The 115343-nt window shown below is 58.9% G+C and carries 110 protein-coding genes, 1 tRNA gene and 1 other RNA gene (1 of these 112 only partly in view); 97 read left to right on the top strand and 15 right to left on the bottom strand.

All coding sequences use genetic code 11. From position 1 onward, the window contains the following. The 4 genes from B2X55_RS09565 to B2X55_RS09550 form a co-directional block, all read left to right on the top strand. Nucleotides 1-722, top strand: the 3' portion of a protein-coding gene (locus tag B2X55_RS09565) for a glycosyltransferase family 1 protein (RefSeq protein ID WP_286821915.1). It extends 439 nt beyond the left edge of the window; 722 of the gene's 1161 nt are visible here — the last part of the coding sequence; its start codon lies off the left edge, out of view; its stop codon occupies nucleotides 720-722. Nucleotides 723-804: 82 nt separating this feature from the next. Next, entirely contained in the window at nucleotides 805-1746 is a 942-nt protein-coding gene (locus B2X55_RS09560) for a hypothetical protein (RefSeq protein ID WP_286821913.1), read from the top strand. Nucleotides 1747-1791: 45 nt separating this feature from the next. Further along, nucleotides 1792-2778, top strand: coding sequence for a Stealth CR1 domain-containing protein (locus B2X55_RS09555; protein WP_286821912.1), 987 nt, complete (start codon nucleotides 1792-1794; stop codon nucleotides 2776-2778). A 26-nt stretch (nucleotides 2779-2804) separates the two neighbouring features. After that, entirely contained in the window at nucleotides 2805-3812 is a 1008-nt protein-coding gene (locus B2X55_RS09550; protein ID WP_286821911.1) for a glycosyltransferase family 8 protein, read from the top strand. 31 nt (nucleotides 3813-3843) lie between these two features. On the opposite strand, the gene B2X55_RS09545 is transcribed toward B2X55_RS09550, so the two are convergent. Beyond that, nucleotides 3844-4866 carry a phosphoethanolamine transferase gene (locus tag B2X55_RS09545; RefSeq protein ID WP_286821910.1) on the bottom strand — a complete coding sequence of 341 codons (1023 nt, stop codon included), beginning with the start codon at nucleotides 4864-4866 and terminating at the stop codon, nucleotides 3844-3846. A 212-nt stretch (nucleotides 4867-5078) separates the two neighbouring features. Here B2X55_RS09545 and B2X55_RS09540 point away from each other — a divergent pair, with 212 nt between their 5' ends. The 3 genes from B2X55_RS09540 to B2X55_RS09530 all read left to right on the top strand — a co-directional run bounded on the left by B2X55_RS09540 (nucleotide 5079) and on the right by B2X55_RS09530 (nucleotide 8134). Next, a complete protein-coding gene (locus tag B2X55_RS09540; protein ID WP_286821909.1) occupies nucleotides 5079-6245 on the top strand; it encodes a nucleotide sugar dehydrogenase in 1167 nt (388 codons plus the stop codon). Between the two features lie 29 nt (nucleotides 6246-6274). Beyond that, nucleotides 6275-7276 carry an NAD-dependent epimerase gene (locus B2X55_RS09535; RefSeq protein WP_286821907.1) on the top strand — a complete coding sequence of 334 codons (1002 nt, stop codon included), beginning with the start codon at nucleotides 6275-6277 and terminating at the stop codon, nucleotides 7274-7276. 72 nt (nucleotides 7277-7348) lie between these two features. Then, nucleotides 7349-8134, top strand: a complete 786-nt coding sequence (locus B2X55_RS09530) for an SDR family NAD(P)-dependent oxidoreductase (RefSeq protein WP_286821905.1) — start codon at nucleotides 7349-7351, stop codon at nucleotides 8132-8134. A gap of 615 nt (nucleotides 8135-8749) precedes the next feature. Here B2X55_RS09530 and B2X55_RS09525 read toward each other — a convergent pair. Continuing rightward, nucleotides 8750-8823: transfer RNA gene (locus tag B2X55_RS09525), tRNA-Gly, on the bottom strand. A gap of 27 nt (nucleotides 8824-8850) precedes the next feature. Beyond that, the gene (locus B2X55_RS09520) at nucleotides 8851-9510 is read right to left on the bottom strand and encodes an HAD family hydrolase (RefSeq protein ID WP_270528017.1); all 660 of its coding nucleotides are present in this window, start codon (nucleotides 9508-9510) and stop codon (nucleotides 8851-8853) included. 186 nt (nucleotides 9511-9696) lie between these two features. Here B2X55_RS09520 and B2X55_RS09515 point away from each other — a divergent pair, with 186 nt between their 5' ends. Both B2X55_RS09515 and pheA read left to right on the top strand, forming a co-directional pair. Beyond that, nucleotides 9697-10356 (top strand): 3'-5' exonuclease, encoded by a 660-nt coding sequence (locus tag B2X55_RS09515; RefSeq protein WP_226868748.1) that lies wholly within the window; start codon nucleotides 9697-9699, stop codon nucleotides 10354-10356. 27 nt (nucleotides 10357-10383) lie between these two features. Further along, nucleotides 10384-11229 (top strand): prephenate dehydratase, encoded by an 846-nt coding sequence (pheA, locus tag B2X55_RS09510; protein WP_286821986.1) that lies wholly within the window; start codon nucleotides 10384-10386, stop codon nucleotides 11227-11229. A gap of 67 nt (nucleotides 11230-11296) precedes the next feature. Here pheA and clpX read toward each other — a convergent pair whose 3' ends face one another. Continuing rightward, nucleotides 11297-12598, bottom strand: coding sequence for an ATP-dependent Clp protease ATP-binding subunit ClpX (gene clpX / locus B2X55_RS09505; RefSeq protein ID WP_286821903.1), 1302 nt, complete (start codon nucleotides 12596-12598; stop codon nucleotides 11297-11299). A gap of 296 nt (nucleotides 12599-12894) precedes the next feature. Here clpX and rpmE point away from each other — a divergent pair, with 296 nt between their 5' ends. From rpmE to B2X55_RS09480, 5 genes are all read left to right on the top strand, one after another. Continuing rightward, a complete protein-coding gene (gene rpmE, locus B2X55_RS09500; protein ID WP_226868745.1) occupies nucleotides 12895-13095 on the top strand; it encodes a 50S ribosomal protein L31 in 201 nt (66 codons plus the stop codon). Nucleotides 13096-13240: 145 nt separating this feature from the next. Further along, a complete protein-coding gene (locus B2X55_RS09495; RefSeq protein ID WP_286821902.1) occupies nucleotides 13241-14173 on the top strand; it encodes a DUF1385 domain-containing protein in 933 nt (310 codons plus the stop codon). Nucleotides 14174-14219: 46 nt separating this feature from the next. Next, the gene (gene prfA / locus B2X55_RS09490; RefSeq protein WP_226866784.1) at nucleotides 14220-15293 is read left to right on the top strand and encodes a peptide chain release factor 1; all 1074 of its coding nucleotides are present in this window, start codon (nucleotides 14220-14222) and stop codon (nucleotides 15291-15293) included. Beyond that, nucleotides 15290-16270 carry a peptide chain release factor N(5)-glutamine methyltransferase gene (gene prmC / locus B2X55_RS09485; protein ID WP_286821901.1) on the top strand — a complete coding sequence of 327 codons (981 nt, stop codon included), beginning with the start codon at nucleotides 15290-15292 and terminating at the stop codon, nucleotides 16268-16270. The genes prfA and prmC overlap by 4 nt, the downstream gene beginning before the upstream one ends. Further along, nucleotides 16270-17328 (top strand): L-threonylcarbamoyladenylate synthase, encoded by a 1059-nt coding sequence (locus B2X55_RS09480; RefSeq protein WP_055161280.1) that lies wholly within the window; start codon nucleotides 16270-16272, stop codon nucleotides 17326-17328. The genes prmC and B2X55_RS09480 overlap by 1 nt, the downstream gene beginning before the upstream one ends. Nucleotides 17329-17455: 127 nt before the next feature. Here B2X55_RS09480 and ssrS read toward each other — a convergent pair. Next, nucleotides 17456-17628: non-coding RNA, 6S RNA (ssrS, locus tag B2X55_RS09475), on the bottom strand. A gap of 201 nt (nucleotides 17629-17829) precedes the next feature. Here ssrS and B2X55_RS09470 point away from each other — a divergent pair. The 5 genes from B2X55_RS09470 (at nucleotide 17830) to B2X55_RS09450 (ending at nucleotide 23125) form a co-directional block, all read left to right on the top strand. Beyond that, nucleotides 17830-18144, top strand: a complete 315-nt coding sequence (locus B2X55_RS09470; RefSeq protein WP_286821899.1) for a hypothetical protein — start codon at nucleotides 17830-17832, stop codon at nucleotides 18142-18144. A 171-nt stretch (nucleotides 18145-18315) separates the two neighbouring features. Beyond that, nucleotides 18316-19881: an ArnT family glycosyltransferase gene (locus B2X55_RS09465; RefSeq protein ID WP_286821897.1), complete on the top strand. Its 1566-nt coding sequence runs from the start codon at nucleotides 18316-18318 to the stop codon at nucleotides 19879-19881. Nucleotides 19882-19923: 42 nt separating this feature from the next. Continuing rightward, nucleotides 19924-21417: a sensor histidine kinase gene (locus B2X55_RS09460; RefSeq protein ID WP_286821896.1), complete on the top strand. Its 1494-nt coding sequence runs from the start codon at nucleotides 19924-19926 to the stop codon at nucleotides 21415-21417. 22 nt (nucleotides 21418-21439) lie between these two features. Continuing rightward, complete coding sequence (locus B2X55_RS09455; protein ID WP_286821894.1) at nucleotides 21440-22132, top strand: response regulator transcription factor; 693 nt, start codon at nucleotides 21440-21442, stop codon at nucleotides 22130-22132. 45 nt (nucleotides 22133-22177) lie between these two features. Beyond that, a complete protein-coding gene (locus B2X55_RS09450) occupies nucleotides 22178-23125 on the top strand; it encodes an NAD-dependent epimerase/dehydratase family protein (protein ID WP_055161277.1) in 948 nt (315 codons plus the stop codon). Nucleotides 23126-23211: 86 nt separating this feature from the next. Here B2X55_RS09450 and B2X55_RS09445 read toward each other — a convergent pair whose 3' ends face one another. After that, complete coding sequence (locus B2X55_RS09445; RefSeq protein WP_036375553.1) at nucleotides 23212-23457, bottom strand: DUF896 domain-containing protein; 246 nt, start codon at nucleotides 23455-23457, stop codon at nucleotides 23212-23214. Between the two features lie 200 nt (nucleotides 23458-23657). Between B2X55_RS09445 and B2X55_RS09440 the strand changes: the two genes are divergently transcribed. Together B2X55_RS09440 and B2X55_RS09435 are read left to right on the top strand one after the other, a co-directional pair. Beyond that, complete coding sequence (locus B2X55_RS09440) at nucleotides 23658-25925, top strand: ribonucleoside-diphosphate reductase subunit alpha (RefSeq protein WP_286821893.1); 2268 nt, start codon at nucleotides 23658-23660, stop codon at nucleotides 25923-25925. Between the two features lie 54 nt (nucleotides 25926-25979). After that, nucleotides 25980-27023 carry a ribonucleotide-diphosphate reductase subunit beta gene (locus B2X55_RS09435; RefSeq protein WP_278821397.1) on the top strand — a complete coding sequence of 348 codons (1044 nt, stop codon included), beginning with the start codon at nucleotides 25980-25982 and terminating at the stop codon, nucleotides 27021-27023. Nucleotides 27024-27107: 84 nt separating this feature from the next. Here the strand turns inward: B2X55_RS09435 and B2X55_RS09430 are convergent, their stop codons facing one another. The 4 genes from B2X55_RS09430 to B2X55_RS09415 are packed head-to-tail and all read right to left on the bottom strand — an operon-like array spanning nucleotide 27108 to nucleotide 30524. Further along, a complete protein-coding gene (locus tag B2X55_RS09430; protein ID WP_286821891.1) occupies nucleotides 27108-27743 on the bottom strand; it encodes an HAD family hydrolase in 636 nt (211 codons plus the stop codon). Continuing rightward, nucleotides 27740-29122, bottom strand: a complete 1383-nt coding sequence (locus tag B2X55_RS09425) for a PTS transporter subunit EIIC (RefSeq protein ID WP_286821890.1) — start codon at nucleotides 29120-29122, stop codon at nucleotides 27740-27742. Before B2X55_RS09425 ends, B2X55_RS09430 begins: the two co-directional genes overlap by 4 nt. Nucleotides 29123-29166: 44 nt before the next feature. Then, entirely contained in the window at nucleotides 29167-29997 is an 831-nt protein-coding gene (locus B2X55_RS09420) for a PRD domain-containing protein (protein ID WP_286821889.1), read from the bottom strand. Between the two features lie 23 nt (nucleotides 29998-30020). Then, nucleotides 30021-30524 carry a PTS sugar transporter subunit IIA gene (locus B2X55_RS09415; protein ID WP_286821888.1) on the bottom strand — a complete coding sequence of 168 codons (504 nt, stop codon included), beginning with the start codon at nucleotides 30522-30524 and terminating at the stop codon, nucleotides 30021-30023. Nucleotides 30525-30777: 253 nt separating this feature from the next. Between B2X55_RS09415 and B2X55_RS09410 the strand changes: the two genes are divergently transcribed. Continuing rightward, nucleotides 30778-31764 (top strand): diaminopimelate dehydrogenase, encoded by a 987-nt coding sequence (locus tag B2X55_RS09410; RefSeq protein WP_286821886.1) that lies wholly within the window; start codon nucleotides 30778-30780, stop codon nucleotides 31762-31764. 98 nt (nucleotides 31765-31862) lie between these two features. On the opposite strand, the gene B2X55_RS09405 is transcribed toward B2X55_RS09410, so the two are convergent. Further along, nucleotides 31863-32816 (bottom strand): LysR family transcriptional regulator, encoded by a 954-nt coding sequence (locus tag B2X55_RS09405; RefSeq protein WP_255240737.1) that lies wholly within the window; start codon nucleotides 32814-32816, stop codon nucleotides 31863-31865. A 156-nt stretch (nucleotides 32817-32972) separates the two neighbouring features. Here B2X55_RS09405 and B2X55_RS09400 point away from each other — a divergent pair, with 156 nt between their 5' ends. Next, a complete protein-coding gene (locus B2X55_RS09400; RefSeq protein WP_286821885.1) occupies nucleotides 32973-33689 on the top strand; it encodes an aspartate/glutamate racemase family protein in 717 nt (238 codons plus the stop codon). A gap of 175 nt (nucleotides 33690-33864) precedes the next feature. Next, nucleotides 33865-35145 carry a serine--tRNA ligase gene (gene serS, locus B2X55_RS09395; RefSeq protein ID WP_036375570.1) on the top strand — a complete coding sequence of 427 codons (1281 nt, stop codon included), beginning with the start codon at nucleotides 33865-33867 and terminating at the stop codon, nucleotides 35143-35145. Between the two features lie 42 nt (nucleotides 35146-35187). On the opposite strand, the gene rnhA is transcribed toward serS, so the two are convergent. Further along, complete coding sequence (rnhA, locus tag B2X55_RS09390) at nucleotides 35188-35883, bottom strand: ribonuclease HI (protein ID WP_286821883.1); 696 nt, start codon at nucleotides 35881-35883, stop codon at nucleotides 35188-35190. Nucleotides 35884-36075: 192 nt separating this feature from the next. On the opposite strand from rnhA, the gene B2X55_RS09385 reads away from it, so the two are divergent. The 62 genes from B2X55_RS09385 to B2X55_RS09080 all read left to right on the top strand — a co-directional run bounded on the left by B2X55_RS09385 (nucleotide 36076) and on the right by B2X55_RS09080 (nucleotide 98555). Further along, the gene (locus B2X55_RS09385) at nucleotides 36076-36843 is read left to right on the top strand and encodes an MlaE family ABC transporter permease (protein WP_414683497.1); all 768 of its coding nucleotides are present in this window, start codon (nucleotides 36076-36078) and stop codon (nucleotides 36841-36843) included. Between the two features lie 15 nt (nucleotides 36844-36858). Continuing rightward, nucleotides 36859-37614, top strand: coding sequence for an ABC transporter ATP-binding protein (locus tag B2X55_RS09380; RefSeq protein ID WP_055161259.1), 756 nt, complete (start codon nucleotides 36859-36861; stop codon nucleotides 37612-37614). After that, on the top strand, nucleotides 37611-38897 hold the full coding sequence (locus B2X55_RS09375) for an MlaD family protein (RefSeq protein ID WP_286821880.1): 1287 nt from the start codon (nucleotides 37611-37613) through the stop codon (nucleotides 38895-38897). Before B2X55_RS09380 ends, B2X55_RS09375 begins: the two co-directional genes overlap by 4 nt. Before the next feature lie 84 nt (nucleotides 38898-38981). Then, the gene (locus tag B2X55_RS09370; protein ID WP_286821879.1) at nucleotides 38982-40544 is read left to right on the top strand and encodes a TolC family protein; all 1563 of its coding nucleotides are present in this window, start codon (nucleotides 38982-38984) and stop codon (nucleotides 40542-40544) included. Between the two features lie 79 nt (nucleotides 40545-40623). Then, complete coding sequence (locus B2X55_RS09365; RefSeq protein ID WP_286821878.1) at nucleotides 40624-44955, top strand: translocation/assembly module TamB domain-containing protein; 4332 nt, start codon at nucleotides 40624-40626, stop codon at nucleotides 44953-44955. Nucleotides 44956-45003: 48 nt separating this feature from the next. After that, the gene (locus B2X55_RS09360; protein WP_286821877.1) at nucleotides 45004-45630 is read left to right on the top strand and encodes a sigma-70 family RNA polymerase sigma factor; all 627 of its coding nucleotides are present in this window, start codon (nucleotides 45004-45006) and stop codon (nucleotides 45628-45630) included. Between the two features lie 154 nt (nucleotides 45631-45784). Further along, nucleotides 45785-46345, top strand: coding sequence for a hypothetical protein (locus tag B2X55_RS09355; protein ID WP_286821875.1), 561 nt, complete (start codon nucleotides 45785-45787; stop codon nucleotides 46343-46345). 48 nt (nucleotides 46346-46393) lie between these two features. Further along, on the top strand, nucleotides 46394-48367 hold the full coding sequence (locus tag B2X55_RS09350) for a BamA/OMP85 family outer membrane protein (RefSeq protein ID WP_286821874.1): 1974 nt from the start codon (nucleotides 46394-46396) through the stop codon (nucleotides 48365-48367). Nucleotides 48368-48413: 46 nt separating this feature from the next. Then, nucleotides 48414-49736: an acylphosphatase gene (locus B2X55_RS09345; RefSeq protein ID WP_286821873.1), complete on the top strand. Its 1323-nt coding sequence runs from the start codon at nucleotides 48414-48416 to the stop codon at nucleotides 49734-49736. Nucleotides 49737-49823: 87 nt separating this feature from the next. Next, nucleotides 49824-50288 (top strand): OmpH family outer membrane protein, encoded by a 465-nt coding sequence (locus tag B2X55_RS09340; RefSeq protein WP_036375640.1) that lies wholly within the window; start codon nucleotides 49824-49826, stop codon nucleotides 50286-50288. A gap of 77 nt (nucleotides 50289-50365) precedes the next feature. After that, nucleotides 50366-51529, top strand: coding sequence for a hypothetical protein (locus B2X55_RS09335; protein ID WP_286821871.1), 1164 nt, complete (start codon nucleotides 50366-50368; stop codon nucleotides 51527-51529). Nucleotides 51530-51580: 51 nt separating this feature from the next. Then, nucleotides 51581-52018: an OmpH family outer membrane protein gene (locus B2X55_RS09330; RefSeq protein WP_036375661.1), complete on the top strand. Its 438-nt coding sequence runs from the start codon at nucleotides 51581-51583 to the stop codon at nucleotides 52016-52018. 14 nt (nucleotides 52019-52032) lie between these two features. Further along, the gene (gene lpxD, locus B2X55_RS09325; protein ID WP_286821870.1) at nucleotides 52033-53052 is read left to right on the top strand and encodes a UDP-3-O-(3-hydroxymyristoyl)glucosamine N-acyltransferase; all 1020 of its coding nucleotides are present in this window, start codon (nucleotides 52033-52035) and stop codon (nucleotides 53050-53052) included. Between the two features lie 66 nt (nucleotides 53053-53118). Further along, entirely contained in the window at nucleotides 53119-53988 is an 870-nt protein-coding gene (locus B2X55_RS09320; RefSeq protein WP_036375666.1) for a lysophospholipid acyltransferase family protein, read from the top strand. A 75-nt stretch (nucleotides 53989-54063) separates the two neighbouring features. Then, nucleotides 54064-54900, top strand: coding sequence for a UDP-3-O-acyl-N-acetylglucosamine deacetylase (lpxC, locus tag B2X55_RS09315; RefSeq protein WP_036375669.1), 837 nt, complete (start codon nucleotides 54064-54066; stop codon nucleotides 54898-54900). 42 nt (nucleotides 54901-54942) lie between these two features. Then, on the top strand, nucleotides 54943-55383 hold the full coding sequence (gene fabZ, locus B2X55_RS09310) for a 3-hydroxyacyl-ACP dehydratase FabZ (RefSeq protein ID WP_036375671.1): 441 nt from the start codon (nucleotides 54943-54945) through the stop codon (nucleotides 55381-55383). Between the two features lie 177 nt (nucleotides 55384-55560). Next, a complete protein-coding gene (gene lpxA / locus B2X55_RS09305) occupies nucleotides 55561-56373 on the top strand; it encodes an acyl-ACP--UDP-N-acetylglucosamine O-acyltransferase (protein ID WP_286821985.1) in 813 nt (270 codons plus the stop codon). Between the two features lie 48 nt (nucleotides 56374-56421). Next, nucleotides 56422-57225 carry an LpxI family protein gene (locus tag B2X55_RS09300; RefSeq protein WP_036375674.1) on the top strand — a complete coding sequence of 268 codons (804 nt, stop codon included), beginning with the start codon at nucleotides 56422-56424 and terminating at the stop codon, nucleotides 57223-57225. A gap of 94 nt (nucleotides 57226-57319) precedes the next feature. Further along, nucleotides 57320-58468, top strand: coding sequence for a lipid-A-disaccharide synthase (lpxB, locus tag B2X55_RS09295; protein ID WP_286821868.1), 1149 nt, complete (start codon nucleotides 57320-57322; stop codon nucleotides 58466-58468). A 1-nt stretch (nucleotide 58469) separates the two neighbouring features. After that, entirely contained in the window at nucleotides 58470-60200 is a 1731-nt protein-coding gene (gene msbA, locus B2X55_RS09290) for a lipid A export permease/ATP-binding protein MsbA (protein WP_286821867.1), read from the top strand. 15 nt (nucleotides 60201-60215) lie between these two features. Next, nucleotides 60216-62702, top strand: coding sequence for a tetraacyldisaccharide 4'-kinase (lpxK, locus tag B2X55_RS09285; protein WP_036375695.1), 2487 nt, complete (start codon nucleotides 60216-60218; stop codon nucleotides 62700-62702). Between the two features lie 37 nt (nucleotides 62703-62739). Continuing rightward, on the top strand, nucleotides 62740-63474 hold the full coding sequence (kdsB, locus tag B2X55_RS09280; RefSeq protein ID WP_036375698.1) for a 3-deoxy-manno-octulosonate cytidylyltransferase: 735 nt from the start codon (nucleotides 62740-62742) through the stop codon (nucleotides 63472-63474). Nucleotides 63475-63535: 61 nt separating this feature from the next. Then, nucleotides 63536-64360 carry a 3-deoxy-8-phosphooctulonate synthase gene (gene kdsA / locus B2X55_RS09275; RefSeq protein ID WP_055161222.1) on the top strand — a complete coding sequence of 275 codons (825 nt, stop codon included), beginning with the start codon at nucleotides 63536-63538 and terminating at the stop codon, nucleotides 64358-64360. A 12-nt stretch (nucleotides 64361-64372) separates the two neighbouring features. Next, complete coding sequence (locus B2X55_RS09270; RefSeq protein ID WP_286821865.1) at nucleotides 64373-65347, top strand: KpsF/GutQ family sugar-phosphate isomerase; 975 nt, start codon at nucleotides 64373-64375, stop codon at nucleotides 65345-65347. A 1-nt stretch (nucleotide 65348) separates the two neighbouring features. Next, nucleotides 65349-65909 carry a KdsC family phosphatase gene (locus B2X55_RS09265; RefSeq protein ID WP_286821864.1) on the top strand — a complete coding sequence of 187 codons (561 nt, stop codon included), beginning with the start codon at nucleotides 65349-65351 and terminating at the stop codon, nucleotides 65907-65909. A gap of 49 nt (nucleotides 65910-65958) precedes the next feature. Further along, nucleotides 65959-66873, top strand: a complete 915-nt coding sequence (locus tag B2X55_RS09260) for a lysophospholipid acyltransferase family protein (RefSeq protein ID WP_286821863.1) — start codon at nucleotides 65959-65961, stop codon at nucleotides 66871-66873. After that, nucleotides 66870-67433, top strand: a complete 564-nt coding sequence (lptC, locus tag B2X55_RS09255) for an LPS export ABC transporter periplasmic protein LptC (RefSeq protein WP_055161211.1) — start codon at nucleotides 66870-66872, stop codon at nucleotides 67431-67433. The genes B2X55_RS09260 and lptC overlap by 4 nt, the downstream gene beginning before the upstream one ends. Beyond that, the gene (locus tag B2X55_RS09250; protein WP_055161208.1) at nucleotides 67430-68119 is read left to right on the top strand and encodes an LptA/OstA family protein; all 690 of its coding nucleotides are present in this window, start codon (nucleotides 67430-67432) and stop codon (nucleotides 68117-68119) included. The genes lptC and B2X55_RS09250 overlap by 4 nt, the downstream gene beginning before the upstream one ends. A 91-nt stretch (nucleotides 68120-68210) precedes the next feature. Beyond that, the gene (gene lptB, locus B2X55_RS09245) at nucleotides 68211-68930 is read left to right on the top strand and encodes an LPS export ABC transporter ATP-binding protein (RefSeq protein ID WP_286821862.1); all 720 of its coding nucleotides are present in this window, start codon (nucleotides 68211-68213) and stop codon (nucleotides 68928-68930) included. Nucleotides 68931-68944: 14 nt separating this feature from the next. Next, a complete protein-coding gene (lptG, locus tag B2X55_RS09240) occupies nucleotides 68945-70039 on the top strand; it encodes an LPS export ABC transporter permease LptG (RefSeq protein WP_036375718.1) in 1095 nt (364 codons plus the stop codon). A 51-nt stretch (nucleotides 70040-70090) separates the two neighbouring features. Continuing rightward, entirely contained in the window at nucleotides 70091-71371 is a 1281-nt protein-coding gene (locus B2X55_RS09235) for a DUF3084 domain-containing protein (RefSeq protein WP_286821860.1), read from the top strand. A gap of 134 nt (nucleotides 71372-71505) precedes the next feature. After that, entirely contained in the window at nucleotides 71506-71931 is a 426-nt protein-coding gene (locus tag B2X55_RS09230; protein ID WP_414683496.1) for a pre-16S rRNA-processing nuclease YqgF, read from the top strand. Further along, complete coding sequence (locus B2X55_RS09225; protein ID WP_036375721.1) at nucleotides 71924-72385, top strand: deoxycytidylate deaminase; 462 nt, start codon at nucleotides 71924-71926, stop codon at nucleotides 72383-72385. The genes B2X55_RS09230 and B2X55_RS09225 overlap by 8 nt, the downstream gene beginning before the upstream one ends. Nucleotides 72386-72507: 122 nt before the next feature. After that, entirely contained in the window at nucleotides 72508-73560 is a 1053-nt protein-coding gene (locus B2X55_RS09220; protein WP_226866815.1) for an MraY family glycosyltransferase, read from the top strand. A 41-nt stretch (nucleotides 73561-73601) separates the two neighbouring features. Continuing rightward, the gene (gene wecB, locus B2X55_RS09215; protein ID WP_286821982.1) at nucleotides 73602-74738 is read left to right on the top strand and encodes a non-hydrolyzing UDP-N-acetylglucosamine 2-epimerase; all 1137 of its coding nucleotides are present in this window, start codon (nucleotides 73602-73604) and stop codon (nucleotides 74736-74738) included. A 145-nt stretch (nucleotides 74739-74883) separates the two neighbouring features. After that, complete coding sequence (locus tag B2X55_RS09210; protein ID WP_286821859.1) at nucleotides 74884-75141, top strand: AtpZ/AtpI family protein; 258 nt, start codon at nucleotides 74884-74886, stop codon at nucleotides 75139-75141. 269 nt (nucleotides 75142-75410) lie between these two features. Then, a complete protein-coding gene (locus B2X55_RS09205; RefSeq protein ID WP_081828413.1) occupies nucleotides 75411-75827 on the top strand; it encodes a hypothetical protein in 417 nt (138 codons plus the stop codon). Between the two features lie 32 nt (nucleotides 75828-75859). Next, entirely contained in the window at nucleotides 75860-76537 is a 678-nt protein-coding gene (gene atpB / locus B2X55_RS09200) for a F0F1 ATP synthase subunit A (RefSeq protein ID WP_036375730.1), read from the top strand. A 77-nt stretch (nucleotides 76538-76614) separates the two neighbouring features. Next, a complete protein-coding gene (gene atpE, locus B2X55_RS09195; protein WP_036375732.1) occupies nucleotides 76615-76866 on the top strand; it encodes a F0F1 ATP synthase subunit C in 252 nt (83 codons plus the stop codon). A 39-nt stretch (nucleotides 76867-76905) separates the two neighbouring features. After that, complete coding sequence (atpF, locus tag B2X55_RS09190) at nucleotides 76906-77409, top strand: F0F1 ATP synthase subunit B (protein ID WP_226866820.1); 504 nt, start codon at nucleotides 76906-76908, stop codon at nucleotides 77407-77409. Continuing rightward, nucleotides 77403-77945: an ATP synthase F1 subunit delta gene (gene atpH, locus B2X55_RS09185; RefSeq protein ID WP_270527991.1), complete on the top strand. Its 543-nt coding sequence runs from the start codon at nucleotides 77403-77405 to the stop codon at nucleotides 77943-77945. Before atpF ends, atpH begins: the two co-directional genes overlap by 7 nt. A 24-nt stretch (nucleotides 77946-77969) precedes the next feature. Further along, nucleotides 77970-79487 carry a F0F1 ATP synthase subunit alpha gene (gene atpA / locus B2X55_RS09180; protein WP_036375740.1) on the top strand — a complete coding sequence of 506 codons (1518 nt, stop codon included), beginning with the start codon at nucleotides 77970-77972 and terminating at the stop codon, nucleotides 79485-79487. A gap of 16 nt (nucleotides 79488-79503) precedes the next feature. Next, the gene (atpG, locus tag B2X55_RS09175; protein WP_036375743.1) at nucleotides 79504-80361 is read left to right on the top strand and encodes an ATP synthase F1 subunit gamma; all 858 of its coding nucleotides are present in this window, start codon (nucleotides 79504-79506) and stop codon (nucleotides 80359-80361) included. A 22-nt stretch (nucleotides 80362-80383) separates the two neighbouring features. Next, a complete protein-coding gene (atpD, locus tag B2X55_RS09170) occupies nucleotides 80384-81796 on the top strand; it encodes a F0F1 ATP synthase subunit beta (RefSeq protein ID WP_036375746.1) in 1413 nt (470 codons plus the stop codon). Between the two features lie 3 nt (nucleotides 81797-81799). After that, nucleotides 81800-82234 carry an ATP synthase F1 subunit epsilon gene (gene atpC / locus B2X55_RS09165; RefSeq protein ID WP_036375749.1) on the top strand — a complete coding sequence of 145 codons (435 nt, stop codon included), beginning with the start codon at nucleotides 81800-81802 and terminating at the stop codon, nucleotides 82232-82234. Between the two features lie 111 nt (nucleotides 82235-82345). Beyond that, nucleotides 82346-83110 (top strand): TSUP family transporter, encoded by a 765-nt coding sequence (locus B2X55_RS09160; protein ID WP_036375752.1) that lies wholly within the window; start codon nucleotides 82346-82348, stop codon nucleotides 83108-83110. A gap of 81 nt (nucleotides 83111-83191) precedes the next feature. Then, nucleotides 83192-83647, top strand: a complete 456-nt coding sequence (locus B2X55_RS09155; protein WP_036375756.1) for a nitrous oxide-stimulated promoter family protein — start codon at nucleotides 83192-83194, stop codon at nucleotides 83645-83647. Continuing rightward, nucleotides 83644-83832: a hypothetical protein gene (locus tag B2X55_RS09150; RefSeq protein WP_055161195.1), complete on the top strand. Its 189-nt coding sequence runs from the start codon at nucleotides 83644-83646 to the stop codon at nucleotides 83830-83832. Before B2X55_RS09155 ends, B2X55_RS09150 begins: the two co-directional genes overlap by 4 nt. 113 nt (nucleotides 83833-83945) lie before the next feature. Beyond that, nucleotides 83946-85415, top strand: coding sequence for an aminotransferase class I/II-fold pyridoxal phosphate-dependent enzyme (locus tag B2X55_RS09145; RefSeq protein ID WP_286821857.1), 1470 nt, complete (start codon nucleotides 83946-83948; stop codon nucleotides 85413-85415). 18 nt (nucleotides 85416-85433) lie between these two features. Beyond that, nucleotides 85434-86120, top strand: coding sequence for a dTMP kinase (locus tag B2X55_RS09140; protein WP_036375762.1), 687 nt, complete (start codon nucleotides 85434-85436; stop codon nucleotides 86118-86120). A gap of 46 nt (nucleotides 86121-86166) precedes the next feature. Next, nucleotides 86167-86733: a ribonuclease M5 gene (gene rnmV, locus B2X55_RS09135; protein WP_278742912.1), complete on the top strand. Its 567-nt coding sequence runs from the start codon at nucleotides 86167-86169 to the stop codon at nucleotides 86731-86733. After that, nucleotides 86726-87604, top strand: coding sequence for a 16S rRNA (adenine(1518)-N(6)/adenine(1519)-N(6))-dimethyltransferase RsmA (gene rsmA / locus B2X55_RS09130; RefSeq protein WP_055161186.1), 879 nt, complete (start codon nucleotides 86726-86728; stop codon nucleotides 87602-87604). Before rnmV ends, rsmA begins: the two co-directional genes overlap by 8 nt. Nucleotides 87605-87685: 81 nt before the next feature. Beyond that, nucleotides 87686-89203, top strand: coding sequence for a Na+/H+ antiporter NhaC family protein (locus B2X55_RS09125; protein ID WP_036375770.1), 1518 nt, complete (start codon nucleotides 87686-87688; stop codon nucleotides 89201-89203). A gap of 6 nt (nucleotides 89204-89209) precedes the next feature. After that, on the top strand, nucleotides 89210-89986 hold the full coding sequence (locus B2X55_RS09120) for a histidinol-phosphatase HisJ family protein (RefSeq protein ID WP_286821855.1): 777 nt from the start codon (nucleotides 89210-89212) through the stop codon (nucleotides 89984-89986). A gap of 72 nt (nucleotides 89987-90058) precedes the next feature. Beyond that, a complete protein-coding gene (gene scfA, locus B2X55_RS09115) occupies nucleotides 90059-90196 on the top strand; it encodes a six-cysteine ranthipeptide SCIFF (RefSeq protein WP_005841055.1) in 138 nt (45 codons plus the stop codon). A 56-nt stretch (nucleotides 90197-90252) separates the two neighbouring features. After that, nucleotides 90253-91665: a thioether cross-link-forming SCIFF peptide maturase gene (scfB, locus tag B2X55_RS09110; RefSeq protein ID WP_286821853.1), complete on the top strand. Its 1413-nt coding sequence runs from the start codon at nucleotides 90253-90255 to the stop codon at nucleotides 91663-91665. A 298-nt stretch (nucleotides 91666-91963) separates the two neighbouring features. Further along, nucleotides 91964-92986 (top strand): type I glyceraldehyde-3-phosphate dehydrogenase, encoded by a 1023-nt coding sequence (gene gap, locus B2X55_RS09105; protein ID WP_005841058.1) that lies wholly within the window; start codon nucleotides 91964-91966, stop codon nucleotides 92984-92986. Between the two features lie 108 nt (nucleotides 92987-93094). Continuing rightward, nucleotides 93095-94288: a phosphoglycerate kinase gene (locus B2X55_RS09100; RefSeq protein WP_286821852.1), complete on the top strand. Its 1194-nt coding sequence runs from the start codon at nucleotides 93095-93097 to the stop codon at nucleotides 94286-94288. Between the two features lie 79 nt (nucleotides 94289-94367). Continuing rightward, nucleotides 94368-95117: a triose-phosphate isomerase gene (tpiA, locus tag B2X55_RS09095; protein WP_286821851.1), complete on the top strand. Its 750-nt coding sequence runs from the start codon at nucleotides 94368-94370 to the stop codon at nucleotides 95115-95117. 37 nt (nucleotides 95118-95154) lie between these two features. After that, the gene (gpmI, locus tag B2X55_RS09090) at nucleotides 95155-96684 is read left to right on the top strand and encodes a 2,3-bisphosphoglycerate-independent phosphoglycerate mutase (protein WP_270527984.1); all 1530 of its coding nucleotides are present in this window, start codon (nucleotides 95155-95157) and stop codon (nucleotides 96682-96684) included. A 120-nt stretch (nucleotides 96685-96804) separates the two neighbouring features. Further along, on the top strand, nucleotides 96805-97497 hold the full coding sequence (locus tag B2X55_RS09085) for an iron-sulfur cluster assembly scaffold protein (protein ID WP_182405904.1): 693 nt from the start codon (nucleotides 96805-96807) through the stop codon (nucleotides 97495-97497). A gap of 53 nt (nucleotides 97498-97550) precedes the next feature. After that, the gene (locus B2X55_RS09080; RefSeq protein ID WP_118175802.1) at nucleotides 97551-98555 is read left to right on the top strand and encodes a GGGtGRT protein; all 1005 of its coding nucleotides are present in this window, start codon (nucleotides 97551-97553) and stop codon (nucleotides 98553-98555) included. A gap of 112 nt (nucleotides 98556-98667) precedes the next feature. On the opposite strand, the gene B2X55_RS09075 is transcribed toward B2X55_RS09080, so the two are convergent. After that, the gene (locus B2X55_RS09075) at nucleotides 98668-99369 is read right to left on the bottom strand and encodes a hypothetical protein (protein WP_286821850.1); all 702 of its coding nucleotides are present in this window, start codon (nucleotides 99367-99369) and stop codon (nucleotides 98668-98670) included. A 488-nt stretch (nucleotides 99370-99857) separates the two neighbouring features. On the opposite strand from B2X55_RS09075, the gene B2X55_RS09070 reads away from it, so the two are divergent. From B2X55_RS09070 to B2X55_RS09030, 9 genes are all read left to right on the top strand, one after another. Then, nucleotides 99858-100301 carry an Hsp20/alpha crystallin family protein gene (locus B2X55_RS09070; RefSeq protein WP_286821849.1) on the top strand — a complete coding sequence of 148 codons (444 nt, stop codon included), beginning with the start codon at nucleotides 99858-99860 and terminating at the stop codon, nucleotides 100299-100301. A gap of 276 nt (nucleotides 100302-100577) precedes the next feature. After that, nucleotides 100578-102809, top strand: coding sequence for a TonB-dependent receptor (locus tag B2X55_RS09065; RefSeq protein ID WP_286821848.1), 2232 nt, complete (start codon nucleotides 100578-100580; stop codon nucleotides 102807-102809). 16 nt (nucleotides 102810-102825) lie between these two features. Then, complete coding sequence (locus B2X55_RS09060; protein ID WP_286821847.1) at nucleotides 102826-103821, top strand: FecCD family ABC transporter permease; 996 nt, start codon at nucleotides 102826-102828, stop codon at nucleotides 103819-103821. Beyond that, the gene (locus B2X55_RS09055; RefSeq protein WP_286821846.1) at nucleotides 103821-104822 is read left to right on the top strand and encodes a FecCD family ABC transporter permease; all 1002 of its coding nucleotides are present in this window, start codon (nucleotides 103821-103823) and stop codon (nucleotides 104820-104822) included. Before B2X55_RS09060 ends, B2X55_RS09055 begins: the two co-directional genes overlap by 1 nt. A gap of 39 nt (nucleotides 104823-104861) precedes the next feature. After that, the gene (locus B2X55_RS09050; protein ID WP_286821845.1) at nucleotides 104862-105689 is read left to right on the top strand and encodes an ABC transporter ATP-binding protein; all 828 of its coding nucleotides are present in this window, start codon (nucleotides 104862-104864) and stop codon (nucleotides 105687-105689) included. Beyond that, entirely contained in the window at nucleotides 105682-106770 is a 1089-nt protein-coding gene (locus B2X55_RS09045; RefSeq protein WP_286821844.1) for an ABC transporter substrate-binding protein, read from the top strand. The genes B2X55_RS09050 and B2X55_RS09045 overlap by 8 nt, the downstream gene beginning before the upstream one ends. A gap of 74 nt (nucleotides 106771-106844) precedes the next feature. Then, entirely contained in the window at nucleotides 106845-107486 is a 642-nt protein-coding gene (locus B2X55_RS09040) for a MotA/TolQ/ExbB proton channel family protein (RefSeq protein WP_286821843.1), read from the top strand. Then, the gene (locus tag B2X55_RS09035) at nucleotides 107486-107896 is read left to right on the top strand and encodes an ExbD/TolR family protein (protein WP_270527976.1); all 411 of its coding nucleotides are present in this window, start codon (nucleotides 107486-107488) and stop codon (nucleotides 107894-107896) included. The genes B2X55_RS09040 and B2X55_RS09035 overlap by 1 nt, the downstream gene beginning before the upstream one ends. Before the next feature lie 8 nt (nucleotides 107897-107904). Continuing rightward, nucleotides 107905-108636, top strand: a complete 732-nt coding sequence (locus B2X55_RS09030) for an energy transducer TonB (RefSeq protein WP_286821841.1) — start codon at nucleotides 107905-107907, stop codon at nucleotides 108634-108636. A 55-nt stretch (nucleotides 108637-108691) separates the two neighbouring features. Here B2X55_RS09030 and B2X55_RS09025 read toward each other — a convergent pair whose 3' ends face one another. Together B2X55_RS09025 and B2X55_RS09020 are read right to left on the bottom strand one after the other, a co-directional pair. After that, complete coding sequence (locus B2X55_RS09025) at nucleotides 108692-109534, bottom strand: deoxyribonuclease IV (protein WP_286821840.1); 843 nt, start codon at nucleotides 109532-109534, stop codon at nucleotides 108692-108694. Nucleotides 109535-109641: 107 nt separating this feature from the next. Then, complete coding sequence (locus B2X55_RS09020) at nucleotides 109642-110493, bottom strand: helix-turn-helix transcriptional regulator (protein WP_270527973.1); 852 nt, start codon at nucleotides 110491-110493, stop codon at nucleotides 109642-109644. A gap of 289 nt (nucleotides 110494-110782) precedes the next feature. Here B2X55_RS09020 and B2X55_RS09015 point away from each other — a divergent pair, with 289 nt between their 5' ends. After that, entirely contained in the window at nucleotides 110783-112132 is a 1350-nt protein-coding gene (locus B2X55_RS09015; RefSeq protein ID WP_286821839.1) for an MFS transporter, read from the top strand. Nucleotides 112133-112297: 165 nt separating this feature from the next. Next, nucleotides 112298-115207, top strand: coding sequence for a metallophosphoesterase (locus B2X55_RS09010; RefSeq protein WP_286821838.1), 2910 nt, complete (start codon nucleotides 112298-112300; stop codon nucleotides 115205-115207). Nucleotides 115208-115343 lie beyond the last annotated feature (136 nt).

Genomic DNA, 115343 nt, shown 5'->3' with positions numbered 1-115343 from the left:
GTCTTCGTTCATATTCGAATATCCATCTCGGCGCTCTTGGCTTGCAGACTTCGTTCCCTGAACTGGCGGACTGCCCCAATTTCCACACGGTCATGGCACCCGTCTACGTTCCTTTTGACTTGCCAGTAACGCCGGAGTTTCATGTTCATGATCCACTGCGACTCGGTTTTTTCGGACAGTATCGTCGCGAGAAGAATTTAGACTTTTTCCTGCAGGCATTTGTCAAGGCGACTTTCACGAATCCTGTCGAGCTTGTCGTGCAGGGCGCAACCGTGATGCAGGCAGACAGCGACGACTTTGAGCGATTGAGACGAGAGTATGCATCGCACGATAATATCCGCTTCCTGCACAAGAACCTCTTGGGCATTGAATGGCAGCGCGAGCTTATGGATATAGATGTCCTGCTCTTGCCATACGGTGCTGAGCGTTACCGCTATCAGCCAAGTGCCATGCTGTTTACCGCAATCGGCTACTACAAGCCTGTCTTGCAGTCGCCCGAGATGAACCCGGAGATCCTGAGCGAGTTCAAGATTGGTGAAGCGGTCAAGCTCGATTCAGTAGATGTATTTTCTAAGCAGTTGGAGCAATTCGTCAATACCTTTCCTGAAAAGGCAGATGTATATCGTCAAGGTCTGATGGGAGCCAATGCGAAGTATGGCCAGGATAAATTGATTCAGCGTATTATAGGAGTTTTTTCTATTGTTCTTAAGCGAAAAGACTAAGGGCTGGACAATATAGATTTTTAAGTATACTAAACGAATTAATTTAATAGGATTTTTGATGTTTATTAAAAGGGAGAGACGTATGAGGGACTTGAAAAGAAAGGCGTATACATATGTAAATTTTATAAAAAAAAGGATACTACATCATCTTGGCAAATCCCTTGATAAAGAGTTTTTAGATCGAAAAATAAGTTCTTTTCAAGGTTTAGGTATTGAACAGCACCCAAATTGTGAACGGGTTATTATTTCATTGACATCTTTTCCTGCTAGGATTCATGAAGTAAAATATGCGATTTATTCGTTACTGCAACAAAGTTATAAACCGGACCGTATTATACTTTGGTTAGGGAAAGAGGAATTTCCTCATCGAGAAGCAGATCTGCCGGATGATTTGATAAAGTTGAAAGATAATGGACTAAGTATTAATTTTGTGAAAGATTTAAAATCATTCAAAAAGTTAATACCCGCATTACAGGCAGATAGTAACTTTTTGATTGTTACGGTAGATGATGATATTTATTATCCTAAATACATGTTAAAAAAATTAATGCAGGAGCATAAGAAAAAACCAGGATGTATCATTGCTTATAGGGCACATCGTATTCAATTAAATAAAGCCGGAATTCGTCCGTATTCAAAATGGAAGTTTTCTACAAAAAATCGGATAAATACACCCTCATATTTGAACTTTTTTACAGGTGTTGGTGGTGTGCTGTATGATAGGAAGCTCCTTTATAAAGATATTTTAAATGAGAATCTTTTTATGAAATATTGTCCACGAGCGGATGATGTTTGGTTTAATGCAATGGCGGTGCTTCAAGGAACGAAAACTAAAATTGTAAAGGGTGGTGCGTACCCTTTGCGGTATATTAATCCTGAAGAACAAGATAAAGGGATCAATACATTGAGCTCTTATAACAATAGAGAGGGCGGAAATGATTTACAAATACGAGCAGTTCTGCAGCATTATCCAGAAATATTGTCTAAACTTCAAAATGATGATTTATTTGATAAAAACACATGAAATCTGCTGCATAAGCAATGTATCTAAACAAGGTGGAGTTTTATTATGAATCAAATAGATATGGTATATTGTTGGTGCGATGGGAATGATCCTGCGTTTCTTGCAAGAAAAAATTTTTATCTAAAAAAAGAAAAAAAGATACATGATAGTGATTCTGTTGGAGATCATCGTTTTGTTGATAATGAAGAATTGCGATATTCTTTGCGCTCATTGACGATGTATGCTCCGTGGATTAATCATGTCTATATTGTGACAGATCGGCAGATTCCTAAATGGTTAAATCAAGATTGTAAAAAGGTAACAATTATAGATCACTCGCAAATTATGTCGACTGATATTATTCCTTGCTTTGTATCTCCTGTTATTGAAAGGCATATTACTAATATTCCAGGATTATCGGAGCAATTCTTATATGGAAATGATGATATGTTTTTTGGACGACCGATAACACCGGAGTTCTTCTTTAGGAATGAAAAAGAGCCGATTGTCTTTGTAAAACCATATGAGAAATTTTCGTGTATAAATAATATGGATGATTTTGATAAAAAGTATAGTTCTGTAAGCACTTGGATGAAAACCAATATGAATGTTTGGAAAATCCTCAATAATAGGTATGGGGAAAATAGCTTCTGGGTATTAGCTCATACTATTGATGCATATACAAAAACATTGTTTCGTGAAGTGCTAGAGAAGTATAAGGATGATTTTCAAAAAACGGAACATATGCGTTTTCGAGATTCATCTGGGATATCTAGAAGTATTTTCGGATTGGATATGGTATATAGCAAACATGCAGAGTCAAAAGTTATTAATCCACCAACCTTTTGGCAGAAACATATTCATAAAGCGAAAGATTATTCTTGGGAGTGTTATTGTGGTTCAGAAGACGAAAAAACTCGTAAACAGATATTGAGATTTAAACCGTATGTTTTTTGTGTCAATGCGGATTCTAGATGTAGGAAAACCGATAAAATGAAGATGCGAGAATTTTATCAGATGTTATATCCAGAAAAATCTCAATTCGAATTATGATATTATTATATTATAAGGGTGGTTATATGAAGACTTTTAGTGATGAGTTCTTTAATACAGAAAACTTTTTGATTTCCAAAAAAGAATATAAACATTTAAATATACATAATAATAGGCCAATTTATCATATCTGTTATAATGTAAATAATGCATTCATTCCTATCATGGGAGCTTCGATGGTTTCGGTTCTTGAAAACAATCAGGATGTGCCAATCGTGTTTCATATTTTTACCGATGGCTACAGTGAAGAAAATGCAAATAAGATAAATACATTGGCTCAGAAGTGGCATTGTATGTGTATCCTATATCATCTTAATATGGAGCCTTTCCAGGACTTCCATATTAAAGTGGAGCGATTTTCACGTATTACATATGCACGCCTGTATATGCCGAAACTTATCAAAGAGTATTCTGCACGTTATATTTATCTTGATGCCGATACGATGTGTGTGGCACCGTTAGATAAGCTCTGGTACTTGGACATGCACGGGGTGCCAATGGGAACTGTCTCAGAGCGCGAGTCGGCCGTAGGCTACCGCGCGGGATTCTTGCATCTCAAAAATGAAAAATACTTCAATGATGGAGTTATGATGGTAGATGTTTCAGAATGGGAGAAGCAGCATATTACGGAGCAGGCTTTTTCTTATCAGTGCGAACCGCGGAAGCGCTTTCTTGGACAGAGTCAAGATGTCTTGAATCTTGTCTTTGATGGAATGAATTATTTCCTGCCATCTGATTATAATGTATATGATGGCGGTGAATATGATCAAGGGCATAGCGTAATCGTTCATTGGACCGGTCGTCGCAAACCTTGGCAGATGGTGGTGTCTGCTTTTGATGAACAGTGGCGGCAGTATAATGCGTTATCACCTTGGCTGACAATCACGAATATATATCCAGTAAAGAAACCAGAGAATTATCATGACTTTAAATACTGGGGGAAATATCGTAAAGAAAAAGGTTGTTTTAAGGATTATCTTACCGGCATGGTTTGGTATAGTATCTTGAAGCTCTGTTATAAGATAGGGATTTAAAAACATGGCCATCTTCATGATGGCCATGTTCTTATTCTGTATCATCCTTTATGTATTTTTTGCCATGTAGAGTTAAGGCATGATTACGTGATAAATTATATTTTGATGATGTTATATCGTATTCTGGTTGATAAGAAGTTGATTCTGCATGTATGATACCAGAAATGCTTTCGAACATCAAATCGTTTGTGAAGATTTCTTTTTCATTTTTTCGTGAAGATTGGTAGGTATCGTGGTAAGCTGCTTGGTACTCTGGCGATAAATAAATCCAGAATGGAATGTGCACCATATCAAAGAGAAATGGTGATGATGTGTGTGTGTACTCCATATCTTCACCGTGATCAGAGAAATAAACCATAGCTTGCATATGGAGGCTTTCTTTTCCATAATGATAGATTTCTTTTAATACACAATCAGTATATTGTAGCGATGTATTATACCAATCTGTTTTTGATTCTACTGCTAAGTTATTTTTCTCGATAAACTCTTGTGGTACACGTCTGTCATAGCGAAAGTGGCTTCCGTTCAGATGTATGATAATGAAATTATTTTCAGTAGGAGGGATATTCTTTAATTCAGATAAAACAGCTTCATCATGTCCATGAATCCACTTTATTGTATCTGCACGATTCGCAAGGACAGTAATCCCTGCATCAGAGACAGTGCTCTTATTTTGGAGTGATAGCCAATAGGTATGATATCCTGCTTTATGTGCTACATCCAGAAGGTCGATAGAATCTTTTAACGGAATACCGTTGTATTGATTGGATGACGTTAGTGCTTGAGTTACCGCCATTACAGTATTAGGAAAGTTCGCAAATGAATTATCGAAAAAGATAAAACCATTTTTACCACGTGATGCTTTTTCCCATGGGGTCGTGTTCTTACTATATGAAGAGTTAAAAGCGGACATCATATCTCGATTAGCACTTTCGCCAATAACAATGATTATGGAACCAGGAATTTTTTTACTAGAAGGAATGGCCGACGCTTTGATCTCTAGATTATCACTGTTTTGCTCGATATTATTCTGTAATTGAACAAATGCATTCATAGGACCATTTAAACGATGTAAATGTAGTACTTGATCGATAGGAAATACTGTTATATATAACATTAACCAGTACATAACTTATATTATTCTAGCATAACGTTAACCGTAGTACAATATTTCGACGAAACAAATGGCTATCAATTAAGTGCTTTCTAATATAATAAATTGGTGATATAATAAAATAAACATCTAAATTGGAGGGAAATATTAATATGAATATTGCAGTTGCGGGTACGGGATATGTTGGATTATCAAACAGCATGCTTTTGGCTCAGCACAATAATGTTATAGCTTTAGATATTGTTCCAGAGAAAGTGGAGATGCTCAATAAGGGATTGTCGCCTATTGTTGATGCAGATATCTCTTCTTTCTTGCAGCGCGATGACATCCACTTCAAGGTGACGCTGGATGCCAAGGAAGCGTTTACAGGTGCTGACTTTGTCATCATCTCAACTCCGACGAATTATGATCCGAAGAAGAACTTCTTTGATACGTCGTCGGTGGAGAATGTCATTGAAGAGGTGCTGGCCATCAATCCGCAGGCGGTGATGGTCATCAAGTCAACGGTGCCGGTCGGGTATACGGAACATGTGAAGGCGAAGTACCATACGGACAATATCATGTTCTCGCCGGAGTTTTTGCGTGAAGGCAAGGCGCTGTACGACAACCTGCATCCATCTCGTATCGTAGTCGGTGAAAAGTCGGAGCGGGCGCATGTCTTTGCCAATTTGCTGGCAGAAGGAGCGGTCAAGAAGGATATCTCGATGATCTTCACGGGATCGACGGAGGCGGAGGCAATCAAGCTCTTTGCGAATACGTATCTGGCGCTGCGCGTGGCGTATTTCAATGAGCTCGACTCGTATGCGGAGATTCGTGGGCTCAACACGGGCGATATCATCAAGGGTGTCTGCCTTGACCCGCGCATCGGCGACTTCTACAACAATCCGTCTTTTGGCTATGGCGGCTATTGCCTGCCGAAGGACACGAAGCAACTGCTGGCAAACTACCATGATGTGCCACAGAATCTGATTTCGGCAATCGTTGAAGCGAACCGTACACGTAAGGACCACATCTCGGATATGATCATCGAGAAGAATCCGAAAGTCGTCGGTGTCTACCGCCTGACGATGAAGAGCAATTCGGATAACTTCCGCGCATCCGCCATCCAGGGCATCATGAAGCGCATCAAGGCAAAGGGCATTCCGGTCGTGGTTTATGAGCCGACGCTGGACGCTCCGGACTTTTACCGTTCACGCGTCATCCGCGATTTGGATGAGTTCAAGCGCGTTAGCGACGTCATCATCACGAATCGCTGGGACGATGCACTGTCGGATGTCAGGGAGAAAGTCTACACGCGCGATCTCTTTGACCGCGACTGATTTTTGAGACAGGGAAAGGAAGGACGGACATGTCTTATTTACCATTTGATGCGGAGAAAAAAGTCTTGGTCACTGGTGCGGCGGGCTTTATCGGATTCCATCTTTCGAAGCGTTTGCTGGGGCTCGGGGCGACGGTTGTCGGCTTTGACAATGTCAATGACTATTACGATGTCGGGCTGAAGGAGAGTCGCCTGGAGATCCTGCGCGAGTATCCGAAGTTCACGTTCGTCAAGGGTGACTTATCAAATGAAGCGGCGGTCATGGCACTCTTTGAGCAGTATCAGCCGGATATTGTCGTCAACTTGGCGGCACAGGCTGGTGTGCGGTACAGCATTGCCCATCCGCGCTCGTATATCGATTCCAACATCATCGGCTTCTTCAATATTCTTGAATCCTGCCGCCATCACAAGGTAGAGCATCTTCTCTTTGCATCGAGCTCGTCGGTTTACGGCAACCAGAAGAAGACGCCCTTCTCGACGACAGACAATGTCGACCATCCCATCAGTCTCTACGCAGCGACGAAGAAGTCGGATGAGCTCATGGCGTATACGTACAGTCATCTCTATGGCATCCCGGCGACGGGCCTGCGCTTCTTCACGGTCTACGGTCCGTTCGGACGCCCGGATATGGCTTATTTCAAATTCACCAACAAGATCCGCCAGGGAGAACCTATCCAGATTTACAATAACGGAGACATGTACCGCGATTTCACGTATGTCGATGATATTGTAACGGGCATTGAGCATATGCTCTGTAATCCGCCCAAGGCCAATGAGCTGGGCGACCGCTATAAGGTCTACAACATCGGCAACAATAAGCCGGAGCAGCTCATGCATTTCATCGAGGTCCTGGAGCAGGCTATCGGCAAGACGGCGAAGAAGGAGTTCCTGCCAATGCAGCCCGGCGACGTCTACCAGACGTATGCAGATGTCAGCGAACTGGAGCGCGACTTTGACTTTAAGCCTTCGACGACGATTGAAGAAGGGCTGGGCAAGTTTGCTGAATGGTATAAGGACTACTATAAGGACTGAGGTGCATCGGATGTCCGTCAACATGGTCTGCAATGGATGATCCACTGATTCAGGGAGAAGAGAGGGATAGGGATGCCGGATAAAAAGCGCATTGCGCTCATCACGGGGGCGTCGAGCGGGCTGGGGCGCGAGTTTGCTAGGCTCCTCGCGCGGGAGGCGGTCGATGAGCTCTGGCTGGTGGCGCGGCGCGGGGAGCGGATGCGGGAGCTCGCGGAGGAAGCGGCTGTGCCGTGCCGCATCTTTGCGCTGGACTTGACGCAGGAAGCCGCGCTGGAGGAGCTTTCGGCGGCGCTGGCGGCGGAGCCGGTGGCCGTGCGGTATCTCGTCAATGCGGCTGGCTTTGGCCGCATCGGGATGGCGGCGGACATCGGGGCGGCGACGACGGGGCGCATGATCGCGCTGAACTGCCGCGCGGCGGCGGAACTCACGGAGCGGGCGCTGCCGTACATGGAGCGGGGCAGCCGGGTGCTCGAGATCGCCTCGTGCGCGGCGTTTCAGCCCATCCCGTACCTCGCGGCGTATGCGGCGACGAAGGCCTTCCTCCTGCGCTACAGCCGCGCGCTGGCGGCGGAGGTCGTAGCGCGCGGCATCACGGTCACGGCCATCTGCCCGTACTGGATCCGCGACACGGAGTTCATCCACGAGGCCAAGAAGACGGACCGGCGCGGCCTCTTCCGGGGCTTCCCACTCGCGACGGACCAGAAGACCGTCGCGCGGCGTTCCCTCTGGGCCGCGGAACACGGCTTCACCGTCTTTACGCCGGACCTCGTCTCGACCCTGCACCGCATCGTCACATCCATCCTGCCGCATCGCCTGATGATCGCCCTGAGCAACCTCTGGCGCCATCTGGCGGGCTGAGAGAAATGTGATCTGATAAGTGGTTGATGTGGACGTGGTTTCTTGCTATACTGATTCAGGGGATATTTCCCTAGAGCGAACACAGCAATTTGCTGTCATCTACGATGCAATATGATGGTCATCGGTGGTCGAGCCGCAATGCTTGGCATAAATCCGAAAGAGAAAGGGTCGTGATGCCTCTGGTATCACGCGACGAATGCCTGCTTCGATGGAAGCCTTGTTTTCATCGGAGGTAGCCGTGGTCACGGTCTGCGGGTTGACTGCACTCTTTGTGCTGGTCTTTCTTAGCCTGGTCGTGCTGGCTTCCTTCGATGTCATCGACGGTAAGTTCCTGCTGGAACTGATCCGCGCATTCCGTAAGTAACCCTTCGGCGTACATCGCATAAATAAAAAAGCCGTCTTAGCAGAGACGGCTTTTTCGGGATGTACGGTGGCCATCAGCGTTAGCAGACGCTGTTTGTATGGCTGAAAATATTTTTGCCCTATGATATGCCGAGCTGACCATCTTAGTGGTTCGCTCTTTTTTATCTATGTACATTATACTACGGTGACGTACGGGCGTCAATTTAAAACGGCTGCCGGAATCTGGGATTCTGGCAGCCGTTGTGTTTCATATGGAGCGGGCAAGCGGAATCGAACCGCCCTCTAAAGCTTGGGAAGCTTCCATTCTACCGATGAACTATGCCCGCGTCATCGCTGACTTAACTATTTTACCATTATTCGTGGCTTTTTGCAAGTTCGTCTTTGAGCGCGGCGATGGCGGGCAGGATGGCGATGTGGGGGTAGCGGGCGAAGGTCTCGGCGCTGGTGGTGCCGGTGGTGATGGCGAGGAAGTCGACGCCGGCATTGCGGGCGGTCTCGGCGTCGATGTAGCTGTCGCCGGTGTAGAGGACGTCGTCTTTGGCCATGTGGAAATGGTCGATGGCGCGCAGCAGGCCGGTTGGCTCTGGCTTGTGGCTCTTGACGTCGTTGCTGCCGATGATGAGGTCGATGAGCTCGGGCACGTGGTCGACGTCGAATTTCTCCTGGATGCGGCGGTGCGTCTTGTTGGAGATGATGCCGACTTTGGCGCCTGTGGCCTTGATGGCGCGCAGTGTCTCGACGGCGCCGGGGAAGAAGGTCGTGCCCGGTGTCATGTAGCGGTCGGCCTCGGGGCTGTAGGCGTCGACGAAGTGTTCGGCTTCGGCCGTGTCTGCGGTGCCGATGATGCGCTTGACGGCTTCGACCATGGGCAGGCCGATGGTCTTCTTGATGCGCTCGTCGGGCACATCGGGGTAGCCGAGCTTCTGCAGGGTGATGTGGAAGCATTTGACGATGGCGGGCTCGGAATTGACGAGCGTGTAGTCGAAATCGAAGAGGTAGAGGCGGTAATCCAAGGGTGGCGCTCCTTTCATGAATGGCTTGTAACGGCTTGTGCGGATGCGCATGATGCCCGGATGGACATTCGGCGCGAATCTGCAGTACTATGTTTATGATAGCATATATTTTTGTTGAAGAAAATGTGCAGATACCGTAGAATAGAAAGGTAAGGCTATCTTCGAATGAAGGGAAGTTGAAAATAGATGAAACATGTCGTCGTAGACCTGGAGATGAATCCGGTCAGTCGGGAGTTCCGCGAGGTGCGCCGCAAGCTCAATGAGGAAGTCATCGAGATCGGTGCCGTGCGCCTCGACGAGAACTTCCAGCAGGAAGCGGAGTTTCAGTGTTATGTGAAGCCGGAGTACGGCCCCATCAAGAAGCACATCACGAGCCTGACGGGCATCACGCAGGCGATGGTGGCGGACAAGAAGACGTATGCCGCGTGCTTCCAGGATTTTGTGGACTGGGTTGGCGAGGAAGAGACGAAGATCTACTCGTGGAGCATGTCGGACATCAAGCAGCTGCGCAGCGAGTGCCGCTACAAGCTGCCGGATTTCGACATCGGCTGGCTCAACGCGCGCTGGGTCGACCTGCAGCAGGAGTTCGACGACCGCCTGGGCCTGCACAACAGCCTCGCGCTCAAGCACGCGCTCGGCGCAATGGACCACAAGTTCGAGGGCACGCAGCACACGGCGCTCGCCGATGCGATCAACACGAGTGCCATCCTGACGCTCATGCAGGATGACGCGAAGTTCAAGGAGACGATGAAGCCAGTGCTCGAGATCCTGCAGCCGAAGGATGACCTTGCAAGCTCCATCGGGGATCTCTGCCCGGAGCTCGCGAAACTCCAGAAGGACCTCTGAGGGAAAGGATGTCGGATAATGAAGAAAATGGGCGTTCTTGGCCCTTTGGGAACACACAGCGAAGCTGCCGCACAGTATCTTTCGAGGCTCCTGCCGGAGAGGCCGGAGCTTCTCGTTTATCCGGATATCTTTGCGGTGATCCAGGCCGTGGAGGACGGTGAGGTGGACAGCTGTCTCGTGCCGGTGGAGAACTCGCTCGAGGGCGCGATCAACATCACGCTCGACACGCTCGCGCGCAGTGACGACCTCTTCGTCGCGAGCGAGCTAATCTGGCCGGTGCACAATCAGCTCATGGCAAGGCCGGGCACGCAGAAGATCTGCCTCATCTACTCGCATCCGCAGCCGATTTCCCAGTGCCGCGGCTATTTGCAGCAGTACTATCCGGAGGCGGAGCTCATCAAGGTGGCGAGCACGGCGCGGGCAGCAGAGATTGTCGCCAAGGAGCCGCGCGGCATGGGCGCGGCGGCCATCTGCACGAAGCGCGGCGGCGAGCTCAACGGCCTCGTCACGGTCGCGAAGGAGATCCAGGACAATATGTCGAATGCGACGCGCTTCTTCGAGCTGCGCCGCGTGACGGCCGCGCCGCAGGCGCCGATCGGCCCGGCGGAGAAGATGCTCGTCATCTGCGAGATCGACGGCCAGAAGGCCGGTGCGCTCTACGATGTGCTCAAGGAGTTCGCGGACCGCGGCGTCAACATGACGCGCATCGAGTCGCGCCCGGCGCGCACGGAGCTCGGCGCCTACATCTTCTTCTTCGACCTTGATGTCGCGGACAATGAGGAGGCGCTGCGCACGTCGGTGGCAGCCGTCGCCAGGAAGAGCAAGTGGCTCAAGGACCTCGGCAGTTTCCCGGTCGTGCGGGCCAACCCCTGACCGGCTGAACGGCACACAAAAAGGCATCTGTCTGATTGTGACAGATGCCTTTTTTGCTTGTGCTCGTTTACTTGTCGAGTGCGATGACTTCCGGCTTCTCGCCCTCGTTGATGCAGGCCTTCGTGATGATGACCTTGCGCGGCTCTTTTGATTTCGGGATGTCGTACATGACGTCGAGCATGACGTCCTCGATGATGCCCTTGAGGGAGCGGGCGCCGGTCTTGCGCTCGATGGCCTTCTTGGCGACGGCGCGCAGGGCGTCCTCGGCGAATTCGAGCTTGACGTTGTCCATGGCGAGCAGCTTCTCGTACTGCTTGACGGGCGCGTTCTTCGGCTCGGTCAGGATGCGCAGCAGGGCGTCCTCGTCGAGCGTCTCGAGCGTGCAGATGATCGGCAGGCGCCCGATGATCTCGGGGATGATGCCGTACTGCATGAGGTCCTCCGGACGGACCTGGTGGATGAGCTCGTCGAACGTCGGCTTCTCGCTCTTGCTCGTGACCTCGGCGCCGAAGCCGATGGAGGAGTCAGCCTTCTGGAGGCGCTTGGCGATGACGTCGTCGATGCCGACGAAGGCGCCGCCGACGATGAAGAGGATGTCCTTCGTGTCGACCTTGATGGTCGGGGCCTCCGGGTGCTTGCGCTGGCCGCGCGCCGTGAACTCGACGACGTTGCCCTCGAGCATCTTCAGGAGGGCCTGCTGGACGCCCTCGTGGCCCGGGTCGGCCGTGATGGAGTTGTTGGCGCCGGACTTGCGGGCGATCTTGTCGAACTCATCGAGGTAGATGATGCCGTGCTCGGCTTTCTGGATATCCTTGTCGGCTGCATAGTAGAGGTTGCGGACGGCGACCTCTACATCGGCGCCGACAAAGCCCGCCTCTGTGAGGCTCGAGGCGTCCGTGACGGCGAACGGCACGTCGAGGAGCTTCGAGAGGTGGGAGAGCAGCGCCGTCTTGCCGCAGCCGGACGGGCCGAGCATGATGACGTTCGACTTCTCGATTTCCGTGCCGTCGTCATTCGTGTAGCCGTACTTCATGCGCTTGTAGTGGTTGTAGACGGCGACGGAGAGGATCTTCTTCGCGCGGTCCTGGTTGATGATGTACTCATCGAGGTACTGCTTGATGATGTGCGGCTTGTTCCTCTCGAGAATCTCGTCGAGCTGGGCGGCGAAGTCCGGCTCCTTTTTCTTGGCCGTGTCCTCTTCGTGGAGCTCAATGTAGTGGGCGAGCTCCTTGATGCAGTTCTTGCAGATGCCGAAGCCCGTGGCCGGGTCGTAGATCGGCATGTCGAGAGAGTCGTGGATCTCGACTTCGCGCTTGCAGAAGCTGCAGCGCTGCGTTATGACGTGTTCGTCTTTTTTATCGTTTGCCATGTAGAAACATCCTTTCTGTGTGATGTATGTGCGGCAGATGATTCGTTCTGGATTATCCCTGTAAACAACATTATCCTCTATCGTGCCGTTTTTTTCAAGCAGATTTTGCATAGCTTTCTTGCAAGCGCGGGGGCTCTGTGCTATAATAGACCGGTAATGGACGTAGTGACGTCTGTTTTCAAGCCAAAAATTGACTGGCTTTCCCCCGAAGAAGGGGAGCTAGGTCTAAACCAAGCTCGCGCATAGTGAGCTTGTATCCATTCCCAGTTCCTGGGGGGAAAGTGAGGTGTATAGATATGAAGCAGGGTATTCATCCGAAGTACTATGAAGCTACGGTAACTTGCGGTTGCGGCAACACGTTCAAGACGGGCTCCACGCAGCCGGAGCTTCGCGTCGATGTCTGCTCCAAGTGCCATCCGTTCTTCACGGGTCGTCAGCGTGACGTACAGGCAGGCGGCCGCATCGAGAAGTTCAACAAGCGCTACGGCAAGAAATAAGATGCAGCATGATGAAGCAGAGCAGAGCAATCTCGCTCTGCTTTATTTTGTATCTGAAAGGTTCCAGACAAAATACAGCAGGCTGCCGTAGGCTATACGTGTAGAAGAAAATTTTGTCTTGCATATAATATAGGAGGTCCCAATTATGGGCAATCATCTAATGGTGGGCGGCCAGGCCGTCATCGAGGGCGTCATGATGCGCGGGCCGAAGCTCACGGCGACGGCGGTGCGCGACCCGAACGGCCAGATCCAGGTCGAGACGAAGGATGTCAACTCGATCTCGGACCGCTATCCCATCCTCAAGAAGCCGCTGCTGCGCGGCACCGTCTCACTCATCGAGTCGCTCGTCATCGGTATCCGCTCGCTCTCGTATTCGGCCAAGATGGCCGGTGAGGAGGATGAGCAGCTCTCCGACAGGGAGATGGCCGGTACGATTGTCTTCGCGCTCGTGCTCGCGAGCATCCTCTTCATCGCCATCCCGACGGGCGCGGCACGTCTCTTCCACTTCATCACGGAAGACCCGTTCTTCCTCAATCTCATGGAAGGCTTCCTGCGCCTCGCGATCTTCCTCGGCTACATCTGGGGCATCTCGCGCATGAAGGACATCCGCCGCGTCTTCCAGTACCACGGGGCGGAGCACAAGACAATCCACTGCTATGAGGCGGGTCTGCCGCTGACGGTCGAGAACGTGCAGAAGTTCTCGCGCCTTCACCCGCGCTGCGGCACGAATTTCCTCTTGATTGTCATGCTCGTCTCGATTTTCGTCTTTGCCTTCCTCGGCTGGCCGAGCCTCGGCGAGCGCATCGCCTCGCGCATCGTGCTGCTGCCTGTCGTCGCGGGCATCTCGTACGAGATCATCCGCCTGGCGGGCCGCAGCGAGAACAAGATCATCCAGACGGCCATCAAGCCGGGTCTCTGGCTGCAGTACCTGACGACGCGCCCGCCGGAGGACGATATGGTGGCCGTGGCCATCGAGTCGCTCAAGGCCGTGCTGCCGGAGGAGGAGATCGTCCCGGGTACGGTCGACTACCGCCATGCGGAGGGGACTCTGCCGAAGCCGGTCGAACTCGTCCCCTGACTCATGTCGCAAGCATGGGATACATTACTGTTGAGAGGTGAAATCTGTGCTGGAGAAGCTCCAAGCCGTTGAAGATAAATACCGGGAACTCGAGTCGCTGATCAGCGATCCGGAGGTCATGGCGGACATGACGAAGTGGCAGGCGTACACGAAGGAACACGCCGCGCTGACGCCGATCGTCACGGAATTCCGGCGCTATAAGGAAGTCGTCAAGGGCATCGAGGAGGCCAAGTCGATGCTTGGCGAAGCGCTTGACCATGAGATGCATGCCTTTGTCGAAGGAGAGCTCGCGGACCTCATGGAGAAGAAGGAGCGGCTCGACAAAAAGCTGCCGATCCTCCTTCTGCCGAAGGACCCGAATGACGAGAAGAATGTCATCGTCGAGATACGCGGCGGCGTTGGCGGCGAAGAGGCGGCGCTCTTTGCGGGCGACCTCTTCCGCATGTACTCGCGCTATGCGGAGAAGAAGGGCTGGAAGGTCGAGCTCATGGACGCAAATCCGACGGAGATCGGCGGCTTCAAGGAAGTCACCTTCATGGTCACGGGCTCCGGCGCGTATTCGTATCTCAAGTACGAGAGCGGCACGCACCGCGTCCAGCGCGTGCCGGTGACGGAGTCGGGCGGCCGCATCCACACGTCGGCGGCGACTGTCGCCGTGCTGCCGGAGGCTGAGGACGTCGATGTCGCCATCAATCCTGCGGACCTGCGCATCGACACGTACTGCGCGTCGGGCGCGGGTGGCCAGTACGTCAACCGCACGGAGACGGCCATCCGCATCACGCATCTGCCGACGGGCATCGTCGTGCAGTGCCAGGACGAGAAGTCGCAGCTCAAGAACAAGGAGAAGGCGATGAAGGTCCTGCGCGCGCGCATCCTCGACAAGGCCCGGCAGGAGCAGGAGGCGGCCGTTGCGGCCGACCGCCGGAGTCAGGTCGGCTCGGGCGACCGCAGCGAGCGCATCCGCACCTACAATTTCCCGCAGGGCCGCGTGACGGACCACCGCATCGGCCTGACTCTGCACAAGATCGACGCCATCCTCGACGGCGATCTCGATGAACTGCTCGCCGCGCTCATAACGGCGGACCAGGCAGAACGACTGAAGAAGGTGGACGCGAAATGAACGACAAGATCTGGACTATCGGCCGCATCTTGAAGTGGACGGAGCAGTACTTCAAGGACAAGGGCATCGAATCGCCGCGCCTCGACGCGGAAGTGCTGCTCGCGCATGTGCTCGAGAAGCAGCGCATCTACCTCTACGTGCATTTTGACGAGCCGCTGCAGCCTGCTGAGCTCGCCGCCTATCGCGAGATGATCAAGCAGCGCATCCTGCGCGTGCCTGTCGCGCAGATTCTCGGCGAGAAGGAGTTCATGGGGCTGACCTTCAAGGTCACGGCCGACACACTCGTGCCGCGCCCCGATACCGAGATCCTCGTGCAGGCCGCCGTTGAGCGGCTGAAGGCGATGAAGGGCGAGAAAACGGCGACAGGAGTGCTGGCTGATGAGTCGGCTGCGGAGGAGCCGGCAGAGGGACAGCCTGCGGGCGGAGCTGATGCGGAGCAGGAGGTCGCAGAGCCGCTGCATATCGCCGATATCGGCACGGGCTCGGGCGCCATCTGCCTTTCGGTGCTGCGCTATCTGGCGGGCACCGTGGCCGACACCGTCGACATCTCGCCTACGGCGCGCGCCGTCGCAGAGGAGAATGCCGCAAGCCTCGGCCTCGCGGATCGCGTCACATTCCACACGGGGGACCTTTTGCAGCCGCTAGTTGGCATGACGTTTGCGGCCATTCTGTCGAACCCGCCCTATATCCCGGAGGCCGACATCGCAACCCTCGCGCCGGAAGTGCGCCTCAAGGAGCCGCACACGGCGCTCTCCGGCGGCCAGGACGGCCTCGATTTCTACCGCCGCCTGGCGAAAGAAGCCCCCGCCATGCTCGTACCCGGCGGCTTCATGGCCTTTGAAGTCGGCATCCATCAGGCCGAGCCCGTCGCCGCGCTCGCCAAAGCCAATCCCCTGATCGCCCGCACCGAGATCCTGCCCGACTACGCCGGCATCGACCGCGTCGTCGTGGCATGGAGAACAAAGGAGTGTCAATGATGCAGACAGAGATTATCACGATAACCGATGTGAAGGCGCAGCAGGCGGAGCTTGCGCGCGCGGGGAAGGTGCTGCGCAGCGGGGGGCTGGTGGCTTTTCCGACGGAGACGGTCTACGGGCTCGGGGCAAACGGGCTCGATGCGGATGCCTGTGCGCGCATCTACGAGGCGAAGGGGCGTCCGTCGGACAATCCACTGATCCTGCATGTCTCGGACCGCGCGATGGTCGAGATGATTGCGGCGGAGGTCACGCCGATGGCGGAAAAGCTGCTCGCGGCCTTTATGCCGGGGCCCATCACGCTCATCCTGCGCCGCAAGGCCATCGTGCCGGACCGCATCACGGGCGGCCTCGATACCGTCGGCATCCGCATGCCGGAGCACCCCGTGGCCCGCGCGATGATCCGCGCGGCCGGCGTGCCGATTGCCGCGCCGTCGGCCAACATCTCGGGGCGCCCGAGCCCGACGACGGCGGCCTCTGTGCTGCGCGACATGAAAGGGCGCATCCCCTTGATCCTCGACGGCGGCCCGTGCCATTTCGGCGTTGAGTCGACCATTGTCGACTGCACGGGCCCTGTGGCCGTCATCCTGCGCCCGGGTGCCATCACGCGCGAGATGCTCACCGAAGTGCTCGGCGGCTGCAAGCTCGACCCCGCGCTCGTCGGCGCGGACACTGTGCCGCGCGCGCCGGGCATGAAATACAAGCACTACGCGCCGAAGGCCCCCTTGACACTGCTCGAGGGCGAGCCTTCGAAGATGGCCGCTGCCTTCCGCCGCCAGGTCCGCCGCCTGCAGGGCGAGGGCCGTACGGTCGGCGTGCTCGCCAGCCATGAGGTCTGCGAGTCCCTGCAGGGCCTCGTGCCCGCAGAGCTCCTGAAGGACTACGGCCCGCAGGGCGACCTCTTGGCAATCGCCGCCCATATCTACGAGGAGCTCATCGCCTTCAACGACACAGAGGCCGACGCGCTGCTCGGCGAAGGCACGACGGAGAAGGGGCTTGGCCTCGCCATCATGAACCGCCTGCACAAGGCCAGCGCCTTCCACAGCCTCAGGATTTCCTGAGCGGCTGAGCGATGCGGGATTGACTGTAAAAAAATCCCTGTCCGAAACAGATGTTTCAGACAGGGATTCTTCATTTTGTATACGCGAAGAGGGACTGCAGACCTAACGCAGCAATCCCTCTTCAAAGCAGGGGTCCAGGGTGCCGTTTGCTTTAAATGCCTAAAACCTGCGGCTAGCAGGTGGGTGCCTTAAGTCCGGTTTCTGCAGTCGCCGAGGCGGGCATCTGCCGGAATCAAATCAAGCTCCCTAGGAAAAATGTAGGTTAGACACTTCTAAAGCTCACGTACATCCCAGGCTTGTCCTTCTTTACGTGTATCATAGCATAAAAAAAACACGCGTGCAAGTCTTGACAAATCAATAAAGAAGGCAGGTTGTGGAAAAGATAGAAATCCCTTATAATGAAAAGATAGGGGATACCCTGTAAGTTGAGGAAAAACGATAGATGACCCGCACCGCGCGGGCGCGCAGATTGCGCCGATATCATTCAAAGGGGATAAAAGAATGGCAATTACCTACAGCGTAGCAATCAGTTACAAGAACGACCTCGGCTGGATCGATTACGACGAAGCGGCCAAGACGGCTGTCGTCAACCTGGCCAACGAAGAGGGCAAGAAGAAAGTCGAGGATTACCTCAATACGACGCACGAGATCAACATCCCGCACGAGACGCTCATGGACTTCACGCATGAGACGATCGACCCGCTGGTCGACCTCAAGAGCCTGCAGACTGCTCTGACCCGCCTCTGGGGCGCGACGAACGTCAGCGTTGACTGGAGCCGCCCGGTAGAGTATGTTCGCGAACATCCGCACTATTGAGCCGTACGGCAAGAGCCGCCAACTGGAATGAGTTGGCGGCTTTCTTGTACTGCTTTTTAGGCGCCGTTTAACGCGCGTTTATCTCGGCTCCCTATACTCGAAGACAAAGATGGGCTTTGCATGGAATCGCAAGAGCCTGGAGTCATTTGAGAAGAGATAGGGAGGCATGGAATGGAACGCAAGGATTTTCTGTATCTGGGCGCCTTTGCTTTGGTGCTCTACTTGTTCGGCAGCTGGCTGATGCCGGTGACGGACCCGGTGGAGTCGAATTACGTGGAGACGGCGAAGGAGATGATGGCGGCGGGGGATTACCTATCGCCGCGCATCTTCGGGAATTACTGGTACGACAAGCCCATCCTGTTCTACTGGGAGCTCATCGCGGCCTTCAAGATCTTCGGCATGACGGAGTTTGCTGCGCGTTTCTTCCCTGCGGTCTTTGCAGTGGCAGGCGTGCTGATGACATATGGCTTCGGCACGAAGCTCTACGGTCGCCGCACGGGCCTTTGCGCTGCGGTGCTGCTGGCGCTGTCGGTCGAGTACTGGTACCTCGGCCATGCGATCATCACGGACATGACGCTCTGGGTGACGGTCAGCCTGACGCTCATGAGCTTCTACTGTGGCTATGAGACGGGTAGGGGCCGCTACTACTACATGGCCTTTGCGGCGGCTGCCGTCGCCGTCTTGACGAAGGGCCCCATCGGCCTCGCGCTGCCGGGGCTCGTCATCCTCGTCTTCCTCGCCTGGCAGCGCTGCCTCGGCGTGCTGCTGAATCGCCATACAGTCGGTGGATGCCTGCTGTTTCTCGTCATCGTGGGGGTCTGGTATGTGCCGATGTATGAGCTGCACGGCAGCGATTTCATCGATACGTTCCTCGGCGTGCACAATGCCCTGCGCGCGACGGTGGCGGAGCACCCGCGCAATAGCGTCTGGTACTACTACCTGCTCGTCTTTGTCGCGGGTTTCTTCCCGTGGTCGCTCGTGGCCGTGCCTGCCTTCTGCAAGCGGCTCGTGCGGCGCGAGCTCCGTTGGCCGCAGGGGGAGAAGGAGCGCTTCCTGATCGCTTGGGCGCTTGCAGTATTCATCGCGTTCGAGTGCATGGCCTCGAAGTACATGACGTACACATTCCCGTACATGATGCCGCTGGCCATCCTGATGGGCCGGTACTTCGCAGAGCATGCGAAAGCCTTTGCGCGCATGGCCGCGGGCATGGCGCTCGTCTACTTCGCGCTGCTCGTGGCCGTCCTTCCCGTCGTCATGCCGATGAATTCCGGCAAGGATACGGCAGCTGCTCTGAAGCGGATGGCGACGCCGCAGACGGAAGTGCTGACGTACGGCGTGCGCTATCCGGTCTCGATTGCTTACTACAGTGGCTTCATGCCGAAGCGTCTCGTCGCGACAGAGGCGGATGTCGAGGCGGCGAGACCGCAGAAGATGAGCTGGACTGCGACGAACGTCATGCCGTTCGCCGCAGTGGAGGCGATGGACTTTGCCCGTGACACCATCATCGTCACGGACTTCGACAACCGCGGCCATCTCGGCGAAGCGGTGCCGGGGTTCTGGCAGGAAGTCGCGGAGACGGATGCTTACTGTATCTACCGCCTCGTGCCGGGCCGCAGCGATGGCCGTGCGGATATGGATACAGGTCGTACGGGTGCCAAGTTGGATGTGCTCCGGGGTTATCCGCACAAGCTGCTCATGCGCTGGCTCGGAAGCAGCGGGCGGAGCGGAATAAAATGAAGGGGATAGAATGAAAGGGATAGAAAGGAGAGCTGAGCGGGGATGAAGCTTCGTGACTTGTCGGTGCGCCAGCGCCTGATCCTCAACAACATCATCATGGTGCTCGTGCCGGTGCTGCTGCTCGCCTCCATCGGCAGTGCTGTCTTCCACGGCCTGCGCGCGACGGGCAACTTCCGCGAGCGCGAGCTCGAGATCCTCTGGCCGGAGGCGGGCGACACGATCCCCGTGCTCATGGGGCTAAGTCACATCTTCACGAATGTCGACGGTGGTGAGAAGGAGAAGCTCGAGCGCCATGTGGAATCGATGGAGGAGGTCGGCATCGAGGTGGCCGTGCTGTGCGATGGCGAGGTCACCTACGAGTCGGAGCCTGATACAGCGCAGGCGCTCATCGCAGAATCGTATGAGATAGTCCCGGGCGAGGGCAATGTCCTGCTCTGGGACGACAGAGGCCTCGTCTACCGCTACGTCTCGAGGGACGGCAAGAACATCGGCGTCGCGATGGGGCCGGTGCCTTTTCAGATCGGGCAGGGCTTTTTCCCGCCGCACATGGGCGGCGTCTGGAGTGCGATGGGCATCGGCATCTTCCTGCTCGCGGCGGCAATCATCGTCTTTGTGGGCCTGCTGCTCGTGCGACGCATGACGCGCGACATCGTGGCACCGCTCGAGGAATTGCAGCATGCCGCGCGCCGCATCGCCAAGGGTGACTGCGATACGCCCATCGTCAGTCACGGCACAGATGAGCTCGGCGAGACGGCGGCCGTCTTTGAGCTGATGCGCCGTCGCCTACAGCAGGGGCAGAAATTGCGCGAGCAGTACGAGCAGAACCGCCAGGAGCTCTTGGCGGGCATCGCACACGACCTCGCGACGCCCTTGACGAAGATCCAGGGCTATACGGGCGGCGTCCTCGACGGCATCGCCACGACGCCCGAGAAGCAGCGCCGCTACCTCGAGCTCGTCTACCACACGAGCCAGGACATGGAGAAGATGGTCCACGAGCTCTTCCTGCTCTCGAAGCTCGAGCTCGGCAAGGCCGTCTTCCAGTGGGAGGCGGCCTCACTCCGGCCCATCCTGCAACAGTACGTGGATCGGCAGAAGGAGGCGCTGGCGGCGCAGGGCTTTGCCCTTCGCTTCGAGGATGCGCTCGCCGCTGACGATGTGTGTGTCATGCTCGACCGCATCCAGTTCCAGCGGGTACTCGACAACATCCTCAGTAATGCGATAAAATACAAGGATGGTGACAGCGGCAGATTGACCATCCGGCTCTCGGCCAGGGATGGGGGATATGTCATCGAGTGCGAGGATTGTGGGCGCGACGTGGCGCGCGATGAGCTCGGCCAGATCTTCGAGTCGTTCTACCGCACAGACAAGGCGCGGACGGACGCAGCCAAGGGCAGCGGCCTCGGCCTCGCCGTGACGGCGCGCATCGTCGAGGCGATGGGCGGACGCATCTGGGCCCGCCCGGCCGTGCCGAAGGGGCTCTGTGTCTGCATCTGGCTGCCATCGAAGCAGTCGTTTGCAGAAGATGGGAAGGCGTGAAGACGGGAAAGGTGGAATCGGTGTGAAGAAGATCCTGATCGTGGAAGATGACCACGAGATCGCGGAGCTCGAGCGCGATTACCTCGAAGCCTCGGACTTCGAGGTGGCGATCGAGGGCGATGGCCTCAAGGGGGCCGAGGCCGCGCTGACGGGCGCTTACGACCTCGTCATCCTCGACCTCATGCTGCCGGGACTCGACGGCTTCAATGTCTGCCGCCGCCTGCGCGGGGAGCTCGACATCCCCGTCATCATCGTCTCGTCCCGCCAGACGGACATCGACAAGATACGCGGCTTCGGCCTCGGCGCGGACGACTACATGACGAAGCCCTTCAGCCCGAGCGAGCTCGTGGCCCGCGCCAAGGCGCACATCGCGCGCTACGAACAGCTGACGAAGAAGGCGCAGCAGTGCATCGCGCGGCTCTCGTGCGGCACGCTGGCGCTCGAGGCGAAGTCGCGCCGCGTCTTCAAGGACGGCGAGGAGATCCACCTGACGAACCGGGAGTTCGAGCTCTTGCAGTTCCTCATGGAGAACCGCGGGCTCGTCTTCAGCCGCGAGACGCTGTTCGAGCGCATCTGGGGCCTCGACGCGATGGGCGACAGTGCGACCGTCTCCGTGCACATCAACCGCATCCGCGAGAAGATCGAGGACGACCCCGCGCATCCCGCCTACATCGAGACGGTGCGCGGCGCGGGCTACCGCTTCCATCGCGATTGAGAGCATAGTACAGGCATATTTTGATAGAGAAAGAGGACGTTTTCATTGAATATCTTAGTGACTGGGGGCGCCGGTTTCATCGGCTCCCACCTTGTGAGGAAACTGCTGGCCGAGGGCGAGCAGGTGACGGTGCTCGACAACTTCAGCACGGGCAGCCGTGAGAACCTGCCGCAGGATGCGGCGGTCAAGTGCGTCGAGATGGATGTCAATGATGCATCGCTCGCAGAGGTCTTTGATGAAGGCCGTTTCGATGCGGTCGTGCATCTCGCGGGCCAGACGACGGTGCACATCTCGATGGAGTCGCCGGCACTTGATGGCCGCGAGAACATCATCGGTTCCATCCACGTGCTCGAGCAGGCGCGGCGCACGGGCGTGCAGCGCGTCGTCTTCGCCTCGACGGCGGCGAGCTACGGCGACGTCGCGGAGGAGAGCCTGCCGATTGTCGAGTCGGAGCCTCTCCACCCGATGTCGTTCTACGGCCTGTCAAAGGTCACGGTCGAGCACTACCTGCGCCTCTACCAGCAGTCGTTCGGGCTCGACTTCGTCATCCTGCGCTTCGCCAATGTCTACGGTGAGCGCCAGGGCAATGGCGGTGAGGGCGGCGTCATCAGCATCTTCGCCAAGCGCCTGGCAGAGGGCCGGGCGCTCACGATATACGGCGACGGCGAGCAGACGCGCGACTTCATCTACGCGGGCGACATCGCGGCAGGCATCTGCGCGGCGCTCCACACGGAGCATGTCAATCACGCCTACAACCTCTCGACGCAGACGGAGACGAGCCTCAGGGAACTCGTCGCCATTCTCGCCGATGTCTCCGGCAGGGATATCGAGCCGCGCTGCCTCGAGGCGCGCCCCGGCGATATCTACAAGTCCATGCTCGCCAACGGCCGCGCGCGCCGCGCGCTCGGCTGGGCCCCTGTCGTCTCCCTGCGCGAGGGCCTCAGGCGCACCTACGCGTACTTCTGCGCGTCAAGCGAGACAAGTGCGAAATGAATACGATAAAAGGGCCCCGGCAGATGCCGGGGCCTTTATGATGGCGTGATTCTCGTGCGGTGATGATTGCGGATGATAGGGATCGATCAATGGAGCTTGTGGCTCGGACGCAGCGAGAAAGCAACTTCTTTGACATGCATGGTGCTCTCTTGCTCGAGCGGTGTGTCGATGATCTCGACTTGTTCCAGCATGTTGCGGACCTGCTCGCGGATGCCGGCGAGGTATTCACGGCGCAGTGCCTGCTGCTCGATGCGCTCATCTTCACTGAGGCCGCTGCTGCGTTTCTTGCGGGAAAGCTCATTGATGCGGGCGATGAGTTCTTTCGTGATCATATCGTGTTGTCCTTCCTTTTCGATATATGAATCCTCTTATCTTTATTATAGTGGAAAGTAATGGAAAAGCAAGTTTTTTTGAATGGGACGTGATTCGTTGACAGCCCTTCTTTCCATTTGCTATACTGGTTCAGTAATCAATATGTAGTGGTTAGAGATAACTTTTCTTGAAATAATCTACTGTATCTAGGAGTAAAAAGATGGATCGTACTGTCAAATCGCCGGTCCTGCAGCATTTGCTGCAGGCTTGTCCTGTGCCGGGCCTCGCTGCCTGCCTGGCCGGTGTGGAACGTGACTTTGGCGAGCATGCGGGGGACTTCCCAGCGCTTGCCGAGAAATATGAGGTGTTCGGCAAGCCCTCGCTTGACCTGGATGAGAAGCTGCAGGCGCTCATCCGCGCGGCGGTGGAACTCGCCTCGGCGGAAGCGCCGCACTGGGACAAGATCGCGGCGCGCCTGCGCTATCTTGACTTTGCACGCCATCTGGCGGAGTCGGAGGCGAAGCGCGGCATCACGAACTTCGTGGCCAAGCTGCGCTACCTGACGGCCAAGGAGCTCTACGGCAGTTACATCCTCGAGAACTACACGGAGCAGGAGCTCCGCGCGGCTTCACGCTTCATCGTGGCGGAGCGCAATCACCTCTACTCGTACGCGGGCCTCGACCTCCTGCTCTCGCGCTATGTCATCCACACGCATCACGGCGTGGCGCTCGAGTCCCCGCAGGAGATGTACCTCGGCATCGCACTGCACCTCGCGATGCTCGAGGAGCCTTCGGTGCGCATGGACTGGGTGCGCCGCTTCTACGACATGCTGAGCCTGCAGCAGGTCACGATGGCGACGCCGACACTCGCCAACGCGAGAAAGCCGTATCACCAGCTCTCGAGCTGCTTCATCGACACGGTGCCGGACTCTCTCGACGGCATCTACCGCAGCTTCGACTCGTTTGCCAAGGTCAGCAAGTGGGGCGGCGGCATGGGCCTCTACTTCGGCAAGGTCCGCGCGACAGGCGCGGCCATCCGCGGCTTCGAGGGCGCGGCGGGCGGTGTCATCCGCTGGATCCGCCTCGTCAATGACACGGCTGTGGCCGTCGACCAGCTCGGCGTGCGCCAGGGGGCCTGCGCCGTCTACCTCGATGCCTGGCACAAGGACCTGCCGGAGTTCCTGCAGCTGCGCACCAACAATGGCGATGACCGCATGAAGGCGCATGACATCTTCCCGGCCGTCTGCTACCCGGACCTCTTCTGGAAACTCGCGAAGGAGGATCTCGACGCGCCGTGGTTCCTCATGGACCCGCACGAGATCGAGATGGTCATGGGCTACGCGCTCGAGGACTTCTGGGGTGAGGAATGGGAGAAGCGCTACCGCGCCTGTGTCGCCGAGCCGCGCATCGACAAGCGTGTGATCTCGGTCAAGGAGATCGTCCGCCTGATCCTGAAGTCCGTCGTCGAGACGGGCACGCCGTTTGCCTTCTACCGCGACACGGTCAACCGCCTCAACCCCAATCCGCAGGCCGGCATGATCTACTGCTCGAACCTCTGCACGGAGATCGCGCAGAACATGTCGGCTGTCGAGTCGGTCCGCACGGAAATCAAGACGGAGGCGGGCGACACGGTCGTGCAGGTCACGACGCAGCCGGGCGATTTCGTCGTCTGCAATCTCGCGAGCCTCAATCTCGGCCGCATCGACGTGACGTCGCACGAGGAGCTGCGCTCTGTCGTGCGCACGGCGGTGCGCGCGCTCGACAATGTCATCGATCTCAATGAGGCGCCGCTCGCCTACGCGCGCCTGACGAACGGGAAGTACAGGAGCATCGGCCTCGGCGTCTCGGGCTACCACCACATGCTCGCCAAGAACGCCGTCCGCTGGGAGAGCGAGGAGCACCTCGCCTTTGTCGACGATGTCTTTTCCCGCATCAATTACGCGACCATCGAGGCGAGCAGCGACCTTGCGGCGGAAAAGGGCTCGTACGGCTGCTTTGCGGGCAGCGACTGGCAGACGGGCGCCTACTTCAAGAAGCGCGGCTACGAGTCGGAAGCGTGGCGGGAGCTTGCCGCGAAGGTCTGCGCGCAGGGCATGCGCAATGCGTATCTCCTCGCCGTGGCGCCGACGAGCTCGACGTCCATCCTCGTCGGCACGACGGCCGGCGTTGACCCCATCATGAAGCGCTTCTTCCTCGAGGAGAAGAAGGGCGCCATCCTGCCGCGCATCGCGCCGGACCTTTCCATGAAGACGTTCTGGTACTACAAGAGCGCGCATACGGTCGACCAGAACTGGTCGGTGCGCGCGGCCGGCGTGCGCCAGCGCCATATCGACCAGGCGCAGAGCGTCAACCTCTACATCACGAACGACTTCACCTTCCGCCAGGTGCTGGCCCTCTACATCAAGGCCTACGAGGAGGGCGTCAAGACCATCTACTACGTGCGCAGCAAGTCGCTCGAGGTCGAGGAGTGCGAGAGCTGCTCCTCGTGATGGCAACTGCCACAGACTTCTGTCAGACCGTTAGAGCTAGAAAGGATATGCAATATGGCATCACTCAGAAAGCGCCCCCTCTTCAACCCCGAGGGCGACATCGACGTCACGCAGCGCCGCCTCATCGGCGGCAACACGACGAACATGAATGACTTCAACAACCTCAAGTACACGTGGACTTCGGACTGGTACCGCCAGGCGATGAACAACTTCTGGATCCCTGAGGAGATCAATCTCGGACAGGATGTCAAGGACTACCGGCAGCTGCCGGAGGCGGAGCGCCGCGCCTACGACAAGATCCTCTCGTTCCTCGTCTTCCTCGACTCCGTGCAGAGCGCGAACCTGCCGAATGTCTCGGCCTACATCACGGCCAACGAGGTCGACCTTTGCCTGACAATCCAGTCATTCCAGGAGTGCGTGCACTCGCAGAGCTACAGCTACATGCTCGACACGATCGCGAGCCCCGACGAGCGCCAGGAGATCATCTTCCAGTGGAAGGACGATGCGCACCTGCTCGCGCGCAACACCTTCATCGGCGACCTCTACAACGAATTCCAGCAGGAGCAGTCGCGCGAGAACTTCCTGCGCGTTCTCGTCGCCAACTACATCCTCGAGGGCATCTACTTCTACTCGGGATTCATGTTCTTCTACAATCTCGGCCGCATCGGCCGCATGCCTGGCTCTGTGCAGGAGATCCGCTACATCAACCGCGACGAGAACACGCACCTCTGGCTGTTCCGCAACATCCTGCGCGACCTGCGCGCGGAGGAGCCGGACCTCTTCACGGCGGAGAGCGAGGAGATGATGCGCGAGATGATCCGCGAGGGCGTGCGCCAGGAAATCGCCTGGGGCAAGTACGCCATCGGCAACGAGGTCGAGGGCCTCAACGAGAAGATGATCGAGGACTACGTGCGCTACCTCGGCAATGCGCGCGCGGAGAGCATCGGCCTCGGCGCGCTCTACGAGGGCTATGAGGAAGAGCCGTCCTCGATGCGCTGGGTCAGTCAGTACGCCAACCCGAACTTCATCAAGACGGATTTCATCGAGGGCCGCAGCACGGCCTATGCTAAGAGCACGGCACTTGTTGATGACCTTTGACGGATCTATATCCTGTACGAATATATATACAAAAAGCACGCCATATGGCGTGCTTTTTGCTATATGAAGGGGACAGGGGCGAAGTTAGACAAGGATTTCTGAGAAATGTTCGACGATACGGTCAGCTTGACTGAGATCCTGCTGGCCGGAATGAGGGTTGTGGAAAGCGATGCAGGTCATGCCAGCAGCCTTGGCAGCAGCGATGCCGGCTGTGGCATCTTCCACGACTGTGCAGTCACATGGTGGTATGCCCAGCCCTTCGGCTGCTTTCAGGTAGATATCAGGGTATGGCTTGCTGTGCGGCAGTTCTGCACCGCTGACGATGGTATCGAAGTAGGACCGGATGCCAAAGCGGCTCAGTACCATCTCGATGATATTGCGTCCAGATGAGGAGGCCAATCCAATGCGGAACTTCTTGCTGCGCAGGTGCCGTAAAAGCTCGGTTACTCCGGTGATGGGCTGAATGGAAGGATCGTGTATCAGCCGGTCGATATAGCGCTGGTGCTTGAAGGAGGCGAGTTCTTGCCAGGTGAGTCCTGCTTGGGGATGCGCAAGCAACGCCTCAGTAAAGAGATCCTTGCTCGTACGGCCGGCAAAGGACGGCAGCTTCTCCGGGGGGAATGGTATGCCGAAATGACGGAATGTCTCGAGCTTTACTTCGATGTGCAGTGGTTCGCTGTCAATGAGGACCCCGTCCATATCGAATATGAATGCTTTCATGCTTGTTCCTCCTTGTTTTCTTCAGGATCTTCGAAGCCAATCATGATGGTGGCAATGAACGTGGCGATGGAGGCAATCACGAGGGTGATGAGTGCTTGCAGGATAAAGTTTTCGTCTTCACCAATCCACATAGCCATGCTCAGGAGTCCTGGCGTGACATAGATGAAGGCCTTGAGCTTTACAAAACCGGCAAAGAGTGCGGCGATGCCACTGCCAATCATGCAGCCGTACATTGGGCGCTTGAGCTTGAGGTTGACACCGTACATGGCAGGTTCTGTGATGCCGCCGAGATAAGCGGTCATGCTGGAGGAGAAGGCAAGGGATTTCAGAGCCTTGTTCTTCGTCTTCCAAGCAACAGCCAGGGCGGCTGCCGCCTGAGACATGTTGGAGCAGAGTGCAACCACGCGGATAACGGGGTCAAACCCCTGCTGAGCCACGAGCATGATACTGATCGGGCTCAGGGCCTTATGCAGTCCGACGGAAACGAGCCAGGGGTAGAGAGCCGCCAAGATGGCCAGTGCAACAGCGCCGAGGGCTCCGTAGATGAACATGCTGCCATCGGCGATGGCCTGCGAGAGCAAATTGCCGAGCGGACCGATGCAGACGAGAGCCAATGGCACGCTGATGAGGGCGATGAGCATGGGCTCAAGGAAAACTTTGACCATACCCGGCACAATCTTCTTGACGCCTTTTTCGATATAAGACATGATCCAGACGGATAACAGGATCGGGATCAAGGTAGAAGAATATTTGGCCAGCAGGACTGGTACACCGAGGAAGTCAACGGGGACCCCTTTGGCAACGAGCCCTGTCCAGGTCGGGTGAACCATGGCCAGGCCGATAAAGCCGCCCATGAAAGCATTGCAGCCGAACATCTTGGCTGCGGAGAACCCGATGAAGGCTGGCATGAAGTAAAATCCTGTATCGAAAATCATATTGAGCAGGATGTAGGAAGAGGAGGCTTTAGTGAGCAGCCCACTCATGACGAGGACGAGCAGCAGAACCTTGCCCATGCCGCAGCCGGCCAGTAAGGGGACGACCGGGGCGATGGAACCGGTGATCGCGCCGAGGATGGCATTGACGATGCCTTTTTTCTTGGCAGGAACTGCCTGCTTTGGAGCCTGGTCCTTTTGCAACTGCGGATATTTCTGTATCAGGGCATCGTAAACGAGATCCACATCATTGCCGATAACCAGCTGATATTGGCCGCCTTTCTTCACTAAGGACAGAACACCGGGAATGCTTTGTGCTTTAGCATCATCGGCTTTTTTTTCGTCGCGCAGCGAGAAACGCAGTCGGGTGGAGCAGTGAACGACGGAACAGATATTGTCGGCACCGCCGACGGCATCTACGATTTGATTGATCATTTTTGCATTCATGAATTTTCCTCCTTCTTGAGTGCCATGATGCAGGGATTTTGCTTTTAGGAATAAATCAAATTGATGATATGGAGCAGAAGATAGCCCTGCTCACCATCTGTGATGGTTTTGCCGGTTTTTTCCTTTACATAATGGTTGATGGTTTTTACGCAGTGGTAGGCATCACCGTATTGTGTCTTGCCGAGCTTATAAAAATAATTGCTGTTGTCTTCGATTTTTTCGACGGTGAGCAGGGTCCTCGTAAAGATTTGCAGATGGCGGACCAGACGCTGGTAAAGCAGCGGCTTAGCTTCAATCTTATCGGGAAATGCCTGGCGAATGATGGTGAGGATGTCCCGGACCATACGTGTCGCTTTCACGGTTACCATCATCTGTTGATTGACGCTGGCGTTGACGATGTGGAGGGTGATGAAGCCAACTTCGTCATCGGATATCGTCACCTGCAGATACCGCCGGATGATACCTACTGCCAGACGGGCCAGCCGATATTCCTGCGGATAGAATTGCTTGATTTCCGGCAACAGGGGATTGCGGCAGAGGATGCCCTGCTTTTCTCGTTCGAGGGAAACGCTGATGTGATCGGTCAACGTTAGATAAATGCTTTCATTGAGCGTTAGATTTGACGTTGCATGAATTTCTTGTATGAGTTCTTCCACGATTTCCAGGTAGACAGAAGGGATATCGCTGAGGATTGCCTGTAGTTTGGATTGGATGGATTTGTCCCGCAGGATGAAGAGTTTTTCGATGCGGTCTTTTTCAATGGTATCGCCGACATGACGGCCGAATGCCAGGCCCTTACCGATGGCGATGATTTCTTCGTTCTTGTCGTCATGAGCCAAGATGACATTGTTGTTGTAGATTCGTTCAATTTTCACAATGGCATCCTTCCCTTCTATAATCAAAACTTCATTATCTCGTCAAGTGCCTGGACACTGCCTTCCGCCAGTGGTGTCAGGTGAATATCCCGGGGATTCATGACGATGATCATGATGGTGGGATCGTAACCGGCTTTCCGGATGGCTACCGGGTCAAAGCGCAGGAGAGGATCACCAGCTGTAACCTTTTGGCCTTGCTGAGCGATAATCTCGAATCCTTGCCCGTTGAGTTCAACCGTATCGATACCGACATGGATCAGGATTTCCAGTCCGTTATCACTCTTGAGCGTGAGGGCGTGACCGGTCGGGAATGTTCCGGCGACTGAGCCACTGACCGGTGCATAGAGGATATTACCTTCAGGTACGATGGCAAAGCCGTCGCCCATGCTCTTACTGGCAAAGGCAGGATCGGATACCTTATCGAGTGGCAGGTATGTTCCTTGTGTGGGAGCATAAAGGATGTTGTCCTTGAGAATTCGCGGCCGCAAGGCCGGAGTCTTTTTCTTGAATAGATTGTGCCAGTTCATAATGCGTACCTCCAGTTTTCAGACATAATAAAAAGCAGGCATAACAAGATCGGCGGACGAAGTCCGTCTCGATCGCGGTTATGCCTGCTTTGCAGTAACATTCCTTGTATCTATGACAAGAATATCATTTTTTAGCTACTTTGTCAATAATAAATTTTCAGATAATATAAATATAAGTTTTGTATTATTGATTATATTTTTTTCGCATAGTATAATGATGTTGCAATAATGAATCGTACAGGAGGGCTTTTTCATGAGCATTCGCATTGGTATCCTTGGTTACGGCAATCTGGGCCGCGGCGTTGAGTGTGCAGTCGAAGAGAATCCGGATATGGAGCTCGTCGCAGTCTTCACGCGCCGCGATCCCTCTTCCGTCAAGATCTGGTCGCAGGGCGTGCCGGTCGTCAATGTCAAGGATGTGGCAGCGTGGCAGGACAAGATCGATGTCATGATCCTCTGTGGCGGCAGCGCGACGGACCTGCCGAAGCAGACGCCGGAGTACGCGAAGTACTTCAATGTCATCGACAGCTTTGACACGCATGCGCGCATCCCGGAGCACTTCGCCGACGTCGACAAGGCGGCGAAGGAGAGCGGCCACCTCGGCATCATCTCGGTCGGCTGGGACCCGGGCCTGTTCTCGCTCGCGCGCGTCTACAGCAATGCGATCCTGCCGGACGGCAAGGACTACACGTTCTGGGGCAAGGGCGTCAGCCAGGGCCACAGCGATGCAATCCGTCGCATCAAGGGCGTCAAGGACGCAAAGCAGTACACTGTGCCGGTTGAGAGTGCTCTCGAGGCCGTCCGTTCGGGCGCAAACCCGGAACTCACGACGCGGGAGAAGCACACGCGTGAGTGCTTCGTCGTGCTCGAGGACGGCGCTGATGCCGCCTATGTCGAGAACGCCATCAAGACGATGCCGAACTACTTCGATGAGTACGACACGACGGTACACTTCATCAGCGAAGAGGAGCTCCAGCGCGATCACAGCGGCCTCGCACACGGCGGCTTCGTCATCCGTTCGGGCGCTACGGGCCACGAGAAGGAGCATAACCATATCATCGAGTTCTCGCTGAAGCTCGATTCCAATCCGGAATTCACGACGAGTGTCCTCGTTGCTTACGCACGGGCTGCCTATCGTCTGGCAAAGGAAGGCCAGACGGGCTGCCGTACGGTTCTTGATATCGCTCCGGCTTATCTTTGTGAGCAGAGTGGAGAAGAGCTGCGCGCTCATCTGCTCTGAGCCCGATTCACATCGCATCCATCATATAGCAAGAACGCTGCTGCGCCAGATTTTTGTCTGGTACGGCAGCGTTCTTGCTTTGAGCTGGCGGCAGCTTGTCAGGCGGGGGCATCCTGGTAGAGATTGAGGCTGCTCTTGATGAAGCCCTGCATGGCATTGGTGCGGTAGCCCCTGCGCTGCAGGGCGAGAAAGATCTGGCGCTGGGCGTTCGGGTCGTCGAGCTTGTAGTAGACGAGCGCCTCGTTGGGCGCAGACAGGCGCACGAGCGTATCAGTCAGGAAGGTCGCGCCGAGGCCCTGGCGTGCCATGTGGTAGGCTGTCATGAGCTGATTGAGGTAGAGGCGGACGTGCGGCGTCATGCTGTTGTTCTGGAAGAGCTTGCGCGAGCGCCGGAACATGTCGTTCCCCTTGCCGAGGATCAGGAAGTCCGTGTCCTGGAAGGCTGAGAGGGGGACGGCCGGCACGTCGGGGCGCAGGTGGCGGCCGAGCATGATGTCCTGCTGCGTCAGCAGATACGAGGCGAATTCCCTGTTGATGGGCAGGAAGGCCGGTACGGACAGCAGCAGGTGATCCTGGTAGAAAGGGATGGCCTCGTAGAGCGCCGCGTCGTAGATGCCGCTGTCGACGATGATGTCGAGTTCTTCGGTTGCGAGCTTGTTGAAGAGGTCGGCGGAATCGGATTCGGTGACGGAGAGCGCGATGTGCGGATGGCGGCTGCTGAAGGCCTCGATCATCGGCGGCAGGAAGCAGGACGCGAAGAAGTTCGTCCCGCCGAGCCGCAGGGTGCCGCTCTCGAGTCCGGCGAGGTCATCGCAGTAGCTCTTGAGGTCCCGCTTGATGCGGAAGATGCGCTCGGCCGCGTCGATGTAGGCGCGGCCGGCATCTGTCAGCTGCAGCGGCGTGGTGCTGCGGTTGAAGATTGGCAGGCCGAGCTCGCGCTCGACCTTGCGCACGGAGGCCGAGAGGGCGGGCTGCGACACGAAGAGCTTGCGGGCGGCTGCGGAGAAGCTCTTTTCCTGCCAGACTGCGTAGACGTAATCCATTCCTTGCATGTGAATCAAACTCCCTATATACCATAAAATATTTGGATAGATAATATACACTTATATGTATTTGTTTATAGGCTATCACAATGCTATGCTATTCACAAGAAGAAACGTTTAAGACGAGCGGGCGCGAGGGCGCTGCAGCATAGAGGAGTGGTCACGATGAAGAAGACAATCGGTATTATCGGCGGCATGGGCCCGATGGCGACGGTGGATCTCATGAAGAAGGTCATCCTCGCGACGGATGCGCGCGAGGACCAGGAGCACATCCCCATCCTCGTCGACAACAATACGAATATCCCCGACCGCACGGCGGCCATCCTCGGCGAGGGCGAAGACCCGCTGCCGGAGCTTTTGAAGTCGGCAGACCGCCTGACGGATGCCGGCGCGGACTTCCTGATCATGGGCTGCAACACGGCGCATTACTTCCTGCCGCGCATGATGCCGCACCTCAAGGTTCCGTTCGTCAACATGATTGAGGAGACGGCGTCCTTCTGTGCGCGCGAGGGCTTCAAGAAGGTCGGTCTGCTCGCATCGGCCGGCACCTGCAAGTCGGGCATCTACCAGCGTGCGCTCGCCGAGGCCGGCGTCGAGGCGGTACAGCCCCAGGGCGCGGCCGAAGAGGCCGTCCATGCGATGATCTACGACGGCGTCAAGGCGAGCAATCCGGACTTCGACACGACGGCGGTGCGCGAAGCGCTCGCCCAGATGGCGAAGGATGGCTGCGAGGCCTTCGTGCTCGGCTGCACGGAAGTGCCGGTGGCCGTGGAGATGTATCACCTTGAGGGCAATTTCATCGATGCGACGGAAGTGCTCGCCGAGGCTGCTGTGCAGAAGGCCGGCGCTAAGGTCATCTCGCATCTGCCGCACAAGGCGTGACATGAGGGCATGACAAACGGAAAGAGGTTCCTTCGGGAACCTTTTTTTGGTGGCGGAGATTTGTCACGCTTTCCGAAAGCTGATATAATGATACTTTAGAAGAAATCATGAATCACGAAAACCTGCGCCGGGCCGGTCGGTGCCGTCGTTGGAATCATAATGGAGTGTGAGAACATTGTTGGATATCAAATTTGTGCGCGAACATCTCGACGAAGTCCGTCAGATGCTCAAGAACCGCTGCAACCCGCTGAATCTCGATGATTTTGAAGGTCTCGACAAGAAGCGCCGCGATCTCCTGCAGGAGTCTGAGGCGCTCAAGAGCCAGCGCAACACGGTCTCGAAGGAGATCAGTGTCATGAAGAAGAACAAGGAAGATGCCGAGGCGAAGATCCTCGAGATGCGCGCCGTCGGCGCCAAGATCTCGGAGCTCGACAAGGAGCTCAAGGACGTCGAGGCCCAACTCCGCGACATCATGCTCCACATCCCGAACATGCCGCGCGAAGACGTGCCAATCGGCAAGGACGACACGGAGAACCCGGAGGTCCGCAAGTGGGGGGAGCCGACGAAGTTCGACTTCGAGCCGAAGGCGCACTGGGATCTCGGCACGGAGCTCGACATCCTCGACGCCGACCGCGCTGCCAAGGTCACGGGCGCGCGCTTCACGTTCTACAAGGGACTCGGCGCCCGCCTCGAGCGCGCCTGCATCAACTTCATGATGGACCTGCACGCCAACAAGCACGGCTACACGGAGATGCTCGCACCGTACATCGCCAACAAGGCGAGCATGACGGGCACGGGCCAGCTGCCGAAGTTTGCCGATGACATGTTCAAGCTTGAGGGCCTCGACTACTACCTCGTGCCGACGGCTGAGGTGCCGACGACGAACTACCACCGCGATGAGATCCTCGACGGCAGCAAGCTGCCGGAGTACTACAGCTGCTACACGGCGTGCTTCCGCGCCGAGGCTGGCAGCGCCGGCCGCGACACGCGCGGCCTGATCCGCCAGCACCAGTTCAACAAGGTCGAGCTCATCAAGTTCGTCAAGCCGGAGACGAGCTGGCATGAACTCGACACGATGGTCGACGCTGCTGAGGACGTCCTGCGCCTTCTGGAGCTGCCGTACCACGTCGTCAAGCTCTGCACGGGCGACATGAGCTTCACGTCGGCGACGACGTACGACCTTGAAGTCTGGTTCCCGGCGCAGAACAAGTACCGCGAGATTTCCTCGTGCTCGAACTGCACGGACTACCAGGCGCGCCGTGCGAACATCAAGTTCCGCCGCGATGCCAAGAGCAAGCCGGAATTCGTCCACACGCTCAACGGCTCGGGTCTCGCTGTCGGCCGCACGGTCGCCGCGATCCTCGAGAACTACCAGCAGGAAGACGGCTCCGTCCGCATCCCGAAGGTCCTCGTACCGTACATGGGCGGCGTCGAAGTCATCAAGAAGCCGGAATGAGATAGCAAAATGCTGCACGCGATGCGTGCAGCATTTTTTGGTTCAGCGGTAATGCATGGCCTCGCGTTTGGCGAGCCGGTCGCAGCGCTCGTTGAGCTCGACGCCGACGTGGCCCTTGACCCAGTGGAAGGTCACGTCGTGGCGGCTGTAGAGCGCGTCGAGCTCCTGCCAGAGGTCCTGGTTGAGCACGGGCTGGCCGTCGGCCTTCTTCCAGCCGCGGCGCTTCCAGCCCGCCATCCACTTCGTGATGCCGTTCTTTAGGTACTGGCTGTCGGTGTAGAGCGCAATCTTCGCGGGGCTTTTTGGGAACCTGAGCGCCGCGATGGCAGCTGAGAGCTCCATGCGGTTGTTCGTCGTCGCGGGGCTGCCCTCGTGGAGCTCCGTGACTGTGCCCGTCGCGACCTCGCGGATGACGGCGGCCCAGCCGCCGGGGCCGTCGGGGTTGCGCAGGCAGGAGCCGTCGGTGTAGATGACGAAGTCCTGTTCGCTGTCGGGGCGGAGCGGCATCTGGACGGCCGCAGGGCGCGGGCGGGTCGGCTTGACGAGAGGCCGTGCCGGATGCGCCGGCTCTTTATGCGGGACATCGCTGCCTGCAAGCCAGGCGAGCGCTTCCTGTGCACTCGTGAAGCTCTTGTAGCGGGCCCCGGGGAATCCTGCCACCTGTTTCTGACATTCCGGCCAGTTCGTGAAGAGCCCGCAGGTGCGGCCAACACGTACGGCATATACTTTTTTCTGCATGATGTCCTCCCAATCGGTGATTTCTTTTATTATAAGAGATTTTTGCATAGAAAAGAATCAAAAATTTGCCGTTCAAATAGTAAACTTTTCTTTACTATTTCTGGATTGCTTGCTACAATCGTAATTATGGAGCTTTATGCACAAGTACTCCACAGGGAAAGAAGAAATGAGAAAGGAAGGGGGAGCTTCATGCTGCTTCGCATACTCAGCGCCATCGGCTCTTTTGTGCTGCGGCGCTTTGAGGAGCTCGGCACGATCATCATGCTCTACGGCGAGACGATCCGCGCGCTGCGCCACAAGCCGCGCCTGCGCCACATCCTCGCACAGATGTCGCATCTCGGTGTCGATTCGCTGATGATCGTCAGCCTGACAATGCTCTTCACGGGCGTCGTCATCTCACTGCAGACGGCCGACGTCCTCATACGCTTCGGCGCGCAGGGCACGCTCGGCGGCATCGTCACGATCGCGATCGGCCGCGAGCTCGGCCCGGTGCTCGTCGCCGTCGTCTGCGCCGGCCGCGTCGGCTCTGCCATCACGGCGGAGATCGCGACGATGAAGGTCACGGAACAGATCGACGCGCTGCGCGTCATGGCCGTGAGCCCTGTCGACTACCTCTTGGTGCCGCGCATGCTCGCCTGCATGATCGTCGTGCCGATCCTCACGGTCTTCGGCGACGTCATCGGCGTCTTCGGCGGCTGGCTCATCGCCGTGTTCTACAAGGGGCTGACGACGTACAGCTACATGAATTCCATCCACATCTTTGCGGAACTCTTTGACATGACGGGCGGCGTCATCAAGGCCATCTTCTTCGGCAATGTCATCGCGGTGCTCGGCTGCTACTACGGCCTGCACTGCCCCGACGGCGCGGAGGGTGTCGGCCGGGCGACGACGAAGACGGTCGTCGCCTCGATCATCGTCATCTTCCTCTTGAACGCCGTGCTGACGTTCCTGCTGTACTGATGGGGAGGATGGAGTATGATTGAATTCAAAGACGTGTGCATGCGCTTCGACGATAAGGAAGCGCTCAAGCACATCAGCCTGACGATACGGGACGGCGAGACGCTCGCCGTCATCGGCGGCTCCGGCTCTGGCAAGAGCACATTCCTGCGCCTGCTCATCGGCCTCATCAAGCCGACGAGTGGCCAGATCCTCATCGACGGGCAGGACATCGTGCCGATGAGCGAGGCGGAACTCAACAAGGTCCGTCTCAAGATGGGCATGGTCTTCCAGTATTCGGCGCTCTTCGACTCGATGACCGTCGGTGAGAACGTCGCCTTCGGCCTGCGCGAGCACACGAAGCTCAGCGACGCGGACATCAAAGAGATTGTTCGCGAGAAGCTGCACCTCGTCGGGCTCGACGGCGTCGAGAACATGATGCCGAACGAACTCTCGGGCGGCATGAAGAAGCGCGTGAGCCTCGCGCGGGCCATCGCGGTCGAGCCTTCGATCATCTGCTACGATGAGCCGAGCTCAGGCCTCGACCCGCTGATGACCGAGAAGATCGACGAGCTCATCATCAACACACAGAAGGCTCTTTCGGTGACGAGCATTGTCGTCACGCACGACATGGCCAGCGCCTGCCGCATCTCGGACCGCATTGCGATGATCTACGAGGGCGAGCTCATCGCCATCGACACAGTCGAGCGCTTCAAGAAGATACAGGATGCACGCGTGCAGGCATTCTTCCGCACGCTGCGCACCGTCAAGACCGAAAAGGAGGATACAATATGACGACAGAGGCAAAAGTAGGCGCGTTCACCGTTGTGGGTGTCGTGCTCTTCGTGGCGGTGGCCATGCTGCTCTCCGGCGTTTCCCTGTCGGGACATAAGGGCTATACGCTCTACGCGGGCTTCAAGCAGGTCATCGGCGTCGAGCCTCAGTCGGTCGTGCGCCTCTCTGGCGTGCCGGTCGGCAAGGTCAAGAGCATCCGCAACGACGGCGGCGGCGTGACTGTCTCCCTCGATATCGACGGGAATGCTAAGATCCCGAAGGGCTCGTCTGTCACGGTCGCCTCGGCGGGTGTCATGGGTGAGAAGTTCATCAACATCCTGCCGAGCAAGGACCAGGGCATCTACCTCGGCGACGGCGACTACCTGATTGGCCAGGAGGAAGAGGGGCTCGATTCCCTGATGGATAAGGCGGGCGGCGTGCTGGACCAGGTCCAAGCACTGCTCGACTCGATGAACCAGGTCATGGGCAATCCGGACTTCCAGAAGAACTTCCTGCAGATGGCCGTCAACATACGCGACATGACGGCGCATATGGACGGCCTCGTCGCGGCGATGGAGCAGACGATGCGCGAGAATCAGGGCAACATCACGGGCATGCTCTCGAATCTCAATGCGGCATCTGCCGGCCTCAACCGCACGATGAACCAGGTCGAGGCGATGATGACGAATCTCGCCACGGTCGGCGCTGACCCGCAGACGGCCGAGAACCTGCGCCTGACGCTCGCGAACATCAAGGACACGAGCGACCGCATCGCGCACATCGCCGAGAATATGGACGGCGCCGTCGGCGACCCGCAGACGGCTGAGGACATCAAGACGACGATCCGCAATGCGCGCCAGATGTCTGAGAAAGCAGGAAATATGATGGGCAAGCTCGAAGATATCAAAGTCAAGCCATCGGCCGACCTGCTCTACAGCGGGGCGAAGGATGACTGGCAGGCGAACTTCAACGTGGATCTGGGGCCAGAGACGGGAAATTTTCTGCGGGCCGGACTCGATGACATCGGGGACGGCAACCGCGGGAACTTCGAAGTAGGCCGCCGCTCGGAGCGCTATGCCGTGCGCGGCGGCGTCATCAACGGCGATATCGGAGTCGGCCTCGACGCCTATGCCGGCAAGCGCTTCGTCTTCTCGGTCGACGCCATGGACCCAAATGACCCGTCGCTGCGCCTCGGTGCGCAGTACGAGCTCAATGACGCCGGCACCTGGCTCATGGGCCAGTGGAATGATGTCAACGACAGCGACAAGCGCGCCGCCTACGTCGGCCTGCGCCAGTCGTTCTGACATACGGGTACACATTCTTTGTAATGATGCTCGAATGAAGATTTAAGAAAGACATGCTACATTTTCTCTGAGGAGGAACTGACTGTGAATAAGAAAAACCGCTTCTACAAGAAACTGACTGCCCTCATCGCCACGGGACTGATGACGGCCGCTGTCTCGGGCACGGCCTTTGCCGCCGACACGGTGCAGCTCGACCTGCACGACAGCGTGCAGATGGCACTCGAGAACAACCGCACGATCCGCCAGGCCCTGACGGATGTCGACACGGCCAAGTGGACGCTTTCGAAAGCGCGCCGCACGATGGGCCCGACGTTTTCCTGGAATACGACGGCCTACCGCATCGGCGGTGACACGTATGAGAAACAGATGATTGACGGCGGACAGTTCGGCAACAATCTGCAGCTCGGCATGCCGCTCTACAATGGCTCGGTCAAGGGCCAGATCAAGCAGGCGCGCTATGGCCTCAATGCGCAGGACCTCGCGCTCGAGGAGACGAAGCAGGCCATCCGCCTGCAGGCGACGTCGGACTACTACAACATCCTGCAGTGCCGCAACCTCATCGATGTTGACCAGGAGTCGGTCAACACGCTGCAGGAGCATCTCGACAACGTCAATGCACAGTACCGCGTCGGCACTGTCGCCAAGTCGGACGTGCTCGCCTCGCAGGTCCAGCTCGCCAACGCGCAGCAGGCCCTCGTGACGGCGCAGAACAACTACGACATCGCGGTCTCGACGCTCAACAATGTCATCGGCCTGCCGACGGACACGGTGCTCGACATCCGCGACCAGCTCAAGTACACGAAGTACGACCTGACGCAGGATGACTGCACGAATTACGCGCTCGACAACCGCGCGGACGGCGCGGCGGCGCGCTATGCCGTCAAGATGGCGGAAGCTGCTGTCGAGACGGCCAAGGCCGGCTATCAGCCGACGGTCAACGCTGTGGCAACAAAGGCCATTGCAGGTGACAAGGAATTCAACAAAGACCACACGGAGACGTGGACGGCTGGTGTCAATGCCTCCTGGAATGTCTTTGACAACGGCCTGACGCAGGCTTCCATCAAGTCGGCCAACATGGCGCTCGCCAAGGCACAGGAAGAGGCCGCCCAGACGGATGACCAGATCCGCCTCGACGTGCGCACGGCCTATCTCGGCCTGCAGGCTGCCGAGAAGAACATCCAGACGACGTCCGTCGCCGTGACGCGCGCGGAAGAAGATTACAAGATCGCGCAGGTCCGCTACAGCGCCGGTGTCGGCACGAACCTCGACGTCATGGACGCCAACGAGAAGCTGACGACGGCCCGCACGAATTACTACACGGCCCTCTACAACTACAACACGAGTAAGGCATCGCTCGACAAGGCGATGGGCATCCCTGTTGACCTCGATGTCGTCAAGTACACGGAAGCAGAGCAGGCGGGCGCGACGGCTCCGAAGGCCCGCGAGGCGGCCAAGCTCAAGGATGATGCCGTCTTTGAGATGGAGCAGCTGCAGAAGCTCGAGAAGGCCAACGCAGCCGCTGAGGCCGCTACGGTGCAGGATACGGATCAGGCGGCTCAGACCGTTCAGAAGTCGGCCGATGCGGCAGAGAATCCTTCGGCCGCGACGGTCACGAGTGAGGCCGTCGCCTCGGATATGGCGCACTGAGCCTCGGACCAAAGTCCATACATCAATTCCATAGCAAGAAGTCGCAGGAGTTTCGGAAGTGAATTTTGGGGAGATTGTCATGAAACGGAAAACCATCGGGATAGGTGTCGGCGTGCTCATGGGCGTGCTGATGCTGGTACTGGGCGGCATCTGGTATTACATACAGACCAGTGCGTTCATGGACAAGGTAGAGAGCACGGCTGCCACTGCTGCCAGTGAGGCGCTCGGCGTGCCCGTCTCCGTCGGCTCCATCAAGGTGAATTCGCTTCATGATCTCGAGATCCATGACCTTGCCATCTATGATAAGCAGGCGGAATGCATCGCCCAGGCCGACACGGCCCGGGTGGAGCTGCGCCTGCTTTCTGCATATCGCGACCCCGCGCACGCCGTCCAGTCGGTCACGCTCTCACATGTCAAGGCCAGCCTCGTCCAGCGTGAGGACGGCACTTGGAATGTCGAGGACATCGAGACGAAGAGTTCGGGCGAGGGCTCGTTCTTCGGCACGGTCAAGGTGGAGGACGGCGAGGCAACGGTCACGGCGCAGGGCCGCGAGGTCACAGCCAGCGCCATCGAGGGCTCGCTTGACTTCTCGGATTACCCCGTGCTGAAGCTCTCAGCCAAGGCGAACTGCCTCGATTCTTCTGTAGAAGTCTCGGGCACCTACCGCAAGGAGCGCCAGATCTTCAACGCGGAGCTCTCGGGGCTCGACGTCATGAACGTCCTGCCGCTGCTGCCGGACGGCACGCTGCCGGACGGCATCGAGGTCCTCGGCGGCACGGTGACGAAGGCCAAGGTCGCGGGCCAGTACATGGGCAGCCAGCTCTCCTTCTCGGGGCAGGCTGAGTACGAGGGCGGCTCCGTCAAGGTCAAGGAGACGCAGGTCGACGACATCCACGGCTTTATTTCCTTCACGGATGCGGAGGCGCTGCTCTCTGCCGATGCAGAGGCGGCCGGCCAGCAGGCCCATGTCAACGGCAAGGTCCGCTACGACACGGGGGCGCCGTATCTCGACCTTCACGTCGCTTCGGATTCCTTTGATCCTTCAAAGGTCCTCAAGGACATCCCCTACGAGGGCGCGGCAGCGGTCAAGGCGCATGTCACGGGCACGGCGGCTGACCCTGTCGCCGACGGCACGGTCCGTGTCGCTTCCGGCACGGCGGCGGGCATCCCGTTCGCGAATGCGCGCGCGCACGTCCGCTACGAGGACGGCCGCGTCTCGCTTCAGGATGTCGCGGTCAATGCCTTTGGCGGCACGGCGCGCGGCGAGGGCGTCTTCTCGCCGGCAGACCTCACGTACACGGCACACCTCGCGGCCAGTGACATCGATGTGCAGCAGGCAGCTGCCTACGTCCCGGAGCTCGCGGACCTCACGGGCCGCATCTCCTGCAACATGGGCATCTCCGGCAAGGGCTCGGACACGAGCGATTTGCAGGCGTACGGCAGTGCGGAGCTGAAGAATGGCTCCTACAAGGACCTGCCCATTGAGAGCCTCGCGGCCTCGTTCTTCGCGCAGGGCAAGGACATCACGATAGACTACGCGAGCCTCAATCTGCCGCACCGCTCGACTCTCGGCATCGAGGGCAAGGTAAAGGATGGCAGCAGTCTCGACCTCGCGTTCTACGGCGGCCATGTCGACCTCTCGCTCGTGCGGACACTGATCCCTGAGGCCGATGTCACGGGCTTCGGCGATTTCGAGGGCACGGTACAGGGCGACATCACGGATCCGGCCGTGAACTTCAAGTTCACGGCGATGAACGGCAGCCTCTTCAAGCAGCCGTATGACAGCCTGAAATTCAACGCCGGCGGCAGCCTCGACGGCGTGACGATTGAGGAGTTCTCGCTCGTCAAGGATGGCAAGCAGACCTGGTACGTCGACGGCTCCGTCGGCCTGACGGGCGAGCGGCGCATCGACATGCGCATCGACACGGTCGGCGCGCGCATGGAGGACATCGCGGCCTTTGCTTTCCCCGACCAGCCGATCACAGGCAACGTCGACAATACGATCAAGATCACGGGCACGCTCGACCACCCGAATGCCGTCGGCTACATCCACTTCTACCGCGGCAGCTACAACGGTATCCTGCTCTCGGGCATGGACGGCGACTACTTCATGGAGGACGGCTTCACGCGCCTGCAGGACTTCCACGTCTTCTCACCGATGGTCGACATGGACCTCAACGGTACGGTCGACCGCAACTGGAACCTCGACATGGTCGCGAGCGTCCACGAGATCAACATGGAGCGCTTTGCAAACAAGTTCCCGTACCCGGTCAGCGGCAAGGGCACCTTCGCCGGCGAGATCGGCGGCACACTGATGGCCCCGACGTTCCACGGCATCCTGACGTCTCCCTCCATCACGCTCAACGACCAGACGATCACGGACATCCGCGGCATGGTCGATTACGAAGACAGCGTCGTCAGCGTCAGTCAGTTCGGCTTCCGCCAGGGCGGCGGCAGCTATCAGGCGGCGCTTTCCATCAACGTCGACACGCACGACGCGGATGGCACCATCAAGGTCCAGGATGGCGACATCAATGCCATCACGGCAATCGGCAACTTCAAGAACGACATCGTCACCGGCAAGCTCAGCAGCGACATCCAGGTCGGCGGCACATACGACAACCCGGAGCTCACCGTCATCGGCCGGCTGGACGCCGGCAAGATCTCTGGCTATGATGTCCACGATGTCAATATCAACCTCCACCTCCTGGACCACGTCATCTACATCGATAAGCTCATGGGCCAGCAGGGCACGGACGGCAGTTTCGAAGCGGGCGGCACGGTGACGATCGGCGGCCCGATTGCCGCACACTTCTCGGCGCAGAAACTCGCGCTCGGCATGTTCACGAAGTCGGCCGGCCTCGAGCGCAAGGTGCACGGCACGGCCGACATCGAGGCCGCGTTTGGCGGCACGACGGGCAATCCGTCTGCCGATGTCACGATCGCGGCCAACAACGGCGGCTTCCAGGGCTCGACCTTTGATGCGCTGGATGGCGAGTTCCACCTCAAGAATGGCCTCGTCGATGTCAAGAACTTTTCGGTGGAAAAGTCCATCAACGGCAAGGATTACATGGCTTCGGCCAAGGGCATCGTGCCTTTAAAGGCGCTCTTTGCCAATCGGGAAGAAGAGCTCAACGACTACGAGCGCATCAAGCTCACAGTCAGCCTCGACCAGGCCGACCTCTCCATCCTGCCGTTTGTCTCCGACCAGATTGACTGGGCGCTCGGCCCGACGAAGGGCAAGCTCGAGATCACGGGTACGCCGGCGCACCCGCTCGTCAAGGGCAGCGTCTCGCTGTCGGATGGTGCGGTCAAGTTCAAGCCGCTCACTGTGCCCGTCACGGCCATGGCGGCCCAGGTCGATTTTAATGGCGACACCATGACAGTCCGCGATTTTTCTGGTAAAATAGGCGAAGGTACGTATGCGGGGCAGGGCACGCTCAAGATGAACGGACTGACACCTGCTTCGTACGATTTCTCGCTGACGGCGGACAAGCTCGACATCGAGAGCGACTTCTTCAAGGGCCCTCTGAGCGGTCAGCTGCGCGTCAACAACGACAAGTTCTTTGGCTTGGAACTGCCGAAGATCTCGGGTCAGATCGACCTTGCGGACTGCACGATCTCTGTGCCGGCCATCCCCGACAGCGATGGCGAGCTGCCGGACATCATCCTCGACGCTGACGTCAATATCGGCGACAGGGTCCATGCCTACAGCTCGTACCTCTACGATATGTACCTGACAGGGAATGTCCACTTCGGCGGCACGACGCGCCATCCGAAGACGTCGGGCTCGGTGTCGGTCAAGCGCGGCGGCACGATCAACTACCTCAAGACGGAGTTCAATGTCCGCGAGGGCACGGCCTACTTCAACCAGGTCGATTCGTTCCTGCCGAGCATCACGTTCCTGGCGGACACGCGCCTGACGCAGGCCAAGGTATTCCTCTCCATCACAGGCCCGCTCGACAACATGACGTTCACGCTGAAGTCGACGCCGGAGATGAGCCAGTCGGAGATCATCCGACTGCTGACGCTGCGCGACGCCTACAAGGCCGGACAGGCCAATCTCGACGCCGGCGACCTCCTGATCGTCGGCCTGCAGATGAGCTTCCTGTCGGAGGTCGAGGACGTCATGCGCAACATGCTCTGGCTCGATCGCTTCACGATTGCGCGCGGCAGCGGCTCTGCCTTTGACACGCACGACGAGGAGTCGAACAAGGCTATCGATGTCTATCACGTCGAGATGGGCAAGTACATCTCAGACAAGGTCATGTTCAAGTACACGCAGCAGATTGGCGGCGACGATACGCACCGCTTCGGCCTGCAGTACGACATGAACGACCGCTTCGGACTGTCGCTGGAGAAGGAAGCTCAGAGGTTCATTGTGGGCCTCGAAGCCCGCATCCATTTCTGATAGCAGTCCTCTGAGCAATGGTCGCAGCAATGAGAGGAGGTGAGCCGCATGCAGCTCAGTGAGTACATGAAGGAACTGCGCAAGGTCAAGACACTCGACCGCGCGCAGGAAGCAAAGCTCTGGGCCGCGTTCAAGGAACGCGGCGACGAAGAGGCGCGCCAGCGGCTCATCGAATCGTATCAGCCGCTCGTCTTCAAGCAGGCGGCGCCATTTGCGCAGTTCGACTGCGTGCTCGACCTCATCCAGGAGGGCACGGTCGGCCTCATCGAGGCCGCAGAGCGCTACGACCACACGCGCGGAGTAGCCTTCAGCCTGTTTGCCGTGCACCGCATCCGCGGCCGCATGATGGATTTCCTGCGGCGCGAGGGACAGGTCGACGTCGCCTGCCTGGAGGAGAATCTCGAGGGCGGCAGCCTCAAGGAGAACCTCGTCGACACGGCGGCGTCGGTGCCGGAGCAGGCGGAGAGCCACGAGCTCGCGCGCCATCTCCACCAGGCGATGGCGCGGCTGCCGGACAAGGAGCGGGCTGTGCTCGAGGGCATATACCTCTGTCGCGAGGACGCAGCGGGCATGGCCGATGCCCTGCACGTCAGCTCCTCGCACATCTACCGCCTGCAGAAGACGGGCATCCGCCGCATCCGCGGCATGCTCTCGCGTTTCATGCATTACTGGTGAAAGGCGAGCAATTGAGTGAAAATGGCCAGAAAACACTGGAAAACAGCAGATGGTCGCATGGCATCTGCGCATATCGCGCGATACGGCATGCCGATACGGAGTGACCGCCTCGGATTATAGGAATAAGTCTTTGAAATCGGGCAGGGGGTGTGTCATGAAGGAACGGAATCAGAAACAGCGCCGTCACATCCGGGCGGCAAGGCAGTGGCTCGGGGAGGCGGAGCACTCACTCGCGGAGAACCACAGAGTCCGCGGTGAGCTCAAGGTCATGTTGGCCAAGGCAGAACTGGCCCGGGTGGAAGGCACGCCGGGCCATCGCTTTGTCAAGAAGTGGTCCATGCGCATCCTGCCGGCACTTGCGGCGATCTTCCTCGCGGGCGGCGGCTATGCGCTCTGGCAGGCGCAGCTTCCGCGCAATGCGTCGGTGACGGCTCCGGTGGAGACCGTGCCTCCTGCGGCTTCTGTGCAGCAGGAGACAGAGGCGGCACCTCTTCCCGATGAGACGCCTGCAGAGGAGCCTGTACCGGAACCTCTGCAGCCCTCGCAGGAGCCTGTGCAGGAGCCGCCGGTGGAGACGGCGCCCGCACAGGCTCCTCAGAGGGAGGAGAGCGCTTCGCAGGCGGAAAGGCCGCCGGCAAAGCCAGCCGCGCCGCGCGTCCCCGATGACGGGATGCAGAAGTTGATGCAGACCGCAGGCAAGACACTGCGGAAATGATAGATATCCCCTCCGCATCAGGAAGGTATTGCATAGGAGGTTTGACCTTTGAAGAAACAGAACTACAGATCCCTCGCTTACGCTGTGGCAATTGCCGTCAGCTGTGCGGCTGTGCCGGGCACGTCCTGGGCAGCTGAGGCGCCTGCTGCAAGTGCGCAGCCCACGTCTTCTTCCACGGCTCCGGCACTTCCGGAAGCTGCCAATGTCAAGGCGGATGCCGCAGCTGCTCCGGCAGAGGAAAAGGCCGCTGAGACGAAAGATACTGCCGCTGACCATTCGGCTGCCGCACAGGCGGATGCCGCTGCGACGAGCACGGTGGACGAGCGCACGCAGAATTGGGCCAAGGTGCGCCCGCAGGAGACGGCCATCGCGGACAGCATGAAGAAGTACGAGGGGCAGACTGTCGTGGAGACGGTGTTTGACGGCACGTCCTCTTTGACGGAGGGCACGGCGAAGGCCGCCATCTCGATGAAGGCCGGCGACATGTTCACCGTCAAGGGCCTCGATGCCGACCGCGACAAGATCTACAACACGGGCTACTTCTACGACATCTACCCGAGCTTCGAGAAGGTGCCGGAGGGCGTCGTCGTCACGTACCACGTGCTGGAGAACCCGGTCTTGAAAGGCGTCAACCTCAGCGGCAACACGGTCGAGAGCACGGATGTGCTCCAGGGGCTCATCACCATGAAGACGGGCGAGATCCTCAACAGCCGCGAGCTCAATAAGGATGTCATGGCCATCCAGGAGCAGTACCGCCGCGACGGCTACATCCTCGCGAAGATCACGGACATGAACATCGACAAGAACGGCATCCTGAACCTCAAGGTCAACGAGGGCATCCTCGAAGGCTACAAGGTCAAGGGCAACACGAAGACGAAGGAGCGCGTCATCCTGCGCGAGATGCGCCAGAAGCCGGGCGAGCCGTTCAACTCGAAGCTCGCGCGCCGCAGCATGCAGCGCGTCTACAACCTCGGCTTCTTCGAGGATGTCAACATCAAGATGAATCCGGGCGTCGACCCGAATGCCGTCGTCATGGAACTCGATGTCACGGAGAAGCGCACGGGCTCGTTCGGCATCGGCGCCGGCTACTCGAGCGAGGACGGCGTCCTCGGCATGGTCTCGATCGGCGACACGAACTTCCGCGGCACGGGCGACGCGATCAGCCTGACGTACGAGAAGAGCGGCGACGACGAGGATGCGCACGGCTACACCTTCTCCTACCGCCGCCCGTGGCTCGACAGCAAGGAGACGGTCGGCACGTTCCGCATCTACAACCGCACGTACGAGTATGATGATTACGACACGGACGGCGATCTCAAGGAGACGTACATGCGCAAGTACTCCGGCGGTGAGCTGACGTTTGGCCGCCCTGTCACGGAGTACACGACGAACTACGTGACGCTGCGCAACCGCAAGGACTCGTATGTGCGCCATGTCGATGACGGCAATATGGGCGACCGCAGCCATGATACGAAGTGGCTCGACGACAACTTCGGCACGACGCGCAGCATCACGCTCGAGCACGTCACGGATACGCGCGACAATGTCTACAACCCGATGAGCGGCAGCCGCGTGAGCTTCTCGAGCGAGTTCGCCGGCTTTGGCGGCGACTTCGACTTCCAGAAGTACACGTTCGACGGCCAGCACTACATCCGCGCCGGCCGTTCGCAGGTCTTCGCACTGCGCGGCCGCTACGGCGTCGGCACGGGCGACATCTCGGAGTTCAACCAGTACCGCATCGGCGGCCAGGGCTCGCTGCGCGGCTACCGTGAGGACCAGTTCCGCGGCGACCGCGAGTTCCTCGGTACGATCGAGTACCGCTTTCCCGTCGTGAAGAAGGTGCAGGGCGCCATCTTCACGGATTGGGGCGGTGCTTGGGACAGCGGCCTGACGCCCGATGACCTGCACGGCAGCATCGGTGTCGGCATCTCGCTGACGACGCCGATCGGTCCGCTGCGCTTCGACTACGGCTGGGGCGATGACGGCGGCCGCGTCCACTTCAGCGTCGGCAGCTCGTTCTGATGGACGCGTGGCGAGAAGAGCTGCCTGAGAAAAGAAGGGATGCTTATTGACGATACAGCTTGGGCGGGGAGCCGTCGGGCAGGTATTTCTGGCCTGCCTCCTATCACTCGCCGCTATCGGCGTCTTTGCCTGCTCTGCGGCGCAGGCCGCCGGGCGGGTCGAGGCAGTGACGGCTCATGTCACTGCACCTGACGGCCTGCCGCCGCTCGTGCAGCAGCGTATGGAGACGAGCGTGCAGGTCATCTCTGAGCAGCTGTTGCTCGGCGATGACCTGCACGCCGCGGATGCTGCGGCGAAGCGCGAGATTATCCGCCAGGTCTTTGACAAGGTGCTTGTCGGCTATACTGTGCGCGATGTCAGTCTCCAGCTCGGCGATACGGCCGAGGTCACGGTCGAGCTCTCGCCGTGGGCCGACCAGATCCGCACGATCTCGGTCGAGACGCATGTCGAGGGCATGCCGCCCGAGGTGGAGCGCCTCGTGCGCGAGGACCTCGCGGATGTCAGCGCCGTCTTCTCGGATGCGCTCTACGGCCTGCCGGTCGCGGCGACCGACTGGACGAACGGCGTCCTCAAGCACCATCTCGAAGCTTATCTCGCGGAGCACCTGCCGGAGTTCCGCGGCGACTTCGAGGTCGAGACGGATGGCAGCGCGGCGGAAGTCAGCCTGACGGTCTACCCGCGCCTGCCCGTCGTCCGCACGGCGGACCTCTCGATGCGTTCGAGCACCATCCCGAACCTCACGCTGCTCAACCACCGCGAGCTCATGCAGGAGCAGGCCGATATGCTCGTCGGCGTGCCTGTCGCCTTTGTCGCGCGCCATCAGCACGACTTCGAGCAGCTCTTCTCGGAGCGCCTCGACGCGCAGCGCGACTTCCGGGCGCTTCGCATGAAGACGGCCGTGACAATCGCGCCGCAAGAGCGCATGACGGTCATGAGCCGCTCGGACTCCTCGCGCTACCGCGCGCGGCTGACGGGCTGGGTCGACATGGGGCGCAAGGAGCGCAAGTATGAGCGCGAGGTGGACAGCCTGCGCATGAGGCTCCACGCCGGGTGCATGATGACGGCGCGCGACGAGCTCTTCGCGCAGGTCGACTTCATGCCGCAGAAGGTCGACTGGGGCTGGGCGATGGGCTATAACCACCGCATCGGCATGGGCACGCGGCCAGAGATCCGCTACGACATGCGCGAGAAGCGCTTCGTGTTCGGCGCCAGGCAGGCGCTCGCGCCGCGCTGGCAGCTCCGCTACGAATACCGCTTCGCCGACCACCTCGGCGAGGCAGGACTACTCTATCAGGTCCACGATTTCCTCGGGGTCGAGTACGTCCTCGACAAGACGCAGGGCTGGCTCCGCCTCATCGGGAATTTCTGAATGCTCCGCAGGGGAAATCCTTGTAGACCCCTGCGAAGTCTGCTATAATAAACGTGTTTCTTTGGAATCCAAGAAGGAGAAGATAAAATGGTTACATTGCAGAAAAAACAGGTCAAGATCATCAGTGTCCTCATCGCACTCGTCTTTGTCGGCTCTGTTGTCGCCCTCGCCTTGACGCAGTCTGGCTCGGGTATCGCAAGCGCAGCAAGCTCGAATGTCGGCGTCGTCGACTACCGCCAGATCGCACAGCAGAGCTCGCAGCTCCAGGATATCCAGTCCCAGATGCAGAAAGAAGTCCAGGACGCCCAGAAGGAGTTTGAGGAGAAGTCCGCAAACATGAGCGACCAGGAGAAGAACGACTACTATCAGCAGACGCAGCAGCGCCTTGCCCAGAAGAATCAGGAGCTCATGGAGCCGTTCCAGAAGAGCATCGAGGATTCCGTCAAGAGCGTAGCAGAGGCTAAGGGCCTGTCTGTCGTCCTCGAGAAGAGCTCGGTTGTCTACGGCGGCCAGGATATCACGCAGGATGTCATCAAAAAGCTCAGCAAGTAATCCTCTGAGGGTCATATGGAGCGTCGAGTACCGAGCGGATTTTACGCTCGGTACTACTTGTAAGGAGGGCAGGGCCGTTGGACAATCCCGATAGAACGCCAGAGAAGCCGGGCGCTGCTCCTGGAGGGAAGAGCCTCTGGCAGAAGAAGCGCAAGGAGATACTCATGGGTAGCGCCATCGCGCTCGGCCTCGTCTTCCTCGGGGCCTGGGGCGTCCGCGCGCTGATGCCGGGGCATGAACCCGTCAAACAGACGGCGGCCGCGAGCATCGGCCTCGTCGACATGCAGAAAGTCATGGAGGCGCACCCCGATTACGAGAAGCTCGAGACGCTCCAGAAGGAGTACAAGAGCCTGGAGCTCTCGCTCAAGGACACAGAGAAGTTGCCCGAGATGAAGGTGGAGCCGCCGACTGTCGATGCAAAGCCGTTCGACGATTCCGTTTGGCAGAAAAATGCCCAGACCGTCATCGGCGGCCGCTCGGAACTCGAGCGCGAGGCCAAGAAGGTCGAGAAGGCGTACCGCGAGGCCCACGAGGCCGAGTATGAGAGCCGCCGCAAGGCTATCGACGAGGATTACCAGAACGCGATCCTCAACCTCAACATCAAGATCGACAACCAGAAGGCCATGCATCATCCCTGGACGAAGCAGCAGGAGCTCGATGAGGAGAAGGCGGGCTGGGAGAACCAGCGCGAGCTTCTCAAGGAAGAGCGCGGCATGCGCCAGCAGGAACTCGCCAAGGCCTGGGAGCGCGAGGTGAACGCATACGTGCAGTCCGTCATGGGGCCGAAGCTCGCCAAGTGGCGCGAGCAGGCCAAGACGGCGCTCGACCAGCAGAAGTCGGAATCTGTGCGCAAGCAGTCGGAAGTGCAGCAGCGCGACACCGCGGCGATGCAGCAGGAGATGCAGATGACGGCGGCCGAGCGGCTCCAGCAGCGCGCTCAGATCAAGGAGATGATGGCGCAGAAGGCCGAGGAGATCCAGGCACTCGACACGCACATCCGCAACGACATTGCGGGCAAGGCGGCCAAGATTGCCATCCTGCATCATTTCACGATGGTCCTCGCGAATCCCGCCGAGGACCTCGCGTTCAAGCTGCCCATGGACCTGCCCGCGAGTATGAAGCCGGAGCGCTTCATGCCTGTTGTCGGCAGTGACACCGAGGATGTCACGGACGAGCTCGTCAGCGAAGTCAGCACGTTAGAGAGCAAAGACGATGCGGACGGCTCGTCTGAGGATTCATAGATATCATCTTATCCATCACCCAACCAATCACAGAAAGAAGCGAATCACGATATGAAATTACGTAAGAAAACCGTAGGTCTTCTGGCAGCCGCCTTTGCTGCGACGATGCTCATGAGCGGCTGCGGCCAGGTCAAGATCGGCTACATCGAAGGTTCCCGCGTCATGCAGGAAGCGCCGCAGGTAAAGTCTCTCGTCGAAGAAGGCAACCAGAAGATCAACGAGGCCCGCGAGGAAGCGCAGAAGTCGCTGCAGGACAACCCGGACATGAGCCAGGAGGACGCGCAGAAGGCACAGGCCGATGCACAGCGCAAGATGGCCAGCCTGAACCAGTCGTACCAGATGCAGCTGCAGCAGAAGGTCAGCGCAGCCCTGCAGGACATCGCGAAGGAGAAGAAGCTCGATGTCGTCGTGGACAGCGAGAAGGAGCAGCCGACGGCTCTGATGGGCTGTGTCGATGTGACGGATGACGTCATTGCCAAGCTGCAGTAAGGATGTGATTTGACATGAAAAAGACCTTGCAGGAAATTGCAGAATACGTGGGCGGCCGCATCGTTGGCGATGCATCGATCGTCATCAGCGGCCTCGACAACATCGAGGGTGCCGGTGAGCACGATTTGACGTTTGCCGTCGATCCGCATATCGAGGAGGCTAAGACGTGCCGTGCGGCAGCCGTCATGCTGCCGGAGGGCGTCGCGGACTTCCCGAAGACGGCACTCTACGTCGAGGAGCCGCGCGCAGCCTTTGCGCGCCTCCTCGAGCTCTTCACGCCGAAGCTCCAGTTCCCCGCGGGCGTCAGCGAGCAGACGCACATCGGCAAGGATGTCAAGCTCGGCAAGGATGTCGTCATCATGCCGTTCGCCGTCGTCGATGACCACGCTGTCATCGGGGACCGCGTGACGCTCTACCCGCATACCTACATCGGCCAGTACGCGGAGATCGAGGAGGACACGGTCATCTACTCGAGCGCGACGGTCCGCGAGCACTGCCACGTCGGCAAGCGCTGCGTCATCCACTGCTCCGCTGTCATCGGCTCGGACGGCTTCGGCTTCACGACGCACGAGGGCGTGCACACGAAGGTGCCGCAGGTCGGCAACGTCGTCCTCGAGGATGATGTCGAGATCGGCGCACACGACGGCATCGACCGCGCGGCCATGGGCTCGACGGTCATCGGCCACGGCACGAAGATCGATAACCTCGTGCACATCGGCCACAACTGCAAGATTGGGCCGAACTGCCTGATTGTCGCGCAGACGGGCATCTCGGGCTCGACGACGGTCGGCCACAACGTCACGTTCGGCGGCCAGGTCGGCACGGTCGGCCACATCAATATCGGGGCCAACTCGGTCTACGCCGCGCGCTCGGGCATCATCGGCGATATGCCGGAGGGTGTCTTCTGCGCCGGCTTCCCGGTCCAGAGCCATGCGGAGTGGCTGCGCATGCAGGCTTCGATGAAGCACCTGCCGGAGATGTACAAGAAGTTCCGCCAGCTCGAGAAGAAGCTGGCCAAGTATGAGTCGAAATAACGCATCGTGCGCGAAGAAAGCCTTTCCGGGACAGGGAAGGCTTTCTTGCTGAAAGAGGGGAAAAGGATGTTGTCATATTATCTGTTGAAGGCGGCGAGCAAGATCTGCTGCCTGCTGCCGCGCGGAGCCTGTGAGACCATCGGCCGGGCCCTGGGCGCCTTTGCCTGGATTTTCGTGCCGAAGCGCCGCAAGAAGCTCGCGAAGGACCAGATCATGATGTGCCTCGGCGTCGGCGAGCAGGAGGCGGAGCGCCTCGCAAAGGCGAGCAGCGTCCGCTTCGGCCCGATGCTCATGGAGGTCCTGCGCTTCCCTGTCATCCGCAAGCACATCGCGGACTACGTGCGCATCGAGGGCCTCGACAAGCTCGAGCGCGGCCTCGCTCTCGGCAAGGGCTGCATCATCGCAGCGGCGCACAGCGGCAACTGGGAACTCATGGGCGGCGCCTTCGCGCAGGCCGGCATCCCGCTCGTCGGCGTCGCGATGAAGCAGAAGTCGACGGGTGCCGACCGCTTCATCAATGAGTATCGCACGCTCATCGGCATGCACATCACCTACAAGACGGGCGTGCGCGAGATGTTCGCGATGCTGCAGAAGGGCTGGGCCATCGGCCTCATCATGGATCAGGACACGAACCGCCGCAGCGGCATCGTGCTCGATTTCTTCGGCAAGCCGACGAACTGCGTGCCGGGCGCTGCTTCGATGGCGCGCTTCCAGGGCGTGCCGATCTTCCCGGCCTTCATGCACCGCGACGAGCACGGCTTCCACACACTGATCGTGCAGGACCCCGTCTTTGTCGAGAAGACGAAGGACAAGCGCGAGGACATCCGCAGGACGACGCAGGTTCTGACGAAGTGCATCGAGGACCATGTGCGCCGCTACCCGGAGGAATGGTTCTGGCTGCACGACCGCTGGAAGTCCATGCGGGAAGAATACTGACCTGCATCGTGACTTGCATCGCAGACAATTGTTTTGTACAATATAAAGAGGCACATTACGGCAGGAGGTATGATTTTGCAGAAACAGAGAACATTGAAGACGGAAATCTCTTATACGGGCATCGGGCTGCATTCCGGCCGTGAGGTCCATGCGACGCTGAAGCCGGCACCGGAGGACACGGGCATTGTCTTCGTGCGCACGGACCTTCCGGGGGCGCCGCAGATCCACGCGAAGGCGGAGAATGTCACGTCGACGCTGCGCGCGACGACGGTGGAGGAGGACGGCCACAAGGTATTCACGATCGAGCACCTCATGAGCGCGTTCCACGCGCACCGCATCGACAATGCCTATGTCGAGCTCGACTCGGAAGAGCCCCCGGTGGCTGACGGTGCCTCGCTTGTCTTCTTCGAGCTCATGGCAAAGGCCGGCATCGCAGAGCAGGCGAAGGACCGCAAGGAGATCGTCATCGACAAGGTCTACCGCATCGACGACGAGAAGACGGGCCGCTTCGTCATGGTCCTGCCGTACGACGGCTTCCGTGTGAGCTTCACATCCCTGAACCCGCACAAGCTGATCGGTGTCCAGTACGAGGATTTCCACATCGATGAGGCGGTCTACCACAAGGAGATCGCCCCGGCCCGCACGATCGCCTACGAGAAGGAGATCCAGGCGCTGCGCGAGATGGGCCTCGGCCTCGGCGGCTCGCTCGAGAACGTCATCGTCTACAACGATGAAGGCTGGCTCAATCCGCTCCACTTCGAGGATGAGCTCGTGCGCCACAAGATCCTCGACGTCATCGGTGACCTGCGCCTCGCCGGCATCATCCGCGGCCATGTGATTGCCGCGGCATCGGGCCACGCGCTCAACACACAGCTGGCGAAGAAGATCGCCGCTGCTTATGCAAATCGGTAAGAAACACATCCTGACAACGTTTTAAAGGAAGAGGGAGAAATCATGGAATTAGATATCAACGAGATCCAGAAGATCCTGCCGCATCGCCCGCCGATGCTGCTCGTCGACCGCATCATCGAGCTCGAGCCGTTCAAGTCGGCGACGGGCATCAAGAATGTCACGATGAATGAGCCGCACTTCCTGGGCCACTTCCCGGGCCACCCGATCATGCCGGGCGTCCTGATCCTCGAGGCGATGGCACAGGTCGGCGGCGTCGCCATGCTCTATCCAGAAGAGCACCGCGGCAAGATCGCACTGTTCGGCGGCATGGAGCACGTCAAGTTCAAGCGCCAGGTCGTGCCGGGCGACCAGCTCGTCACGAAGGCACAGCTCGTGCGCACGCGCGGTGACTTCGGCCTGCTCCACTGCGATGGCTATGTCGACGGCGAACTCGCTGCTTCGGCAGATTTCAAGTTTGCATTGAAAAAGGGCGAAGATCTTTGATTTCTGCCTCTATCAATTGCCTAAACGCATGTAGTCTTTGTTCAACTCGAAAAACGCCCAGATTTGCAGTCAAATGAGATACAGGAATGATGAGGGTATTCAGGAGTATATAGAAAAGGACAGAGCAAACTGGCCGGCCAGGACCGGCATTGGAGGAAGGTTAAGGAGTTGGAGCAGATGAATACGGACAACAAGGTCACTGCAAATATACATGAAACAGCTGTGGTCGCGCCAGGTGCAAAGATCGCAGAGAATGTCGAGATCGGGCCTTACTCGGTCATCGGCGAGAATGTCGAGATTGGCGAGGGCACGAAGATCGGCCCGCACGTCGTCATCCACGGCTGGACCCAGATCGGCAGGGACTGCCACATCTTCCAGGGAGCGTCCATCGGCGAGGAGCCGCAGGACCTCAAGTTCCGCGGGGAGAAGAGCTACACGGTCATCGGTGACCGCACGACGATCCGCGAGGGTGCGACGATCCACCGTGCGACAGGTGAGGGTGAGGAGACGCGCGTCGGCAACGACTGCCTGCTCATGGCGCTCACGCATGTCGCGCACAACTGCGTCGTCGGCAACCACGTCATCATGTCGAACCTCGCGAGCCTCGCGGGCCATGCTGTCGTCGAGGACCGCGCTGTCATCGGCGGCATGGCTGGTGTCCACCAGTTCGTCAAGATCGGCCGCAATGCGATGGTCGGCGGCATGTCGAAGCTCACGCAGGATGTCGTGCCGTACACGATCGTCGATGGCCAGCCGGCCAAGGTCGTCGGCCTCAACGCCGTCGGCATCTCGCGCGCCGGCATCCAGTTAGAGGCGCGCCGCAACATCAAGAAGGCATACAAGCTGCTCTATCGCTCGGGCCTGAGCTTGCAGCAGGCAATCGCCGTCATCGAGCAGGAAGTCGATTCCTGCGAAGAGGTCGAGCATTTCCTGCGCTTCCTGCGCAATGCAGAGCGCGGCATCTGCCGCGAGCGCAGAGAGCGCGACTGAAAGCGCTCAGGACTGAGATGAGGGAGTAGGAATTTCGGGGGAATCGTTATGGAAAGAATCGGATTGCTGGCCGGCGCCGGCAAACTGCCAGTTGAGTGTGCGAAGGCGGCAAAGCTCCTCGGTTATGAGGTCTATGCCGTCGCTCTGCTGCCGGAGACGGACGCAGAGCTCAAGGAATGCACGGCGGACTGCCAGTCCATCAGCATCGCGCATCTCGATGCCGTGCTGAACTATCTCAAGGAACACCAGGTCAGCAAGGTCACGATGATCGGCAAGGTCACGAAGGAGCTGCTGTTCTCGGGCAAGGTGCAGCCGGACGCTCGCATGCTGAAGCTCATCATGGAGCTGCCGGACCGCAAGGACGACACGATCATGATGATGTTCGTGCGGGAGCTCGCCAAGGCCGGCATCCAGGCCTTTGACCAGACGGCGCTCATACGCCGCCTCATGCCGCACCGCGGCGTCATCACGAAGCGCGAGCCGACGGCTGAGGAACGCAAGGACATGGAGTTCGGCTTCCGCATGGCCAAGGAGATCGGCCGCCTCGATGTCGGCCAGACGGCCGTCGTCAAGAACATGGCCGTCATGGCGCTCGAGGCCATCGAGGGCACGGATGCCTGCATCCACCGCGGCGGTCAGCTCGCGCGCGGCGGCGCAGTCGTTGCCAAGGTCGCCAAGCCGCAGCAGGATGACCGCTTCGATGTGCCGACTGTCGGACTCGCGACCATCCAGAGCATGGTGGATGTCGGGGCGACGGCTCTGGCAATCGAGGCCGACAAGACGCTCCTCGTCGAGCGTGAGGAGATGCTCGCACTGGCAGAGGCCAATAACATAACGATTGCAGCCATCTAAGTGTGTGATTGTGAGACGCGGCGGAACCAGGAATGCTGGTATCCTCGCGTCTTTTCGGCTTTTCTTATGGGTGTGGGACTGAGGAGGTTTGTGGATGAAGATCATGATGTCAGCCGGCGAGGTGTCGGGCGACCTGCACGGGGAGCGCCTCGCGCGCGCCGTGCTCGAGCAGGCACCCGATACCGAGCTCATCGGCTTTGGCGGAGCGCGCATGGAGCGCGCGGGCGTGAAGCTCTTCCGCAATTTCGCGGACTACAATGTCATGGGCGTCTGGGAGGTCATCAAGAACCTCAGGCGCATCCTCAGGCTCCTCGACGACCTGACGGCGTACATGGAGGAGGAGCGCCCGGACCTCCTCGTCCTCATCGATTACCCGGACTTCAACTGGCGCCTCGCGAAGCGCGCCAAAAAGCTCGGCATCCCCGTCTTCTCGTACATCCCGCCGTCGGCCTGGGCCTGGCGCAAGGGCCGCGCGAAGAAGTGCGCGGCGCTCGCCGACACCTTCGTCGCGATCTTCCCTCACGAGCTGCCCGTCTACGAGGCAGCCGGCGCCAACATCTCGTTCCTCGGGAACCCGCTCGTCGATACGGTCAAGGCAGAGATTCCCGAGGCGGAGGCGCGCGCATTCTTTGGCATCGCGCCGGGTGACCACGCCGTGCTCCTGATGCCGGGCAGCCGCCGCCAGGAGATTACGATGCTGCTGCCCGCCATGCTCGAGGCGGCGAAACTGCTCGCGGCCAAGCGCCCCGGGACGAAATTCTTCCTGCCTGTCGCGGCCGCCTCGTATGAGCCGCTCATCGAGCAGCTCGTGGCAGAGCACGGCGCAGAAGTCCAGCTCACGCACGAGAACCGCTATGCGCTCATGGGGCTTGCGGATGTGGCAGCAGCGGCCTCGGGCACGGTCGTCATGGAGGCAGCCCTCATGGGCCTGCCGTGTGTCTCGCTCTACCGGCTCGCGCCGCTCAACTACATGATCGGGCGCATGCTCGTCCACGTCGACCACTTCACTCTGCCGAACATCCTGCTCGGCGAGACGATCCAGCCGGAGCTCCTGCAGGGTGAAGTGGAGCCGCACCGCATCGCCCGCGAGCTCTCGCGCCTCTACCGCGGCGAGAGCGCCAGGGAGAAGACATGCGCAAAGCTGATCGAGGCCTGCAAGCGGCTCGGCCCGCCGGGCGCGGCGGCCCGAGTGGCGGCGAAGATACTCGAGGCGGCACACGACAAACGACATTCAGGAGAATAACATGAAGAATTACAAGCGGCTGCTCCAATACATGCGGCCATATGTCAAGCAGCTCATACTGGCCATCTTCTGCATCATCATGGCGGCGGCGGCCAATCTCTACCTGCCTTGGATCATCAAGGACATGATCGATAAGGTGCTGGCCGAGAAGGACATGGTGATGCTCAACCTTATCTGTGTCGGCATCGTCGTCGTCTTCCTCTTGCGCGGCATCTTCTTCTACGGGCAGTCGTACCTCGTCTCATTCATCGGCCAGAAGGTCATCATCGATGTGCGCGAGGTCATGTTCCGCAAGTTCCAGCGCATGCCAATGGCCTACTTCGACCGCCATCAGACGGGCGAGGTCATGAGCTACATCACGAACGATGTCGCGGCCATCCAGTCGGCACTCGTCGACCAGCTCATCGAGATGGTCACGGAGGGATCCATCCTCATCGGCTCGCTCGTCATGATGATCGTGCTCGACTGGAAGCTCTCCATTCTGACACTCGTCATCATCCCGCTCGTCGGCCAGGCCATGAAGATCTTCGGGCGCAAGATCAAGCGCAACGGCACGGTCATCCAGGAGCGCATGGCCGACATCACCTCGCTCCTGCAGGAGAGCGTCTCGTCCATCCGCGTCGTCAAGTCGTTCGTGCGCGAGAACTACGAGATCAAGCGCTTCTGCCGCCAGAATGAGCTCAACTTCCAGGCGGCGATGAAGAACGTCCAGCTCACGAGCCTCTTGACGCCGTCCGTCGAGTTCCTCGCGGCCATCTCGGTCACGGTCATCATCTGGTTCGGCGGCTACGAGGTCGTCAACGGCGAGATGACGGCCGGTGCACTCGTCGCCTTCCTGACGTACGCTGTCAACCTCGCAAACCCGGTCAAGCGCCTCTCGCGCGTCTACGGCAACCTGCAGCGCGCGATGGCCGCCGTCGACCGCGTCTTCGCCGTCATCGACCTCAAGGAGACGATCGCGGACAAGCCGGACGCCAAGGAACTGCCGAAGGTCAAGGGGCACGTCGTCTTCGACCACGTCTCTTTCGAGTACAAGAAGGGCGTGCCGGCACTCTCCGACGTCAACCTCGAAGTGAAGCCCGGCCAGATGATCGCTTTTGTCGGCCCGAGCGGCGCCGGCAAGTCGACGATCGCCAACCTGATCCCACGCTTTTACGAAGTGACGTCAGGCAGTATCTCCATCGACGGCTTTGACATCCGCGATGTCACCGTTTCGTCGCTGCGCGAGCAGATCGGCATCGTGCCGCAGGAGACAATGCTCTTCTCGACGACGGTGCGCGAGAACATCCGCTACGGCCGCCTCGATGCGACGGACGAGGAAGTCGAGCAAGCGGCGAAGGCCGCCAATGCCGACGGCTTCATCCGCGAACTGCCGAACGGCTACGACACGAAGATCGGCGAGCGCGGCCTCAACCTCTCGGGCGGCCAGCGCCAGCGCATGGCCATCGCGCGCGCCATCCTCAAGAACCCGCAGATTCTGATCCTCGACGAGGCGACGTCGGCGCTCGACACGGAGAGCGAGAAGATCGTGCAGGCGGCCCTCGACAAGCTCATGGTCGGCCGCACTTCCTTCGTCATCGCACACCGCCTCTCGACGATCTTCAACGCCGACCAGATCTACGTCATCGACAACGGTCACATCAAGGAGCACGGCACTCACGAGGAACTGCTCAAGATGGGTGGCCTCTACAGTTATCTCTACAATATCCAGTTCAACAAGAAAAACGCGTAAGAAGGGGAAGAGGATATGCAACTACTCTATAATATAGCGGCCATCATCATCGTGATCCTGATCATCCCGATGTTCATGGTCCGCTCGGTGCGTGAGAAAGGCTTTGTCGAACGCATCCGGCAGAGCCTGGGCTTCTTCCCCGAACACGCTCTCGACAAGGTGGAGAAGAAGGACTGCATCTGGGTTCATGCGGCCTCTGTCGGCGAGATCGTCGCGACGAGTCCGCTCATCAAGGAGTTCCGCAAGGAGTTCCCGAAGAGCCCCATCCTCGTCTCTGTCGTCACGACGAGCGGCTACGAGATGGCCAACCGCATCATTAAGGATGCCGATGCGATCATCTACTTCCCGCTCGACCTGCCGTGGCTGGCCGGCCACGTGCTGCGGCGCATCCGCCCGCGCGTCTTCCTGCCGGTCGAGACGGAGCTCTGGCCGAACTTCCTGCGCACGGCGCGCAAGATCCACGTGCCGGTCATGATGGTCAACGGCCGCATCAGTGACAAGAGCGTCAAGCAGTACAAGCACCTGCACAGCCTGCTGCGCAACATGATCGGGACGGTCAAGCTCTTCGCGATGCAGTCGCCTATCGATGCGGAGTACATCATGCGCCTCGGCGCACCGCAGGAGCTCGTGACTGTCACGGGCAACACGAAGTTCGACCAGACGTACACCGATGTCAGTCCCGAGGAGAAGCAGAAGATCATCGAGGAAATGGGCCTTTCCAAGAACGATGGCATCTTCCTCGCCGGCTCGACGCACCGCGGCGAGGAGGAGGCCGTGCTGCAGGCATTCAAGGCCGTGCGCGAGACGCATCCGCACGCACGCCTCGTCATCGCGCCGCGCGAGCTCCTGCGCACGATGGAGGTCGTCCACCTCTGCCGCAAGGCAGGCTTTTCGGTCACGACGCGCACGAAGCTCCAGAACGAAGCGCCGCAGGATGAGGACATCGTCATCCTCGACACGATCGGTGAGCTCGGCAAGGTCTACAGCATCGGCGATGTCGTCTTCGTCGGCGGCAGCCTCGTGCCGCACGGCGGCCACAACATCCTCGAGCCGGCCGCGCACGGCAAAGCCATCATCGTCGGCTCGCACATGTTCAACTTCAAGGACACCTACGCGCTCTTCAAGAACCGCGACGCCTGCCTGACCGTGAAGAACGGCGAGGAACTCGCGAAGCAGGTCACGCGCCTCTTCGACGAGCCGGAGCACCGCCACCGCATGGAGGAAGAGACGCGCGCCATCGTGCGCGAGAACAAGGGCGCTTCGCGCAAGTCGGCCATCCTGCTCCACCAGATGCTCGAGAGCTATGAGAGCAGTCCCGAGAACCGCCATCACGTGCGCTCTACCCAGAAGATCACGAACTTCCAGACCTATTTCATCGACCTTGTCCATAGTAAAGAGGTGGACGGGCTCTTCCCGCACCTCATCATGGGCATCCTCTACATCTTCTCGTTGATCTACGGCCTGCTCGTCAACATCAAGCTGGCCGGCTACAAGTACGGCATCTTCCAGAAACAGAAGCTCGACTGCTTCGTCATCAGCCTCGGCAACGTGACGGTCGGCGGCACGGGCAAGACGCCGACGGCGCAGCGCCTCGCGCGTGACATCCGCGACATGGGCTACCGCGTCGTCATCCTCAACCGCGGCTACCGCGCCAAGTGGCACGGGGAGGTCGGCATCGTCTCCGACGGCAAGCGCCTGCACATGGATGCGGCGGAGGCCGGCGATGAGGCGTACATGCTCGCCAAGCACCTGCCGGAAGTCCCCGTGCTCATCGGCGCGGAGCGCGCCAAGACGGGCCGCTATGCGATGGAGCACTTCGGGGCGGAGGTAGCCATCCTCGACGACGGCTACCAGCATTGGCAACTCGAGCGCGATCTCGACATCCTGCTCGTCGATGCCGTCAACGTCTTCGGCAACGGCTACATCCTGCCGCGCGGCACCCTGCGCGAGCCGATCTCGCACATCAGCCGTGCCGACATCTGCCTGATGACGAAGGTCGACCAGGCGGCGGCCGGGTCCTGCGACTACATCCGCGAGACGGTGCACCGCTACAATCCGGAGGCGCGCATCGTCGAGAGCATCCATCAGCCGCGCTGCTTCATCCCGCTGACGGAGTGGTACGTCAACATCGCGAGCCAAGGCATCGACATCGCGCAGATGCGCGGCAAGCGCATCATGGCCGTCTCGGCCATCGGCAACCCCGCCTCCTTCGAGCAGACGCTTTCCGACCTCGGTGCGGTGATCATCGAGAGCCTGCGCTATCCGGACCATCACGACTACGCGATGTCCGAGATGACGGACATCTTCCAGCAGGCCGAAAATGCCGGCGCGGAGGCCATCGTCATCACGGAGAAGGATGCCGTCAAGATCCCGGCGGATGTGGCCCGCGAGAAGTGGTCCATCCCGATCTACGTCATCTGCGTGGAAGTCAACTTCCAGAAGGGCAGCGAAGGCCTCGCGGATCTCTTGAAGAAGCGCCTGGCCGAGCGCCTTGGCCACTGATCTCTGCTTGTGCACTAGAAGAAAGGACAGGAAACCCATGAATGTTCTCTGTGTCATCCCGGCGCGCTACGCATCGACGCGCCTGCCCGGCAAGCCGCTCAAGGACATTGCCGGCAAACCCATGATCTGCCGCGTCTATGAGCGCGCCGCCAAGGCTTCGCGCGTCGCGGCAGCCATCGTCGCTACGGACGACAGCCGCATCTACGACGCTGTCCTGCAGCATGGCGGCAAGGCCGTCATGACGCGCAAGGATCATCCGACGGGCACGGACCGCCTCGCCGAAGTCGCCGAGAAGTACCAGGACGTCGACCTCATCATCAACGTTCAGGGCGACGAGCCGCTCATCGAGCCTAAGCTCATTGACGAGCTGGCCGCTGCCTTTGACGGGGACGCGGACCTGCAGATGGCGACGGTCTGCACCGAGATCACGGATGAGTCCGAGCAGCAGAATCCCAACAACGTCAAGGTCGTCATGGACAAGCAGGGCTATGCGCTCTACTTCTCGCGCTCGCTGCTGCCGTACCCGCGTCACGAGGGCACGCCCGTCTACAAGCACATCGGCATCTACGCCTACAAGCGTGACTTCTTGCTCGCGTATGCCAAGATGGCGGAGACGCCCTTAGAGCATGCGGAGAGCCTCGAGCAGCTGCGCGCCCTCGAGAACGGCTATCGCATCAAGGTCATCAAGACGCCGTACCGATTTGTCGGCGTGGACACGGCGGAGGACCTCGAGAAGGTCAATGCAATCTATCGCCAGATGATGCAGGGATAATGCCTGCCGGTATGGAACTTTTACACATGGCAATCAGAACAGAAAGTGGAAGGTGAAACGCATGAATAAGGTCAAGGTTGGAAATTTCATGATCGGCGAGGGAGAGCCCCTCGCACTGCTCGCAGGTCCCTGTGTCCTTGAGGGCATGGACCGCTGCCTGCTGATCGGGCGCACGATCAAGGAAATCTGCGGCCGTCTCGGCATCAACTACGTATTCAAGGCTTCGTTCGATAAGGCAAACCGCTCCTCGTATCACAGCTTCCGCGGCCCGGGTCTTAAGAAGGGACTCGAGATGCTGCAGGAGATCAAGGAGACGCTCGGCGTGCCCATCGTGACCGATATCCACGAGACGACGCAGGCGGAGCCTGTCGCCAAGGTGGCCGACATCTTGCAGATCCCGGCCTTCCTCTGCCGCCAGACGGACCTCCTGCACGCCGCTGCCCAGACGGGCCGCGTCGTCAACGTCAAGAAGGGCCAGTTCCTCGCGCCGGAGGACATGCGCAACGTCGTCGACAAGCTGCACGAGTGCGGCTGTGAGCAGATGCTCTTGACGGAGCGCGGCGCTTCCTTTGGCTATCACAACCTCGTCGTCGACATGCGCAGCCTGCCGATCATGCGCAGCCTCGGCTACCCTGTCGTCTTTGACGGCACGCACAGCGTCCAGCTGCCGGGCGGCAATGGCACGACGTCCTCTGGCAACCGCGAGTACGTCGAGTACCTCGTGCGCGCGGCCGCAGGTGCCGGCATCGACGCACTCTTCCTCGAGGTCCACGACAATCCGGAGGAAGCGCTGTCGGACGGCGCCAACATGGTCTACCTCGACAAGCTCGAGGGCCTGCTGACGGATGCCCTGGCCATCCACAAGATTGTCCATCGCCAGGCATGAGGAGGAAATAGCGTGAACAAGATCAAAGAGACAGCAATCGAGACATTGGACATCGAGGGCAAGGCGGTCCTCGCGCTCAAGGACCGTATCGGCGATGAGTTCGTCGCCGTTGTTAACTGCATCCTCAACTGCCCGGCACGCGTCGTCGTCACGGGCATGGGCAAATCGGGCCATGTCGGCCGCAAGATCGCGGCGACGCTCGCGAGCACCGGCACGCCCGCCTTCTTCCTGCACCCGGCCGAGGCGTTCCACGGTGATCTCGGCATGGTGACGGAGAACGACGTCGTCATCGCCATCTCCAACAGCGGCGAGTCGACGGAGATCGTCAACATCCTGCCGATCATCCGCCGCATCGGCGCGACGATCGTCGCGATGTGCGGCCGCCGCGAGTCGCAGCTCGGTAAGTTCAGCGACCACTTTATCGACATCAGTGTCGAGCGCGAGGCGTGCCCTCTGGGGCTCGCGCCGACGGCCAGCACGACGGCGACGCTCGCCATGGGCGATGCCATCGCCATGGCCCTGATGGCGGAGCGCAACTTCACAAGCCAGGATTTTGCGATGTTCCATCCGGGCGGAGCGCTCGGACGCCGCCTGCTGCTGAAGGTCGAGAACGTCATGCACACAGGCAAGGACAACCCGCTGATCCACTGCGGCAAGACGGTCAAGGACGCGCTGTTCGTCATGACGGACAAGGGACTCGGCGCCGTCTCGGTTGTCGACGATTCGGGCAAATTCGTCGGGCTCATCACCGACGGCATCATCCGCCGCGCCCTCGCGAAGGACTACAAGTTCCTCGATGAGGCTGTGGAGAAGATCATGTTCACGGAGCCGCTGACGATCGCACCGCAGCAGATGGCGGCCGCCGCGCTCTCTGTCATGGAGAAGCACAAGCCACGCCCTGTCACGGTCCTGCCGGTCATCGACGAGAAGGGCGCACCAGTCGGCATCGTCCACCTGACCGACCTCCTGCGCCAGGGAGTAGTCTGATATGGAATTTCAAGAAGATGCGCTGGAGCGCGCAAAACGAGTCAAGCTCATCATCTTCGATGTCGACGGTGTCCTGACGGACGGCGGCATCTACATCGGAGCTGATGGCGAGCTCTTCAAGCCCTTCTTCTGCCGCGATGGCCTGGGCATCACGCTCGCGCACCGCGCGGGCCTGAAGACGGCCATCATCACGGGGCGCCAGTCGGAGCACCTCCGCTACCGCGCCAAGGAGCTGCACATCACCGAGGTCTACCAGGGCAATCTCGACAAGCGCGAGGCCTACAGAGACCTCAAGGCGAAGCTGGGGCTTGCGGACGAGGAGATCGCGTATTTCGGCGACGACCTCGTCGACCTGCCCATCATGGGGCAGGTCGGTTTCCCCGCAGCTGTCGGCGACGCCGTGCAGGAAGTGCGCGAGGCCACCGTCCTGCAGTCGGACTATCCGGGTGGGCACGGTGCCGTGCGCCAGCTCATCGAGTTCATCCTCAAGGCGCAGGGCAAGTGGCAGGGCCTAGTTGCAGGCTTCCAGGCGAAGACGAGCATGGACGGCCTTGCCCAGTGAGTATGCGAAGACGAAGACATAAGACAGAAGGCATTGGAGGCATTTTTTCATGCAGTATAAACTCGTGATGTTCTTGAGCAAAGTGGCCTGCCACACGCCATACCGGCTGCTGATGGCCGTCGGCTGGGTGCTCGGCAATCTCTACTATCTCCTGATCAAGAAGGAGCGCGAACGCGCCGTATCGCAGATGATGCCGGCGCTCGGCATCGAGGAGAAGGAAGCCCGCCATCTCGTGCGGCTGTCCTTCATCAACCTCGCCCGCAATGTCTTGGAAATCCTCTACATGCCGCACCTGAACGAGAAGAATTTCGGCGAGTACATCGAGATCGACCATCTTGAGCGCCTGACCGATGCGCTGGCAGAGGGCCACGGCGTCGCCATCGTCACGGGCCACATCGGCACGTGGGAGTGGCTGTCGGCCGCCTTCACATTGAACGGCCTGCCGGTCACGGCCATCGCCAAGCCGCAGCCGAACATGCAGTACACGTACGCGCTCAACGACCTGCGCAAGACAATCCACGTCGAGATTTTCTCGCGCGGTACGAGCGAGCTCATCGCGGCGGCACGCGCTTTGAAGAGCGGCAAGATCCTCGGCTTCCTCGTCGACCAGGATGCCGGCCCGGGCGGCGCATTCCTGCCGTTCCTCGGCCGCATCGCGGCGACGCCGATGGGCCCGGCTGTATTCGCGCGCAAGTTCAATTCCCCCGTCGTGCCGGCCTTCATCCTGCGCCAGCCGAACGGCAAGCATAAGGTCGTCGTCGGCGAGGTCATGCGCTATGAGGACACGGGCGACACGGACAAGGATCTCTTCGACTTCACCGCCCGCATGACGAAGGTCGTCGAGCAGATCATCCGTGACAATCCGACACAGTGGCTCTGGTTCCAGAAGCGCTGGAACACGAAGCCTGAGCAGCAGAAGACGGGCAAGCATCACACGGTAAGGGGGCAGGACGAGCAGAAATGAATGGCAAGCAGAAGACATTGGTCGCACTCGGCATCCTGTTCTTTGCCTGCGTGGTCATTTGGGCCGTGCGGACGGTGCCGGAGACGCCGAAGATCGACCATTCCGATGACGATCAGCCGCGCATCATGTCGTACGACAACAACACGATCAGCGAGGAGAAGGACGGCGTCAAGATCTGGGACCTCACGGCGGACCACATCGATGTCGACATCGACTCGCGCAATGCAGAGCTGACAGGCCTGACGGGCCACTTCTACCAGAAAGATGGCCGTTCGGCTGAGGTCAAGGCTGACCACGGCTCGTACGACAATGAGACGAAGGACATCAAGATCGACGGCAACGTCCAGATCACGACGAGCGACGGCGCGGAGCTGACGAGCGATGAGCTCTTATGGACAGCAGAGCAGGGCATGCTCTCGGCCATCGGCCAGGCGAAGGTGTCGAATGACACGATCCGTGCCTGGGGCGAGCGCATCGACAGCACGGACGGCTTCAACAAGATCAAGATCTCCGGCAAGGCACACATCGAGAAACTCATGGAGGGGGCAGAACAGAAATGAAGAACAAGAAAATGAAGGGCATGCTCGCAGCAGTCGCAGCCATCCTGTCCCTGCACATGGGCACGCTCTACGCAGCAGAGGGAGTGCCTGCATCGCTCGATGCCGACACGCTCGAATACGACATGCGCACGGGCGAGGCCACGGCGACGGGCTACGTGCTCCTGACGCGCGGCGACTCGCACGTCACGGGCAATCGCGCGACCTACAACTCGAAGACGCAGGCCGCGACGGTCGAGGGCAATGTCATCGCCGTCTATCAGGGCACGCGTCTGACCTGCGACTATTTGATGTCGGACGGTCAGGAGCACATGATGGCCCAGGGCAATGTCCGCGGCTCGCGCGACGACAAGACGTTCTCCGGTGAGCAGGTCGACTACTTCCCGCAGCAGAACGACTACATCGTCATCGACCGCGGCGGCCAGCTCACGAGCGGTGACGACACGTTCACGGCGGACCGCATCTACGGCTGGCTCAAGGACGAGCACTACATCGGCGAGGGCAATGCGCATGTCGTGAGCCCATCGCGCGCGATGGAGGCCGGCGGCGACCAGATGGACTACTACGGCAAGGAGCAGGGCAAGGCCGTCATCACGGGCAATGCCTGGGCCGTACAGGAAAATAACACGATGCGCAGCAACCGCATGACGATTTATCTTGCCGACGACGGGTCAGCTAAGGTAAAATAAGGCAATAAAGGTAAATAAAGGTACAAGAGAAGATAGAGCGATGAGCGAGGATGCTGCGGCGCCTGGCTGCAGTATGTTGGAGGGCACGATTTTGCATATCGAGGCAAGGAATCTGGTAAAGACATTCAAGAAGCGCACGGTCGTCGACCGCGTTTCCCTGCGCGTGGACAAGGGGGAGATCGTCGGCCTGCTTGGGCCGAACGGCGCGGGCAAGACGACGACGTTCTACATGATCGTCGGACTCGAGCGCCCGACGTCCGGCGAGGTGTTCCTCTCGGACATCAACATCACGGATGAGCCGATGTACCACCGGGCCGCGCTCGGCATCAGCTACCTCACGCAGGAGGCCTCGATCTTCCGCAAGCTCACGGTCGAGGAGAACATCATGGCCATCCTCGAGACGACGAAGCTCTCGAAGGCCGAGCAGAAGGATAAATTCGAGGAGCTCCTTGAGGAATTCCACATCGGCCACGTGCGCGAGCGAAAGGGCACGGAGCTCTCAGGCGGCGAGCGCCGCCGCGTGGAGATTGCCCGCTGCCTGGCACTTGAGCCGCAGTTCATCCTGCTCGACGAGCCGTTTGCCGGCGTCGATCCTCTGGCCGTTGCCGACATCCAGGAGATCGTCCAGTACCTCAAGGAGCGCGGCATGGGCATCCTGATCACCGACCACAACGTCCGCGAGACGCTGCAGATCGTCGACCGGGCCTACATCCTCAACAGCGGCAAGATACTCCTGGAGGGCGACAGCCAGACCATCGCGAACAGCCCGATCGCCAAGAAGTTCTACCTCGGCGATAATTTCACACTGTAACGGAGAATCAGCACATGCACATCAGAATCTTAGACAAATACATATTCCGGGAAGTCTTCAAGGCCTTCATCTTCGGCATCTGCGCATTCTCTGCTGTCTTCATCGGTTCGGGTACGCTCTTCAAGATCGCCAAGTACATCACAGACTACGGCGCATCTCTTTCGGCCGTCATCAAGATCTTCATCTTCGGTCTGCCGTCGGTCATCATGTGGACGTTCCCGATGTCCATGCTGCTAGCGACGCTCTTGACGTTCGGGCGCCTCTCGAGCTCAAGCGAGATCACGGCGATGAAGTCGTGCGGCATCGGCTTTTACCGCATCGCGGCACCGGCCGTGCTCATGGGCCTCATCGTCAGCATCTGCGCGATCGCCTTCAACGAGTACGTCGTGCCGTGGGCCAACACGGCCTACCGCAACGTGCTCTACTACGAGATCCAGGGCAACAACGGCATGAAGTCGCAGGAGCACATCATCCTCAAGGATATCCAGGACGGCAAGATCCAGCGTCTTGTCTACGCGCGCCGCTATGACGGCGACACGCAGACCTTGCAGGGCGTGACCATGCAGGACTTCAATGAAGATGGCAAGGTCAGCCACGTCGAGAACGCGGAGTACGCTGAGTACAGCATGAACAAGTGGATCATGCACAACGGCATGCTCTACGACATCTCGGAGGGCCAGAGCGAGCACAGCATGCGCTTTGACACGCAGGTCCTGCCCATCAAGGCCAACCCGAAGCAGATCGTGCGCGAGCAGAAGGATCCAGAGGAGCTCACGATGAAGGAGCTGCGCGCGCAGATCAACATCATGAAGACGCAGTACGTCGACACCAACAAGCTCGAGGCTGAGCTCTACCAGCGCATCACCGTGCCGATGGCCAGCCTGATCTTCGCCCTCATCGGCGTGCCGCTCGGGCTGCAGCCGACGCGCAACAGCTCGTCGGCGGGCTTCGCGATGAGCGTCATCATCATCTTTTTCTACTACGCGCTGATGACGATGGGCAATGCCCTCGCGCGCAGCGGCGCCGTCGCGCCGATGCTCGCCGTCTGGATCCCGAACATCGTCGGGCTCATCGCGGGCTTCATCCTCATACGCAGGGCTTCGCGCTGACCCAAAGCGCATCATCAAGCTCCAAGATCAAGGAAAGGTGGTAAATACAGGATGTATGGTGTCCTACTCATCGTCGTACTCATCATCACGGGCGGAGCCATCGCCTTCATCGGCGACCGCCTGGGCTCGAAGGTTGGCAAGAAGAAGCTGTCGATCTTTGGCCTGCGCCCGCGGCATACATCCATCATCGTGACAATCTTCACGGGGGTATGCATCACGACCCTGACCTTCGGCGTCATGGCGGCTGCTTCGCAGAATGTGCGCACGGCGCTCTTCGGCATGGAGAAGCTCAACCAGAAGATGAAGACGACGCAGGCAAGCCTCAACCAGGCCACGGAGGACCTGCAGATGGCACAGCAGCAGCAGCAGGAAGCGAACGACGCGCTCGACCAGTCGCGCAAGGATGTCGAGACGCTCAAGGCACAGCAGCAGGAGCTCGAGGCAGAGTCGCAGCGCCTGCAGGAGGGCAACCGCCTCCTGGAGCTCGCAAAGGCTGAACTCATGCAGCGCAACGACGCGCTCGTCGCGCAGAACGACCAGCTCGGGCAGCAGAACAGCTCACTTTCTTCTGCCAACACCGCACTGCAGGGCCAGAATTCGCTGCTGACCGGCAAGAATGAGGAGCTCACGGGCAAGAACGCGAGCCTGACGGCCGACAACAAGGACCTCGAGACGCGCAACCAGGATCTGCGCAACGGACTCTTGACGATCCGCGAGGGCGACATCGTCTTTCGCGCCGGCGAGGTCATCGCGAGCGGCGTCATCCGCGGCAACCGCCCGGCAGCCGAGGTCGACAAGGACCTCCAGTCGCTCGCACAGCTTGCGGGCCGCAATGTCTCGTCGCGCCTTGGCCGCAATGTCTCCGACAAGGACGTCTGGATCTACAAGCCGGAGTACAATTCGGCCGTACAGGCCATCGCGAGCAGTCCGCAGGACATGGTCGTGCGCATCGTGGCGGCCGGCAACCTCGTGCGCGGCGAGGAAGTGCGTGCCTCGCTCGAGCTCTACAAGAACAGCATCATCTACAAGGACCGCGAGTTCATCCTCGCGCGTCCAATCGCGCTCAAGGGCGCCGGCAGCGGTGGCGCTGAGCAGGCTGTCATGAGCTTCCTCAAGGAGGTCAATGCGGCGGCATCGGCCAAGGGTATCCTGCCCGATCCGATCCGCGGCTCCATCGGCGTCATGGACGGCGCGCAGTTCTACGAGGTCGTCAACGCCATCAACGGCATGCACGGCACGGTCGTGCTCTCCGCCTACGCCAAGGGCGATACGGACGCGCTCGGACCGCTGCGCCTGATCATCAAGGAAGAACAGATGCCAGATCAGCCGTGAAGATAAGCAGGGCTCTGCAAGGCCGACAGCCTGTGCAGGGCCTCTTTTGCTGTCCGGCGCACAGTCGAGGCAGCAAGAGCAGAGAGAATCAAGAAAGGAAATGCACCGTGGATACTGTAGATACGATGGACACCATGGAACGGATTGCGGCACTCGATCCCGGACGCGAGAAGTGCGGCTTTGCTGTGCTCACGCTGGACGGCAGCGTCCTCCTGCAGCGCGTCATCGAGACGGCGAAGCTCGAGCAGGAAGTCAGGGCGGCGCAGCAGTCGTACGGCTTCTCTGTGCTTGTCGAGGGCAATGGCACGACGAGCCGCGAGGCGCGCGCGCGCCTCAAGGAGACCCTGCCAGACCTTCGCATCGAGGTTATCGACGAGTACCGGACGACGGACCTCGCCAAGAAGGCGTACTGGAAGGCCAAGCCGCCGCGCGGTTGGAGGCGGCTGCTGCCGGTGACCATGCAGGTACCGCCAGAGCCCGTCGACGACTTCGTCGCCGTCATCCTCGCATCACGCTATATAGAAAGCATCGAACAAAAAGGAGACTACCATCATGAATGAGAAACAGCAGCGTCCCGACTGGACGGAATACTTCCTCGACATCGCCAAGGCCGTCGGCCGCCGCGCGACCTGCCTGCGACGCCGTTACGGCGCAATCATCGTCAAGGACAAGATCATCATCAGCACGGGCTACAATGGCGCGCCGCGCGGTGAGGCCAACTGCATCGATACGGGCAACTGCGAGCGCGAGCGCCTCCACGTGCCGAAGGGGCAGAACTACGAGCTCTGCGTCGCTGTTCATGCCGAGCAGAATGCCATCATCAACGCCGATTCCGCCGCGATGGAGGGCGCGACGATCTACATCGTCGGCGTCAACGCCGACGGCAGCCTCGCGTCGGGCAAGCCGTGCCTGCTCTGCCGCCGCATGCTGCGCAATGCGAAGCTTGCCCGGGTTGTCTACTACGAGACGGATGGCAGCATCGTGAGCTGCCGCCCCGACGAGATCCACGACTGACAAATGATTGACAGTGTCATGGCCTTGCGTTAAAATAGGTTTGTTATAATGGATGGCACTCTGGATGCCCTGCGGCATCGCAGGAGTGCAGCTGTGTATTCGAGAAAAAGGAGTGCGCTTGTATGCCAGTCTATATGTTGGCGTTCATCATCGCTGCCGGTGTGGCACTGCTGGTGACGCCTGGTGTCATCTGCCTTGCGGGGAAGACGGGAGCCATGGATGCCCCGGATGCGAGAAAGGTCCACAAGAAGCCAATCCCGCGCATCGGCGGCATCGGCATCTACGTCGCCTTCATGGTGGCAATCCTCAGCGTCCTGGCGTTCACCGAGGTTTCGCCGGAGGTGCTCTATGAGATCATTGGCCTCCTGGTCGGCGGCTCGATCATCTTCATCGTCGGCCTCATCGACGACTACGTCAACCTGCCGGCCAAGGTGAAGCTCCTGGGCCAGATCATCGCGGCTTGCGTGCTCGTCTTTGCCTTTGATGTCCGCATCGATTTCATCACGGATCCGTTCGGCGACTACATCTACCTCGAGTTCCTCGCCATCCCGGCGACGATCTTCTGGCTCGTCGGCCTGACGAATACGGTCAATCTCATCGACGGCCTCGACGGCCTCGCCGCAGGCGTCTCGACGATCGCGTCTATCACGATCTTCCTCGTGGCACTGCAGCAGGGCATCATCCTCGTCGCCGTGCTGACGGCCGCGCTTGCCGGCGCAGCGTTCGGCTTCCTGTACTACAACTTCAATCCGGCTAAGATCTTCATGGGCGATTCGGGCAGCCAGTTCCTCGGCTTCATGCTCGCGGGCATCTCGGTCATCGGCGCCGTCAAGAGCGCCGCGACGATCGCGCTGATCGTGCCGATCCTGGCGCTCGGCCTGCCGATCCTCGACACGACGTTCGCCATCGTGCGCCGCTACCGCGGCGGCGTGCCGATCTTCAAGCCGGATAAGGGACATCTCCATCACCGTCTGCTCGATCTCGGTTTCTCGCAGCGCCAGGCCGTCCTGCTGATGTACGTCATCAGCGCGCTCTTGGGTCTCAGCGCTGTGGCCCTGACGGAAGTCAGCAGCCAGATCGCCATTGCGATCGTCTGCGTCGTCGTGGCCGTCGTGCTCTTCGGCGCCAAGAAACTCGGGATCTTCCATATGAAGGATTCTGCACACCAGCACTGAAAAGAGGAGGTCTTGCAGTGGAAAAGAAGAAGATCAAGGTCATGACGGTCTTCGGCACGCGCCCGGAGGCAATCAAGATGGCACCAATCGTGCTCGAGCTCCAGAAGCATCCGGACACCATCCTGCCGGTCGTGGCCGTCACGGCACAGCATCGCGAGATGCTCGATCAGGTACTCAATCTCTTCCAGATCAAACCGGACCATGATCTCAACATCATGGCGGCCGGCCAGACACTTTTTGACATCACGACGCGCGCCATGATGGGCCTCGACAAGGTCCTGACGGAGGAGGAGCCGGATATCGTGCTCGTCCACGGCGACACGACGACGACGTTTGCCGGTGCACTCGCTGCCTACTACCATCAGACGGCCGTCGGCCACGTCGAGGCGGGCCTGCGCACCCACAACAAGTACTCGCCGTTCCCCGAGGAGATGAACCGCCGCCTGACAGGCTGCATCGCCGACCTCAACTTCGCGCCGACGAGCACGTCGGAGGCCAATCTGCTCGCAGAGAATGTGCCGCCCGAGTCCATCTTCGTCACGGGCAACACAGTCATCGATGCGTTGCACCACACGGTGCGCGATGACTTTGACTTCCAGGAGGAATCCCTCAAGGACGTCGACTTCCAAAACAAGCGCATCATCCTCGTCACGACGCACCGCCGCGAGAACCTCGGCGAGCCGATGCGCCATGTCTATAAGGCGCTCAAGCAGCTGACGGAGGAGTTCGACGACGTCGAGGTCGTCTTCCCGGTCCACAAGAACCCGAAGGTCCGCGAAGTCGTAAACGAAGAGCTCGGCGGGCTCGCGAAGGTCCACCTCATCGATCCGCTCGACTACGAGCCGTTTGCCAACCTCATGCACAAGGCGCACCTGATCCTCACGGATTCGGGCGGCGTCCAGGAGGAGGCGCCGGCGCTCGGCAAGCCGGTCCTCGTGCTGCGCGATACGACGGAGCGCCCGGAGGCGGTCGATGCCGGTACGGTCAAGCTCATCGGCACGGACCGCGAGCGCGTCTACGAAGAGGCGAAGAAGCTCTTGACGGACGAGTCGGAGTACAGCCACATGGCTGAATCGGTCAATCCGTACGGCGACGGCAAGGCAGCCGCGCGCATCATCCAGGCCATCCTCTACCACTACGGACTGGCAGACGGCCGACCGGATGTCTTTGAAGGCTAAGCGATATAAGCCCTCCCTATGGGAGGGCTTTTTTGGTACAAGCGCACCATAAATCCGATTTTGCAGTACGATGAAATTCTTTTATGTGCCTGTCGGTTTTTATCGAATCCGTAAGGTGCATGGTAAAATGAAAAGAGGGGTTCAAATGGACGAGAAAAACAAGGACACGACGCATGAGATGCTGCGCACGGGCCTGCGCCAGGCCATCAAGGCTTTCGCTGTCTTGAGTGGCGTCGGCATCTACCTCGCCGTCTTCGTCGGCATCTGCCTGTTCCTCGGGGCCTTGGCAGACACGTATCTCTTAGGCGGCGGCTATGCAGGCAAGCTCACGGGCATCCTCGTCGGCTTCCCCGGCGCCTTCTACACCCTGTTCCGTCAGCTCAAGCAGAACGGGATTGTCTGAGGGAAGTCAGGCATCTTACTGTCGCAATCGCAAGACTTTTTTGTTTGGTGAAAAAAAGCTTGCCATCTGGGTGCCTATCGCATATAATAGTCATTGCGATAAATCAATAGTAAACAATACCAATGATTTATCCTACTATAAATGCTTCTTATCGATATAGTCCGTGATAATAGAAAACGTCGATGCTTTCTTTTTGCAGATGGCAGGATTCTTGTCACGCATGTCGAATTGGAAGAAGAAAGAGGAGACCTTGGCTTCCTCGCATCCACATGATATTCATCAAAGACGGCGCCTGCCGTCGTCAGAGGAGGAATATGAAACAGATTTTATCGGTCTTCATGAAGCGCCTCGCGATTGCCCTTGGGCTTGCGGCGCTGATGATCGGCAGCCTTCTGCTCGCGAGAGGAGAAGGGCAGCTCATCGGCGCACTCTTCCTCGGCTATTTTGCGGCGCTGGTATTTGTCTGGAACATGGCCTGGCGCCTCTGGCGCCTGACGTACATGCAGAGTGGCGGCAAGAGGCAGATGCTCTGGGGCATGGTGCTCCGGATGCTCGTGCTCTTCCTCGTTCTGCTCGTCGCGGTGACGATCTCCGTACCGGTATTCCTCGTCACGGCGCTCGGTTTTCTCGTCTGCTATGGACTCGCCCTGTTCCTGCTGATCCACATGAACCTCGGTAAAAAATAATTTGGGTTTTACCTAGGAGGGAGGTATAGGTTATGCATGAAATTGGTGTTCGCGAAGTAGTGCATTTCGCCGGGTTGACATTCAACTGGGAGACCCTTTGCATGACTTGGCTCACGATGGCGATCGTCATCCTGATCTCATGGCTGGCAACGCGGAACCTCAAGATGATTCCGACGGGCTGGCAGAATGTGGTGGAGATCCTCGTCTCGTGGCTCGACACGCAGGTGAGCTCCATGATGGGCAAGCGGGGACTGTTCCTGGCGCCGTTCATCATGTCGCTGTTCATGTTCCTGCTGACGTCAAACTGGCTGGGACTCATCCCGACGTTGTCTTCGCCGACGAATGACTTGAACACCACCTTGGGGCTGGCGCTGCTCGTCGTCGTACTGGTACACGTACTGGGTGTCCACATGAAGGGCGGTCATTATATCGCGCATTTCTTCAAGCCGACGCCGGTATTTGTCATCATCAACGCGATCGAAGAGATTGCCAAGCCAATCACGCTGTCGTTCCGTCTATTCGGCAACATCCTGGCAGGTGAGATCTTGATCATCATCCTGCTCAAGCTGATGCCGATCTGGATGCCAATCCCGTCAGTCATCTGGCTGGCATTCAGTATCTTTGTCGGCGGAGTCCAGGCGTTCATCTTCACGATGCTGTCGATGGCTTACCTTGCGAATGCAGTCAAGGAAGATGAAGAAGAGTCGTGATGTCTGTCGCATGGTGTAAAAAAGCATTGTTCATTCCGTATTCTGTTTTTTATTGTTGAATCAAGGAGGATCTTTTCATGGAAAACGCAATCATGGTCGCAGCAGCTCTCGTAGGTGCAGGTCTTTGCATGGGTTTGGCTGCAGTCGGCGCTGGCCTCGGTGATGGTCTTGTCACGAGCCGCTTTATCGAAGGTATCACGCGTCAGCCGGAAGCACAGAGCAAGCTCTTCACGAATACGCTGATTTCCGTCGGCCTCATCGAGTCCATGGCAATCATCGCAACGGTCGTTGCCCTGATCATGCTCTATGCCAACCCGCTCATCAAATAATTCCATTTTGATGAAGAACGTAAAAGGGGGGCATAGCAATTGATAGATATCAATGCCACATTGATCGCTCAGATCTTGAACTTCTTGATCTTGGCTGGTCTCCTTCGCGCTGTTGCCTATAAGCCGGTCGTGCGGATGCTCAAGGCACGCCAGGACCGCATCCAGGAGAGCCTTGACAAGGCGGATGCGGATGCCGAGGAAGCCGACAAGCTCTTGGCTGAGTACAAGGCGAAGCTCGCAGAGGCCAATGTCAAGGCCGAGAACATCGTCCTGATGGCAGAGAAGCGTGCAGGTGAGGAGCGCGAGGCAAAGCGCGCGGAGGTGAAGCGCGAGATCGAGCAGATGCGCAAGGCCGCAAAGGCAGAGATCGACCGCGAGCGCGAGCATGCAATCGAGCAGCTGCGTACCGAGATGATTACGCTGTCCATGGCAGCTGCCGGCAAGATCGTTGCCAAGAACATGGACAAGTCTGAGAACGAAGCGCTGATCTCGGATTTCGTCAAACAACTCGACAAGGACAAGATTGGTGATCTGCCATGTTAAACTTACAGCTTGTACGGAAATACGCCAAGGCGATCTTCGAGATTGCGCAGGAAGAGGACAAGCTCGTGGAGTATGGCGATGAACTCAAGGCCGCGCGCGAGGGCATCGCGTCCGTGCCGCAGGCAATGGAGTTCTTCTCCAATCCGCAGATCGATCCGAAACTCAAGAAGGAGCTCTTGCAGAAATGCTTCAAGAAAGAGCTCTCGAAGAACGTGTACCACTTCCTGCTGTTGCTGGTCGACAAGCACCGCTTCGTGCTGTTCCCGGCAATAGTGGACGAGTACCGCGCACTCTCGAATGAAGCCAGAGGCATCCTGATCGCAGACGTGACGACCGTCGCGCCTGCCTCGAAGAAACAGCAGAAGGCCATTGCCGACAGATTGGAGCAGGTAACAGGCAAGAAGGTGGAGCTCCGCCTCCACGAGGACAAGTCCCTTATCGGCGGTGTCGTCGTCAAGATCGGCGACCGCCGCATCGATGGCAGTGTCGCTGGCCGTCTCGAGATGATGAAGAGAAAATTACTGGCTAACGAGTGATGAAACTGGGGTGACAGCGAAGTTATGAAAATGAATCCGGAAGAAATAACGGCCATCATCAAGGACCAGATCAAGAACTATGATGTGGACCTCAATGTTGATGATGTTGGTTCCGTTATCGAGATCGGTGACGGCATCGCGCATATCCATGGCCTCGATAAGGCTATGGCGGGCGAGCTGCTCGATTTCGGCAATGATATTTATGGTCTGGTCCTGAACCTTGAGCAGGACAACGTCGGTGCCGTTATCTTAGGCGGCGAGACGAAAATCAAAGAGGGCTCGCAGGTCAAGCGTACGGGCCGCATCATGCAGGTCCCTGTCGGCGAGGCCATGATCGGCCGCGTCGTCGATGCCCTCGGCCGTCCAATCGACGGCAAGGGCAAGATCGAGACGACGGAGACGCGTCCGGTCGAGTACCCGGCACCGGGCATCGCAGACCGCAAGCCGGTCAAGGAGCCGCTGCAGACGGGCATCAAGGCCATCGACGCCCTCGTACCGATCGGCCGCGGCCAGCGCGAGCTCATCATCGGTGACCGCGGCATCGGCAAGACGGCCATCGCCATCGACACGATCCTCAACCAGCACGACCAGAACTGCATCTGCGTCTACGTCGCCATCGGCCAGAAGGCCTCGACGGTCGCGCGCGTCGTCAAGACGCTCGAAGAGCGCGGCGCCATGGACTACACGATCGTCGTCGCTGCTACGGCTGCTGACAGCTCGCCGCTGCAGTACCTCGCACCGTATGCCGGTGTCGCTATGGCTGAGCACTTCATGTATCAGGGCAAGGCCTGCCTCTGCGTCTACGATGACCTCACGAAGCACGCAGCTGCTTACCGCGCCATGTCCCTGCTGCTCCGCAGACCGCCAGGACGTGAAGCATATCCGGGCGATGTCTTCTACTTGCATTCCCGCCTGCTCGAGCGCGCAGCGAAGCTCAACGATGAGCTCGGCGGCGGCTCCATCACGGCTCTGCCGATCATCGAGACGCAGGCCGGCGACCTCTCGGCCTACATCCCGACGAACGTCATCTCCATCACGGACGGCCAGATCATGCTCGAGACGGACTCCTTCTATTCTGGTATCCGCCCGGCCATCAACGTCGGCCTCTCCGTATCGCGTGTCGGCGGTTCGGCTCAGATCAAGGCCATGAAGCAGGTAGCAGGTACCCTGCGCCTCGACCTCGCGCAGTACCGTGAGCTCGCAGCGTTCTCGCAGTTCGCCTCGGACCTCGACAAGGAGACGAAGGCACAGCTCGACCGCGGTATCCGCATGGTCGAGACGCTGAAGCAGCCGCAGTACAGCCCGCTGCTCGTCCAGGAACAGGTCATGGTCATCTACACGGCCGCCAAGGGCTATCTCGTTGATATCCCGGTCGAGAAGGTCGTCGAGTTCCAGACGGACTTCCTGAAGTTCATGCGCACGCAGCATCCGGAAGTCGCACAGAAGATCATTGACCAGAAGAAACTCGATGATGCTCTGGAGACGGAGCTCAAGAACGCGATCGTGGAGTTCAAGGAAACTGTACCGTATAAAATGGCGTAAGGCGAGGTGATTCTTTTTGGCTAGTTTACAGGATATTCGCCATCGCATCAAGAGCGTAAAGAGTACCAAGCAGATCACGAGTGCCATGAACATGGTCGCTACGAGCCGTCTGCGCCATGCCAAAGAGGCTGCAACCGCGAACCGTCCCTATGCACAGAAGGTCAGCGAGGTCGTCCACGCCATCGCCAAGAATGCAGGCATGGACTTCTCGCACCCACTGCTCGAGAAGCACGAGGATGGCAGGAAGCTCGTCTTCCTGATCACCTCGGACAAGGGACTGGCAGGTGCGTATTCGTCGAATGCCTGCAAGGCGGCAGAGGCCCTCATCGAGAAAGCGGACGATACGGACTTCGTCATCGTCGGCCGCAAGGGCGTGGGCCACTTCAAGACCCGCGGCCACAAGGTCATCAAGGAGTTCATCGGCATCAGCGAGCACCCGTCTTCTGAGGCGGCGCGGGACATCGCTCTCGAGCTCATCCGGCTCTACAAGACGGGCGAGTACCGCGAGATCGACATGGTCTACACGAAGTTCGTCTCGGCCATCAGCTGCGAGCCGAAATCGGGGGCGCTGCTCCCGTTCGCCCCGCTGAAGGCAGAGGACCAGGACGACCTGAACGTCGAGTACATCTATGAGCCAGATGCCGCTACGGTGCTCGGTTTCATACTGCCGCAGTATCTCTTCACGGTCGTTTATGCAGCGCTTCTGCAGTCGGCAGCCAGCGAGCTCTCCTCGCGCATGAACGCGATGAGCAACGCGACGGACAACGCAGAAGACCTCATGGATAAACTCAATCTGCATTACAACAAAGTACGTCAGGCTGGCATTACCCGTGAGATCACTGAGATTGTCGGCGGCGCCGAAGCCCTTAAGTGAGGGCATATAAGGAGGTTTACCATTGGCAAAAGGTAAAGTCGTACAGGTCATCGGACCTGTCGTAGATATTGAATTCCCGGCGGGCGAGCTGCCGGCAATCCTCAATGCCGTCACCATCAAGGGCAAGACGAGCATTGACATCGACCTCGTCGTCGAGGTCATGCAGCATCTTGGCGACAGCGTCACGCGCTGCATCGCCATGAGCTCGACGGACGGTCTGACGCGCGGCATGGAAGCAGTCGACACGGGCAACCCGATCATGGTCCCGGTCGGCACGGAGTGCCTCGGCCGCGTCTTCAACGTACTCGGTCAGACGGTTGACCACAACCCAGCTCCTGTCGGCAACAAGGAGTCCTGGCCGATCCATCGCCCGGCTCCGAAGTTCGACGAGCAGGAGACGAGCGCACAGGTCCTCGAGACGGGCATCAAGGTCGTCGACCTCATCGCTCCGTACTCCAAGGGCGGCAAGACGGGCCTCTTCGGCGGCGCAGGCGTCGGCAAGACGGTCCTCATCATGGAGCTCATCCACAACATCGCGACGGAGCACGGCGGTTACTCCGTCTTCGCCGGCGTCGGCGAGCGCACCCGTGAGGGCAACGACCTCTGGGGCGAGATGACTGAGTCGGGCGTCATCGACAAGACGGCACTCGTCTACGGCCAGATGAACGAGCCGCCAGGAGCACGTATGCGCGTCGCCCTGACGGGCCTGACGATGGCAGAGTACTTCCGCGATGTCCAGCATCAGGACGTGCTGCTCTTCATCGACAACATCTTCCGCTTCATCCAGGCTGGTTCTGAGGTTTCGGCACTGCTCGGCCGCATGCCGTCGGCCGTCGGTTATCAGCCGACGCTGTCCACGGATATCGGTGCTCTGCAGGAGCGCATCACCTCGACGAAGAATGGTTCCATCACGTCGGTTCAGGCAGTCTATGTCCCGGCCGATGACCTGACGGACCCGGCACCGGCTGGTACGTTCACGCACCTCGATGCCACGACGGTCCTCTCGCGTCAGATTGCCGAGCTCGGCATCTACCCGGCCGTCGATCCGCTCGATTCGACGAGCCGCATCCTCAACGCCGAAGTCCTCGGCGAGGAGCATTACGAAGTTGCCCGTGGTGTCCAGGCCGTGCTCCAGAAGTACAAGGAACTCCAGGACATCATCGCCATCCTCGGCATGGAAGAGCTCTCCGATGAGGATAAGCTGACTGTCTCGCGTGCGCGCAAGATCCAGCGCTTCCTCTCGCAGCCGTTCTTCGTCGCAGAGGTGTTCACGGGTTCGCCGGGCAAGTACGTGCCGCTCAAGGAGACGGTACGCGGCTTCAAGGAGATCCTCGAGGGCAAGTACGATGACCTGCCGGAGAATGCCTTCTACATGGTCGGCACGATCGATGAGGCAGTGGAGAAAGCACGGAAGATCAAAGAAGAGGAGGGATAATCGATGGCGACTATCAAGCTGGAGATTGTCTCACCGGATAAAGTGGTCTACGAGAATGACATCAGCATGCTGATCGTCCGCTCGACGGGCGGTGAGCTCGGCATCCTGCCGCACCATGCCCCGCTCGTCGCGGGTCTCGTGCCGCATGCCATGCGCATCCGCCTCGGCGCAGACCGCGATGAGCAGCTCATCGCGGTTGCGGGCGGCTTCATGGAAGTCACGCCGGAGAAGATCACGGTCCTCGCGACGGCTGCTGAGCAGCCGATCGACATCGACATCAACCGCGCGAAGGAGGCCATGGCCCGCGCCAAGGCCCGCATCGCCGCCTTCCATCAGGGCACGCCTGAGGGCAAGGACGTCGATATCGACCGCGCCGAACTCGCACTGCGCCGCTCGATTGCGCGTCTGCGCGCACTCGGCTCGCAATTCGAAGAATAAGGATTGACTCGAAAGTCCTGCAGCACTGCTGCGGGGCTTTTCTTTTTTCTTGTTGTGTGCGGATTTATGCTATAATGATGAGAGATATCATGCAAGAAAGGGCGTTATTTTATGGAATTATTGGATGTGAACACACTCGCATTCCTCGTATTCTTCGGTTTCATGGCGGCGTTCATCGACTCCGTCGTCGGCGGTGGCGGCCTCATCTCAATCCCCGCGCTGATGTGGACGGGTCTGCCGCCTCTCACAGTGCTCGGCACCAACAAGGTAGCGGCCGTCATGGGGGCCTTCACGAGCTTCGTGACGTTCGTACGTTCCGGCAAGGTCGACGGCTGGCTCATCCGCCGGCTCTTTCCGATCTCCCTGATCGGCTCTGGTGTCGGCGTCGTGACGGTGCGCCTGATCCCGTCGGAGTTTTTGCGGCCGCTCGTCGTCGTCATGCTGGTCCTCGTGTTGATCTACAGCATCTGCAAGAAGGACTGGGGCAAGGAGTCGACGTATCAGGGCATGAGCGCAAAGCTGCTCGCGCTCTCGTGTCTCGTGGCCTTCACCTTCGGCTTCTACGACGGCTTCTTCGGTCCGGGCACGGGCTCCTTCCTGCTCTTCGCTTTCCTGATGGTCGGCTTCGACTTCCTCGGTGCTGCGGCCAATGCGCGCGCGCTGAACTTTGCGAGCAATATCTCGGCAGCTGTCCTTTTCAGCTACTTCGGCATCGTCGATTTCGCACACGCCATTCCGATGGGCCTCGCGATGATCGTCGGTGCCTGGTGCGGTGCGCGAGTGGCGCTCTCGAAGGGCGCGGGCTATGTGCGTCCGCTCTTCATCGTCATGACGACGGTGCTCATCGGCAAGCAGCTCTTCGAGCTCTTCAAGTGAGTGCGGCCTTGCTTTTCTTTGCCGTTGACCTTACAATAGAGTAGTATTTATCTTTTGAGACCACAGTGAAGGGTGATTGACATGAGTATTTTCTCGCGTTTCCTGCCGAAGAAGAAACCGGTAGAGATCAAGAATAATATCCCGAAGGAGAAGGCGAATATCCGCAAGGCGTTCGGCATCTACTGCCACAGCCATCACGGCACGTCGGGCGACAAACTCTGCCCGAAGTGCACGGCACTCCTGGCGACGGTCATGACGAAGATGAACCGCTGCCCGTACGGCATCACGAAGCCGATCTGCGACCGCTGCGAGCGCCCGTGCTTCGGCGCGAAGCAGACGCAGGAGTTCCTCAAGATCATGGACTCGACGAGCAAGCGCATGTTCTTGCGCCATCCGATGATGAGCGTCAAGCACAAGCTGGCGAGCATGGGCGTCGACTACGCGAAGTACCAGCAACAGAAGAAGCTCGACGACAAGGTCAAGGCGAAGGAGAAGGCTGCGAAGGAGCGTGCCAAGGAGCGCAAGGGCAAGAAATGAACCGTTCAACACTCAGGAAGGTATCGAATCTCCTCGTCGTCGTGCTCGTCGGACTGGCACTCTGCGCAAAGGTAGAGGATAGCGGCTCGGAGGCTCTCTTCGGCAAGAATGACATCGCTATCGTCATCGGCGCGGTGGTCATCTTCCTGGCCATCCTGTTCGCGCGGCGGCAGAAAAAACGATAACGATAAGGATGCAGTCTGTGGATAACTTGGCGTTTTTTGGCGTAGTTATCCACATTTTTATGCACATTTTTAACAGGGACGGTGGATAAGTGATCGAAAGGGGAAAGAATGATATGGAGCAGCACAGGGATGACATCCTGCGGGCACCGATTGCCGAGGCCATGCGTGCCTATGCGGCGGACGGCGCGCGTGCCTATCACACGCCGGGCCACAAGCAGGGACTCGGCGCGCATCCTCTCTTGAAGGCGCTCGTGACGGAAGAAGGCCTTCGCGAGGAAGTCTCGCTGATGGAGGAGCTCGACGACCTGCACGAGCCGACGATGTGCATCAAGGAGGCGCAGGGGATGGCGGCTGTGCTCTACGGCGCCGATCAGGCGTACTTCATGATCAACGGCACGACGGGGGCTATCCACACGATGCTCATGGGCGCGCTGCGCCCGGGCGATGCGGTGCTCGTGCCGCGCAATGCGCACCGCTCGATGATCGGCGGCATCATCCTCGCGGGCGCGCGTCCTGTCTTTTTGCAGCCGGAGATCGATGACCGGCTGGGCATCGCGATGGGGCTGACAAAGGCGACAGTGGAGCGGGCCCTCCGGGAGCATCCGGAGGCCAAGGCGCTAGCTGTCGTCTATCCGACGTACTACGGCGTGACCTTCAATCTGGCAGAGATCGCATCGCTCGTCCATGCGCACGATATGCTGCTGCTCGTCGATGAAGCGCACGGCCCGCATCTTCGCTTCTCGGATGATCTGCCGCCGCAGGCCATCGACTGCGGCGCCGACATGGCGGCGCAGAGCACCCACAAGATACTCGGTGCGATGACGCAGGCTTCTATGCTGCTCGTCAACGGGCCGCGCGTGGACCGCGAGCGCGTGCGCGAGGCCGCGAGCCTGCTGCAGTCGACGAGTCCGAACCAGCTTCTGCTGGCGTCGCTCGACATCGCGCGGCTGCAGATGGCGGAGAATGGCCGCGAGACGGTCGGCCGGGCCGTGTGCCTCGCGGGCAGGCTGCGCAGTGCCATCAACGCGATCGATGGCCTCTGGTCGTTTGGCCCGGAATACACATGTTATCCTGGTGCGACAGGGCTCGATGCGACGAAGATCACCGTGCAGGTCACGGGGCTCGGCCTCAGCGGCGTCGAAGCTGAGTCCATCCTGCGCCATCGGTATAAGGTCCAGTGCGAGCTCTCCGATGCGCGCAACCTGCTCTTCATCCTCTCGTATGCAGACACAGAAGAGCAGGCGGACTACCTGCTGGAGGCGTTGCGGCAGCTGGCGAAGGATCACCGCAGGGAGCATGCGGCAGACAAGGCCACCCAAATGGCCCTGCCCGCCGTCCCCGCGCAGGGCATGACGCCGCGCGAGGCGTTCTTTGCACCGAAGGGCAGTGTGGCCTTTTCCGAGGCAGAGGGGCATATCGCGGCGGAGCAGGTCATGTTCTACCCGCCGGGCATCCCGATCCTGTGCCCCGGCGATGTCATCGATGCGGCGAGCCTGCGCTACATCGAGGCGATGCAGGCGCTCGGCCTCAAGGTCGTCGGCCCGCGCGACGCATCGCTCGGGCGTATTCAGGTCGTCAAGTGAGCAGAGGGGGAAACGCACATGGAGAAAAAAGGCAAACTCATCATCATCGAGGCTGGCGACGGCTCAGGCAAGGCCACGCAGACGAAGGCGCTCTACGAGCACCTCTGCCGCGAGGGCTACCGCGTGCACCGCGTCGAGTTCCCCGACTACGCGGCGGATTCCTCGATGCTCGTGCGCATGTACCTGCGCGGCGATTTTGGCGGCCATGCGGAAGATGTCAACGCCTACGCGGCCTCGACGTTCTTTGCCGTCGATCGCTACGCCTCGTACCGCATGAAGTGGAAGAAGGCGTATGAGGCAGGCGCGATCATCCTCGCCGACCGCTACACGACGTCGAACATGGTCCATCAGGCCGTCAAGCTGACGGACAGGGAGGAGCGCGAATCGTTCCTCGACTGGCTCTGGGACTTTGAGTTCAACAAGCTCGGCCTGCCCGTGCCCGATAAGGTCGTCTTCCTCGACATGGATCCTGAGGTGGCCGACCGCCTGATTGCGGCGCGAGCCGCGGCGCAGGCGCAGGAGAGGGACATCCACGAGCGCGACAAAGAATACCTGCACCGCTGCCATGCGGCTTACGAGGAGCTGGCCAAGAAATACGGCTGGACGCGCGTTGCCTGCAGCGAGCACGGCGAGCCGCGCGCCGTCGAGGCCATCCACGCCGATGTCTACGCGGCCATTATGCCGCTGCTCGAAGGTATGGAATGAAGAGAGGACAAGGCCCGGATATGGAAGGGCCCGAGAAAGGAATACTATGATCAAAGAAGTTCTGGTGGTCGAGGGCAAGATGGATGTCGTCGCCATCGACAAGGCAGTCGAGGCCGACTGCATCATCACGGAGGGATTCAACCTCAAGCCGCAGGCACTCAAGAATATCGAGCAGGCCTACAAGAAGCGCGGCATCATCATCATGACGGACCCCGATTCGGCCGGCGAGCGCATCCGCAAGTACCTCTCGCGTCGCTTCCCCGAGGCCAAGCACGCTTTCGTGCCCGTCGAAGAGGCGACGGATAACGACGACATCGGCATCGAACAGGCGAAGCCTGACGCCATCCGCAAGGCGCTCGCCAAGGTCCGCACGCTGGACTGGGAGCCCAAGAAGACGTTCACGGGTGCCGACCTCATCATCCACGGCCTCTCAGGCGCTGCGGATGCCTCGGTGCGCCGCGCGCGCCTCGGCGAGAAGCTCGGCCTCGGCTTTGCCAACGCCAAGACGTTCCTGACGCGCCTCAACCACTACGGCGTGTCGCGAGAAGAATTTGACCGCGCCCTCGAGGATATGGAGCGTGAGAACAGAGAGCAGGAGGAGAGTCATGAATAAAGAAGACGAGAAGGTACTGCAGCCGAAGATCGCGAGCCGCGAGGTCACGATGCACATCCTCAAGGCGTTCGGCCTGCGCATGAGCAAGAAGCTCGGCCAGAACTTCCTCATCGATGCGCGCATCGTGCAGGGCATCGTCGATGCCGCTGAGGTCAAGCCGGGCGACCGCGTCCTGGAGATCGGCCCGGGCATCGGCACGCTGACGCAGGGCCTCGCCGAGGCCGGCGCCGATGTCACGGCCGTCGAGCTCGACAAGAAATTGCCGGCCGTTCTCAAGGAGACGCTCAAGGCGTACGACAACGTGCGCATCGTGCCGGGCGACATCCTCAAGGTCAACATCCCCGAGATCATGGGCGAGGCGCCGTTCAAGGTCGCGGCCAACCTGCCGTACTACATCACAACGCCGATCCTCATGGCGCTCCTCGAGCGCCATCTGCCCATCACGCACATGGTCACGATGGTCCAGAAGGAAGTGGCGGAGCGCATGACGGCCAAGCCGGGCTCGCGCATCTACGGCGCGCTCTCGGTCGCCGTCCAGTACTACACGGAGCCCGAGATCGTGCTCGACGTGCCGCCGCGCTCCTTCATCCCCGCGCCGGAGGTCATGAGCGTCGTCGTCTCGTGCCGCGTGCGCAAGGAGCCGGCCGTGGCCGTGCGGGACGAGAAGCTCTTCTTCCGCGTCGTCAAGGCTGCCTTCGGCCAGCGCCGCAAGACGCTCATGAACGCCCTGAAGGGCGGCGGCTTCCAGAAGGAGGCCGTGCGCGATGCGCTCGAGCAGTCGGGCATCGATCCGACGCGCCGCGGCGAGACCTTGACGCTTGAAGAATTCGGTCGCCTTGCCGACGCCTTTTCTGTGCAGGAAAATGCATAAAGTATTTGCTACTATGACAATCTTGTTATAGAATATGTCTGTATCAATAAGCAAACCATATATAAGAAAGTAGGTATGATAATGGCAGCAACAGCCTGGTCCGTCCTGCCGCCGATCATCACGATCGTGCTGGCTCTTTGGACAAAAGAGGTGTACATGTCCCTGATCATCGGCATCTTCTCCGGTGCCCTGCTGTTCACGGGCGGCAACATCCTCGAATCCATCCTCACGATGTTCACCGTCATGTCCGACAAAGTCGGCAGCAACGTCAACATCCTCGTATTCCTCGTCATCCTCGGCATCCTCGTCGCGGCCATCAGCCGCTCGGGCGCGACGCGCGCCTACGGCGAATGGGCCTCGAAGACCATCAAGGGACAGCGCAGTGCGCTCCTCTTGACGGCACTCTTAGGCATCGTCATCTTCATCGACGATTACTTCAACTGCCTGACTGTCGGCACCGTCATGCGCCCGGTCACGGACAAGCTCAAGGTCGCGCGCACGAAGCTCGCCTACATCATCGATGCGACGGCGGCGCCAATCTGCATCATCGCGCCAGTCTCGAGCTGGGCCGCCGCCGTCGGTTCTTCGCTGCCGGAAGACAGCACGATTGATGGCTTCAGTCTCTTCCTGCAGACGATCCCGTTTAACCTCTACGCTTGGCTGACGATCCTCTTCATGCTCTTCATCATCTGGACGGCCCGCGACTTCGCGGCGATGGGTGAGAGCATCCGCGCGAACAGCAAGAAGTTCGTCATCCCGAAGGAGTACGCTGACGCCGAGCAGAAGTCGGCCGACATGGAGCTCGGCCACGGCAAGATCATCGACCTCATCCTGCCGCTCCTCGTGCTCATCGCAGCTTGCGTCTACGGCATGCTCTACACGGGCGGCATCCACGAGGGCAAGACGATTGCGGAGGCATTTGCGAACTGCGATTCGGCCAAGTCGCTCGTGCTCGGCTCCTTCATCGCCTTCGTCTTCACAGGTGTCCTCTACCTGCCGCGCCGCATCATCACGTTCAATGCCTTCTGCGACAGCTTTGGCTGGGGCTTCAAGGCGATGACGCCGGCCATCTTCATCCTCTGCCTCGCCTGGACGCTCTCGGGCATCTGCAGCAAGGACTACCTGAACCTCGGCGGCTTCGTCGGCGCAATCGTCAGCGCCCATGCCTCCATCATCATGTTCCTGCCGCCGATCTTCTTCCTCGTGGCGGCGGGCCTCGCCTTTGCGACGGGCACGTCGTGGGGCACGTTCGGCATCTTGATTCCGATTGCCATTGCCGTGCTCGGCATGAATGACCCGAGCATGCTCGTCGTCTGCGTGGCGGCCGTCCTCTCGGGCGCTGTCTGCGGCGACCACGCCTCGCCAATCTCCGACACGACGATCCTCGCATCGGCCGGCGCACAGTGCCACCACATCGACCACGTCAGCACGCAGCTGCCGTACGTCGGCGTCGTCGCGACCTGCAGCTTCTTCGGCTACATCGTGGACGGCCTGACGGAGAACGGCTGGCTCGGCCTCTTGACGGGCATCATCTGCCTGGCCATCGCGATGGTCATCATCCGCGCGAAGGTCCCGGCTATCGAAGAAGAGAAAGGCTGATGGACCATGATCTTTGACAGTCACAGCCACACGACCTTCTCGGCCGACTCCGAGATGAAGGCGGCCGACGCCATCGCGATGGCCGAGAAGGCCGGCGTAGGGCTTGTCTTCACCGAGCACCTCGACCTCGACTACCCGGGCGAGATGGATTTTTCCTTTGACCCGCAGGCGTACTGGCAGGCCTATGAGCCGTACCGCGGCGACAATCTGCGCCTCGGCATCGAGATCGGCATGAATGAGGCCATCCTTGAGGGCAACCTGCACTTCCTCGAGCAGGAGCCCTTCGACCTCGTCATCGGCTCCCAGCACATCGTCGACGGCCAGGACATCTACTACCCGGCCTATTACGAGGGCAAGAGCAAAGAAGCAGCGTTTCATCGTTATTATGAGCTCATGGCAGAGAATGTCCGCCGCTACGGCGCCCACATCGATGTGCTCGGCCATATCGACTACATCTCGCGCTATGCGCCTTATGCGAACCCAGAAGTCTCCTACGGGACATTCCAGGAGGATATCGACAGGATCCTGCGCGCGGCCATCGAGACGGATACCGTCCTCGAGCTCAACACGCGCCGCCTCGGCAGCCGCCTTGCCTGTAAGGAGCTCATGCCCGTCTACGCGCGTTACCGCGAGCTCGGCGGCCGCTATGTGACGCTCGGTTCAGACGCGCACATCTCCGATGCTGTCGCTGTGAACTTCGGCGCGGCCGAGGAGCTCGCCGCGATGGTCGGCCTCGGGCTCGTGACGTTTGCTGAGCGCCGCATGGTGTCCTGCACAAAATAAATTCTTGCGAATACAGGCGAAAACAGATAAAATAAAAGAAGATATGATTTTATCTAGTTAGGAGGGCTGACGATGAAACACATCAAGACGGTCAACAAACCTTCGATGCAGGCTTCGCTCAAGACGGGCGGCTGCGGCGAGTGCCAGGCATCCTGCCAGTCTGCTTGCAAGACTTCCTGCACGGTAGGCAACCAGGTTTGCGAGAAATAATGTTTCGTGAAGAGCCTTCCCATCTGGGAAGGCTTTTTTCTATCAAGGAGTAACTGATGAAAGCGAAAATCCATAAATTCGAGCAGGGCGGCCACTACATCCTGCTCGACATCAACAGCGGAGCCGTCCACGTCATCGACAAGATGATCTACGACATGATGGACACGTTCGACGGCGCGAATGACGAGGCAGTCGTGGCGGCCCTCAAGGATGCGTATCCGGAAGCGGATCTGCGCGAGGCGCTCGGGGAACTCCATGAGCTCATGGAGATGGGCGAGCTCTTCGCGCCGGACATCGATGTGCCGCCGACGTTCAAGCAGAAGGGCCTCATCAAGTCCATCTGCCTCATGGTCGCCCAGGACTGCAACCTGCGCTGCAAGTACTGCTTCGGCGACGGCGGCAGCTACGGTCAGGAGCGCGCCGTCATGACGCCGGAGGTCGGCAAGCGCGCCATCGACTTCCTCATCGAGAGCTGCGGCCCGCGCAAGCACTGCGAGGTCGACTTCTTCGGCGGCGAGCCGCTGATGAACATGAAGACAGTCAAGGCTGTGACGGAGTACGCCCGCCAGCGCGAGAAGGAGACGGGCAAGAAGTTCAAGCTCACGATGACGACGAACGGCATGCTGCTGAACGACGAGAACATCAAGTGGCTCAACGACAACGACTTCTCGCTCGTGCTCTCGCTCGACGGCCGCAAGGAAGTCAACGATGCCATGCGCCCGGACGCGGGCGGCCACGGCACTTACGACCGCATTGTCAAGAACTTCAAGAAGTGCATCGCGAGCCGCAAGGGCGGCGACTGGGATTACCGCGGCGTCTACACGTATCTGCGCGGCACCTACACCCACAACAACATGGACTTCACGAAGGACGTCCTCTCGATGGTCGACGAGGGCTTCAACATCCTCTCGGTCGAGCCGGTCGTCATGAAGGACAGCCCGCTCGGCTTCACGGAGGAGGACCTGCCGCGCATCCGCGAGGAGTACGACCGCCTGACGGAGGCCTACATGAAGCGCCATCGCGAGGGCAGGGGCTTCTGGTTCTTCCACTTCAACATGGACCTCTCGAACGGCCCGTGCGTCGCCAAGCGCCTCTCCGGCTGCGGTGCCGGCCATGAGTACGTCGCCGTGTCCGAAAACGGCGATCTCTACCCGTGCCACCAGTTCGTCGGCCGCGAGGGCTACAAGCTCGGCACGATCTACGACGGCATCACGAATACAGAGCTTCCTCAGTACTTCCGCGAGAGCCATGTGCTCAACAAAGAGAAGTGCCGCGACTGCTGGGCGCGCTTCTTCTGTTCGGGCGGCTGCCACGCCAATGCCGACCTCTTCCACGGCGATATCCGCAAGCCGTACGAAGTCGGCTGTGAGATCCAGAAAAAGCGCCTCGAGTGCGCCATCCTCGTGCAGGCATTGCTGGCCCTCGAGAAGATGGAGAAAGAGGAGCAGACGACTGCGGATGGGGAATGATATTTCCCTGAAGTATTAATATAATTTATGTATAATAGAAAAGCTGACAAGCAAAAATGCTTGTCAGCTTTTCTATGGAAAGGGTTGACTTCCTATTGTTTATCAGTGTTCTCGACCGTCACAAGGGAGAAAATTCTTGTTGGAAATTAAGAGCAAAATATTCTGACAATATACATTTTTACCGCGACTGTAATTGCTTCAATTTATGACAAAACCATTGACATTTGGACGGCGTTTATTGTATCATTAGAGCTGTAAGAACTGAAACTTCTAAGACTATTTAGGGGGTAATTTTCAAATGGCAGTAAAAGTTGCTATCAATGGTTTTGGCCGTATCGGTCGTCTCGCATTCCGTCAGATGTTCGATGCTGAGGGTTATGAAGTCGTTGCAATCAACGATCTCACGAAGCCGTCCATGCTCGCATACCTGCTGAAGTACGATTCTTCCCAGGGCAGATACGAGTATGCTGACACGGTCTCCGCTGATGACGAAGCTGGCACGATCACGGTCAAAGGCAAGACGATCAAGATCTATGCTGAGCGCGATGCAAAAGACATTCCTTGGGCTAAGCACGATGTAGATGTCGTTCTCGAGTGCACGGGCTTCTACACGTCCAAGGAAAAGGCTTCCGCTCACCTCGCAGCAGGCGCTAAGAAAGTTGTTATCTCCGCTCCGGCTGGTAACGACCTCCCGACGATCGTTTTCAACACGAACCACAAGACGATCCCGGCTGGCACGAAAGTTATCTCCGCTGCATCCTGCACGACGAACTGCCTCGCTCCGATGGCTGACGCTCTGAACAAGTTCGCTCCGATCAAGAGCGGCATCATGCAGACGATCCACGCTTTCACGGGCGACCAGATGGTCCTCGATGGCCCGCAGCGCAAGGGTAACCTTCGCCGCAGCCGTGCTGCTTCCGAGAACATCGTTCCGGCTTCCTCGGGTGCTGCTAAAGCTATCGGCCTCGTTCTGCCGGACCTGAACGGCAAGCTCATCGGTGCTGCACAGCGCGTTCCGACCCCGACGGGCTCCACGACGCTGCTCTACGCTGTTGTTGAGGGTGAAGTCACGGTTGAGGGCATCAACGCTGCTATGAAGGCTGCTGCTACGGAGTCCTTCGGCTACAACGAAGACGAGATCGTTTCGAAGGATATCGTCGGCATGCGTTATGGCTCCCTGTTCGATGCTACGCAGACGATGGTTTCCCACACGGGCGACGGCAACTCCCTCGTACAGGTTGTTTCCTGGTACGACAACGAGAACTCCTACACGAGCCAGATGGTTCGCACGATCAAGTACTTCGCTGAGGAAGTAAAGTAATTGAATTAAGAGTTCTCAACTGAATACAGTAGAAGATCTCTTGAGGTCCGGCCGTTTGTTTGGGCCGGGCCTCATTTTTTATGAGAAAATGACCTTGGAGGTTTTACGATGAACAAGAAAACCATCAAAGATGTTGACGTCAACGGCAAAAAGGTATTTGTCCGCGTCGACTACAACGTCCCGTTCGACGACAAGATGAACATCACGAACGACACGCGCATGGTCCGCACGCTGCCGACTCTGAACTACCTGCTCGACCACGGTGCAGCTCTCGTCATCGCCTGCCACATCGGCCGTCCGACCGAGGCACGCGAGGACAAGTTCTCGACGAAGTACCTCGTCAAGCACCTCTCGGAACTGCTCGGCCGCGATGTCAAGTGGGCTTCCGACTGCGTCGGTGCAGAGGCGGATGCTGCAAAAGCTGCGCTGAAGCCGGGCGATGTCCTGCTGCTCGAGAACCTCCGCTACCACAAGGAAGAGAAGAAGAACGATCCTGAGTTCGCAAAGCAGCTCGCTTCCGGCTGCGACCTCGCAGTCGATGATGCATTCGGCGTTTCCCACCGCGCTCACGCTTCGAACGCAGGCGTTCCGAAGTACATCGAGACGGTCGCAGGCTTCCTGATGGAGAAAGAAATCAACTACATCGGCAAGGCGCTTGAGAACCCGCAGCATCCGTTCGTTGCCATCATCGGCGGTGCAAAGGTCTCCGATAAGATCGGCGTCATCAGCAACATGATCGACAAGGTCGACACGATCATCATCGGCGGCGGCATGGCTCATACGTTTGATGCAGCCAAGGGCCTGCCGATTGGCGATTCCCTCTGCGAGCCGGACAAGTACGATCTCGCTCGTGAGCTGCTCAAGAAAGCAGAAGACAAGGGCGTCAAGGTCGTCCTGCCGGTCGACCTCGTCATTGCCGACAAGTTCGCTGCCGATGCCAACACGAAGACGGTTGACGTCGACAAAGTACCGGATGGCTGGCAGGCACTCGATTCCGGCGAGAAGACGTCGGAAGAGTACACGAAGGCTCTTGAAGGCGCTAAGACGGTCATCTGGAACGGACCGATGGGCGTATTCGAGTTTGATGCTTTTGCAAAAGGCACGCTCGCTGTTGCTAAGGCTGTCGCCAAGGCTACGGAAAATGGCGCTATCTCCATCGTCGGCGGCGGCGACTCCGTTGCAGCCCTCAAGAAGACGGGCCTGACGGACAAGATCTCGCACGTTTCGACGGGCGGCGGTGCTACGCTCGAGTTCCTCGAAGGCAAAGAGATGCCGGGCATTGCAGCTCTGGCTGACAAATAAGAGAAGCAAGTTTTGGGTGAGGGGGCCCGCAAGGCGGACCTCCTCATCATCTGATACAGCATTAGGGGGTATTTCAAAAATGGCAAGAACTCCAATCATTGCAGGCAACTGGAAGATGAACAACACGATCGTCGAGGGCAAGAACCTCGTCCGCGGCCTGGCTCCGCTCGTCAAGGATGCCAAGGTGACGGTCGTCGTCTGCCCGACGGCTACGGCTCTCGCAGCTGTCGCAGATGCAGCACTCGGCACGAACATCCACGTCGGCGCACAGAACGTTCATTGGGAAGATCACGGCGCGTTCACGGGCGAGATCTCCACGGGCATGCTCAATGAGATCGGCGTAGATTACTGCGTCCTCGGCCACAGCGAGCGCCGCGGTTACTTCGGCGAGACGGATGAGGGCGTCAACAAGCGCGCTCATGCTGCTTTCGCTGCAGGCATCACGCCGATCATCTGCTGCGGTGAGTCCCTCGAGCAGCGCGAAGCTGGTGTATACCTCGACTTCGTCGCTGGTCAGGTCAAGGCTGCCCTCGCTGGCTTCCAGCCGGAAGAAGTAGCAAAGATCGTCATCGCTTACGAGCCGATCTGGGCTATCGGCACGGGCAAGACGGCTTCCTTCGAGCAGGCTGAGGAAGTCTGCGCGCACATCCGCAAGACGGTTGCCGCAGAATTCGGCCAGGAAGCAGCTGACGGCATCCGCATCCAGTACGGCGGCAGCGTCAAGCCGGCTACGATCAAAGACCTCATGAAGCAGCCGAATGTCGATGGCGCCCTCGTCGGCGGTGCATCGCTCAAGGCTAAGGACTTCAGCGAGATCGTAAACTTCTGATTGGTTTTTCTTCCTTTAGAAGGAGTATTTATCCAAAATGGCAAAGATCAAACACGCACCGATCGCACTCATCATCATGGATGGCTGCGGCATCGGTGGCAAGCTCGATAAGAGCAATGCAGTAGAAGCTGCGAAGACGCCTGTCCTCGACGGCCTCATGGCAAACTACAACACGAGCCATCTGCAGGCTTCCGGCGAATTCGTCGGCCTGCCGGACGGCCAGATGGGCAACTCGGAAGTCGGTCACACGAACATCGGCGCCGGCCGCCTCGTCTATCAGCAGCTCACGCGCATCACGCGCGACATCAAGAACGGCGACTTCTTCAAGAACGAAGTCCTCGTCAAGGTCATGCAGGATGCCAAGGCAAATGGCGGCGCTGTCCACCTCCTCGGCCTCGTTTCCCCGGGCGGCGTGCACAGCCACCAGGGTCACCTCTACGCACTCCTCGAGATGGCCAAGCAGCAGGGCGTCAAGGACGTCTACGTCCACGCCTTCCTCGATGGCCGCGATGTGCCGCCGCAGAGCGCACAGCCGTATCTCGAGGAACTCGAAGCAAAGTGCAAGGAGATTGGCGTCGGCAAGATCGCGACGGTCGCTGGCCGCTACTACGCGATGGACCGCGATCATCGCTGGGACCGCGAGCAGAAGGCCTATGAGGCCATCGCTCATGCAGAGGGCGTCGTAGCAGACGACCCGGTAGCCGGCCTCAAGGCAAGCTACGAGAATGGCGTCAACGATGAGTTCGTCGTGCCGTTCGTCGTCAAGGGCTATGAAGGCATGAAGAACGGCGACGGTGCCATCTTCTTCAACTTCCGCCCAGACCGCGCGCGCCAGCTCACGCATGCATTCGTCGATGAGAAATTCGACGGCTTTGAGCGCGACGAGAACCTCAAGGTTCCGTTCGCCACGTTCTCCCAGTATGAGGACGGCATGAATGCAGCTGTCGCCTTCCCGCCGGAGCACATCGACAAGACGCTCGGCGAGATCATCCAGGATCACGGCCTCACGCAGCTCCGCATCGCCGAGACGGAGAAGTACGCGCACGTCACGTTCTTCTTCAACGGCGGTGTCGAGGAGCCGTACAAGGGCGAGGACCGCATCCTCGTCCCGAGCCCGAAGGTCGCTACCTACGACCTCAAGCCGGAGATGAGTGCGGTTGAAGTTACGGACAAGGTCTGCGAAGCCATCCGCTCCGAGAAGTACGACTTCATCATCCTCAACTACGCGAACTGCGACATGGTCGGCCATACGGGTGTCTTCCCGGCAGTCGTCAAGGCCGTTGAGACGGTTGACTCCTGCGTCGGCCGCTTCGTTGCAGCCATCAAGGAAGTCGGCGGCGAGGTCTGCATCACGGCAGATCACGGCAATGCCGACAAGATGATGGACTACGTCAACAACCAGCCGTTCACGAAGCACACGACGAACGTTGTTCCGTTCATCGTCGTTTCGGACCGCGTCAAATCCGTCAAGGACGGCGCTCTGTGCGATATCGCCCCGACGCTCCTGACGCTCGCTGGTCTCGACATCCCGAAAGAAATGACGGGCAAGAACCTCGTAGAGCTTTAATAGCGAGATAGAGGCAGCATTCCCTTGAGCAAGGAAGGGCAGGTGACTGCCCTCTATGCTGGCCCCAGAGAGAATGCACCTCAGTATTATATTTTAGAAAAGAGAGGAATACGAACAATGATTGCTTATTCACAGAAAGTGGAAGACATGGCATGCGTAGCACAGGAAGTACACCATGGTGCTGCCCCGATTCCTGAAGAAGGCAAATGGGTAAAATCCAAGAACGTCCAGGACATCAGCGGCCTGACGCATGGTGTTGGCTGGTGCGCTCCGCAGCAGGGTGCCTGCAAGCTGACGCTCAACGTCAAAGACGGCATCATCCAGGAAGCCCTCGTTGAGACGGTCGGCTGCTCGGGCATGACGCATTCTGCTGCCATGGCTGCCGAAATCCTTCCGGGCCTGACGGTCCTCGAAGCACTCAACACGGACCTCGTCTGCGATGCGATCAACACGGCTATGCGTGAGCTCTTCCTGCAGATCGCTTATGGCCGCAGCCAGACGGCGTTCTCCGACAACGGCCTGCCGGTCGGCGCTGGTCTCGATGACCTCGGCAAGGGCCTGCGCAGCCAGGTCGGTACGCTCTACGGCACGCTCAAGAAGGGCCCGCGTTACCTCGAACTCGCAGAAGGCTATGTCACGAAGCTCGCTCTCGACGAAGAGGGCCGCATCATCGGCTACGAAGTCGTGCAGCTCGGCAAAGTCATGGAAGCTGTCCGCGCTGGCAAGGATGCCAATGAGGCAATCAAGGCCAACACGAGCACGAAGGGCCGCTTCGCTGACGGTGTCAAGTTCATCGATCCGCGCGAAGAGTAATCTCCCCGCTTGATGATTTCCGAGTTTCAAGGTAAAAGGAAGGAATGAATAGAATGTCATTATTCGAAGGCTATGAGCGCCGTATTGATAAAATCAACGAAGTCTGCAAACAGTATGGTCTGGCTTCCATCGAGGATGCCAAGAAGGTCTGCGACGAGAAGGGCATCAACCCGTATCAGATCGTAGAGGACCTGCAGCCGATCGCATTCGAGAATGCAAAATGGGCGTATACGCTCGGCGCTGCAATCGCCATCAAGAAGGGCTGCACGAAGGCTGCTGATGCCGCTAAGGCTATCGGCGAAGGCCTCCAGGCTTTCTGCGTACCGGGTTCTGTTGCTGACCACCGCAAGGTCGGTCTCGGCCACGGCAACCTCGGCGCTATGCTCCTCTCCGAGGATGCTGGCTGCTTCGCATTCCTCGCAGGCCACGAGTCCTTCGCAGCTGCTGAGGGTGCTATCGGCATCGCCAAGACGGCAAACAAGGTCCGCAAGAACCCGCTGCGCGTCATCCTCAACGGCCTCGGCAAGGACGCTGCCCAGATCATCAGCCGCATCAACGGCTTCACGTATGTCGTGACGGATTACGACTTCAAGACGGGCAAGCTCAACATTGTCGAAGAGATCAAATACGGCAAGGATCCGGAGCGCGCAAAGGTCAAGTGCTACGGCGCTGACTCCGTCCAGGAAGGCGTTGCCATCATGGAGCACGAAGATGTCGATATCTCCATCACGGGTAACTCCACGAACCCGACCCGCTTCCAGCATCCGGTCGCGGGCTGCTACAAGAAAGCCTGCATCGAGAAGGGCAAGAAGTACTTCTCCGTTGCATCGGGCGGCGGCACGGGCCGTACGCTCCATCCGGATAACATGGCAGCCGGCCCGGCTTCCTATGGTATGACGGATACGATGGGCCGCATGCACGGCGATGCTCAGTTCGCAGGTTCTTCCTCCGTTCCGGCACACGTCGACATGATGGGCCTCATCGGCGCAGGCAACAACCCGATGGTCGGCATGACGGTCGCTGTCGCTGTTGCTGTACAGGAAGCAATGAACAAATAATTCCCGCTGACGGGAAACTTGCATAGAGAGGGCGCTCAAAAGGGTGCTCTCAGGCAGCAAAAGAGCCGCAATCCAAAAGGATTGCGGCTCTTTGCTTTGCCCGCAGGGCGCTCTAGAAGCCGTTCTTCTGGCGATGTTGCTCGAGTTTCTGGCGGTACATCAGCGCATCGGCATGTTTCAGCACATCATCGATGTTGTCGATCGGCGTAGCAGTTGTGGTACAGCCGAGCGCGATGCTGATCTTTGCCGCCTCAAAGTGCGCCTGCAGCCGTTCCAGCAGCCCCGTGAGCTGATCGGACTTGCTCAGGCGGTCGAGGCGCTTCATCATGTCGCGGTTGCGCAGCAGGATCGCGAAGAAGCGCGTCAGCGAGGCCAGCAGATCGGATGCGTAATGGAATTTTTTGTCCGACGGATTGATGGCTTCGATGTAGCCGAGCGGTTCGCCGTCGAGCGCGAGGCGGGCGAGCGCGACGCGCTTCAGACCCGGGATGTGCGGGGAGACATCTGGATTCTCCTGCCAGTAGATATCCATGTCGGGGATGCTGAAGCTGCTCTCCTTGGCAAAGCGGGCGAAGACGGGGCGCATGTCGGACCTTGGGACAGGCTGAAAGTCGTCGCCGAGCGGCAGGATTCCCTCGGCATTCCACCGATAGGTGAGATGGAGGAAATCGCCCTGTTCTTCGGCCAGGACGATGCGGTCGGCTTCGAGCTGCCGGCCGATGCGCGCCATCATCTGGCGGATGCCATGTACGGGGTCCGTCTCGTACATGCCAAGGCGGACGGCGTCGTTGATGGAAGCCTCCTGGAACAGCATTTCATTGAAGCGGACATCCCTCGACAGTTAGTAGTCGAGATTCAGGCAGGAGCAGTAGTGGCAGGAGCGCAGGACGTGGAACTTTGCTCACTCTTGCTCGAGCTGCTGCCTGGCAGTCTGGAAGAAAACCTGCATGGGAGGCAGGTCCGTCATTGCCTGCCCGGCGCCTGCGTGTGCATCGCGTGTATATGCCATCAAGATACCCCTTCTGTTCGTAGGAACGTTGCGCTAAAACAAAACGTATGGCTTTATTATAAAGCAGGGGCGAAAAAAGTGGAATCGATTTTTAAAATTTACTATTTGACCTATTGACATTTTGACTAATAGTGGTACAATAAGAATTGAAGCGAGGGAGAGAGCCCCGGAGAAGAGATCGAGAGATCTGAAGGGGCGAGCGCCCGAGACTTCATCGAATTGTTCAAAAGTTCCCGGACAGCAACACGCATCAGCGTGCCACTCCGGCAAGTTGCAGAAAGGGGATTTGCTTTATGTTTGGTTTGGTTCCATTTGCATCGCGTCATGATCTCGCAAAAGAAGAAAATGATTTTGATCGTCTGTTTGATGTCTTCGATGAGCCGTTCCTGACGAACTTCAAGGCTCCGGACTTCAAGGTCGATGTCAAGGACAATGGTACGAGCTATGAGCTCACGGCTGAACTGCCGGGCCTCAAGAAAGAGGATATCTCCCTGACGTATGAGGATCATTACCTGACGATTGCCACGAAGAAATCCGAAAACAACGACGAGAAAGACGAAAAGGGCAATTACGTCCGCCGCGAGCGCCGCTCGAGTTCGATGAGCCGCTCGTTCTACATCGACAACGTCGATGAGGAAAAGGCTACGGCTGACTATAAGGACGGCGTCCTGACGGTTTGCCTGCCGAAACAGACGGAAAAGACAGAACCCTCCCACACGATCTCCATCACCGACTGATGCAGGTCGCTGGTGATTGAACCTAGTTTTCCCTCATAACTCTCTCTACGATATACAGTGAAGAGCCGCAGCTCCTTTTTTGGAGCTGCGGCTCTTTGTGTTCTGTAATCCTTTTCTCGCGTACAACGCGTACAATTGGATACTAGTTGGAAGCGGATTAATTTTTGCGATATATATTGACAATCACTATCATCAGCTATACAATACGAAAAGGTTTATCAAAGAGAATGACTATCAAATAATAGCCAGAGGAAGATAGGATCGAAGAGGTGTAGCATGAAGGAACGTATTTTGTACAGCAGGATTGCGCTGGCCTTGGCCAGCCTGGCCATCGTTTCCCCGTTCGTGGCTCAGCCGGCCATGGCGGCAGCTCAGGACGAAATCTACGATTTCGGCTCGAGCGATATCTATGCAGAGAAGTCGGCAGAGCCGGTGGAGCCTGCAGAAGCGGAACAAGCTCCAGCATCTGTGGAACCGGTAGCGGAATCGACGGAAGAACCGGCGCCCGAGAAGGCGTATCCGGGCGGCCAGGTGGCGACAGAGGTACAGCTCGGCGTGCTCGGCGACCACCCGACGCTCGATGTGCCATTCAACATCACGGGTTACACGGACAAGATGATGGAAGACAATCAGGTCTCGACTGTCGATGATGTCATCGTCCACGATCCGTCGGTCAGCGACCAGACGCTCTCGGGCGTCTCAAGCGCCTGGAATATCCGCGGCTTCAAGGCACAGCAGCAGGATGTCCAGCTCAACGGCCTCTACGGCATCGCGCCGCGCTTTTACGGCGGTGTCGAGGGCGTGGACCGCGTCGACGTGCTCAAGGGACCGAGTGCCATTCTCGCCGGCATCGCGCCGAACGGTTCCCTGGGCGGCACGATCAACTACATCACGAAGCGTGCCGGCAGTGAGCCCTTGAACCGCGTCAAGATCTCGTACGGCAACGGCGGGGTCTTCACGCAGCAGGTCGACTTCGGCAGGCGCACAGATGACGGCAAGGCCGGCCTGCGCGTCAATGTCCTGAACCGCAACGGCGGCACTTCGTTTGATGAGCACATGCGCACGGACTCCATCACGGTCGGTGCAGACTACAAGGGCGACCGCTACCGCCTCGGCTTTGATTACGGCTATGTCTACAACAAGGTATCGGACCAGCAGTACCAGGTGACGATCGGCAGCAAGGCGCTTGCGACGATGTCGAGCATGTTCAAGGTGCCGCGCGGAACGAAGTTCGGCGCCGACGGCGGTTACCGCTCCATCCACGAGCAGTACGGCATGCTGCACGGCGAGTACGACCTCAGCAAGGACTGGACGGGATACTTCTCCTACGGCCTGCGCAACACGAAGATGGAGTACTTCTACAACAACTTCTCGCTCTCTGGCCTCAGCGGCGCGGCGACGATGAAATACTCGTACAACAACCAGATCAACAAGGCGGATTCGGCCGAGGCCGGCGTGCGCGGCAAATTCTTCACGGGCGACCTCAAGCATGAGCTCACGGTGGCGGCGAACCGCATCCACTACACGCGCTACATGAACAACCGCACGGTGGCATCGGGCCTCAAGACGAATATCTGGAACATCGTCTTCCAGACGCCTGAGAATCCGTACAGCTGGTCTGCACCGAAAAATGATGAGAACACGTTCACGGGCGTGGCGCTGATGGACTCGATCACGACGCCGAATGACAAGTGGCAGTTCGTGCTCGGCGGCCGCGAGCAGCGCGTCAAGGTGGATACCTACAATACGACGACGGGCGCGGTCAAGACGCATTACGATGAGTCGGTCTTCACGCCGGCCTTTGCACTCGTCTACAAGCCGCAGAAGAACGTCTCGCTCTACGCCAACTACATGCAGGGTCTCGATGCCGGCGATTCTCTCGTCACGGATACGGATGCAGCGAATTACGGCGAAGCCTTTGCGCCGTTCAAGACGAAGCAGTATGAGGTCGGCGTGAAATACGACTTCAGCAGATGGGCATCGACGCTCTCCGCCTTCGACATCAAATCCCCGACGCTCCTCGAGAATTCGGCTACGAAGATCTATGCGCCGAACGGCGAGGTGCGCCACCGCGGCCTTGAGTGGAATGTCTTCGGTGAGCCGCGCAAGGGCACGCGTCTCATGGGTGGCCTGATGTTCCTCGATGCGACGTATCGCAATACGGAAGGCGGCCTCTACGACGGCAACCGCGTCGCCGCGACGTCGCGCTGGAATGGCGTCATGGGCCTTGAGCAGGACATTGCTTCGGTTCCGGGCCTGACGCTGACGACGAAGCTCACCTACAACAGCTCGTCGTACATCAACGAGGCCAACAGCTTCCGCGTTTCGCCGTGGGCGACCTGGGATCTCGGTGCGCGCTATAAATTCAAGTCTGGCGGTGTGCCGCTCACGCTGCGCGGTGATGTCTACAACGTCACGAACCGCAACTACTGGCGCGCGCTCCAGAACAACGGCATCTTCCTCGGCAAGTCGCGCACCTTCATGCTCTCGCTGACGGCTGACTTCTGACGAGAGGAGCGATACGATGGCATCCACAAAGCGGACGGCACTGCTGGCGGGCATACTGCTCGCCTTGCTCGCCGCCCTCGCGCTTTTCTCGCTGACGGTCGGCGTGCGCGATATTTCCTTGGCGGGCGTGCTGCACGCGCTGCAGGCTGGCAGCAGCCAGGATCCTTCTGACCTCGTGGTCTGGACGTTGCGGCTGCCACGCCTTCTGGCAGCGCTTGTCTGCGGCCTGAGTTTTGCGGTGGCGGGCGCGCTCATGCAGGGCGTGACGAACAATCCGCTGGCCAGCCCGTCCATCCTCGGCATCAACGCCGGCGCGAGCTTCGGCCTGGCGCTCGCGATGATTGTCCTGCCGGCGGCTTCGCTGCAGGTGACGATCATCAGTGCGTTTTTCGGCGCGGCGCTCGCGACGGCTTTCATCCTCGTCCTGGCTTCGCTCAAGCACGGCCTGACGCCTGTCTACATTGCCCTGGCGGGCACGGCGGTCAGCGCGGTATTCATGGCCGTCACGCAGGTGCTCGTCGTCTTCTTTGACGTTGCACAGGAACTCAGCTACTGGACGGCCGGCGGCATTGGCGGGATCCGGATGGCCTCGATTCTGGGCGTCATGCCATGGACCATCCTGGGACTCCTCCTTGCTGTATCGGTCTCCCGCTCGGTGACGCTGCTCTCCTTCGGAGAGGATATGGCCATCGGGCTCGGCGGAAAGCTTTCGCGCATCCGCCTGCGGGCAGGCCTTGCCGTGCTGATCCTCGCAGGGTCGGCCGTGGCGGTAGCGGGACCGGTCGGCTTTGTCGGACTCGTCGTGCCGCACATCACGCGGCGCCTCGTGGGCATTGACTACCGCCTCGTCGTGCCGTTCTCGGCGCTCTTTGGCGCACTGCTCGTCCTAGTCGCCGACATCGTGGCCAGGACGGTCTTCCCGCCGTTTGAGATCCCGCTCGGCGCTGTGACGGCGCTCGTCGGCGTGCCGTTCTTCCTCTACCTGGCCAACCGGAAGGAGGTGCGGGGCTGATGGGAAACAGGCGCTATCTCGCCACGCTACTCACACTGGCAGCACTGCTCGCGGGGCTCTTCTTCCTGCACCTGGCGACAGGGTTCCACTATTTCACGAAAGCGCATCTGATTGCCGTGCTTCTGGGAGGCGGAACACCGGAGGAGGTCCTGACGGTATTTGACTTCCGCATGGTGCGATCCATCCTGGCCGTCCTCATCGGCATGGGGCTGGCTGTCTCTGGTGCTGTATTCCAGACCATCTCCAAGAATGAGCTGGCGAGCCCGAGCCTCTTGGGCGTCAATGCCGGCGCTGCGCTCGCTGTCATGCTGCTCATCTACGGGACACCTCAGGCGACGGGCCTCGGCATCTGGGAGCAGCCGCTTGCCGCTGTCATCGGCGGCGGCCTGGCTGCGGGACTTGTCTTTTTCCTCTCGCACCAGCGCGGCCGCATGACCTCTACCTATAAACTCGTCCTCAACGGCATTGCCGTCACAGCCGGCCTGCACGCACTGCAGATCCTGCTGATCGTCGGCCTGGATCCGACGCGCTTCCAGCAGATCAATACCTGGCTGATCGGCAGTATTTTCGGCAACAGCTGGACGCATGTGGACATCCTGTTTCTCGTCGTGCTCCTCATCACGTTCTTTTTCCTGGCGAGCCATGAGACACTCGACCTCCTGGCTTTGCGCGAGGAGAACGCGCTGGGCCTGGGCATCCGGGTGAACCGGACGCGCTTCCTGTTCCTGATGGCTGCTGTCGTGCTGGCTTCATCCTGTGTGGCGGTAGGCGGCAGCATCGGGTTTATCGGGCTCATCTGCCCGCATATCGCAAGGCGGCTCGTCGGCGTGGCGCACAGGCGCTATCTGCCGGTGACGGCTCTTTTGGGCGGCGTGCTGCTCGTGGCAGCGGATTACACAGCCCGTGTGATCATCGCGCCGGATGAGATGCTCGTCGGCCTGATCGTCTCTCTGATCGGCGCGCCGTATTTCCTGTACATCCTCGTGCGCAGCAGGGGCTGACGGCACGATGGAATCACTTGAAAAGGAAGGATGGAATCCATGGAACTTTCAGCCAGGCATCTGAAGGCCGGCTACGACAAGAATGTGATCATAGAAAATATGAACCTAGATGTGCCGGCGCACAAGGTGACGGCGCTCATCGGGGCGAATGGTTGCGGCAAGTCGACGCTTTTGAAGACGCTCTGCCGCATTCAGCCGCCGCTCGGCGGCGAGGTGCTCCTCGATGGCCGCTCGATCTTCGCGGAAGACAGCCGGGAACTGGCCCAAAAGGTCGCCATACTGCCGCAGAACCCGATGGCCCCTGCGGGGCTTACGGTGCGGGAACTCGTCAACTACGGCCGCGCTCCGCATCGTTCGCGTTTCTTTGCGCGCACGACGCAGGAAGATAAGCGCATGGTCGAATGGGCCCTGCAGGAGACCGATATGACGGCTTTTGCAGACCGGCCGGTGGAGGCCTTGTCGGGCGGCCAGCGCCAGCGCGCCTGGATTGCGATGGCCATCGCGCAGGACACAGAGATCCTGTTCCTCGATGAACCGACGAGCTTCCTCGATGTGGCACACCAGATGGATGTGCTGACGCTCGTGCGCCACCTCAATACGGCTTATGGAAAGACCATTGTCATGGTCATCCATGAGATCAATGAAGCGGCGCGCTTTGCCGATTACCTGCTCGCCATGCGGCACGGCACGCTCCTCTATGAGGGGACGCCGGATGAAGTCTTCACGAAAGAGATGCTCGCCGATGTCTTCGGGATCGATGCCGAGCTGCTGCGCGATCCGCGCACCGGCCGACCGTACTGCATCCCCTACGTGAGCCGTGAGCGCCTGGCGGGCAGCGCATCGAAAGAGGAGAAGGCCTATGCGTAACCGGCTTCTGAGCGCGGGCTTTTTCGCACTGCTCATTGCGCTGAGTGCGGTGCTGGCTGGCTGCGGCAGCCAGGCTTCTTCCGGCAGTGCCAAGAGCACGGCGCTCTTTGATCCCGATGTGCCGCGGTCGGATGCGCCAGAGGCGATTGATGCCGAGCTTGCCAATCGATTTATCCAGACGAAGAATGCCTCCGATAAGATGTTTTCGGAAGAAGATGGCCGCACCGTCATCACCCATAAATACGGCAGGACAGTCCTTCCGGAGAACCCGCAGCGCATCGTGGTCGTCGGCCTGGAGGATACGGCGGTGTCTCTCGGCATCCCCATTGCGGCAGCGCACCTTGCCCCGACCTCGTATCTCTACGACACGATGAAAGCGCAGGGCATCGAGAATATTCCCATCAATGTGGAGACGAAGACGGTCAACTTGGAAGCCGTGCAGCAGGCAAGCCCGGACATCATCCTCCTGCGCGACAGCTATGACAGGAATACGTACCGTGCCCTGTCCAAGATCGCTCCCGTCGTGCCGCTTGACCTGCAGAAAGAAGAGGTCACAGAACTCGCTGCAGCGAGGGCCATCGGGCAGAGCGAAAGGGGAGAGGTGCGCCTGCGCGCCTATTACGATACGGTGCAGCAGGCAAGACTCGCCATCAAGAACCATATCGGCGATGCGACGGTGGCGTATCTGCGCATCATGCAGAAAGAGATACGCCTCTATCCGTACTCCGCCAATGCGACGAACCGGTTCATGTATGAATTGCTCAACCTCAGGCCGGACCCGATGGTCGTGGCGCTCGACCGGACGAAGAACAATCTCGCCATCTCGATGGAATCCCTGCCGGATCTCCAGGCGGATTATCTCGTCCTTTCGAGCGGCTACGGTGCGAGCAGCGCCGGCAGCACAGAAGCGGCGGAAAAGCGGTATGAGGAGCTCCGGGAAGATCCGCTCTGGCAGACGCTGCCAGCTGTCCGTGAGAATCACCTCTTAGAGGTCGATTCCGTCATCTGGAATGCGCACGGACTCATCGCGAAAGAACTGGCAATCGCCAATCTCAAAGACTGGCTCGGCGGACAGCCGTGACAGCGGTCAAGGATAGAAGACAGATCCTCAGGACCTGTCATGAATCGTATAGAAAGGTATAAAAGGAGATCATAATGGAACTTTTGACGACAGGAATCACGTTTTTCCAGAAGGGCGGCATTGTCATGTACGTACTGCTGCTCTGTTCGCTTTTTGTGTTCTCAATCGGCATTGAGCGCGCGATGTACTTCCGGCGCATGGATTCTGGCCGCGCGTTTGCCCGTGACTTTTACCTGGCCCTGGCCAACAACAAGTGGCAGAAGGCCGAGCAGATCGCCGACCATGCGCGTGGCGCCCTGGCTGACATCCTGTTCGCGGTCATCACGAAAAAGCCGGAAGCCCGCAAGAATCCGTCTGCTTACATGGAAATCCAGTCCGGCATTGCGCTCGCGAAAATGCGCAAGCGCCTCTACTACCTCAGCGTCATCGTCACGATGGCACCGCTGCTCGGCCTGCTCGGCACGATCAGCGGCATGATCACTTCCTTCTCGGTCTTCAATCTGGAATCGGGACAGGCTACGGCCATCACGGGCGGCGTCGGCGAAGCGCTGATCGCTACGGCTATGGGCCTCTGCGTTGCCATCATCTCGCTCACGGTTCATGCTTATTTCTCGCAGCGCATCGAGAACATCGTCACGGATATGGAGCAGTGCTTCTCGATGGTCGAGACGGCTGCCGCTGAGTGCGATGGCATGAACAAAGAGGAGGCAGCCTGATGAGACTTCGGGACAGAAGGAGCTTTACGAAGCCGGAAGTCATGATCATCCCGATGATTGACATCATGTTCTTCCTGCTGGTCTTTTTCATGATCAGCACGCTTTACATGGTCAACCTCAAGACGGTTGACGTCAATATGCCGAAGGCGGCCAGTGCTCAGACGCAGATGAACGTGACGTATCTCGTCACGCTCAAGAAGGACGGTACGCTGTACCTTGAGGACCAGCCCATCGAAGAGAAGGCGCTCATCAAGCAGGCGCAGCAGGAAAACCGCAGCAACAATCATTTTGCGATTGTCGTGCGCGCCGATGAGGGCATCGATTACGGCAAGGTCGTCGACCTCCTCGATCACTTCCGCAAAGCTGGCATCAGCCGGTTCGGACTCGCGGCTGATGCCGGCGGAAAGTGAGGCAGAGGATGCTTCGAGAAGATAAAGAAAATGCAGCTGGCTGGGGGATTTCCTGTGGTGTTCATATCATCATCCTGATGATCGTGGCCGCGACGGGCCTCTTCCAGGCCGTTTCATCCGAAAGCCATCCCGTCGATGTCGAGATCTACGACAATGTGACAGAGGATGAGCAGCCGTCGGATGACAATTCAGAGGCAGAGGCGGCGCCGGCCGAATCGGAGACGGATGCGCCGCAGCCAGATCCGATCGTCGTCGACCAGAGTGTCGCCGTTCCGGAGATCGAGACCGAGCGGAAGGACGAGAAGGAACAGCCCGAGAAGAAGCAGGCGGATGCAGCGGATCCGTCCGCCAAGCATCCTGCTGCTGATGCGAAGCCGAATGCCAAGGGCTCGCCAAACGGCAAGCCGGGCGGCGATGCAGACAAGCCAAAGGCCGGTCCGGCCCGCGATCCGGCTCACGTCAAGCACGTCAAGGTGCACGCACAGCAGCTCAGCACCGCGCAGCCGGCCTACCCGGTTTCCTTGCAGGCGAAGAAGGCTGTCGGCACCGTCACCGTCAATTACATCATCAATGCCTCAGGAGGCGTCGAGAGCCCGCAGATTGAAGCATCCTCCGGCTATCCGGAGATGGATGCAGCGGCTCTGGCGGCTATCGTGAACTTCACCTACAGCCCTGCGCGCAATGATTATGATGAACCTGTCAACACGCACGGACGCTACACGTTCCGTTTCCATCCCTGATGACCGGATGCAAAAACCTGACCATTTCTGGTCAGGTTTTTTTGATGGGACAACGTCATTGTGCTGCTTTTTCGCGCAGCAAAGCGATTTCTCTTGCGTAGCCTGCGGCATCGTTCGGCGTCTCGAGGATGAAGGGCAGGTCTTTGAGCGCCGGGTGGCGGACGACGCGCACGAGTGCATCGAGTCCGATATGGCCTTCGCCGATGCGGGCGTGGCGGTCCTTGTGGCTGCCGCGCTTGTTCTGGCTGTCGTTGAGATGGATGGCCTTGAGGCGTGCGAGGCCGATGACGCGGTCGAACTCCGTCAGCACCTCGTCGAGGTGCTCGCGGATGTCGTAGCCGCCGTCCCAGACGTGGCAGGTGTCGAGGCAGACACCGAGCTTGTCATCGTGTTCGACGCGGTCGATGATGGCGCGCAGTTCCTCAAACGTGCGGCCAACCTCCGTGCCCTTGCCCGCCATGGTCTCCAAGAGGACGGTCGTCTGCTGGTCCGGCGTGAGCACATCGTTGAGCTGCTGTGCGATGAGTTCGATGCCCTTCTCAGTTCCCTGCCCGACGTGGCTGCCGGGGTGGAAGTTGTAGAGATTGCCGGGCAGGTGCTCGAGGCGCTGGATGTCGTCGGCCATCGCCTCGTGCGCAAAGCGCCGCAGATTTTCCTTAGCGGCACAGGCATTCATCGTGTAGGGGGCATGCGCGACAAGCGTGACGATACCCTCATCTTCCTTGTACTGCAGGAAGGCTTCGACATCTGCGAGGTCGAGCTCTTTCGCCCGGCCGCCGCGCGGATTGCGCGTGAAAAAGGCAAACGTGTCCGCATCGAGCCGCGACGCCTCGCGCCCCATGGCGAGAAAGCCCTTGGCCGAGGACAGGTGGCAGCCGATGTGCAATTTATATTCCATAGGCATGTAATACTCCAATCTGTTATCAAGAATTGTTATTTGTTATAGTATAGCACATAAAAAAGACACCCGCATGAAATCTTGCGGGCGTCTCTGTCGTTTTTGCTCTACTGAGCCCATGTCTTGCGGTACTTGCCGGGCGGCATGCCGACGATGTTGCTGAAGACAGACTGAAAGTAGTTGGAGTTGTTGTAGCCACACTGCATGGCGATATCGGTAATCGTCATGTTCGTCGTGAGCAGCAGCGTCTGCGCTTCTTCGATGCGCTTGCGGATGATGTACTGCATCGGCGAAGAACCCGTCAGGTCCTTGAACGTGTGGGAGAGGTAGTAGAGGTTGATGTGGAGCGCCTCGGCGATGTCGGGGAGCTTGAGGTCCTCGAGGTAATGGGCATCGATGTACTCCTTGATGCGCGTGCCCATGGTGTAGGAAGGATTCTCTTCACTCGTCGCCTTTGCCTCGGCCAATGCAGTGACCGCGACGACGATGGCCTGCGTCAAGGCGGCGCCAATCTCGCGGCGCTCATCGTCCTCGCCGTTGAGCGCTGCCAGGAGTTTCGTCTCCCGCAGCAGATCGCGCAAGAAGGCATGCCTCCCTTCTTTGCTGAGATGCAGCACGAGCGGTGTGTCATGTTTGGTGAGGTGGCCGGGGGCCAGGCCGCAGAGATGGAGTGCACCGATGCGCATCGTGAAGCCCATGAAGGAGCTGCTCGTCTTGAAGTCGTGCAGCGTATCGCTGTTGATCAAGACGAGATCTTCAGTGCGCAGCTGCTGGCTGCCCTCTTTGAGGCGCATGCGGCAATGCCCCTTCTCGACGAAGAGGATCTCTGCGACGTCATGATGTGATTTCAAGGTGCCGAACGGTGTGGTAGCGGCGAGGTTCTCGATGGACTCGAGGTGAGGACGCCTGCCGAGCTCGAATCGCGATTGTTTCGGACTGCCAAATGGTAGGATAGACATATCTTTCGACCTTTCTGCGCCAGAACACGGATAAATGCGAATTTAAAACAAAAATTATAAGTTTTCGCAAAATGCCGAACAAGAAAACGGAGAAATCCATGCCAGCATTTCGGTATAATAGACTCCAGAAAGATCAGTTAATGATGATTTGATGGTTGCCTTTTGAGGAAGTGAGCTTCATATCTATTATTATACTGATAAATCACAAAAAATCCAGTCTTTTCCGGAGAGTCTGGAGAAAAAGGAATAATCAAAGTTGCTTTTTCGTAGGAAAGGTAAGGTGGAGAAAATGCTGAAATGGTTCCTGACTGGACCGGATAAGCCTCGCATCCAAGACAAGGCTGTGGTCAAGAAGATGTATCATACAGCACGTGTTCAGGCCGTCACGGCCATGATCCTCGGCTATGGCATGTACTATGTCATGCGCATGACACTCGGTGTCGCGAAGAAGCCGATGCTCCAGGACGGCTTCACGCCGACAGAACTCGGCATGATGGGTGCGGGCATGCTCGTCGCCATCGCCATCGGCAAATGCGCCAACGGCTTCATCGCTGACCACTGCAACATCAAGAAAATCGTGCCGCTCGGCTTGCTCGGCGCAGCTATCGTCAATGCCATCCTCGGCATGAGCAATACGACCTGGGTCTTCATCGTGCTCTGGGCTGTCAACGGTGTGTTCCAGAGCATGGGCTCAGCACCGTGTATCGTCTCCCTGTCACAATGGTTTGCCAAGAGTCAGCTCGCTACGTACTACGGTGTCTTCAGTATCGCACATTACGTCGGTGAAGGCGCTACGTACCTCGGCACCTCGATGATCATCGTCGCCCTCGGCTGGCATGCCGCCTTCTTCGTACCGGGCGTCGCCTGCATCGTGCTCGCATTCATCATGTATCGCTTCATGCGCGACCGGCCAGAGACGTACGGCCTGCCGTCTGCCAATGAGTTTGAGGGCGAAGTCGCCCAGGAAAAGAAAGAGCAGCAGGTTTCCACGAAGGAAGCACAGCTCATGGTCATCAAGAACCCGTACGTATGGCTGCTTGCTGCAGCGGCAATCTGCCTCGGCATCTCGCGTTATTCCATCTCGAGCTGGGGCGTCATCTTCCTGCAGGAAGCAAAGGGCTTTGACCTCGTGACGGCCGGCAGTATCATGTCGCTCTCCCCGATTCTCGGCGGTGTCGGCTCCTTTTTCTCCGGCATCATCTCGGATAAGATCTTCCATTCGCATCACTCCGTCACGACGATTGTCTTCGGCATCGTCATGCTGATCGGCATTACCGGTGTCTGCTACGTGCCGGCTGGCGACCCGACGCTCGCAGCTGCCTGCGTCGCCATCTTCGGCTTCGGCCTCGGTGTCATCCTCTGCTTTGTCGGCGGCCTGCTCGCCGTTGACCTCTGCCCGCGCAAGGCAACTGGTGCGGCGATGGGCGTCATCGGCCTGCTCGCTTACGGCGGCGCAGCTCTGCAGGATATCGTCAACGGCATCTTGATGGATTCGGCAAAGGTCGTTGTCGACGGTGTCACGACGTATCACTTCGAGACAATCACGAACTTCTGGATTGCCTCGGTCGTCATCATGACGCTGCTCATCGTGCCGACGCTCTGGGCTAAGAAGCACAAAGAAGCGGACGGAGAAGCTTAACAAAAGATTTGCAACATCATTCTTTCTCTACTATTATATCAATACAGGGAAAGAATGATTTGCATTGAGGAAATCAGAGTACGAATAGGACCGCGGTCCCTTGGTGTCCCGTTTTTCGGCTGCAGTTGAAGCAAGGATTACGTCAGGTCTCGGAAGGAAGATACTATGAACAAGAACATCATCAATGGGCCCTATCTTCTGGACCCGCGTGCCACGCAGATCACAATCGCCTGGGAGACCATCGAGCCGGCGGATTTCAAGGTGACGGCGAGCAGTGCAGACGGTGCGGAGTATCTTGGCGATGTCGCGTATGAGCGCGAGGAACCCTGCCAGGAGTACCCGAACGGGGCCTGTGTCTACACGGCGGTCATCGAGGGGCTGGCACCGGCGACGGAATATGCATACACAGTCATGGGCGGCGGCGAGGTCGCAGCTGCGTCATTTCAGACGCTGGCAGAGGCACCAAAGCACCTTCATCTGTTGACGCTGTCAGACTCGCATCTCTTTCACAACAGTTCGTTCTTCAAGAAGATTGCCGTACAGGAAGCACCGGAGTTCATCCTGCACGGCGGTGACATTTCTTTCGGTACGGGCTATCAGCACGATCAGTATCAGGACAACTGGTTCCACAAGATTCCCGATGTCCTCGCGCGCATCCCGGCCTACTACATCCACGGCAATCACGATGACGGCCCTTACTACGACGCGTTCTTCACGGCGACGCAGGGGCGCACAGTCCACACGGCCGACGGCGGCAACACATTCTCGTTCGATTACGGCCCGGCGCACTTCACGTTGGTCGACAGCAATCCCTGGGGCCTCTTCGAGATGAATGCCGTCAATTCCGAGATGCCGCTCGACCGGGAGACGCGCAAGCGCATCGATGATACGCTCAAGTGGATCGAGAAAGACCTGACGAGCCCGGCGGCAAAGAAGGCGAAGTGGCGCATCCTCATGATGCATCACCCGTACACGGACCCGTTCAACAACCGCTACATCGTGCCGATTGCGGAGCGCTGCCAGGCACAGCTTGTGCTCGGCGGCCATCTCCACTACTACATCAAGTCGGTCTCCGTAGACCCGAGAGTCGGTGCCCGCACGGTATACGTCTGCGAGGGCAGTGCGCAGGATCCGGAGGCCGAGTACACGGCGGCCCGCGAGGACAAGCGCCTGCTCAGCGAATTCCCGGAAATCACCGCTACGGGACGCAGCAATTACGGCATTCTCGACGTGACGGAAGAGGCGCTTGACTACCGGCTCTACGGCTTTGAGGAAGATGGCAGTACGAAACTCGTCGACACGATCCATCTGACGCACGATGAGCCCGACATCGAGTTCACGGATATCGAGCTGCGCCGCTTGGATAACAACGGCAATATCGAAGTCCGGGCGCTGGCCGAGAACAAGGGAACGGCCATGGCAGAAGCTGTCATCCACCTGCTCGACAACAAGTGTGAGCATGCCATCAATCTCTTCGGCAGTGAGGAGAACAGCCAGGTCGCCGTGCTCGAACCGGGGGAGAAACGCAAGCTCGCAGCCGTCTATCAGGCCGTGCAGCCCGGTGAGCACATGTTGCGCGTCGGCGAGACGGAATTGAAGCTCGTCGTCTTTGAGCCGACGCAGCTCTCTTTCGCGCATATGCGCGTGCGCGCCGGACAGGGCGAGGCTGCTGACTGCATGATCGCAGGCATTGAGGCGACGAACAACCTCGACCACGAGATCTTTGTCTCGGTACCGCTCTACATCAATCAGCGCATCGCCGAGACGAAGAGCCTGTTCTTCCGCGGCCATGAGAAGCGCTATATTGAGTTCCACTACAAGTTCCAGCAGGGCGGCGAATATCAGGTCAGCATTGCCGACCAGCTGCCGAAGGAAGTCTCGATTGAAGGTGGCATCCGCATCATCCCGCGCATCCTCGACAAGTCGGGGCACGGCCATACGGCCCTGCTGCACGGCTCGCCGAAGGTCCGTGAAGTCGACGGCCACATGGAAGTCGCGCTCGAGCAATACGGCGATTACATCGAGATACCGGCGAGCCGCGATCTTCGCGCGCCGCAAGGCTTCACCGGCATGGTCTGGGCAGACATCGACCGCCTGGCAAGGCCGAGCGAGATGGGCCACAACCCGCTGATGGTCCGCGGCAAGTCCGTAGGCTGGGGAGCGACGTACTGCCTGCGCATGGTCGTGGAGCGCGCCGGCGGCCTCAAATGGGGCATCTGCCATGATATCACGGAGTATTCGTGGCAGGGCGGCGAGGCAAAGATCGGCGAATGGGCGCAGTACACGATGACCTTTGACAAGAAGGCGGGCGGCGATTCGTACTGCGATGGCACGCCTTTGGCACATGTGGCGGGCATCTCGGATGACAGCGAGGTCCGTCAGTGGGACGACCAGCCGATCTTTGTCGGCTATTCCTACATCGGCCACGTCATCCCCGAGATTGGCCGGCCGAAGTACTTCACGCATCTGCCCGGCCGCATCAGCCAGGTCCGCTTCTACAAGAAAGGACTGACGGCGGAGGAGAATCGGGAGATTTACGAGCATCCCGAGGCAGAAGGCCCCGAGCGCGATGACCTCGCGGTCTGGCTCGACTTCCACAGCATCCTCAAGGTCGGCACGCACACGACGGAGTGGCGCCATCCGGCCATCTACGACCCGGCCTTCAAGACGCAGAAGAAGTATTGGCATTTCAAGCAGCTCAAGGCTAAGACGCATCTTCCTTTGCAAGCCAGTATGCGGGCGACAATCGAAGTGTCGGATGATATGGCTACCGTCAAGGCGAGCCGCCAGATCGTCCTCAAGGACGGCACGAATTACGTCGATATCTCGAATCTGCCCGAGGCGCAGTACTTGCGCATCGTGACGGAATTCGCGGCCGAAGTCGGCCCTGATGGCACGTTCGTTCCGGAGCTCCTGTCGTATCAGGTCGTGGCGGAGAATGAGCGCGACTTCACCGACATGTTCTGGTCAACGCGCCCCGACTGGGAGCGCGGCCGCTTCACTGGAGCCGTCGGCTTCCCGCCGGTCGACCGCCTGCGCGACTATCCCGAATACACCGATGTCATCCATGGTTGAAGACCTCTCCACCTTTTTTACGAGGACAGGAACTCCTGTCCTCTTTTTTGTGCTGAGACGCATTCAACGGAACGCCGAAGCCGAAACAGGTTCTTACGCCACCGTAGCATGTGCATAAACCAAAAAGCCGGCTGCA

Origin of the sequence: Mitsuokella sp. UBA4253, assembly GCF_002395285.1 — a bacterium.
GTDB classification, from domain to species: Bacteria; Bacillota; Negativicutes; order Selenomonadales; family Selenomonadaceae; genus Mitsuokella; species Mitsuokella jalaludinii.
Note: the sequence above shows the minus strand (reverse complement) of the source record. Positions and strands in the feature narration are given on the sequence as shown.

What these genes read in the sequence shown, in the direction of transcription:
- B2X55_RS09560 (WP_286821913.1), top strand. Translation starts at nt 805, where the DNA reads ATGAGGGACTTGAAAAGAAAGGCGTATACATATGTAAATTTTATAAAA.
- B2X55_RS09555 (WP_286821912.1), top strand. Translation starts at nt 1,792, where the DNA reads ATGAATCAAATAGATATGGTATATTGTTGGTGCGATGGGAATGATCCT.
- B2X55_RS09550 (WP_286821911.1), top strand. Translation starts at nt 2,805, where the DNA reads ATGAAGACTTTTAGTGATGAGTTCTTTAATACAGAAAACTTTTTGATT.
- B2X55_RS09545 (WP_286821910.1), bottom strand. Translation starts at nt 4,866, where the DNA reads ATGAATGCATTTGTTCAATTACAGAATAATATCGAGCAAAACAGTGAT.
- B2X55_RS09540 (WP_286821909.1), top strand. Translation starts at nt 5,079, where the DNA reads ATGAATATTGCAGTTGCGGGTACGGGATATGTTGGATTATCAAACAGC.
- B2X55_RS09535 (WP_286821907.1), top strand. Translation starts at nt 6,275, where the DNA reads ATGTCTTATTTACCATTTGATGCGGAGAAAAAAGTCTTGGTCACTGGT.
- B2X55_RS09530 (WP_286821905.1), top strand. Translation starts at nt 7,349, where the DNA reads ATGCCGGATAAAAAGCGCATTGCGCTCATCACGGGGGCGTCGAGCGGG.
- B2X55_RS09515 (WP_226868748.1), top strand. Translation starts at nt 9,697, where the DNA reads ATGAAACATGTCGTCGTAGACCTGGAGATGAATCCGGTCAGTCGGGAG.
- pheA (WP_286821986.1), top strand. Translation starts at nt 10,384, where the DNA reads ATGGGCGTTCTTGGCCCTTTGGGAACACACAGCGAAGCTGCCGCACAG.
- clpX (WP_286821903.1), bottom strand. Translation starts at nt 12,598, where the DNA reads ATGGCAAACGATAAAAAAGACGAACACGTCATAACGCAGCGCTGCAGC.
- rpmE (WP_226868745.1), top strand. Translation starts at nt 12,895, where the DNA reads ATGAAGCAGGGTATTCATCCGAAGTACTATGAAGCTACGGTAACTTGC.
- B2X55_RS09495 (WP_286821902.1), top strand. Translation starts at nt 13,241, where the DNA reads ATGGGCAATCATCTAATGGTGGGCGGCCAGGCCGTCATCGAGGGCGTC.
- prmC (WP_286821901.1), top strand. Translation starts at nt 15,290, where the DNA reads ATGAACGACAAGATCTGGACTATCGGCCGCATCTTGAAGTGGACGGAG.
- B2X55_RS09480 (WP_055161280.1), top strand. Translation starts at nt 16,270, where the DNA reads ATGCAGACAGAGATTATCACGATAACCGATGTGAAGGCGCAGCAGGCG.
- B2X55_RS09470 (WP_286821899.1), top strand. Translation starts at nt 17,830, where the DNA reads ATGGCAATTACCTACAGCGTAGCAATCAGTTACAAGAACGACCTCGGC.
- B2X55_RS09465 (WP_286821897.1), top strand. Translation starts at nt 18,316, where the DNA reads ATGGAACGCAAGGATTTTCTGTATCTGGGCGCCTTTGCTTTGGTGCTC.
- B2X55_RS09460 (WP_286821896.1), top strand. Translation starts at nt 19,924, where the DNA reads ATGAAGCTTCGTGACTTGTCGGTGCGCCAGCGCCTGATCCTCAACAAC.
- B2X55_RS09445 (WP_036375553.1), bottom strand. Translation starts at nt 23,457, where the DNA reads ATGATCACGAAAGAACTCATCGCCCGCATCAATGAGCTTTCCCGCAAG.
- B2X55_RS09440 (WP_286821893.1), top strand. Translation starts at nt 23,658, where the DNA reads ATGGATCGTACTGTCAAATCGCCGGTCCTGCAGCATTTGCTGCAGGCT.
- B2X55_RS09435 (WP_278821397.1), top strand. Translation starts at nt 25,980, where the DNA reads ATGGCATCACTCAGAAAGCGCCCCCTCTTCAACCCCGAGGGCGACATC.
- B2X55_RS09430 (WP_286821891.1), bottom strand. Translation starts at nt 27,743, where the DNA reads ATGAAAGCATTCATATTCGATATGGACGGGGTCCTCATTGACAGCGAA.
- B2X55_RS09425 (WP_286821890.1), bottom strand. Translation starts at nt 29,122, where the DNA reads ATGAATGCAAAAATGATCAATCAAATCGTAGATGCCGTCGGCGGTGCC.
- B2X55_RS09415 (WP_286821888.1), bottom strand. Translation starts at nt 30,524, where the DNA reads ATGAACTGGCACAATCTATTCAAGAAAAAGACTCCGGCCTTGCGGCCG.
- B2X55_RS09410 (WP_286821886.1), top strand. Translation starts at nt 30,778, where the DNA reads ATGAGCATTCGCATTGGTATCCTTGGTTACGGCAATCTGGGCCGCGGC.
- B2X55_RS09405 (WP_255240737.1), bottom strand. Translation starts at nt 32,816, where the DNA reads ATGCAAGGAATGGATTACGTCTACGCAGTCTGGCAGGAAAAGAGCTTC.
- B2X55_RS09400 (WP_286821885.1), top strand. Translation starts at nt 32,973, where the DNA reads ATGAAGAAGACAATCGGTATTATCGGCGGCATGGGCCCGATGGCGACG.
- rnhA (WP_286821883.1), bottom strand. Translation starts at nt 35,883, where the DNA reads ATGCAGAAAAAAGTATATGCCGTACGTGTTGGCCGCACCTGCGGGCTC.
- B2X55_RS09380 (WP_055161259.1), top strand. Translation starts at nt 36,859, where the DNA reads ATGATTGAATTCAAAGACGTGTGCATGCGCTTCGACGATAAGGAAGCG.
- B2X55_RS09375 (WP_286821880.1), top strand. Translation starts at nt 37,611, where the DNA reads ATGACGACAGAGGCAAAAGTAGGCGCGTTCACCGTTGTGGGTGTCGTG.
- B2X55_RS09365 (WP_286821878.1), top strand. Translation starts at nt 40,624, where the DNA reads ATGAAACGGAAAACCATCGGGATAGGTGTCGGCGTGCTCATGGGCGTG.
- B2X55_RS09360 (WP_286821877.1), top strand. Translation starts at nt 45,004, where the DNA reads ATGCAGCTCAGTGAGTACATGAAGGAACTGCGCAAGGTCAAGACACTC.
- B2X55_RS09355 (WP_286821875.1), top strand. Translation starts at nt 45,785, where the DNA reads ATGAAGGAACGGAATCAGAAACAGCGCCGTCACATCCGGGCGGCAAGG.
- B2X55_RS09340 (WP_036375640.1), top strand. Translation starts at nt 49,824, where the DNA reads ATGGTTACATTGCAGAAAAAACAGGTCAAGATCATCAGTGTCCTCATC.
- B2X55_RS09330 (WP_036375661.1), top strand. Translation starts at nt 51,581, where the DNA reads ATGAAATTACGTAAGAAAACCGTAGGTCTTCTGGCAGCCGCCTTTGCT.
- lpxD (WP_286821870.1), top strand. Translation starts at nt 52,033, where the DNA reads ATGAAAAAGACCTTGCAGGAAATTGCAGAATACGTGGGCGGCCGCATC.
- B2X55_RS09320 (WP_036375666.1), top strand. Translation starts at nt 53,119, where the DNA reads ATGTTGTCATATTATCTGTTGAAGGCGGCGAGCAAGATCTGCTGCCTG.
- fabZ (WP_036375671.1), top strand. Translation starts at nt 54,943, where the DNA reads ATGGAATTAGATATCAACGAGATCCAGAAGATCCTGCCGCATCGCCCG.
- lpxA (WP_286821985.1), top strand. Translation starts at nt 55,561, where the DNA reads ATGAATACGGACAACAAGGTCACTGCAAATATACATGAAACAGCTGTG.
- B2X55_RS09300 (WP_036375674.1), top strand. Translation starts at nt 56,422, where the DNA reads ATGGAAAGAATCGGATTGCTGGCCGGCGCCGGCAAACTGCCAGTTGAG.
- lpxB (WP_286821868.1), top strand. Translation starts at nt 57,320, where the DNA reads ATGAAGATCATGATGTCAGCCGGCGAGGTGTCGGGCGACCTGCACGGG.
- msbA (WP_286821867.1), top strand. Translation starts at nt 58,470, where the DNA reads ATGAAGAATTACAAGCGGCTGCTCCAATACATGCGGCCATATGTCAAG.
- lpxK (WP_036375695.1), top strand. Translation starts at nt 60,216, where the DNA reads ATGCAACTACTCTATAATATAGCGGCCATCATCATCGTGATCCTGATC.
- kdsB (WP_036375698.1), top strand. Translation starts at nt 62,740, where the DNA reads ATGAATGTTCTCTGTGTCATCCCGGCGCGCTACGCATCGACGCGCCTG.
- kdsA (WP_055161222.1), top strand. Translation starts at nt 63,536, where the DNA reads ATGAATAAGGTCAAGGTTGGAAATTTCATGATCGGCGAGGGAGAGCCC.
- B2X55_RS09265 (WP_286821864.1), top strand. Translation starts at nt 65,349, where the DNA reads ATGGAATTTCAAGAAGATGCGCTGGAGCGCGCAAAACGAGTCAAGCTC.
- B2X55_RS09260 (WP_286821863.1), top strand. Translation starts at nt 65,959, where the DNA reads ATGCAGTATAAACTCGTGATGTTCTTGAGCAAAGTGGCCTGCCACACG.
- lptC (WP_055161211.1), top strand. Translation starts at nt 66,870, where the DNA reads ATGAATGGCAAGCAGAAGACATTGGTCGCACTCGGCATCCTGTTCTTT.
- B2X55_RS09250 (WP_055161208.1), top strand. Translation starts at nt 67,430, where the DNA reads ATGAAGAACAAGAAAATGAAGGGCATGCTCGCAGCAGTCGCAGCCATC.
- lptG (WP_036375718.1), top strand. Translation starts at nt 68,945, where the DNA reads ATGCACATCAGAATCTTAGACAAATACATATTCCGGGAAGTCTTCAAG.
- B2X55_RS09235 (WP_286821860.1), top strand. Translation starts at nt 70,091, where the DNA reads ATGTATGGTGTCCTACTCATCGTCGTACTCATCATCACGGGCGGAGCC.
- B2X55_RS09230 (WP_414683496.1), top strand. Translation starts at nt 71,506, where the DNA reads ATGGAACGGATTGCGGCACTCGATCCCGGACGCGAGAAGTGCGGCTTT.
- B2X55_RS09225 (WP_036375721.1), top strand. Translation starts at nt 71,924, where the DNA reads ATGAATGAGAAACAGCAGCGTCCCGACTGGACGGAATACTTCCTCGAC.
- B2X55_RS09220 (WP_226866815.1), top strand. Translation starts at nt 72,508, where the DNA reads ATGCCAGTCTATATGTTGGCGTTCATCATCGCTGCCGGTGTGGCACTG.
- wecB (WP_286821982.1), top strand. Translation starts at nt 73,602, where the DNA reads ATGACGGTCTTCGGCACGCGCCCGGAGGCAATCAAGATGGCACCAATC.
- B2X55_RS09210 (WP_286821859.1), top strand. Translation starts at nt 74,884, where the DNA reads ATGGACGAGAAAAACAAGGACACGACGCATGAGATGCTGCGCACGGGC.
- B2X55_RS09205 (WP_081828413.1), top strand. Translation starts at nt 75,411, where the DNA reads ATGATATTCATCAAAGACGGCGCCTGCCGTCGTCAGAGGAGGAATATG.
- atpB (WP_036375730.1), top strand. Translation starts at nt 75,860, where the DNA reads ATGCATGAAATTGGTGTTCGCGAAGTAGTGCATTTCGCCGGGTTGACA.
- atpE (WP_036375732.1), top strand. Translation starts at nt 76,615, where the DNA reads ATGGAAAACGCAATCATGGTCGCAGCAGCTCTCGTAGGTGCAGGTCTT.
- atpH (WP_270527991.1), top strand. Translation starts at nt 77,403, where the DNA reads ATGTTAAACTTACAGCTTGTACGGAAATACGCCAAGGCGATCTTCGAG.
- atpA (WP_036375740.1), top strand. Translation starts at nt 77,970, where the DNA reads ATGAAAATGAATCCGGAAGAAATAACGGCCATCATCAAGGACCAGATC.
- atpC (WP_036375749.1), top strand. Translation starts at nt 81,800, where the DNA reads ATGGCGACTATCAAGCTGGAGATTGTCTCACCGGATAAAGTGGTCTAC.
- B2X55_RS09160 (WP_036375752.1), top strand. Translation starts at nt 82,346, where the DNA reads ATGGAATTATTGGATGTGAACACACTCGCATTCCTCGTATTCTTCGGT.
- B2X55_RS09155 (WP_036375756.1), top strand. Translation starts at nt 83,192, where the DNA reads ATGAGTATTTTCTCGCGTTTCCTGCCGAAGAAGAAACCGGTAGAGATC.
- B2X55_RS09150 (WP_055161195.1), top strand. Translation starts at nt 83,644, where the DNA reads ATGAACCGTTCAACACTCAGGAAGGTATCGAATCTCCTCGTCGTCGTG.
- B2X55_RS09145 (WP_286821857.1), top strand. Translation starts at nt 83,946, where the DNA reads ATGGAGCAGCACAGGGATGACATCCTGCGGGCACCGATTGCCGAGGCC.
- B2X55_RS09140 (WP_036375762.1), top strand. Translation starts at nt 85,434, where the DNA reads ATGGAGAAAAAAGGCAAACTCATCATCATCGAGGCTGGCGACGGCTCA.
- rnmV (WP_278742912.1), top strand. Translation starts at nt 86,167, where the DNA reads ATGATCAAAGAAGTTCTGGTGGTCGAGGGCAAGATGGATGTCGTCGCC.
- rsmA (WP_055161186.1), top strand. Translation starts at nt 86,726, where the DNA reads ATGAATAAAGAAGACGAGAAGGTACTGCAGCCGAAGATCGCGAGCCGC.
- B2X55_RS09125 (WP_036375770.1), top strand. Translation starts at nt 87,686, where the DNA reads ATGGCAGCAACAGCCTGGTCCGTCCTGCCGCCGATCATCACGATCGTG.
- B2X55_RS09120 (WP_286821855.1), top strand. Translation starts at nt 89,210, where the DNA reads ATGATCTTTGACAGTCACAGCCACACGACCTTCTCGGCCGACTCCGAG.
- scfA (WP_005841055.1), top strand. Translation starts at nt 90,059, where the DNA reads ATGAAACACATCAAGACGGTCAACAAACCTTCGATGCAGGCTTCGCTC.
- scfB (WP_286821853.1), top strand. Translation starts at nt 90,253, where the DNA reads ATGAAAGCGAAAATCCATAAATTCGAGCAGGGCGGCCACTACATCCTG.
- gap (WP_005841058.1), top strand. Translation starts at nt 91,964, where the DNA reads ATGGCAGTAAAAGTTGCTATCAATGGTTTTGGCCGTATCGGTCGTCTC.
- B2X55_RS09100 (WP_286821852.1), top strand. Translation starts at nt 93,095, where the DNA reads ATGAACAAGAAAACCATCAAAGATGTTGACGTCAACGGCAAAAAGGTA.
- tpiA (WP_286821851.1), top strand. Translation starts at nt 94,368, where the DNA reads ATGGCAAGAACTCCAATCATTGCAGGCAACTGGAAGATGAACAACACG.
- gpmI (WP_270527984.1), top strand. Translation starts at nt 95,155, where the DNA reads ATGGCAAAGATCAAACACGCACCGATCGCACTCATCATCATGGATGGC.
- B2X55_RS09080 (WP_118175802.1), top strand. Translation starts at nt 97,551, where the DNA reads ATGTCATTATTCGAAGGCTATGAGCGCCGTATTGATAAAATCAACGAA.
- B2X55_RS09075 (WP_286821850.1), bottom strand. Translation starts at nt 99,369, where the DNA reads ATGCTGTTCCAGGAGGCTTCCATCAACGACGCCGTCCGCCTTGGCATG.
- B2X55_RS09070 (WP_286821849.1), top strand. Translation starts at nt 99,858, where the DNA reads ATGTTTGGTTTGGTTCCATTTGCATCGCGTCATGATCTCGCAAAAGAA.
- B2X55_RS09065 (WP_286821848.1), top strand. Translation starts at nt 100,578, where the DNA reads ATGAAGGAACGTATTTTGTACAGCAGGATTGCGCTGGCCTTGGCCAGC.
- B2X55_RS09060 (WP_286821847.1), top strand. Translation starts at nt 102,826, where the DNA reads ATGGCATCCACAAAGCGGACGGCACTGCTGGCGGGCATACTGCTCGCC.
- B2X55_RS09055 (WP_286821846.1), top strand. Translation starts at nt 103,821, where the DNA reads ATGGGAAACAGGCGCTATCTCGCCACGCTACTCACACTGGCAGCACTG.
- B2X55_RS09050 (WP_286821845.1), top strand. Translation starts at nt 104,862, where the DNA reads ATGGAACTTTCAGCCAGGCATCTGAAGGCCGGCTACGACAAGAATGTG.
- B2X55_RS09045 (WP_286821844.1), top strand. Translation starts at nt 105,682, where the DNA reads ATGCGTAACCGGCTTCTGAGCGCGGGCTTTTTCGCACTGCTCATTGCG.
- B2X55_RS09040 (WP_286821843.1), top strand. Translation starts at nt 106,845, where the DNA reads ATGGAACTTTTGACGACAGGAATCACGTTTTTCCAGAAGGGCGGCATT.
- B2X55_RS09035 (WP_270527976.1), top strand. Translation starts at nt 107,486, where the DNA reads ATGAGACTTCGGGACAGAAGGAGCTTTACGAAGCCGGAAGTCATGATC.
- B2X55_RS09030 (WP_286821841.1), top strand. Translation starts at nt 107,905, where the DNA reads ATGCTTCGAGAAGATAAAGAAAATGCAGCTGGCTGGGGGATTTCCTGT.
- B2X55_RS09025 (WP_286821840.1), bottom strand. Translation starts at nt 109,534, where the DNA reads ATGGAATATAAATTGCACATCGGCTGCCACCTGTCCTCGGCCAAGGGC.
- B2X55_RS09020 (WP_270527973.1), bottom strand. Translation starts at nt 110,493, where the DNA reads ATGTCTATCCTACCATTTGGCAGTCCGAAACAATCGCGATTCGAGCTC.
- B2X55_RS09015 (WP_286821839.1), top strand. Translation starts at nt 110,783, where the DNA reads ATGCTGAAATGGTTCCTGACTGGACCGGATAAGCCTCGCATCCAAGAC.
- B2X55_RS09010 (WP_286821838.1), top strand. Translation starts at nt 112,298, where the DNA reads ATGAACAAGAACATCATCAATGGGCCCTATCTTCTGGACCCGCGTGCC.